The sequence below is a fragment of the Mesorhizobium sp. BE184 genome (genome assembly GCF_031457045.1).
Lineage (GTDB): Bacteria > Pseudomonadota > Alphaproteobacteria > Rhizobiales > Rhizobiaceae > Mesorhizobium.
Genome location: NZ_JAVDVU010000001.1, coordinates 1,234,697 through 1,349,714, shown reverse-complemented (window position 1 = coordinate 1,349,714; position 115,018 = coordinate 1,234,697). Strand labels below are relative to the sequence as shown.

105 protein-coding genes and 1 tRNA gene (1 of these 106 only partly in view) are annotated in these 115,018 nt (G+C 63.3%); 68 read left to right on the top strand and 38 right to left on the bottom strand.

What is annotated here, in order from left to right:
- The 3 genes in view from trpC to J2X35_RS06630 are tightly spaced (at most 4 nt apart) and all read right to left on the bottom strand, a layout consistent with a single transcriptional unit that may run on beyond the window.
- Nucleotides 1–369, bottom strand: the 5' end (the start) of a protein-coding gene (trpC, locus tag J2X35_RS06640; RefSeq protein ID WP_310183154.1) for an indole-3-glycerol phosphate synthase TrpC. 444 nt of this gene lie to the left of the window's left edge; the window shows 369 of its 813 coding nt (coding positions 1–369); its start codon is at nt 367–369; its stop codon lies off the left edge, out of view.
- A 4-nt stretch (nt 370–373) separates the two neighbouring features.
- The gene (gene trpD, locus J2X35_RS06635) at nt 374–1,384 is read right to left on the bottom strand and encodes an anthranilate phosphoribosyltransferase (RefSeq protein ID WP_310183151.1); all 1,011 of its coding nucleotides are present in this window, start codon (nt 1,382–1,384) and stop codon (nt 374–376) included.
- Entirely contained in the window at nt 1,381–3,273 is a 1,893-nt protein-coding gene (locus tag J2X35_RS06630) for a SurA N-terminal domain-containing protein (protein WP_310183149.1), read from the bottom strand. The genes trpD and J2X35_RS06630 overlap by 4 nt, the downstream gene beginning before the upstream one ends.
- A 121-nt stretch (nt 3,274–3,394) precedes the next feature.
- On the opposite strand from J2X35_RS06630, the gene tpiA reads away from it, so the two are divergent.
- From tpiA to J2X35_RS06595, 7 genes are all read left to right on the top strand, one after another.
- A complete protein-coding gene (gene tpiA / locus J2X35_RS06625) occupies nt 3,395–4,159 on the top strand; it encodes a triose-phosphate isomerase (RefSeq protein WP_310183146.1) in 765 nt (254 codons plus the stop codon).
- A 154-nt stretch (nt 4,160–4,313) separates the two neighbouring features.
- Complete coding sequence (gene secG / locus J2X35_RS06620; RefSeq protein ID WP_310183144.1) at nt 4,314–4,796, top strand: preprotein translocase subunit SecG; 483 nt, start codon at nt 4,314–4,316, stop codon at nt 4,794–4,796.
- 324 nt (nt 4,797–5,120) lie between these two features.
- Nucleotides 5,121–6,257 carry a L,D-transpeptidase gene (locus J2X35_RS06615; RefSeq protein WP_056109834.1) on the top strand — a complete coding sequence of 379 codons (1,137 nt, stop codon included), beginning with the start codon at nt 5,121–5,123 and terminating at the stop codon, nt 6,255–6,257.
- A 131-nt stretch (nt 6,258–6,388) separates the two neighbouring features.
- Nucleotides 6,389–8,026 carry a CTP synthase gene (locus tag J2X35_RS06610; RefSeq protein WP_310183140.1) on the top strand — a complete coding sequence of 546 codons (1,638 nt, stop codon included), beginning with the start codon at nt 6,389–6,391 and terminating at the stop codon, nt 8,024–8,026.
- A gap of 41 nt (nt 8,027–8,067) precedes the next feature.
- The gene (locus tag J2X35_RS06605) at nt 8,068–8,268 is read left to right on the top strand and encodes a hypothetical protein (protein ID WP_056109829.1); all 201 of its coding nucleotides are present in this window, start codon (nt 8,068–8,070) and stop codon (nt 8,266–8,268) included.
- A gap of 255 nt (nt 8,269–8,523) precedes the next feature.
- Nucleotides 8,524–9,063 carry a DUF1697 domain-containing protein gene (locus J2X35_RS06600; protein ID WP_310183138.1) on the top strand — a complete coding sequence of 180 codons (540 nt, stop codon included), beginning with the start codon at nt 8,524–8,526 and terminating at the stop codon, nt 9,061–9,063.
- Between the two features lie 97 nt (nt 9,064–9,160).
- A complete protein-coding gene (locus J2X35_RS06595; protein ID WP_310183137.1) occupies nt 9,161–10,060 on the top strand; it encodes a helix-turn-helix domain-containing GNAT family N-acetyltransferase in 900 nt (299 codons plus the stop codon).
- 34 nt (nt 10,061–10,094) lie between these two features.
- Here the strand turns inward: J2X35_RS06595 and J2X35_RS06590 are convergent, their stop codons facing one another.
- Nucleotides 10,095–11,579 (bottom strand): NCS1 family nucleobase:cation symporter-1, encoded by a 1,485-nt coding sequence (locus J2X35_RS06590; RefSeq protein WP_310183135.1) that lies wholly within the window; start codon nt 11,577–11,579, stop codon nt 10,095–10,097.
- 283 nt (nt 11,580–11,862) lie between these two features.
- On the opposite strand from J2X35_RS06590, the gene J2X35_RS06585 reads away from it, so the two are divergent.
- The 15 genes from J2X35_RS06585 to J2X35_RS06515 all read left to right on the top strand — a co-directional run bounded on the left by J2X35_RS06585 (nt 11,863) and on the right by J2X35_RS06515 (nt 25,211).
- Entirely contained in the window at nt 11,863–12,732 is an 870-nt protein-coding gene (locus tag J2X35_RS06585) for a VOC family protein (protein WP_310183133.1), read from the top strand.
- On the top strand, nt 12,729–13,565 hold the full coding sequence (kdsA, locus tag J2X35_RS06580) for a 3-deoxy-8-phosphooctulonate synthase (protein WP_056109820.1): 837 nt from the start codon (nt 12,729–12,731) through the stop codon (nt 13,563–13,565). The genes J2X35_RS06585 and kdsA overlap by 4 nt, the downstream gene beginning before the upstream one ends.
- A gap of 108 nt (nt 13,566–13,673) precedes the next feature.
- Nucleotides 13,674–13,877: a dodecin family protein gene (locus J2X35_RS06575; protein WP_056109817.1), complete on the top strand. Its 204-nt coding sequence runs from the start codon at nt 13,674–13,676 to the stop codon at nt 13,875–13,877.
- Between the two features lie 85 nt (nt 13,878–13,962).
- Nucleotides 13,963–14,328 (top strand): PRC-barrel domain-containing protein, encoded by a 366-nt coding sequence (locus J2X35_RS06570; RefSeq protein WP_310183129.1) that lies wholly within the window; start codon nt 13,963–13,965, stop codon nt 14,326–14,328.
- Nucleotides 14,329–14,505: 177 nt separating this feature from the next.
- Entirely contained in the window at nt 14,506–15,780 is a 1,275-nt protein-coding gene (gene eno, locus J2X35_RS06565; RefSeq protein WP_056109814.1) for a phosphopyruvate hydratase, read from the top strand.
- A gap of 31 nt (nt 15,781–15,811) precedes the next feature.
- Complete coding sequence (locus J2X35_RS06560; RefSeq protein WP_310183127.1) at nt 15,812–16,183, top strand: DCC1-like thiol-disulfide oxidoreductase family protein; 372 nt, start codon at nt 15,812–15,814, stop codon at nt 16,181–16,183.
- 64 nt (nt 16,184–16,247) lie between these two features.
- Nucleotides 16,248–16,571, top strand: coding sequence for a septum formation initiator family protein (locus tag J2X35_RS06555; RefSeq protein ID WP_310183125.1), 324 nt, complete (start codon nt 16,248–16,250; stop codon nt 16,569–16,571).
- 175 nt (nt 16,572–16,746) lie between these two features.
- Nucleotides 16,747–17,787 carry a pyruvate dehydrogenase (acetyl-transferring) E1 component subunit alpha gene (gene pdhA / locus J2X35_RS06550; protein ID WP_056109808.1) on the top strand — a complete coding sequence of 347 codons (1,041 nt, stop codon included), beginning with the start codon at nt 16,747–16,749 and terminating at the stop codon, nt 17,785–17,787.
- A gap of 14 nt (nt 17,788–17,801) precedes the next feature.
- Nucleotides 17,802–19,250, top strand: a complete 1,449-nt coding sequence (locus tag J2X35_RS06545) for a pyruvate dehydrogenase complex E1 component subunit beta (protein WP_310183122.1) — start codon at nt 17,802–17,804, stop codon at nt 19,248–19,250.
- Between the two features lie 485 nt (nt 19,251–19,735).
- Nucleotides 19,736–21,124, top strand: a complete 1,389-nt coding sequence (locus tag J2X35_RS06540; RefSeq protein WP_310183120.1) for a pyruvate dehydrogenase complex dihydrolipoamide acetyltransferase — start codon at nt 19,736–19,738, stop codon at nt 21,122–21,124.
- 69 nt (nt 21,125–21,193) lie between these two features.
- Nucleotides 21,194–21,832: an SGNH/GDSL hydrolase family protein gene (locus J2X35_RS06535; RefSeq protein WP_310183119.1), complete on the top strand. Its 639-nt coding sequence runs from the start codon at nt 21,194–21,196 to the stop codon at nt 21,830–21,832.
- 14 nt (nt 21,833–21,846) lie between these two features.
- Nucleotides 21,847–23,310: a dihydrolipoyl dehydrogenase gene (lpdA, locus tag J2X35_RS06530; protein ID WP_310183116.1), complete on the top strand. Its 1,464-nt coding sequence runs from the start codon at nt 21,847–21,849 to the stop codon at nt 23,308–23,310.
- A gap of 91 nt (nt 23,311–23,401) precedes the next feature.
- On the top strand, nt 23,402–23,659 hold the full coding sequence (locus J2X35_RS06525) for a GlsB/YeaQ/YmgE family stress response membrane protein (protein WP_056109794.1): 258 nt from the start codon (nt 23,402–23,404) through the stop codon (nt 23,657–23,659).
- 126 nt (nt 23,660–23,785) lie between these two features.
- Nucleotides 23,786–24,751 (top strand): lipoyl synthase, encoded by a 966-nt coding sequence (lipA, locus tag J2X35_RS06520; RefSeq protein ID WP_056109793.1) that lies wholly within the window; start codon nt 23,786–23,788, stop codon nt 24,749–24,751.
- Between the two features lie 7 nt (nt 24,752–24,758).
- On the top strand, nt 24,759–25,211 hold the full coding sequence (locus J2X35_RS06515; RefSeq protein WP_056109792.1) for a type II toxin-antitoxin system RatA family toxin: 453 nt from the start codon (nt 24,759–24,761) through the stop codon (nt 25,209–25,211).
- Between the two features lie 46 nt (nt 25,212–25,257).
- Here J2X35_RS06515 and J2X35_RS06510 read toward each other — a convergent pair whose 3' ends face one another.
- Both J2X35_RS06510 and J2X35_RS06505 read right to left on the bottom strand, forming a co-directional pair.
- Nucleotides 25,258–25,779, bottom strand: coding sequence for a CinA family protein (locus J2X35_RS06510; RefSeq protein ID WP_056109789.1), 522 nt, complete (start codon nt 25,777–25,779; stop codon nt 25,258–25,260).
- On the bottom strand, nt 25,776–26,996 hold the full coding sequence (locus tag J2X35_RS06505) for a bifunctional 2-C-methyl-D-erythritol 4-phosphate cytidylyltransferase/2-C-methyl-D-erythritol 2,4-cyclodiphosphate synthase (RefSeq protein ID WP_310183111.1): 1,221 nt from the start codon (nt 26,994–26,996) through the stop codon (nt 25,776–25,778). Before J2X35_RS06505 ends, J2X35_RS06510 begins: the two co-directional genes overlap by 4 nt.
- Before the next feature lie 140 nt (nt 26,997–27,136).
- Here J2X35_RS06505 and dusB point away from each other — a divergent pair, with 140 nt between their 5' ends.
- From dusB to hflX, 8 genes are all read left to right on the top strand, one after another.
- Nucleotides 27,137–28,162 (top strand): tRNA dihydrouridine synthase DusB, encoded by a 1,026-nt coding sequence (gene dusB, locus J2X35_RS06500; RefSeq protein ID WP_310183109.1) that lies wholly within the window; start codon nt 27,137–27,139, stop codon nt 28,160–28,162.
- Between the two features lie 5 nt (nt 28,163–28,167).
- A complete protein-coding gene (locus tag J2X35_RS06495) occupies nt 28,168–29,298 on the top strand; it encodes a nitrogen regulation protein NR(II) (RefSeq protein WP_405023197.1) in 1,131 nt (376 codons plus the stop codon).
- On the top strand, nt 29,295–30,755 hold the full coding sequence (gene ntrC, locus J2X35_RS06490; protein ID WP_310183107.1) for a nitrogen regulation protein NR(I): 1,461 nt from the start codon (nt 29,295–29,297) through the stop codon (nt 30,753–30,755). Before J2X35_RS06495 ends, ntrC begins: the two co-directional genes overlap by 4 nt.
- A gap of 116 nt (nt 30,756–30,871) precedes the next feature.
- Entirely contained in the window at nt 30,872–33,148 is a 2,277-nt protein-coding gene (locus tag J2X35_RS06485) for a PAS domain-containing sensor histidine kinase (RefSeq protein ID WP_056109780.1), read from the top strand.
- Nucleotides 33,138–34,499, top strand: coding sequence for a sigma-54 dependent transcriptional regulator (locus J2X35_RS06480; RefSeq protein ID WP_056109779.1), 1,362 nt, complete (start codon nt 33,138–33,140; stop codon nt 34,497–34,499). Before J2X35_RS06485 ends, J2X35_RS06480 begins: the two co-directional genes overlap by 11 nt.
- 104 nt (nt 34,500–34,603) lie before the next feature.
- Nucleotides 34,604–35,464: a D-amino-acid transaminase gene (locus J2X35_RS06475; RefSeq protein WP_056109776.1), complete on the top strand. Its 861-nt coding sequence runs from the start codon at nt 34,604–34,606 to the stop codon at nt 35,462–35,464.
- Nucleotides 35,465–35,570: 106 nt separating this feature from the next.
- A complete protein-coding gene (hfq, locus tag J2X35_RS06470) occupies nt 35,571–35,816 on the top strand; it encodes an RNA chaperone Hfq (protein ID WP_018428055.1) in 246 nt (81 codons plus the stop codon).
- Nucleotides 35,817–37,202, top strand: coding sequence for a GTPase HflX (gene hflX, locus J2X35_RS06465; RefSeq protein ID WP_405023183.1), 1,386 nt, complete (start codon nt 35,817–35,819; stop codon nt 37,200–37,202).
- Between the two features lie 3 nt (nt 37,203–37,205).
- Here the strand turns inward: hflX and mazG are convergent, their stop codons facing one another.
- The gene (mazG, locus tag J2X35_RS06460; protein WP_310183095.1) at nt 37,206–38,045 is read right to left on the bottom strand and encodes a nucleoside triphosphate pyrophosphohydrolase; all 840 of its coding nucleotides are present in this window, start codon (nt 38,043–38,045) and stop codon (nt 37,206–37,208) included.
- A gap of 86 nt (nt 38,046–38,131) precedes the next feature.
- A complete protein-coding gene (locus J2X35_RS06455; RefSeq protein ID WP_310183093.1) occupies nt 38,132–39,316 on the bottom strand; it encodes an amino acid aminotransferase in 1,185 nt (394 codons plus the stop codon).
- Nucleotides 39,317–39,547: 231 nt separating this feature from the next.
- Here J2X35_RS06455 and J2X35_RS06450 point away from each other — a divergent pair, with 231 nt between their 5' ends.
- The 11 genes from J2X35_RS06450 (at nt 39,548) to dksA (ending at nt 50,802) form a co-directional block, all read left to right on the top strand.
- The gene (locus J2X35_RS06450; protein ID WP_156459789.1) at nt 39,548–39,691 is read left to right on the top strand and encodes a hypothetical protein; all 144 of its coding nucleotides are present in this window, start codon (nt 39,548–39,550) and stop codon (nt 39,689–39,691) included.
- Nucleotides 39,692–39,760: 69 nt separating this feature from the next.
- Nucleotides 39,761–40,714, top strand: a complete 954-nt coding sequence (locus J2X35_RS06445) for an LLM class flavin-dependent oxidoreductase (RefSeq protein WP_310183091.1) — start codon at nt 39,761–39,763, stop codon at nt 40,712–40,714.
- 449 nt (nt 40,715–41,163) lie between these two features.
- Nucleotides 41,164–43,002 carry a TRAP transporter large permease subunit gene (locus tag J2X35_RS06440; RefSeq protein WP_310183748.1) on the top strand — a complete coding sequence of 613 codons (1,839 nt, stop codon included), beginning with the start codon at nt 41,164–41,166 and terminating at the stop codon, nt 43,000–43,002.
- A 32-nt stretch (nt 43,003–43,034) separates the two neighbouring features.
- Nucleotides 43,035–44,051, top strand: a complete 1,017-nt coding sequence (locus J2X35_RS06435) for a TRAP transporter substrate-binding protein (RefSeq protein WP_056109767.1) — start codon at nt 43,035–43,037, stop codon at nt 44,049–44,051.
- A gap of 63 nt (nt 44,052–44,114) precedes the next feature.
- A complete protein-coding gene (locus J2X35_RS06430) occupies nt 44,115–44,918 on the top strand; it encodes a glucose 1-dehydrogenase (protein ID WP_310183087.1) in 804 nt (267 codons plus the stop codon).
- Between the two features lie 3 nt (nt 44,919–44,921).
- A complete protein-coding gene (locus J2X35_RS06425; RefSeq protein ID WP_310183085.1) occupies nt 44,922–45,770 on the top strand; it encodes an IclR family transcriptional regulator in 849 nt (282 codons plus the stop codon).
- Between the two features lie 2 nt (nt 45,771–45,772).
- Nucleotides 45,773–46,942, top strand: coding sequence for an acetyl-CoA acetyltransferase (locus tag J2X35_RS06420; protein WP_310183082.1), 1,170 nt, complete (start codon nt 45,773–45,775; stop codon nt 46,940–46,942).
- Nucleotides 46,939–48,570 (top strand): acyl-CoA synthetase, encoded by a 1,632-nt coding sequence (locus J2X35_RS06415; RefSeq protein WP_310183747.1) that lies wholly within the window; start codon nt 46,939–46,941, stop codon nt 48,568–48,570. The genes J2X35_RS06420 and J2X35_RS06415 overlap by 4 nt, the downstream gene beginning before the upstream one ends.
- 8 nt (nt 48,571–48,578) lie before the next feature.
- A complete protein-coding gene (locus J2X35_RS06410; protein WP_405023182.1) occupies nt 48,579–49,331 on the top strand; it encodes an SDR family NAD(P)-dependent oxidoreductase in 753 nt (250 codons plus the stop codon).
- Between the two features lie 113 nt (nt 49,332–49,444).
- Nucleotides 49,445–50,179 carry a PCC domain-containing protein gene (locus J2X35_RS06405; RefSeq protein WP_310183081.1) on the top strand — a complete coding sequence of 245 codons (735 nt, stop codon included), beginning with the start codon at nt 49,445–49,447 and terminating at the stop codon, nt 50,177–50,179.
- Nucleotides 50,180–50,385: 206 nt separating this feature from the next.
- Complete coding sequence (gene dksA / locus J2X35_RS06400; protein WP_056109754.1) at nt 50,386–50,802, top strand: RNA polymerase-binding protein DksA; 417 nt, start codon at nt 50,386–50,388, stop codon at nt 50,800–50,802.
- A 66-nt stretch (nt 50,803–50,868) separates the two neighbouring features.
- Here dksA and J2X35_RS06395 read toward each other — a convergent pair whose 3' ends face one another.
- Entirely contained in the window at nt 50,869–51,546 is a 678-nt protein-coding gene (locus tag J2X35_RS06395; protein WP_310183078.1) for a flagellar biosynthetic protein FliO, read from the bottom strand.
- 210 nt (nt 51,547–51,756) lie between these two features.
- On the opposite strand from J2X35_RS06395, the gene cckA reads away from it, so the two are divergent.
- Nucleotides 51,757–54,339: a cell cycle histidine kinase CckA gene (cckA, locus tag J2X35_RS06390; RefSeq protein ID WP_310183077.1), complete on the top strand. Its 2,583-nt coding sequence runs from the start codon at nt 51,757–51,759 to the stop codon at nt 54,337–54,339.
- Between the two features lie 4 nt (nt 54,340–54,343).
- Here the strand turns inward: cckA and J2X35_RS06385 are convergent, their stop codons facing one another.
- The gene (locus tag J2X35_RS06385; protein WP_310183074.1) at nt 54,344–54,754 is read right to left on the bottom strand and encodes a hypothetical protein; all 411 of its coding nucleotides are present in this window, start codon (nt 54,752–54,754) and stop codon (nt 54,344–54,346) included.
- Nucleotides 54,755–55,086: 332 nt separating this feature from the next.
- Here J2X35_RS06385 and J2X35_RS06380 point away from each other — a divergent pair, with 332 nt between their 5' ends.
- On the top strand, nt 55,087–55,266 hold the full coding sequence (locus tag J2X35_RS06380; RefSeq protein ID WP_056109745.1) for a hypothetical protein: 180 nt from the start codon (nt 55,087–55,089) through the stop codon (nt 55,264–55,266).
- A 21-nt stretch (nt 55,267–55,287) separates the two neighbouring features.
- Here the strand turns inward: J2X35_RS06380 and J2X35_RS06375 are convergent, their stop codons facing one another.
- The 4 genes from J2X35_RS06375 to J2X35_RS06360 form a co-directional block, all read right to left on the bottom strand.
- A complete protein-coding gene (locus J2X35_RS06375; RefSeq protein ID WP_310183072.1) occupies nt 55,288–56,079 on the bottom strand; it encodes a molybdopterin-binding protein in 792 nt (263 codons plus the stop codon).
- Nucleotide 56,080: 1 nt separating this feature from the next.
- A complete protein-coding gene (locus tag J2X35_RS06370) occupies nt 56,081–56,950 on the bottom strand; it encodes a cytochrome b/b6 domain-containing protein (RefSeq protein WP_056115518.1) in 870 nt (289 codons plus the stop codon).
- A gap of 115 nt (nt 56,951–57,065) precedes the next feature.
- On the bottom strand, nt 57,066–57,728 hold the full coding sequence (locus tag J2X35_RS06365; protein ID WP_310183070.1) for a DUF1345 domain-containing protein: 663 nt from the start codon (nt 57,726–57,728) through the stop codon (nt 57,066–57,068).
- Between the two features lie 2 nt (nt 57,729–57,730).
- On the bottom strand, nt 57,731–58,195 hold the full coding sequence (locus J2X35_RS06360) for a YaiI/YqxD family protein (RefSeq protein WP_310183069.1): 465 nt from the start codon (nt 58,193–58,195) through the stop codon (nt 57,731–57,733).
- A gap of 246 nt (nt 58,196–58,441) precedes the next feature.
- Between J2X35_RS06360 and aspS the strand changes: the two genes are divergently transcribed.
- Nucleotides 58,442–60,232 carry an aspartate--tRNA ligase gene (aspS, locus tag J2X35_RS06355; RefSeq protein ID WP_310183066.1) on the top strand — a complete coding sequence of 597 codons (1,791 nt, stop codon included), beginning with the start codon at nt 58,442–58,444 and terminating at the stop codon, nt 60,230–60,232.
- A gap of 58 nt (nt 60,233–60,290) precedes the next feature.
- Here the strand turns inward: aspS and hspQ are convergent, their stop codons facing one another.
- Nucleotides 60,291–60,614 (bottom strand): heat shock protein HspQ, encoded by a 324-nt coding sequence (hspQ, locus tag J2X35_RS06350; RefSeq protein ID WP_056109735.1) that lies wholly within the window; start codon nt 60,612–60,614, stop codon nt 60,291–60,293.
- A gap of 123 nt (nt 60,615–60,737) precedes the next feature.
- Here hspQ and J2X35_RS06345 point away from each other — a divergent pair, with 123 nt between their 5' ends.
- Entirely contained in the window at nt 60,738–61,700 is a 963-nt protein-coding gene (locus J2X35_RS06345) for an AEC family transporter (protein ID WP_056109733.1), read from the top strand.
- On the opposite strand, the gene J2X35_RS06340 is transcribed toward J2X35_RS06345, so the two are convergent.
- Nucleotides 61,674–62,888: a UbiH/UbiF family hydroxylase gene (locus J2X35_RS06340; RefSeq protein WP_310183064.1), complete on the bottom strand. Its 1,215-nt coding sequence runs from the start codon at nt 62,886–62,888 to the stop codon at nt 61,674–61,676. The two genes, J2X35_RS06345 and J2X35_RS06340, sit on opposite strands and share 27 nt — an antisense overlap.
- 278 nt (nt 62,889–63,166) lie before the next feature.
- Here J2X35_RS06340 and pcsA point away from each other — a divergent pair, with 278 nt between their 5' ends.
- From pcsA to J2X35_RS06310, 6 genes are all read left to right on the top strand, one after another.
- Nucleotides 63,167–63,976 carry a phosphatidylcholine synthase gene (gene pcsA, locus J2X35_RS06335; protein WP_244478726.1) on the top strand — a complete coding sequence of 270 codons (810 nt, stop codon included), beginning with the start codon at nt 63,167–63,169 and terminating at the stop codon, nt 63,974–63,976.
- Nucleotides 63,977–63,979: 3 nt separating this feature from the next.
- On the top strand, nt 63,980–64,957 hold the full coding sequence (locus J2X35_RS06330) for a quinone oxidoreductase (protein WP_310183062.1): 978 nt from the start codon (nt 63,980–63,982) through the stop codon (nt 64,955–64,957).
- Nucleotides 64,958–65,062: 105 nt separating this feature from the next.
- Nucleotides 65,063–66,640, top strand: a complete 1,578-nt coding sequence (locus J2X35_RS06325) for an ABC transporter ATP-binding protein (protein WP_056109727.1) — start codon at nt 65,063–65,065, stop codon at nt 66,638–66,640.
- Nucleotides 66,640–67,767 carry an ABC transporter permease gene (locus J2X35_RS06320; RefSeq protein ID WP_310183060.1) on the top strand — a complete coding sequence of 376 codons (1,128 nt, stop codon included), beginning with the start codon at nt 66,640–66,642 and terminating at the stop codon, nt 67,765–67,767. Before J2X35_RS06325 ends, J2X35_RS06320 begins: the two co-directional genes overlap by 1 nt.
- On the top strand, nt 67,754–68,728 hold the full coding sequence (locus J2X35_RS06315) for an ABC transporter permease (protein ID WP_200946402.1): 975 nt from the start codon (nt 67,754–67,756) through the stop codon (nt 68,726–68,728). The genes J2X35_RS06320 and J2X35_RS06315 overlap by 14 nt, the downstream gene beginning before the upstream one ends.
- A gap of 39 nt (nt 68,729–68,767) precedes the next feature.
- Complete coding sequence (locus tag J2X35_RS06310; protein WP_310183058.1) at nt 68,768–69,835, top strand: BMP family ABC transporter substrate-binding protein; 1,068 nt, start codon at nt 68,768–68,770, stop codon at nt 69,833–69,835.
- A gap of 104 nt (nt 69,836–69,939) precedes the next feature.
- Here J2X35_RS06310 and rimO read toward each other — a convergent pair whose 3' ends face one another.
- The 3 genes from rimO to J2X35_RS06295 form a co-directional block, all read right to left on the bottom strand.
- Nucleotides 69,940–71,253 (bottom strand): 30S ribosomal protein S12 methylthiotransferase RimO, encoded by a 1,314-nt coding sequence (gene rimO, locus J2X35_RS06305; RefSeq protein ID WP_310183055.1) that lies wholly within the window; start codon nt 71,251–71,253, stop codon nt 69,940–69,942.
- A 106-nt stretch (nt 71,254–71,359) separates the two neighbouring features.
- On the bottom strand, nt 71,360–72,013 hold the full coding sequence (locus J2X35_RS06300) for a TerC family protein (RefSeq protein WP_056115513.1): 654 nt from the start codon (nt 72,011–72,013) through the stop codon (nt 71,360–71,362).
- Nucleotides 72,014–72,284: 271 nt separating this feature from the next.
- Nucleotides 72,285–72,374: transfer RNA gene (locus tag J2X35_RS06295), tRNA-Ser, on the bottom strand.
- Between the two features lie 304 nt (nt 72,375–72,678).
- On the opposite strand from J2X35_RS06295, the gene J2X35_RS06290 reads away from it, so the two are divergent.
- The 8 genes from J2X35_RS06290 to J2X35_RS06255 all read left to right on the top strand — a co-directional run bounded on the left by J2X35_RS06290 (nt 72,679) and on the right by J2X35_RS06255 (nt 80,729).
- The gene (locus J2X35_RS06290) at nt 72,679–73,926 is read left to right on the top strand and encodes a septal ring lytic transglycosylase RlpA family protein (protein ID WP_310183053.1); all 1,248 of its coding nucleotides are present in this window, start codon (nt 72,679–72,681) and stop codon (nt 73,924–73,926) included.
- A gap of 135 nt (nt 73,927–74,061) precedes the next feature.
- On the top strand, nt 74,062–75,195 hold the full coding sequence (locus J2X35_RS06285) for a D-alanyl-D-alanine carboxypeptidase family protein (protein WP_056115512.1): 1,134 nt from the start codon (nt 74,062–74,064) through the stop codon (nt 75,193–75,195).
- 74 nt (nt 75,196–75,269) lie between these two features.
- The gene (gene tmk / locus J2X35_RS06280; RefSeq protein ID WP_056109715.1) at nt 75,270–75,938 is read left to right on the top strand and encodes a dTMP kinase; all 669 of its coding nucleotides are present in this window, start codon (nt 75,270–75,272) and stop codon (nt 75,936–75,938) included.
- On the top strand, nt 75,935–76,990 hold the full coding sequence (locus J2X35_RS06275; RefSeq protein WP_056109713.1) for a DNA polymerase III subunit delta': 1,056 nt from the start codon (nt 75,935–75,937) through the stop codon (nt 76,988–76,990). The genes tmk and J2X35_RS06275 overlap by 4 nt, the downstream gene beginning before the upstream one ends.
- Before the next feature lie 81 nt (nt 76,991–77,071).
- Nucleotides 77,072–78,625: a methionine--tRNA ligase gene (gene metG, locus J2X35_RS06270; RefSeq protein WP_310183050.1), complete on the top strand. Its 1,554-nt coding sequence runs from the start codon at nt 77,072–77,074 to the stop codon at nt 78,623–78,625.
- A complete protein-coding gene (locus J2X35_RS06265) occupies nt 78,625–79,419 on the top strand; it encodes a TatD family hydrolase (RefSeq protein WP_310183049.1) in 795 nt (264 codons plus the stop codon). Before metG ends, J2X35_RS06265 begins: the two co-directional genes overlap by 1 nt.
- 2 nt (nt 79,420–79,421) lie before the next feature.
- Complete coding sequence (locus J2X35_RS06260) at nt 79,422–80,240, top strand: MBL fold metallo-hydrolase (RefSeq protein ID WP_310183047.1); 819 nt, start codon at nt 79,422–79,424, stop codon at nt 80,238–80,240.
- 15 nt (nt 80,241–80,255) lie between these two features.
- Nucleotides 80,256–80,729, top strand: a complete 474-nt coding sequence (locus J2X35_RS06255) for a YbaK/EbsC family protein (RefSeq protein ID WP_310183045.1) — start codon at nt 80,256–80,258, stop codon at nt 80,727–80,729.
- A gap of 233 nt (nt 80,730–80,962) precedes the next feature.
- Here J2X35_RS06255 and J2X35_RS06250 read toward each other — a convergent pair whose 3' ends face one another.
- Together J2X35_RS06250 and J2X35_RS06245 are read right to left on the bottom strand one after the other, a co-directional pair.
- Nucleotides 80,963–81,616: an alpha/beta hydrolase gene (locus J2X35_RS06250; RefSeq protein WP_310183043.1), complete on the bottom strand. Its 654-nt coding sequence runs from the start codon at nt 81,614–81,616 to the stop codon at nt 80,963–80,965.
- A 165-nt stretch (nt 81,617–81,781) separates the two neighbouring features.
- On the bottom strand, nt 81,782–82,438 hold the full coding sequence (locus tag J2X35_RS06245) for a glutathione S-transferase family protein (protein WP_310183042.1): 657 nt from the start codon (nt 82,436–82,438) through the stop codon (nt 81,782–81,784).
- A 246-nt stretch (nt 82,439–82,684) separates the two neighbouring features.
- Between J2X35_RS06245 and J2X35_RS06240 the strand changes: the two genes are divergently transcribed.
- Nucleotides 82,685–83,077, top strand: coding sequence for a GFA family protein (locus J2X35_RS06240; RefSeq protein WP_310183040.1), 393 nt, complete (start codon nt 82,685–82,687; stop codon nt 83,075–83,077).
- 27 nt (nt 83,078–83,104) lie between these two features.
- Here J2X35_RS06240 and J2X35_RS06235 read toward each other — a convergent pair whose 3' ends face one another.
- The 7 genes from J2X35_RS06235 to hutI form a co-directional block, all read right to left on the bottom strand.
- Entirely contained in the window at nt 83,105–83,860 is a 756-nt protein-coding gene (locus J2X35_RS06235; RefSeq protein WP_310183037.1) for a heme ABC transporter permease, read from the bottom strand.
- 67 nt (nt 83,861–83,927) lie between these two features.
- Nucleotides 83,928–85,706 (bottom strand): glucan ABC transporter ATP-binding protein/ permease, encoded by a 1,779-nt coding sequence (locus tag J2X35_RS06230; RefSeq protein ID WP_056109695.1) that lies wholly within the window; start codon nt 85,704–85,706, stop codon nt 83,928–83,930.
- 250 nt (nt 85,707–85,956) lie between these two features.
- Nucleotides 85,957–94,509: a GH36-type glycosyl hydrolase domain-containing protein gene (locus tag J2X35_RS06225; RefSeq protein ID WP_310183033.1), complete on the bottom strand. Its 8,553-nt coding sequence runs from the start codon at nt 94,507–94,509 to the stop codon at nt 85,957–85,959.
- Between the two features lie 359 nt (nt 94,510–94,868).
- Nucleotides 94,869–96,539 (bottom strand): urocanate hydratase, encoded by a 1,671-nt coding sequence (gene hutU / locus J2X35_RS06220; RefSeq protein ID WP_310183031.1) that lies wholly within the window; start codon nt 96,537–96,539, stop codon nt 94,869–94,871.
- Nucleotides 96,540–96,553: 14 nt separating this feature from the next.
- Nucleotides 96,554–97,372, bottom strand: a complete 819-nt coding sequence (gene hutG / locus J2X35_RS06215) for an N-formylglutamate deformylase (RefSeq protein ID WP_310183029.1) — start codon at nt 97,370–97,372, stop codon at nt 96,554–96,556.
- Nucleotides 97,369–98,925 carry a histidine ammonia-lyase gene (gene hutH / locus J2X35_RS06210; protein ID WP_310183028.1) on the bottom strand — a complete coding sequence of 519 codons (1,557 nt, stop codon included), beginning with the start codon at nt 98,923–98,925 and terminating at the stop codon, nt 97,369–97,371. Before hutH ends, hutG begins: the two co-directional genes overlap by 4 nt.
- Nucleotides 98,922–100,178: an imidazolonepropionase gene (gene hutI, locus J2X35_RS06205; protein ID WP_310183026.1), complete on the bottom strand. Its 1,257-nt coding sequence runs from the start codon at nt 100,176–100,178 to the stop codon at nt 98,922–98,924. The genes hutH and hutI overlap by 4 nt, the downstream gene beginning before the upstream one ends.
- 104 nt (nt 100,179–100,282) lie before the next feature.
- Here hutI and J2X35_RS06200 point away from each other — a divergent pair, with 104 nt between their 5' ends.
- Entirely contained in the window at nt 100,283–101,638 is a 1,356-nt protein-coding gene (locus J2X35_RS06200) for a formimidoylglutamate deiminase (RefSeq protein ID WP_310183023.1), read from the top strand.
- A gap of 16 nt (nt 101,639–101,654) precedes the next feature.
- Nucleotides 101,655–102,395, top strand: a complete 741-nt coding sequence (gene hutC, locus J2X35_RS06195; protein WP_310183020.1) for a histidine utilization repressor — start codon at nt 101,655–101,657, stop codon at nt 102,393–102,395.
- A 135-nt stretch (nt 102,396–102,530) separates the two neighbouring features.
- Here the strand turns inward: hutC and J2X35_RS06190 are convergent, their stop codons facing one another.
- Nucleotides 102,531–102,872 (bottom strand): RidA family protein, encoded by a 342-nt coding sequence (locus tag J2X35_RS06190; RefSeq protein WP_056109679.1) that lies wholly within the window; start codon nt 102,870–102,872, stop codon nt 102,531–102,533.
- Nucleotides 102,873–103,068: 196 nt separating this feature from the next.
- On the opposite strand from J2X35_RS06190, the gene aztA reads away from it, so the two are divergent.
- The 4 genes from aztA to J2X35_RS06170 all read left to right on the top strand — a co-directional run bounded on the left by aztA (nt 103,069) and on the right by J2X35_RS06170 (nt 106,242).
- Nucleotides 103,069–103,884 (top strand): zinc ABC transporter ATP-binding protein AztA, encoded by an 816-nt coding sequence (aztA, locus tag J2X35_RS06185; protein WP_310183017.1) that lies wholly within the window; start codon nt 103,069–103,071, stop codon nt 103,882–103,884.
- Complete coding sequence (gene aztB, locus J2X35_RS06180) at nt 103,884–104,759, top strand: zinc ABC transporter permease AztB (RefSeq protein WP_310183014.1); 876 nt, start codon at nt 103,884–103,886, stop codon at nt 104,757–104,759. Before aztA ends, aztB begins: the two co-directional genes overlap by 1 nt.
- 34 nt (nt 104,760–104,793) lie before the next feature.
- Entirely contained in the window at nt 104,794–105,765 is a 972-nt protein-coding gene (aztC, locus tag J2X35_RS06175) for a zinc ABC transporter substrate-binding protein AztC (RefSeq protein ID WP_310183012.1), read from the top strand.
- A 138-nt stretch (nt 105,766–105,903) separates the two neighbouring features.
- On the top strand, nt 105,904–106,242 hold the full coding sequence (locus tag J2X35_RS06170) for a TIGR01244 family sulfur transferase (RefSeq protein WP_056109671.1): 339 nt from the start codon (nt 105,904–105,906) through the stop codon (nt 106,240–106,242).
- A gap of 48 nt (nt 106,243–106,290) precedes the next feature.
- Here the strand turns inward: J2X35_RS06170 and J2X35_RS06165 are convergent, their stop codons facing one another.
- The 6 genes from J2X35_RS06165 to J2X35_RS06140 form a co-directional block, all read right to left on the bottom strand.
- Nucleotides 106,291–107,088, bottom strand: a complete 798-nt coding sequence (locus tag J2X35_RS06165) for a YdcF family protein (protein ID WP_310183010.1) — start codon at nt 107,086–107,088, stop codon at nt 106,291–106,293.
- Between the two features lie 239 nt (nt 107,089–107,327).
- The gene (locus J2X35_RS06160) at nt 107,328–108,893 is read right to left on the bottom strand and encodes an amidase family protein (RefSeq protein WP_310183009.1); all 1,566 of its coding nucleotides are present in this window, start codon (nt 108,891–108,893) and stop codon (nt 107,328–107,330) included.
- Entirely contained in the window at nt 108,893–109,351 is a 459-nt protein-coding gene (locus tag J2X35_RS06155; protein WP_310183008.1) for a GNAT family N-acetyltransferase, read from the bottom strand. The genes J2X35_RS06160 and J2X35_RS06155 overlap by 1 nt, the downstream gene beginning before the upstream one ends.
- A 5-nt stretch (nt 109,352–109,356) precedes the next feature.
- Complete coding sequence (gene gatC / locus J2X35_RS06150; RefSeq protein WP_310183007.1) at nt 109,357–109,644, bottom strand: Asp-tRNA(Asn)/Glu-tRNA(Gln) amidotransferase subunit GatC; 288 nt, start codon at nt 109,642–109,644, stop codon at nt 109,357–109,359.
- 100 nt (nt 109,645–109,744) lie between these two features.
- A complete protein-coding gene (locus tag J2X35_RS06145; protein WP_244478725.1) occupies nt 109,745–110,164 on the bottom strand; it encodes a hypothetical protein in 420 nt (139 codons plus the stop codon).
- Nucleotides 110,165–110,188: 24 nt separating this feature from the next.
- On the bottom strand, nt 110,189–110,896 hold the full coding sequence (locus J2X35_RS06140) for a metal-dependent hydrolase (RefSeq protein ID WP_310183005.1): 708 nt from the start codon (nt 110,894–110,896) through the stop codon (nt 110,189–110,191).
- A gap of 68 nt (nt 110,897–110,964) precedes the next feature.
- Here J2X35_RS06140 and ruvX point away from each other — a divergent pair, with 68 nt between their 5' ends.
- The gene (gene ruvX, locus J2X35_RS06135; RefSeq protein ID WP_310183003.1) at nt 110,965–111,456 is read left to right on the top strand and encodes a Holliday junction resolvase RuvX; all 492 of its coding nucleotides are present in this window, start codon (nt 110,965–110,967) and stop codon (nt 111,454–111,456) included.
- On the opposite strand, the gene J2X35_RS06130 is transcribed toward ruvX, so the two are convergent.
- Nucleotides 111,389–111,724 (bottom strand): DUF6105 family protein, encoded by a 336-nt coding sequence (locus J2X35_RS06130; RefSeq protein WP_310183001.1) that lies wholly within the window; start codon nt 111,722–111,724, stop codon nt 111,389–111,391. The two genes, ruvX and J2X35_RS06130, sit on opposite strands and share 68 nt — an antisense overlap.
- A complete protein-coding gene (locus J2X35_RS06125; RefSeq protein WP_310182998.1) occupies nt 111,724–112,278 on the bottom strand; it encodes a hypothetical protein in 555 nt (184 codons plus the stop codon). The genes J2X35_RS06130 and J2X35_RS06125 overlap by 1 nt, the downstream gene beginning before the upstream one ends.
- A gap of 169 nt (nt 112,279–112,447) precedes the next feature.
- Between J2X35_RS06125 and J2X35_RS06120 the strand changes: the two genes are divergently transcribed.
- Nucleotides 112,448–113,386 (top strand): AEC family transporter, encoded by a 939-nt coding sequence (locus J2X35_RS06120; protein ID WP_310182996.1) that lies wholly within the window; start codon nt 112,448–112,450, stop codon nt 113,384–113,386.
- Here J2X35_RS06120 and J2X35_RS06115 read toward each other — a convergent pair.
- On the bottom strand, nt 113,368–114,999 hold the full coding sequence (locus tag J2X35_RS06115) for a DNA alkylation response protein (RefSeq protein WP_310182995.1): 1,632 nt from the start codon (nt 114,997–114,999) through the stop codon (nt 113,368–113,370). The two genes, J2X35_RS06120 and J2X35_RS06115, sit on opposite strands and share 19 nt — an antisense overlap.
- Nucleotides 115,000–115,018 lie beyond the last annotated feature (19 nt).

The following is a 115,018-nucleotide window of genomic DNA, read 5'->3' as shown; positions in this document are numbered from 1 at the left end:
AAAATCCTTGCGCAGCGCCGGCAGGGACACGGCGTTGCGGGCCCCGGTCAGGAACTCCGGCGCGCCCTGGAAGGAGGGCCGGTCGGTCAACACGGACAGGCACGCCGCGCCGCCCTTCGCATAGGCTGCGGCGAGAGAAGGCGGATCGAAATCGGCGCGGATGAGGCCCTTGGAAGGGCTCGCCTTCTTGATCTCGGCGATCAAACCTATCTTGCCGGCTGCGCGCTTGGCCTGCAGAGCGGCTATGAAGCCGCGGGGCGCGCTGGCATCGGCGGCGCGCGCCTTGATTTCCGCAAGCGGGACGCGGGCCTTGGCTTCCGCGATCTCGTCGCGCTTGTAGGCTTCGATCTTTTTCAGGATATCGGCCATCGCGTTACCTGTTGGAAACAGCGATGAGCTTGTCGAGGACGGCAACCGCCCGGCCGTTGTCGATCGCCTCGGCGGCCATGGCGATGCCTTCTGCGAGCTTGGCGGTCTTGCCGGCGACCACGAGACCGGCGCCGGCATTCATCAGAACCGTATCGCGGAACGCGCCGGGCGCTCCTTCGAGCATGGTGCGCAGCGCATTGGCATTGAAAGCCGCGTCGCCGCCATTGAGCTCTTCCTGGGTGTGGCGGGCGATGCCGAAAGCCTCCGGAGTCAGCGTGAAGGTGCGGATCGTCCCGTCGGACAGTTCCGCCACCTGCGTTTCACCGGTCGTGGTGATCTCGTCATAGCCGTCGCCATGCGCCACCCAGGCGTATTTGGTGCCAAGCGCCTTGAGTGTTTCGGCGACCGGAATGGTCCATTCGGGCGAGAAGACGCCGACCATCTGGCGGTCGACGCCGGCGGGATTGGAAAGCGGACCGATAAGGTTGAAGATGGTACGGATGCCCAGTTCGACGCGCGTCGGCCCGACATGTTTCATCGCCGGATGATGCGACGGCGAGAACATGAAGCCGACACCGGCCTCGTGGATGCAGCGGCTGATCGCCTCCGGTTGCAGTTCGATGTTGACGCCGAGCGCGGCCAGGACATCGGCGGCTCCGGTCAACGAAGACAGCGCCCGGTTGCCGTGCTTGGCGACCGGAACGCCGCATGCAGCGATGACGAATGCGGAAGCGGTGGAGATATTCACGCTGTGCAGGCCGTCGCCGCCGGTTCCGACGATGTCGATCGCGCCGGCGGGTGCATCGACCCGCAGCATCTTGGCGCGCATGGTGGCGACCGCGGCGGAAATCTCATGCACGCTTTCGCCGCGCACGCGCAGCGCCATCAGGAAAGCCCCGATCTGGCCGGGCGTAGCGTCGCCGGACATGATGACCTCAAACGCCTCGCGCGCCTCGTCGAAGGACAGGACGTCGCCAACCGCAACCTTGGCGATATGCGGCTTCAGTGCGCTCATTGGGCGAGCGCCTGGGTCATCGCGGTCTGGTCGATCTGCACGCTGTACTGCGTCTGCAACTGCGCGACCAACTGATCGAGCAGATCGTCCGACAGGCCGGAGGCGAAGGATTTCTGTGCTTCCGCCGGTACGGTGCTGGCGTCCGCGCCTGCCGGCTCGAAGACTTCCGCCACCTTGAACAGGATCTTGGCCTCGCCCGTCGGGGCCGCCACGACGCCGGTGCCGCCTTCGCCGACGCCGAACATGGCGGCGGTGCCGTCCTTGCCGAAGTCGGCGTCGTCGGCCTCGCGTTTCAATCCGCGCTTAGTCTGCTTTTCGAGCTTGAGCTCGCCGGCGATGGCGTCGAGGGCCGTGCCGTCCTTGGCCCGCTTTTCGAGTTCTTCCGCCTTGGCGGTAAGCCGCTTGGACGTTTCCGCCGCGGTCCAGTCGGCGATGACCTTCTGGCGCACTTCATCCAGCGTCCGGTCGCGGGCAGGGGTGATGGCGCTGACCTCATAGAAGACATAGCCATTGTCGGCGGTCGTCAGGCCTTCATTCTCGATGCCGGTTTCGGCGTCGAAGACGGAACGAATGAGCGAGGCCGATTCGGGCAGGGTCTCGATGACGGCGCCATCCGGCTTGCGCGCGGAGCGGTCGATGGCATCGATGGTGACCACCTTGAGCTTCAGCTTGTCGGCGGCTTCCTGCATGGAAGCGCCGCCGGCGCGGGCGTCTTCATAAGAATCGTGCACATCGAGCAGGATGCGACTGGCTTCGGCAAGCGCAAGATCCTTCTTGATCTGCTGGGACACCTCGGCAACCGGCTTGACCACCTCCGGCTTGATGTCGGTAACGCGCAGGAGCACCGGGCCAAAGGAGCCCTGGACGACCGGGCTGACCTCGTTGACGTTCAGCGCGAAGGCGGCGTCCGCGACGGCCTTGTCGGCGATCTTGTCCTTCGGCAGCGTGCCGAGCAGGGTATCGGCCTGGGTTTTGCCTTCCGCAGTTACAAGCTTGTCGAAGGTCGCGCCGCTTTTCAGCGAATCGAACGCCGCCTTGGCGTCGTCGGCCGACTTGAACACAAGCTGTTCGATGGTGCGCGTTTCCGGTGTCGTGTAGCGCGCCTTGTTCTTCTCGTAGTCCTCGGCCACCTGCTGGTCGCTGACCGCGCTCAGATCCATGATGTCTTCCGGCTCGAGCCGGACGTAGGAGAACTTGCGGTATTCAGGCGCCGCGTAGGTCTTCTTGTTCTGGTCGAAATACGTCGAAAGCGCGCTGTCGGAGGGCGCTTCGATGGGTTCCACCAGCGACTTGGGCAGGACCAGATACTCCACGGTGCGGTCTTCGCCGCGATAGAGCGCGACCGCCTTCATGAAGGTATCCGGCATTTTCATGCCGTCTGAAACGGCCTCGACGATCTGCTGGCGCACGGCGACCTGGGAGCGGTTCTTGAGGTAGTCTTCCGGGCGCATGCCGATCTGGCGCAGGAGATATTCGAACGTCTGGCGATCGAACCTGCCGTCGGGACCGTGGAAGGCGGGATCATCAAAGGTGAGCTGCGCCAGCCGGTCCTTGGAAAGGCCCAGACCCAGCTTGCGCGCCTGCTCGTCGAGCACCGCTCCGGATACAAGCTGCGTCAGCACCTGGCCATCGATGCCGAGGGTATTGGCCTGCTCGCGCGTCAGCCTCTGGCCGAACTGCTGCGACATGAGCGAGAGCTGTCGATCATAGGCGAGCCGGTATTCGTTCACGGATACCGACGTTCCTCCGGCAACAACGACCGAATGGTGTCCGGCAACCGTGCCCAGGAGGCGGCCGGAAATGCCCCAGACAGCGAAGCTGATCACCAACAGGAAGAGCAGCCCCTTGGCGACCCAGGTTCCCGCCACGTTTCTCAAACTACCAAGCATATTGTGTTCCGAATTTGCCCGAAGGAGCGCAATAGCGTCCTTCCGGGCCAGTGTCGATTGCTTTGTGGCCTGATTTTGGTAGTGAAAGTGTCCATTGCAGGTCGCCGGAGAGCATATCGCCATGACGCCAGGAATTCGCCCGCTTGTCGCCGGCAATTGGAAAATGAACGGCACCAGCGCTTCGCTCAATGAACTGCTGATGATCGGCAATGGCTTCATGAGCGGGCTGGACGCGGCGACCGAGGCGCTGGTCTGCGTGCCGGCGACCCTGCTCACTCGTGCGGCGGAAATTCTTTCGCGCACACCGGTTCATACCGGCGGCCAGAATTGCGACGCCGAGGAAAGCGGGCCGCATACCGGCGATATTTCTGCAGAAATGCTGAAGGATGCCGGGGCAAGCCATGTCATTGTCGGCCATTCGGAGCGCCGGACCGACCACGGCGAGACCGACGCGATGGTGCAGGCCAAGGCCGTGGCCGCATGGAGGGCCGGGCTGGTGGCGGTCATCTGCATCGGCGAGACGCGAGCCGAACGGGAAGTCGGCGCCACGCTCGATATCCTGTCGCGCCAGATCGCTGGCTCGGTTCCGGCCAGCGCAACGCAGGCATCGACGATCATCGCCTATGAGCCTGTCTGGGCGATCGGCACGGGGCTGGTTCCCACCGTCGCCGACGTGGCGGAGGCGCACGCGCATGTGCGCGCCGAGCTTGCCAGCAAGCTTGGAGCCGCAACCGCCGGGAAAATCCGCATTCTCTACGGAGGCTCGGTCAAGCCATCCAATGCGCGCGAACTGCTGATGATCGACAATGTCGATGGCGCCCTGGTCGGAGGCGCCAGCCTCAAGGCCGCCGATTTCCTCGGCATCGCCGACGCCTACCGATCCTGAAAGAGCCCGGTCCTTCGGCCAAAAGTCATTGCATAAGGGCGGTCAATTCCCATATTCCGGGCGCGGGCTTGGAAATGCCGTCAAAGCATTGTAAGAGCCGGCTCCAATTCAGCGGTCGCGTTCGCGCGGGCCGAACGCTTTGCCGGGATATGCAATGGAAACCATACTGATCGTCGTCCATCTTATGGTGGTGCTGGCCCTCGTTGGCGTCGTGCTGCTGCAGCGCTCCGAAGGCGGCGGTCTGGGTATCGGCGGCGGCTCCGGCTTCATGACCGCCCGTGGGGCTGCCAATGCGCTGACGCGCGCGACGGCGATCCTGGCGGCCGCGTTCTTCGCGACGTCGCTGATCCTGTCCATTCTGGCGCGCTATGGCGACAAGCCGATCGACATTCTCGACCGGGCGCCGGCGACGCAGCAGAACGGTGGCGGCAACGGCGTGCTCGACCAGCTTCCGGGCACGGCGACGCCTGCCGCTCCGTCCGGCAACACCGCGCCGACGCCGCCCTCGGGTAACGACGCTCCTGCGGCGCAGCAGCCGGGAGCGGCTGCTCCGGTCACGCCTCCGGCGTCCGGCGCTACCCCGCCCGCCTCGTCTCCCGCGGCGCAGCCCGCGCAGCCGCAGGTTCCCAACCAGTAGCCGGTTTCGTTCAGAGCTTTTTGCCGCGCGGCGAAATCGCCTCGCAGGGTACAAAGGCGGCAACAGCTCGATGAAGCGTGATCCTTTCCGAGAATTACTGCGTGCTTTTCGGAATGGGCCTCAGCGAATTATGCCACCGGCTGTTGTTGTTTGGTCACAGTTGCGGCAAATGCCGCACGATCACGAAGATTCGATCTGTTCCTGACCTATGGGCCGCTTGAGGCCCGTCGCCTCAATCGATTATAGCTTTTTTGCGGCCACCCGGTGCTCTGTGAGTGCCGTGCGATGCCGTGGGCAACAAGCATATCTGATCGGATCTTCGCCATGCAGCTTCGCAGCTTCATTTTCGCCGGCCTCTGCGCCGCGCTCGTTTCCGGTGCGCCGGCTTACGCAGCCATGCCGACTTCTGCCCCCGAGGCAGTGGTCAAAACAGACGTCGTCACCGTTGCCGCAAAGAAAAGCGACGCGGCCGAACTCAAGCTTCTCAAGCGGAAAAAGAAGCCGACCGACACCGATCTGGCGCGTATTTCCGAACTTGAGGCCAAGATTCAGGCCGACAGGCTGGTTGCCAGGGAAAAGGCGATCGAAGCCAAGAAGCTCGCCATGCGTGAAGCAGCCAAGGCGCGCGCCCAGGCTGAACGCGAGGCATTCCTCGCCAAAAAACTGGAGCGCAGCGGAGCCAAGGGCAAGACCGAGCAGGTCGCCGAGACCAAGGCCGCGCCCAGGCAGTCGATCAAGCTTTTCGATCCGATCAAGCCGGCCAAGGTCGAGCAGGAACGCGAAGAGGTGCTGCCCGCGGAAGCGATGAATGTGGCGCTGACCGGCAACAACGGCGAATTGCGCAGCGAATCGCGTGATGCAGCCCGTCCGACAGGCGGCCTTTTCGCCGGTCTGTTTGGGGGCGGTGCGTCGGCCTCGTCGATTTCGCTGCTGCCAGAGACTCGCGCGCTCGATGCGGCGTTGCAAAAGAGGCAGGCGAAGCGGCCCTTCAAGGTCAAGCCGGAATTCGAGCCGCAGGAAGTCAGCTTCAGCGGCTACGCTCCTGGCACAATCGTCATCAATACCAGTGAACGCCGGCTCTATCTTGTCGATTCGTCCTCGACGGCCCGTCGCTACGCCATTGCCGTTGGCAAGGAAGGCCTGCAGTTCAAGGGCAGCGTCGCTGTCGGCGACAAGCAGGAATGGCCGCGCTGGATCCCGACCAAGGAGATGCAGGAACGCGAGCCGAAGCATTATGGCCAGTACAAGGATGGAATGCCCGGCGGTGGCCAGAACCCGCTCGGCGCCCGCGCCATCTACCTCTACGACGGCAAGAAGGACACGCACCTGCGCATCCACGGCACCATTGCGCCGCAGACCATCGGCACCAGCGCATCCAATGGCTGCTTCCGCATGATCAACGAGCACGTCATGGACCTGTACCGCCGTGTGCCCGTGGGAGCCAAGGTCGTCATTCTCTGACGATCGGAACATTTTCTTCGGAGGGCCGGCGATCCGCCGGCCCTTTCGTTTTGGCCGGTCAAGCATCTCATTTGGAAAAACCGTTCGCAGTGGTTTTTCTTCTGGCGGAATCGGTCCGGCAGCGTTAAGCGATGACTCCCATGGCCCGATATGTATTCATCACCGGCGGCGTGGTTTCCTCCCTTGGCAAAGGCATAGCCGCGGCGGCTCTCGGAGCGCTGCTGCAGGCGCGAGGTTACCGCGTGCGCATCCGCAAGCTCGACCCCTATCTCAATGTCGATCCGGGCACGATGTCCCCCTATCAGCATGGCGAGGTGTTCGTGACCGACGATGGGGCCGAGACCGATCTCGACCTCGGCCACTACGAGCGTTTCACCGGCCGCTCCGCCAACCAGCAGGACAACATCACCACCGGCCGCATCTACAAGAACATCATCGAGCGCGAGCGGCGCGGCGACTATCTCGGCGCCACCGTGCAGGTCATCCCGCACGTCACCGACGAGATCAAGAATTTCGTCCTCGAAGGCAATGACGAGTACGATTTCGTCATCTGCGAGATTGGCGGCACGGTCGGCGACATCGAGGCGATGCCGTTCCTGGAAGCGATCCGCCAGCTCGGCAACGACCTGCCGCGCAACAATGCCGTCTATGTCCACCTGACACTGATGCCGTGGATTCCGGCCGCCGGCGAGTTGAAGACCAAGCCGACTCAGCATTCGGTCAAGGAGCTCCGCTCCATCGGCATCGCGCCCGACATTCTGCTGGTGCGCGCCGACCGCTCGATCCCCAAGGAAGAGCGGCGCAAGCTGTCGCTGTTCTGCAACGTGCGCGAGAGCGCCGTCATCCAGGCGCTCGACGTAGGCCACATCTACGACGTGCCGATCGCCTATCACAAGGAAGGGCTGGATTCCGAGGTTCTGGCGGCATTCGGCATCGAGCCTGCGCCGAAGCCCCGCATGGAGCCGTGGCAAGGCGTTTCGGAGCGAATCCACAACCCCGAAGGCGAAGTCACCATCGCCATCGTCGGCAAATACACCGGCCTGAAGGACGCCTACAAGTCGCTGATCGAGGCGCTGTCGCATGGCGGCATGGCCAACCGGGTCCGGGTCAAGCTCGACTGGATCGAGAGCGAGATTTTCGAAAAGGAAGACCCGGCGCCCTGGCTGGAAAAAGTTCATGGCATCCTGGTGCCCGGCGGCTTCGGCGAGCGTGGCTCGGAAGGCAAGATCCTGGCGGCCAAGTTCGCGCGCGAGCGCAAGGTGCCGTATTTCGGCATCTGCTTCGGCATGCAGATGGCCTGCATCGAGGCTGCACGGTCGCTGGCGGGGATCGATGCCGCGTCCTCGACCGAGTTTGGCGCCACCGGCGAGCCGGTCGTCGGCCTGATGACCGAATGGTTGAAGGGCAACATGCTTGAGAAGCGCCGCGAAACGGGTGACCTCGGCGGCACGATGCGGCTCGGCGCCTATGATGCACGGCTGACCGCCGGATCTAAGATTGCCGAGATTTATGGCGATACCGACATTTCCGAGCGCCATCGCCACCGCTACGAGGTCAATATCGACTACAAGGAGCGGCTCGAGGATTGCGGCCTGGTGTTCGCCGGCATGTCGCCCGACGGCGTGCTGCCGGAGACGGTCGAATATCCCGACCATCCCTGGTTCATCGGCGTGCAGTACCACCCCGAACTGAAGAGCCGGCCGCTGGAGCCGCATCCGCTGTTCGCTTCATTCATCAACGCGGCGGTGGAGCAGTCTAGGTTGGTGTGAGGCCGTCGACGTCGGTTGGGCCAATGTGGTAGAATGGCTTCATGGGTAAGATCGAACAGATAGCCAAATCCGTCGAGGCGCTGGAAGGCAAGGAATTCGAAGCATTCGTCGAATGGTTCGAAAATCTCCGGGCAGAGCGTTGGGATCGCCAGATCGAGGCGGATGCCAAGGCCGGCAAGTTGGACAAACGCGCTGAAGAAGCGCTCGCCGAATTGGCGGCCGGACGGACCAGGCCTCTTTGAAGCATCATGCCGCATCCGCATTCTGGGATGCCTACGCAATTTTGCCTAGAGCTGTACAGCGGCAGGCCGACGTCAATTTCCGACGGCTCAAATCAGATCCATTCCATCCCTCACTGCATTTCAAACAGGTTGGCAGATATTGGTCGGTTCGTATCGGCCGTACCTACAGGGCGGTAGCAGTCAGGAAGGATGACGATCTCGTCTGGTTCTGGATCGGCACTCACGCCGAATACGACAAGCTGATCGGGTGAAACTGTGCCCAACTATGTCGCTCTCCTGTACAGCATCGTTCTGACGCCGCAGCGGCGTGTTGTCATGACCGATCTCAAGGACATGGCCGTATCGCTCGGCCTGCGGAATCCCCGCACGCTGGCCGCCACCGGCAATCTGGTTTTCGAAGCCGAGAAGACGCCCGTTGCGGACCTTGAGGCTAAGCTGGAGGCCGCCTTCGAGAAAACCTTCGGTCGCCATGTCGACATCGTCGTGCGCCCGGCCGACGCCTGGAAGAAACTCGCGCAAGGCAATCCGTTTCCGGCGGAATCGCTCGCAACGCCTGCCCAAGTCGCCGTGCGGGTGATGCGCGAGCCCGTTCCGGACGAGGTGGAGGACGAGTTGAAGGCCGCGGTCGCGCCGGACGAGAAACTGCGCATCGTCGGCGGCGACATCTGGCTGTTCTTTTCGCGCGCCACGCCCAATTCGCGCCTGCTCACCGCCTCCAACCACAAGCGCTTCGGCGTCGGAACCTCGCGCAACTGGAACACGGTGCGCAAGCTGGTCGAGATGGTGGCGGGTTGAGGCGGCGACCACGCTTCGGCATGCCTCCGGGACGGCGGGGAGCGGCCCGACACCTCCGGGTCTTGCATTGATAAAATACCTGACTTAAGTCAGATAAATGGACCAGAACGACATACGTGAAATCCGCCAGTTCAACCGTGCCGTCACGCAACGCATCGGCGTGCTTCAGGACAGCTATCTCAGCCGGGGCAGGCCGCTTGGTGAGGCGCGGCTGATCTTCGAGATCGGCGAGCAGGGCAGATACGTGAGCGACCTGCGCGCATCGCTGGGGCTGGACTCGGCCTATATGAGCCGACTGTTGCGCTCGCTGGAGCAGCAGAAGCTGGTAACCGTCGAAAAGTCGGCGCGCGACGCAAGGGCCAGACGCGCGGTGCTGACCCCGGCGGGCCGCAAGGAGTTCCGCGCCTATGACAGACTTTCCGACGATCTGGCCGCCTCGTTCCTGACGCCGCTGGACGCAGCGCGCCGAAGCCGGCTGGTCGCGGCGATGAACGAGGTGCGGCGGCTGCTGGATGCCGCGCGCATCACGATAGAAGCCGGGCCATCCTCTTCAAATGACGCCGGCTGGTGCTTGGAGCAGTATTTTGCCGAACTGGCGGTGCGCTTCGACGATGGTTTCGATCCGCTTGCCGGCAAGTCGGTCTCCGCCGCCGAAATGACGCCGCCGGCCGGCCTGTTCCTGCTGGCGCGGCTGGATGGCCGACCGGTCGGCTGCGCGGCGCTGCTGCGGCTGGACGACGAAACGGCGGAAATCAAGCGCATGTGGATCGCGCCCGAGGCGCGGGGGCTTGGCCTGGCGCGGCGGATGCTCGACCAGCTCGAAGCGGTGGCACTGCAGTGGGGCTTCCGGCGCGTGCGGCTGGACACCAACCGCGCACTGACGGAGGCGCAGGCGCTCTACCGGCGGCACGGTTATATCGAGATCGACCGCTACAACGACAATCCTTATGCGCATTGCTGGTTCGAGAAGGCGCTGTCAGCCCGGACAGGAAAATGAAAAGGGCCGCGCTGGTGCGCGGCCCTCGTCACCATCAGGCCCGTGCCGTTCTGGCGCCCGAGCCAAGCGCGGCCGAACGCAGCACGTAATAAACCGCGCCCGCGATCGCCACGCCGAAGAACCAGCCATAGACGCCCCACCAAGCCGGCAGCCAGTTGGTGAAGTTCGGCAGGATCGACGAGAACACCGCGCCGATCGCGGCGGCGATGAAGGCGTTGACGTGCCAGCCGTTCTGGAAGCGATATTCGCCGTCTTCCATGTAGAGGCCGACCACATCCAATTCGCCCTTCCGGATCAGGTAATAGTCCACCATCATGATGCCGAAGATCGGCCCCATCGTCGCGCCGATGACGTTGACGAAGGAGGCGGCGCTGCCTTCCCACGGTGCGAAGGGGTAAAGCAGCAGCGCGATCACCGCCGCGATGTAGCCACCCTTCTTGAAGTCCACCTTGCGCGGGAAGACGTTCGAGAAGTCGAAGGCCGGCGAGACGAAATTCGCCACCACGTTGATGCCAAGCGTCGCCACCGCGAAAGTGAGGGCGGCGAGCGCGGCCAGGAACCAGCTATCGAACTTGGCCGAGATCTGGTCGGGATGCAGCAGCACTTCGCCATAGACGTCGAAGGCCGCGATGGTGGTGACGCCGGCGACCAGCGAGAACAGGATGAGGTTCACCGGCAGGCCCCAGAGATTGCCCTTGCGCAACGCCGCCTTGTCCGGCGCATAGCGGGCGAAATCGCAGAAGTTCAGGTAGAGCGCCGAGAAATAGGTCACCCAGATCGCCGCGACCGCCGCCAGCGCGCCGAACGAACCCGGCGTGCCGGGAACGCCGGCATCCTTGGTCTTGTCCAGCAGCACGTCCATCGGAATGTCGCTGACGAAGCTGAACGATCCCGCCTTGACGCACAGGTAGATGGCGAGGATCAGCATCATTACCCACACGGCGGGGCCGGCCCAATCCTGGAAGCGACGAACCGTTTCCATGCCCTTCTGGATGATGAGCAGTTGCAGGCCCCACATCACCAGGAAGCAGATGACGTCGAGAGTCGAGTGGCCGAGCATATGGTTGTTGGCGTGGAAGTCGGCGAAGGCCGGCCAGCGGACAAGCAGCGCGACGATGGCCCCGGAGGCGGCGGCCGTCTGCGCGCCGTACCAGAAACAGGCGACGATGGCGCGCACCAGCGCCGGCACGTTGGCGCCCCAGATGCCGAACGAGGCGCGGGCGAGCACGGGGTAGGGCACGCCCGTCTTGACGCCGGCATAGCCGATCAGATTCATCAGCACGAAGATGATCAGCGAGCCGATGCCGATGGCGATGATGAAATTCAGGAAGCCCCCACAGAACAGGAAAAGGCTTGCCGCGAGATAGTAGCCCCACAGGCTGTGAACGTCCGAAGTCCAGACGTTGAAGATCGAGAATGGTCCCCAGTTGCGGACCGCCGCCGGCGCCAGATCCTCATTGTAGAGGTCGGGCGATGCGCCCGGTATCGACCCGGTCCCTGCTATCGTATCGGTTGTCATGTTTCGTCCCCTTGTAGCCGCGCGATGTCTCCCGCACGAACACAAGGGTACGCCTCACCTTACGGAAGGGAAACCGCGCGATTAAGTGCCTTCCGCCTTAAAGATATTCAATGCGGAGCGGGCTTATTGGGGACCGGGGAACCGAGCCGCATGTGAGTCGGTCTCAGCAGCCCCCGCGACGCCTCGTATCCCGGCTCGGCCACCTTCTATCGCAGGGCGAGAAGGCAGGACCGGGAACGACGACCTGCTTGAACCCTTCATCCAGTTCGTGCACAGGAACCGCATGATCCATTCGCTCGATCATCTCGTCCTGCCGACCGCCAGCCTCGATGTCGCACGGGCGCGGCTGACTGCGCTTGGCTTCAGCGTCGCTCCCCGTGGCAAGCATCCTTTCGGCACGGAAAACTGCTGCGTCTATCTGGCCGACGGTACGTTCCTGGAGCCGCTCGCCGTTGGCGACGCCGTGGCGGCAGGGCGAGCGGTGGCGGAAGGCAACGCCTTTGTCGCACGCGACCGAGCGTGGCGCGCGGTGCATGGCGAGGACGGATTTTCGGCGATCGTTTTCGGCACGAACGATGCCGACGCCGATCACGCGCGCTATGTCGAGGCCGGGGTTTCCGCCGGCAACCGGCTGGATTTTTCACGGCCGTTCATCGATGCGGCGGGAAAAAGCGATACGGTTTCGTTCCGGCTGGCCTTTGCGGCAGGCGGAGGGGCGTCAGACAGTTTTGCCTTCGCTTGTGAACGGGTGAACGCGCCCGAGGTGGATCGCGCCGCCCTCCAAAAACATGCCAATGGGGCCGCCGCGATCCGCGAGGTCGTCGCCGTCGGTTCCGGCCCTGATGTCGAGACAGCATTCCTTACGATTGCCGCAGGCGCTCCGGGCGGGGCCGTGAGTGCCGATATTCTCACACTGCCGAACGCGAAGATCACGACTGTGACGCCGCAGGCATTTCGCGATCGCTTCGGGGTGCAGCCGGTATCGGCGTCGGGCCTGCGATTCGCGGCGGTGGTCTTCCAGATTTCCGACAGCGACGCGGTTGCGCGGCTTCTTTCCGCCAACACGGTCGAATATCGTATATTCGAACACCATATTGTCATCGACGCCGCGCCCGGTCAGGGCGCGATCTTTATTTTCGAGGAAAGAGCATGAGCAAGCCCAATGCAGCCGTGACCGTCGGCAACGTCACTTTCGACAATGCCGCGCCGCTGGCGCTGATCGCCGGTCCTTGCCAGCTCGAATCGCGCCAGCACGCCTTCGACATGGCGGGCGCGCTCAAGGAACTGACCGGCAAGCTTGGCATCGGCCTCGTCTACAAGACGAGCTACGACAAGGCGAACCGCACGTCGCTTTCCGCCACACGGGGGGCCGGGCTGGAAATGGCGCTGCCCATATTCGACGATCTGCGGAAAGAATTCGGCCTTCCGGTGCTCACCGACATCCACTCGGAAGAGCAGTGCGCGTTGGTCGCCCCGCATGTCGACGTGCTGCAGATACCGGCTTTCCTCAGCCGCCAGACCGACCTGCTGGTCGCCGCGGCCAAGACCGGCAAGGTCATCAACGTGAAGAAGGGCCAGTTCCTGGCGCCGTGGGACATGAAGAACGTTGTCGCCAAGATCACCGACTCCGGCAATCCGAATGTGCTGACCACCGAGCGCGGCGCCTCCTTCGGCTACAACACGCTGGTCTCCGACATGCGGGCGCTGCCGATCATGGCCGATATCGGCGCGCCGGTGATCTTCGACGCCACCCATTCGGTGCAGCAGCCCGGAGGGCAGGGCGGCTCGTCCGGCGGCGAAAGACGTTTCGTCGCGACGCTCTCGCGGGCGGCCGTCGCGGTCGGCGTCGCCGGCGTGTTCATCGAAACGCATCAGGACCCCGACAATTCGACCTCCTCGGACGGCCCGAACATGGTGCCGCTGAAAGACATGCCCGCGCTGCTGGAGACGCTGATGCGGCTGGATCAGGTCGCCAAAGGGTCATAGGAAAGCGCCTGGAGCCTGCCCCAGGCGTTTGCTGTTTCGCCTTATGCTTGTGGTGGCCGGGCGGCAGTTGTAGGCTCGACCGGCGGATGGGATTGTCAGGAGGAAATCATGAGCGTAGCCCGTGTGACCGAAATCACCTCGTCGTCCAAGGTGAGCTTTCAGGATGCCTTGGAGCGCGGCATCGACCGCGCCAACAAGACGCTGAAGAACGTCCGGGGCGCCTGGGTCCAGGAGCAGAAGGTCGAGATCGAAGACGGCAAGATCGTCGCCTATCGCGTCAACATGAAAGTGACTTTCGTCCTGACGGATTGATCGCCTCTACGCCGAAAAAGTCCGGAACTTTCGTCCCGTCTCGTCATTGACGTCGCATCAGTCACACAATGACGAGGAGTAAATCATGACGACCCAGACAGGACACACCGAAGCCATTTCCGCCTCGCGTGTTATCGGCACGTCGGTCTACAACACCGAAGGCGACAGCATCGGCTCCATCGAAGACGTGATGCTGGACAAGCTCTCCAACGGCATCATGTTCGCTGTCATCGGCTTTGGCGGTTTTCTCGGCATTGGCGAGAAATACCACGCCATTCCGTGGTCGAGCCTCGACTATGACGGGGACAAGGGCGGCTATGTCGTGCCGTACAGCAAGGAGCAGCTGAAGGCGGCGCCTGCCTATTCGATCAAGGAACTCACCACCGCTGACGGCGAAACGGCTCGCAACGCCTCTTATGAATATTATGGCGTCCAGCCTTACTGGAACTGATCGCCACAGACTTCGAACGGAAAGCCCGGGCAGTGCCCGGGCTTTTTGCGTTCCAACCCCTGAGCCGAGGCAGGAAATGCAACCCTGCCGCCGGCAATATTTGCGGCGGCGGATTGCCTTTTGCGGCACTTTGGCTAAGACGTGCCACGTCTCCAACCGATCACCGGGAACCTCGCCATGACCGCCATCGTCGATATTGTGGGCCGTGAAATTCTGGACAGCCGTGGCAATCCGACCGTCGAGGTCGATGTCATTCTGGAGGACGGCTCGATGGGCCGGGCGGCGGTTCCCTCGGGCGCATCGACCGGCGCGCATGAAGCCATGGAGCTGCGCGACGGCGGCTCGCGCTACCTCGGCAAGGGCGTCGAGCGGGCGGTCGAGGCGGTCAACGGCGAACTGTTCGAGGCGATCGGCGGCATGGAAGCCGAAAACCAGATCCACATCGACCAGACCATGATCGAGCTGGACGGCACGCCGAACAAGAGCCGCCTCGGCGCCAATGCGATCCTCGGCGTTTCGCTGGCGGTGGCGAAGGCGGCGGCGGAGGCGGCCGACCTGCCGCTCTACAAATATGTCGGCGGCGCCAACGCGCATGTCCTGCCGGTGCCGATGATGAACATCATCAATGGCGGCGCCCATGCCGACAATCCGATCGACTTCCAGGAATTCATGATCATCCCGGTCGGCGCCTCGTCGCTGCGCGAAGCCGTGCGCTGGGGTTCGGAAATCTTCCACACGCTGAAGAAGCGGCTGAAGGATGCCGGCCACAACACCAATGTCGGCGACGAGGGCGGTTTCGCGCCGAACTTGAAGAGCGCACAGGCGGCGCTCGATTTCGTCATGCAGTCGATAGAGAAGGCGGGCTTCAAGCCCGGCGAGGAAGTGGCGCTCGGCCTCGATTGCGCCGCCACCGAATTCTTCAAGGACGGCAACTACGTCTACGAAGGCGAGAAGAAGACGCGCGACCCCAAGGCGCAGGCCAAATACCTGGCCAAGCTCGCCGCCGACTATCCGATCATCTCCATCGAGGACGGTATGGCCGAGGACGACTGGGAAGGCTGGAAGCATCTCACCGACCTCGTCGGCAAGAAGGTGCAGCTGGTCGGCGACGATCTCTTCGTCACCAACACCGCACGGCTGCGCGACGGCATCCGCATGGGCGTCGCCAACTCGATCCTCGTCAAGGTCAACCAGATCGGCTCGCTGACGGAAACGCTGGACGCCGTCGAAACCGCGCACAAGGCGGCCTATACGGCGGTCATGTCGCATCGTTCCGGCGAAACCGAGGATTCGACCATCGCCGACCTGGCGGTTGCGACGAACTGCGGACAGATCAAGACCGGCTCGCTCGCCCGCTCCGACCGCACCGCGAAGTACAACCAGCTGATCCGCATCGAGGAAGAACTCGGCAGGCAGGCGCGCTACGCCGGGACGTCGATCCTCAAGGCCTGATCGGGTCTTCCAGCCCTCGAAAGGGCGCAGGATGACGCTGACCGTCTGGTACAACACTCGTTGCCCGGTCTGCGATGCCGGCATCAGGCGGCAGAAGCGCCGCCTGATCGAGGCCGTGAAGGCCGGCTTCATCGAATTCCGCGATATAAATCTTGAGCCATGCGCGCTGGCCCGGTTCGGCGCGTCCGTCGACGACATAAGGCGGCGGCTTCACGCGACGGATGATGGCGGCAACCTTCTCGTCGGAGCCGACGTCATGTTCGCGATATGGCGGCGCACGCCGGGCGAGGGGTGGATCGCCGGCCTGCTCGGCAATCCGCTGACGGCGCCGGTCACGCGATTTCTCTATGACCGGTTCGCCGAACTGCTTTTTGCATGGAATCGCCGCCATGGGCGCTGGTAATACCGAATCCGTAACCGTCCATTAAGCACAATCGAGCGAGAAAGGAGCGACGAGGATTCCTTTCATGTGGACACGCCAGCACAAGCAGACGAACACAGGCCGGCTGATCATTCCCACGATCAGCGCCGTCGTGCTGGCCTATTTCGGCTTTCACGCCTATCATGGCGAATTCGGGATTTACTCGAAGTACCGGCTGCAGGCGCAGACCCAGGATCTGCAGGCGCAGTTCGATGCCATCAAAGGTCGCCGGACCGAACTGGAGCGGCGCGTGCAGCTGTTGCATGACGGAACGCTCGAGAAAGACATGCTCGACGAGCAGGCGCGCCGGGCGCTCAACCTTTCGCACGCCGACGAGGTCGTCATCATGCGGCCGGGAAATATTGATTAACTGAATTCCAGTTAATCAAGTTAATTTTCAATGATTCTAGGTGTTTAGATGCATGCCAGCCATGCATTTTTCCGCATGGCCGAACGGCATTCAGCATGCTAGCCTTTTCCCCAATCAGGTGGGAGGCAAAACTCCCTTCTCATGTCCGCGAAGAGACGCCATCAGGGAGTGATGCATGGCCACTGCAGCCAAAAAAGCGCCTGCCAAATCGAAATCCGAGTCCAAAACCGCCGTGCCGGCGACGCCGAAGCCGGCTGATTTCAGCAAGCAGGAGGAGTTCGCGGCCTACAAGGGCATGCTGCTCATCCGGCGTTTCGAGGAAAAGGCCGGCCAGCTTTACGGCATGGGATTCATCGGCGGTTTCTGCCACCTTTATATCGGCCAGGAAGCCGTCGTCACCGGCATGAAGATGTCGCTGCAGGACGGCGACCAGATGATCACCGCCTACCGTGACCACGGCCATATGCTGGCCATGGACATGTCGCCGCGTGGCGTCATGGCGGAGTTGACGGGCCGGCGCGGCGGTTATTCGCACGGCAAGGGCGGCTCCATGCACATGTTCTCAAAGGAGAAGAATTTCTACGGCGGCCATGGCATTGTCGGCGCGCAGGTATCGCTGGGCACTGGACTGGCCTTCGCCAACCGCTATCGCGAGAACAAGAGCGTCTCGCTGACCTATTTCGGCGACGGCGCCGCCAACCAGGGGCAGGTCTACGAAAGCTTCAACATGGCCTCGCTGTGGAAGCTGCCGGTGATCTACATCATCGAGAACAACCGCTACGCCATGGGCACGGCTGTCACACGCTCTTCGGCCGAAACCAATTTCTCGCATCGTGGCGCCTCGTTCAAGATTCCCGGCATTCAGGTCGACGGCATGGACGTGCGCGCGGTCAAGGCTGCCGGCGAGGTCGCAACCGAATGGTGCCGCGCCGGCAAGGGGCCGATCATCCTCGAGATGCAGACCTACCGCTATCGCGGCCACTCCATGTCCGATCCGGCCAAGTACCGGTCGAAGGAGGAGGTGCAGAAAATGCGCTCCGACCACGACCCGATCGAGCAGGTCAAGGCCCGTCTGCTGGCCAAGAAGTGGGCAAGCGAGGACGAACTGAAGGCCATCGACAAGGAGGTTCGCGACATCGTCGCCGACGCCGCGGAATTTGCCCAGAACGATCCCGAGCCGGATGCATCCGAGCTCTGGACCGACATCGTACTCTAAGGGAGGGCAGGGATATGCCGATCGAAATTCTCATGCCCGCTCTCTCGCCGACGATGGAAGAGGGCAATCTCGCCAAGTGGCTCAAGAACGAGGGCGACAAGATTTCCTCGGGCGACGTGATCGCCGAGATCGAGACCGACAAGGCGACCATGGAAGTGGAAGCCGTCGATGAAGGCACGCTGGGCAAGATCCTGATCGCCGCCGGCACCGAGGGCGTCAAGGTCAACACGCCGATCGCTGTGCTGCTGCAGGACGGCGAAAGCGCCGGCGATGTGAAGGCGAGCGACGCCAAGACTGGCGGCGACAGCAAGCCGGAGCCGAAGGCGGAAAGCAGCGACGAACCCGAGCAGGCGGCGGACGACGCCGGCGGCAAGGCCCGCGAGGCGGACGAGGAAGCCGCTCCGAAGGAGGCGACCAAGGTCGCCGCCGCGCCGAAAACCGAAATCGCGGCAGATCCCGACATTCCGGCCGGCACCGAGATGGTCTCCACCACCGTGCGCGAAGCCTTGCGCGACGCCATGGCCGAGGAAATGCGCCGCGACCCCGACGTTTTCGTCATGGGCGAGGAGGTGGCCGAGTACCAGGGCGCCTACAAGATCACCCAGGGGCTGCTGCAGGAATTCGGCGCCAGGCGCGTCGTCGACACGCCGATCACCGAGCATGGCTTCGCCGGCGTCGGCGTCGGCGCGGCGATGGCCGGGTTGAAGCCGATCGTGGAGTTCATGACCTTCAACTTCGCCATGCAGGCGATCGACCAGATCATCAATTCGGCGGCCAAGACGCTCTACATGTCGGGCGGCCAGATGGGGGCGCCGATGGTGTTCCGCGGGCCGAACGGCGCGGCGGCGCGCGTCGCCGCGCAGCACAGCCAGGACTACGCCGCCTGGTACAGCCATGTTCCGGGCCTCAAGGTCGTCCAGCCTTACACGGCGGCCGACGCCAAGGGCCTGCTCAAGGCGGCGATCCGCGATCCCAATCCGGTGATTTTCCTCGAGAACGAAATCCTCTACGGCCAGTCCTTCGACGTGCCGAAGCTGGACGATTTCGTGCTGCCGATCGGCAAGGCGCGCATCCACAAGGCGGGCAAGGATGTCACGCTCGTGTCGTGGGGCATCGGCATGACCTATGCGATCAAGGCCGAGGCCGAACTTGCCAAGCTGGGCATCGATGTCGAGATCATCGATTTGCGCACCATCCGCCCGATGGATCTCGATACGGTGATCGCCTCGGTGAAGAAGACCAACAGGCTGGTGACGGTGGAGGAAGGCTATCCGCAGTCCTCCGTTGGCGACTACATCGCCAACCAGGTGTCGCGGCAGGCGTTCGACTATCTCGACGCGCCGGTCATCACCATAGCCGGCAAGGACGTGCCGATGCCTTATGCGGCCAATCTCGAAAAGCTGGCCCTGCCGAATGTCGGCGAGGTCGTCGAGGCGGTTAAAGCCGTTACATATCGGGGCTGAAGGTGGAACATAATCCGGACTCCTGGGATTTGATCACTGGTGAGCGAGACACGCTCGGTGTGCTCACATTCAGGGAGTCTGACCAGCCTTGGTGGATTTGCGATTTTGAGCCAGTTCCTGCATTCGAACGATACCGCCATTTTTTCGAGGCAGAGACAGTGCCGATTGGGGACGATGATTCAGCCTTACTGGCGAGTCATGACGAATGGTTGATTTCCATGAAGTTTCGGCTTCGATCGCGAATGGACGCAGAGCTTCCCAATGCTGCAGAGATGGGCATTGTCGACATCGATATGTCTACCTCTACAGCGTTCTTCAGACCGACCGATGAGTACTGTCAGGCTAGATCGAAGGAGGGGTTTGATGCATCGGCACACCTCTGATCCGATTCTTGAACATGTCTGCCTAACTCAAAGGATATTATTCGACTTCTGGTTGCCGAACTTTAACGAGAGCCCGGAAGCCCTGTACGCGGGAGGATACTAATGCCTATCAACATCACCATGCCGGCCCTCTCGCCCACGATGGAGGAGGGCAATCTCGCCAAGTGGTTGGTCAAGGAAGGCGACAAGGTTTCGCCTGGCGACGTGATCGCGGAGATCGAGACTGACAAGGCGACGATGGAGGTCGAGGCCGTCGATGAAGGGACGGTGGCCAAGCTGGTCGTTCCGGCAGGCACCGAAGGCGTCAAGGTCAATGCGCTGATCGCCATTCTGGCGGCGGAAGGCGAGGACGCGGGCGCTGCCGCGAAGGGCGGCGATGCCCCGGCCAAGGCCGATGCGCCGAAGACGGAGGCCAAAGACGAGGCGCCCAAGCAGGAGGCTCCGAAGGGTGAAGCACCCAAGACTGAGGCAAAAGCCGAAGTGCCAAAGGCAGACGCTGCCGCCGCGCCTGCCAAGCCGGCCGCAAACGGCGCAGCCGCAAGTGGCGATCGCGTTTTCGCCTCGCCGCTGGCGCGCCGCATCGCCAAGGATGGCGGCATAGACCTTTCGGCCGTCACCGGTTCCGGTCCGCATGGCCGTATCGTCAAGGCCGATGTCGAGGCGGCATCGAGTGGCGGTGGCGCGAAAGCCGCTGCTGCTCCGGTTGCCGGGCAGGGTGCCGCCGCGCCGGCGCCGAAGGCAATGTCGGACGATGCCGTGCTGAAGCTGTTCGAGCAGGGCTCCTACGAGCTCGTCCCGCACGACAATATGCGCAAGACCATCGCGCGGCGTCTGGTCGAGGCGAAGTCGACCATTCCGCATTTCTACCTGACGCTGGACTGCGAGCTCGACGCGCTGCTGGCCCTGCGCTCGCAGCTCAATGCGGCGGCGCCGATGAAGAAGACCGACAAGGGCGAAGCGCCGACCTACAAGCTGTCGGTCAACGACATGGTCATCAAGGCGATGGCGATGGCGCTGGTCGCGGTGCCCGATGCGAATGCATCGTGGACCGAGCAGGCGATGGTCAAGCACAAGCACGCCGATGTCGGCGTCGCCGTGTCGATCCCCGGCGGGCTGATCACGCCGATCATCCGCAAGGCCGAGCAGAAGACGCTGTCCGCTATCTCCAATGAGATGAAGGACTTGGCCAACAGGGCCAAGAACCGGAAGCTGAAGCCGGAAGAGTATCAGGGCGGCACCACTTCCGTGTCCAATCTCGGCATGTTCGGCATCAAGGATTTCGCCGCGGTCATCAACCCGCCGCAGGCGACCATCCTTGCGGTCGGGGCCGGCGAGCAGCGCCCGGTGGTGAAGGACGGCGAGGTCAAGGTGGCGACGGTGATGTCGGTGACCCTGTCGACGGACCATCGCGCCGTCGATGGCGCGCTGGGCGCGGAACTGCTTGTGGCCTTCAAGCGCTACATCGAAAACCCGATGGGGATGCTGGTCTAGCAGCGTGGAGGCCGTGACTGTTTCCGGCGGCCTCCACTCCCGTTCCTGACGGAATTACGGAGAGCATGCGTGAAGACGATCCTCTGTTTCGGCGATTCCCTCACCTGGGGTCATGATGCCGCCGGTCAGTGCCGGCATCCGTTCGACGACCGCTGGCCGAATGCGCTGCAGGCGGCGCTCGGCGGCGGTGTCCACGTCATCGCCGAAGGGCTTGGCGGGCGCACGACGGCATTTGACGATTACACGGCGGCCGAGGACCGCAATGGCGCGCGCGTGCTGCCGACCCTTCTCGGCTCCCATTCGCCGCTCGACCTGGTGATCATCCTGCTCGGCACCAACGACATGAAGCCGGCCATCCATGGCGACCCGATCGCGGCGCAGCGCGGTGTGTGGCGGCTGGTGCAGATCGTCCGCAACCATCCTTATCAGATGGGGGCGACGACGCCGGGCGTGCTGCTGGTCTCGCCGCCGCTGATGAACCGCATCGACGACCCGAGGCTGCCGGGCGTGTACGCAGCCAGCAACCAGGCGTCTCGGGCGCTGGCCAGCCTTTACGCCGATCTGGCGCAGGTGGAGGGCTGCAGTTTCTTCGACGCCGCCACTGTTGCCACGCCAAGCCCGGTGGACGGTGTGCACCTCGACGCAGAAAACACCCGCAAGATCGGTCAGGCTCTGGCGCCGCTGGCGCGCAGGATGCTGGACCTTTGAACAAGGAGACACCCGTGGCTGACACCTACGACGTCATCATCATCGGTTCCGGACCGGGCGGCTACATCGCCGCCATCCGGGCCGCGCAGCTCGGGCTCAAGACGGCGATCGTGGAGCGCGAGCATCTGGCCGGCATCTGCTCGAACTGGGGCTGCATCCCGACCAAGGCGCTGCTGCGCTCGGCGGAAATCCTGCACTATGCCGAGCACGGCAAGGACTACGGCCTCAAGATCGAAGGCAAGATCGCGGCAGACATCAAGGCGGTCGTGGCGCGGTCGCGCGGCATCGCCGAGCGCATGAATGGCGGCGTCGGCTTCCTGATGAAGAAGAACAAGGTCGACGTCATCTGGGGCGAGGCCAAGCTGACCAAGGCCGGCAAGGATGGCGGGCCGGGCGAGATCGTCGTGTCCAAGACGGCCAAGAAGCCGATGCAACCGCAGGCGCCGCTGCCCAAGAATGCGCTGGGCGAGGGCACCTACAAGGCCAGGCATATCATCGTGGCGACCGGCGCGCGGCCGCGCGCGCTGCCCGGCATCGAGCCTGACGGGAAGCTGATCTGGTCTTATTTCGAGGCGCTGGTGCCGCAGGAGATGCCGAAGTCGCTGCTGGTCATGGGCTCCGGCGCTATCGGCATCGAGTTCGCCTCGTTCTACCGGACGCTTGGCGCGGAGGTGACGGTCGTCGAGGTGCTGCCGCAGGTGATGCCGGTCGAGGACAGCGAAATCGCGAAATTCGCACAGAAGCGATTCGAGAAGCAGGGCATGAAAATCCTGCTGGAAGCCAAGGTCACCAAGGTGGACAAGGCTGCCAACTCGGTCACAGCGCATATCCAGACCAAGGACGGCAAGACGCAGACCATAACGGCCGACCGCATGATCTCCGCCGTCGGCGTGCAGGGCAATATCGAGAACATCGGTCTCGAGGCGCTCGGCGTGAAGACGGATCGCGGCTGCATCGTCATCGACGGCTACGGCAAGACCAACGTCGCCGGCATCTATGCCATCGGCGACGTTGCCGGCCCGCCGATGCTGGCGCACAAGGCCGAACACGAGGCGGTGATCTGCATCGAAAAGATTGCCGGCCTGCCGAATGTGCATCCGATGGACAAGCTGAAGATACCGGGCTGCACCTATTGCAATCCGCAGGTGGCTTCCGTCGGCCTGACCGAGGCCAAGGCCAAGGAAGCAGGCCACGACATCCGCGTCGGGCGTTTCCCGTTCGTCGCCAATGGCAAGGCGATCGCGCTCGGCGAAGACCAGGGCATGGTGAAGACGGTTTTCGACAAGAAGACCGGCCAGCTTCTCGGTGCGCACATGGTGGGCGCCGAAGTCACCGAACTCATCCAGGGTTTCGTTGTCGCGATGAACCTCGAAACCACCGAGGAAGAATTGATGCATACGATCTTCCCGCATCCGACCCTGTCGGAAATGATGAAGGAAAGCGTGCTCGACGCCTACGGCCGGGCGTTGAATGCGTGACGGCTTGCACTTCGCGCGACATGGTGGAATCTAGGCGTGCGACGGATCAATCTCGGGGCTGATTTGCCCCATTCAGTGAGGAGCTGACAGCATGGACGTAAATGGCGTGGGTTGGATTGCGGCAATCATCGTCGGCGGGCTTGCCGGCTGGCTTGCCGAAATGGTCATGAAGAGCAACACCGGTGTCCTGATGAACATCATCATGGGCATCATAGGCGCGGTGCTTTTGAATGCGATCCTGGCGGCTCTCAACATGCAGAGCTTCGGCACCGGCTGGGTCGCCTATCTGATCACCGGTTTCATCGGCGCCTGCATCCTGATTTTCCTCGGCCGAGTCATCAGGCGCTAGAGGCTGAAGCGAGCCATGCGAAAAAGGCCGTCGGGGCATGCGCCGCGCCGGCCTTTTTCTTGACGGCGAAAAGTCCTAAATGGTGGTTGGCACCGCCGACTTGGCGCTGCCAGAACTTGGATTGACATGGTCACGGTACTAGACACGATCGCCAACCGACCCCGGCCGCGGCATCCCGAGAAGGCGCATCGGCCGGATCAGGAGGTCTTGCGCAAGCCGGACTGGATTCGCGTCAAGGCGCCGGTGTCGAAAGGCTATGCCGAAACGCGCGAGATCGTGAAGTCACACAATCTGGTGACGGTGTGCGAGGAAGCCGGCTGCCCCAACATCGGCGAGTGCTGGGAAAAGAAGCACGCGACCTTCATGATCATGGGCGAGATCTGCACCCGTGCCTGCGCGTTCTGCAATGTCGCCACCGGCATTCCAACCGCGCTCGATGCCGGCGAACCGGCCCGCGTCGCCCACGCCGTCAAGCAGATGGGCCTGACACATGTGGTCATCACCTCCGTCGATCGTGACGACCTTGCCGATGGCGGGGCGCAGCATTTCGCCGAGGTGATTCGCGCGATCCGCGCAGCGACCCCGGAAACGACCATCGAAATCCTGACGCCCGACTTCCTTCGCAAGGAAGGCGCGCTGGAGATCGTCGTGGCCGCCAAGCCGGATGTCTTCAACCACAATCTCGAAACGGTGCCGTCGAATTACCTGACCGTGCGGCCGGGCGCGCGCTACTTCCACTCGATCCGGCTGCTGCAGCGGGTGAAGGAGCTCGATCCGTCGATCTTCACCAAGTCCGGCATCATGGTCGGCCTCGGCGAGGAGCGGCACGAGGTGCTTCAGCTCATGGACGACCTTCGCTCAGCCAATGTCGATTTCATGACCATCGGCCAGTACCTGCAGCCGTCGAAGAAGCATCATCCGGTCATCCGCTTCATCCCGCCGGACGAGTTCAAATCGTATGAGACGGTCGGCCGCACCAAGGGCTTCCTGCTGGTCGCCTCCAGCCCGCTGACACGCTCGTCGCACCATGCCGGCGACGATTTCGCCCGGCTTCGCGCCGCGCGTGAGGCGCAGCTTCAGAAAAGCGCCTAGCCGGCTTATGCCGAAATACGAAGCCACCCGCCGCGTCGCCCACACGCCAGACCAGATGTTCGCGCTGGTCGCCGATGTGGAGAAGTATCCGCAATTCCTGCCGCTATGCGAATCGCTCACAGTCCGCTCGCGCAAGGAACGCGACGGCCGCACGATCCTCGTTGCCGATATGAGCATCGGCTACAAGGCGATCCGCGAGACCTTTACCACCCAGGTCCTGCTGAAACCCGACGAGCGTGTCATCGAGGTCAAATACATCGACGGGCCGTTCAAATACCTCACCAACATCTGGAGCTTCGAGCCGGCAAGCGACGGCTGCTTCGTGCGCTTCTTCATCGACTATGAATTCAAGAGCCGGATCCTGGCCGCCGTCATGGGCACGATGTTCGATCGCGCCTTCCGCATGTTCGCCGAGGCTTTCGAGAAACGGGCCGATGCGATCTATGGGGTTTCCGGTTAGGAATTCTCGCCTCGAGGCTGCCGACAACTTGTCCCTTGATGCACGGTCAGTCCTCGCCCAGCGCCTTCAATCCCATTTCCAGCGCATGACGCACGGTTTCGCGGCGGATGAAGTCGCGGCCGCGATTTTCGAACAGGCGTTTTTCCGTCGCCACCGGCTTGCCTTCGACCGCCAGGCCGAACCAGACCAGCCCCACCGGCTTGGTGGCGTTGCCGCCATCAGGCCCGGCAATGCCGGTTACCGCAAGCGCAATGCCGGCCCGCGAGCGGGCCAGCGCGCCTGTAGCCATTTCACCGGCCGTTTCGGAGGACACAGCGCCATGCGCTTCGAGGGTGGCGGGGAGCACGCCCAGCATGTCCATCTTGGCCTCGTTCGAATAGGTGACGAAACCCCGGTCCACCATTGAGGACGATCCCGGAATGTCGGTCATCGCCGCGATGATCAGGCCGCCGGTACAGCTTTCGGCCGTGGCGGCGAGAATCCCATGGTGGGAACATGCCTTCAGGAAACGGTCTGCGAGGGCGCCGATTTCCGTCTGCTTCACCTCTCCTGTGCCGGGCTCGCTCATGCGGGGACCTCTCCGGGATAGATCACGCTTGCGGTCGCGATGGCGGCGATGCCTTCCTCACGTCCGATAAAACCCAGTTTCTCGTTTGTGGTTGCCTTGACGGAGATGCGTTCGGGGGAAATTTCCAGCATCACGGCCATCGCCTGCGTCATCGCCTCGCGATGCGGGCCGATTTTCGGCGCTTCGCAGATGAGCGTTATGTCCGCATTGGCGATGCGGCCGCCTCGCGCCCGCACGATCCGGGCCGCGTGCTCGACGAACAGCCGCGACGCCGCACCCTTCCATTGCGGATCGGAAGGGGGGAAATGCGTGCCGATGTCGCCAGCGCCGCAAGTGGCAAGCAGCGCGTCCGTCAGTGCATGCAGCCCGACATCGGCATCCGAATGGCCCGACAGCTTTTTGCCGTGGGGAATTTCCACGCCGCAAAGCGTGACATGATCACCGGGTTCGAAGGAATGAACATCGTAGCCATTGCCGGTGCGGACATCGGGATAGCTGGAGCGTTCCGCCGCAAGCCGTTGATTTGCCATGTCGATATCCCGGGGCCAGGTGATCTTTATGTTGTCGGGCGAGCCGGCGACGATTTTCACCGGCATGCCGGCCCATTCGGCGATGGCGGCGTCGTCGGTGAAATCGCTCCGGCCAGCCGCATGGGCCTTTTCGTGCGCATCGAACAATGCAGGATAAGGAAAGCCTTGCGGGGTCTGGGCGGCGTGGAGACCGTCGCGGGGAACGGTCGCCTCGACCATGCCCGCGGGCGCGGATTTCAGCGTATCGGAAACGGGCAGGGCGGGCAGCGCGCCCGACTTTTCGCCGATGGCCGAAACGACGCGTCCGATCATCTGCGCATCGGCAAAGGGCCGGGCGGCATCGTGGACCAGAACCTGATCGGGCGGATCCTGTTGCAGCGCCTGCAAGCCGAGCCGCACGGAATCCTGGCGCGTCGGCCCGCCGGTCACGGCGGTGACCTGCCGCCATTGCGGCACCGCCGACCGGAACAGATCGATGTCATCGGCATGGATGACGGCGACCACGCTGGCGATTTGTGGGTGCGTCAGGAATGCATCGACCGCGCGGGCGATGACCGCCTTGCCGCCGATCTCGCGATACTGCTTGGGACCGGATGATTGGCCGGCGCGCTCGCCGCGGCCGGCAGCGACGATCACGACGCTCGTTTTCGGCGATTTTCGGTTAGAATGGTCGATCGCTGCTGTCATTTGGCAATGGCTTAGCCAGCGTTCAGGCTCAATGCCAGTATTTTCCCCAACAGCCTCAATCTTGCCGCCATTGCACGTTGCAGATACGAACAAACTTGGCTACATATTGGGCAAATGATGTACTTGCTTGGTTTTTGTGCATGTCTGCTTTGACGGATTTGGCCCTGCCGCTTCCTATCGGAAGCGCCGAAGCCGGTAACCGGGTCTTCCTTGCGCCGATGTCCGGGATAACCGATGAGCCGTTCCGCCGCCGCGCCCATGGGCACGGCGCGGGCCTTGTCGTGTCTGAAATGGTCGCCAGCGGCGAATTGGCGAAGGGCAGGGCGGGATTCAAGCTGCGCATCCGCCACAGCGGGCTACCCACCCATATGGTGCAGCTTGCCGGGCGCGAAGCCGCTCACATGGCCGAAGCCGCGCGCATCGCCGCGGGCGAAGGCGCCGATATCATCGACATTAATATGGGCTGCCCGGCCAAGAAGGTCACCGGGGGCTATGCAGGCTCGGCGCTGATGCGCGATCTCGACCACGCCATGACGCTGATCGATGCGGTGATCGATTCCGTCGCGGTGCCGGTGACGGTCAAGATGCGGCTGGGCTGGGATGATAGCGGGCTCAATGCGCCGCTGCTGGCGCGCCGCGCCGAGCAAGCAGGCGTGAAGATGGTGACGGTTCATGGCCGCACGCGCTGCCAGTTCTACCAAGGCAAGGCCGATTGGTCGGCCATCGCCCGCGTCAAGCAGGCGGTATCGATCCCGGTGGTGGCGAATGGCGATGTCCTTTGCGCGGCCGATGCGGCGGCAATCCTTCAGCAGTCGGGCGCAGACGCGGTGATGGTCGGGCGCGGCCACTATGGAGCGCCCTGGCTCGCGGGAAGCATTGCGGCGGAAGCGTCAGGTGCAAAGTGCGAAGACGTTCCCGAGGCTTCGGGAGCTTTGCGCGACTACGTCGTGTCCCACTACGAGGACATGCTCGCCCTGTACGGCATCGAAAGCGGCGTCCGGCAGGCGCGCAAGCATCTCGGCTGGTATCTCGACCGCCATGCGCCGGACACGTCGGCGGAACTGCGCAAGGAAATCCTGACCGGCCTCGATCCGAAATGCGTCATCACGGCGCTTGGTGAGGCGTTCCTGCGGGCGGCGGATGCAAATGTGCGGAGAGCGGCATGAAGACGATGGCAGAACAGCCGGGCGAGATGGCGGACGCCGCGCAGATCCTTCTCAATACCATCCGCAGGCCGGTCATCATGGTCGGGCCGGAAGGGCACATCACCTATGCCAATGCCGATGCCGAGGATTTTTTCCGCTCCAGCGCGACGATGCTGGCGCGCAACACGCTGACCAAGCTGATCCCCTTCGGCAGTCCGCTGCTGGCCTTGGTGGATCAGGTGCGTGAGCGGCGCACGCCGGTCAACGAATACCGCGTCGATATATCGTCGCCGCGCCTGGGTATCGAAAAAGTGGTCGATCTCTACGCCGCGCCGGTACCCGAATTTCCCGGCTCGGTCGTCGTGATGTTCCAGGAACGCTCGATGGCGGACAAGATCGACCGCCAGATGACGCATCGCGGCGCTGCCCGGTCGGTGACGGGGTTGGCGGCGATGCTGGCGCACGAGATCAAGAACCCGCTTTCCGGTATTCGCGGCGCCGCACAGTTGCTGGAGCTGTCGGCATCCGACGAAGACCGCGCGTTGACGCGGCTTATCACCGACGAGACGGACCGCATCGTGTCCCTGGTCGACCGCATGGAGGTGTTTTCGGACGAGCGGCCCATCGACCGCTATCCCGTCAACATCCATGTCGTCCTCGACCATGTAAAAGCTCTTGCCCGGAACGGATTCGCCAACCGGATCAAGATATTGGAGGACTATGATCCATCGTTGCCTCCGGTCTACGCCAACCGCGACCAGCTGATCCAGGTCTTCCTCAACCTGGTCAAGAACGCCGCGGAGGCGATCGGAAGCGACCCGCAGGGCGAAATCAGCCTGTCCACCGCCTTCCGGCCCGGCATCCGCATGGCGGTTCCGGGCACGCAGGATCGCGTCTCGCTGCCACTTGAGTTCTGCGTGCACGACAACGGCTCCGGTGTCGCTGATGACCTGCTGCCGATCCTGTTCGACCCCTTCATCACCACCAAGCCGAACGGTTCAGGACTCGGGCTGGCGCTGGTGGCGAAGATCGTCGGTGAGCATGGTGGAATCATCGAATGCGAGTCGACACCACGCGGCACGACATTCCGAATCCTGATGCCTGCCTGGCGTGAAGCCCCACCGGAAGCCAATTATGACGAAGGAGAGCGCATATGAGCGCCCGCGGCAATATTCTCGTGGCTGACGACGATGCGGCGATCCGCACTGTGCTCAACCAGGCCCTTTCGCGCGCCGGCCACGATGTGCGGGTAACCTCGAACGCTTCGACTCTATGGCGCTGGGTTGCGGCGGGCGAGGGCGACTTGGTGATCACCGATGTGGTTATGCCGGACGAAAACGCCTTCGATATGCTGCCGCGCATCAAGAAGGCGCGGCCGGAGCTGCCGGTCATCGTCATGAGCGCGCAAAACACATTCATGACGGCGATCCGAGCTTCCGAAACCGGCGCTTACGAATATCTGCCGAAGCCGTTTGACCTGACCGAGCTTCTCAACATCGTCAATCGCGCACTGGCGGAGCCGCGCCGCCCCAAGGTCGAAAGCCGGGCCGACGAGCAGCCGGAGACGATGCCGCTGGTCGGCCGTTCCGCCGCGATGCAGGACATCTACCGGATGCTGGCGCGCATGATGCAAACCGACCTGACCGTGATGATCAGCGGCGAATCGGGGACCGGCAAGGAACTCGTCGCGCGGGCGCTGCATGAATATGGCCGCCGCCGCGGCGGCCCGTTCGTGGCCATAAACATGGCGGCGATCCCGCGCGACCTGATCGAATCGGAGCTGTTCGGCCACGAGAAAGGCGCTTTCACCGGCGCGCAGAATCGCTCGACAGGTCGTTTTGAACAGGCAGAGGGCGGCACGCTGTTTCTCGACGAGATCGGCGACATGCCGATGGAAGCGCAGACCCGGCTGCTGCGCGTGTTGCAGCAGGGCGAATACACCACTGTCGGCGGTCGCACCCCGATCAAGACCGATGTGCGCATCGTGGCGGCGACCAACAAGGATTTACGCACGCTGATCAACCAGGGGCTTTTCCGCGAGGATTTGTTCTACCGCCTCAATGTCGTGCCGCTGCGGCTACCGGCCCTGCGCGAGCGTTCGGAGGACGTGCCGGATCTGGTGCGGCATTTCTTCAAGCTGGCGGCCAAGGAAGGCCTGCAAACAAAGCGCATTTCAACCGGCGGCATCGAGTTGATGAAGCGCTATCCGTGGCCCGGCAATGTGCGCGAACTGGAGAATCTCGTCCGCCGGCTGAGCGCTCTTTATGCTCAGGACGAGATTTCGCCCGAAATCATCGAAGCCGAGCTGAAAACCGGCGAAATGCCAGTGGTGCCCGGCGCGACCGTGTTGATCCCGGACGATCTGTCAGTCGGTCAGGCGGTCGAGCATTATCTGCAGCGCTATTTCGCCTCGTTCGGTGGCGATCTGCCGCCGGCCGGTCTCTACGAGCGCATTCTTGCCGAAGTCGAATATCCCCTGGTGCTGGCTTCGATGACGGCGACGCGCGGCAACCAGATCAAGGCGGCCGAGCTTCTTGGCCTGAACCGCAATACACTGCGCAAGAAGATCCGCGAACTGCGCGTCAACGTCTATAAATCTTCGCGTCAGGTTTGAGCCTTTTCACATTCGCGTGGAAAGCCAGCGAAACATTTTCGCTCACCGCCGATTTGTTGCATAATCGCCACAATGCGTTGCATAGATGCGACGCAGTTGTAGGTCTTAACGGCGACATGGCGATTCAAGCCCCCTCATTTACCGGCCCGCTTTTCCGCAAAAAGGCCAATCTCGACGCGCGGCGGCTGCTTGCCCTGCCGGGCGTGATCGCCATTTTGGGTGCGCTGCTGGCGGCGGCCGTGTCCTTTGCGATTCTGGTCGGCGTCACGCCGATCAAGCCGGACGAATCGACCACGCTGGCGCTTATCGGCCTGAACGCGGCCTTCATCGTTTCGCTGACAGCCCTTATCGGACGGGAAATCCACCGCATTCTGATGGCCCGCAAGGTCGGCAAGGCCGCCTCGCGCCTGCATGTGCGCATCGTCGCCATGTTTGCCCTGGTGGCGGCAATCCCGGCGATCATGGTAGCCATCATCGCGGCCGTCACGCTCAACATCGGGCTCGACCGCTGGTTCGAGATCCGGACCAAGACGATCATCAACTCGTCGCTGTCGATCGCCGACGCCTATGTTCAGGAAAATGGCCGCAATCTGCAAGGCACGACCATGTCGATGGCTTACGACCTCGATAATGCGCGGTCGCTCTACAGTCTCGATCGCGCGGGTTTCCTCGACCTGCTGAACAAGGAGACGATGGGGCGCGGGCTTGCCCATGCGGGACTGGTCAGGCCTGATGGTTCCTTCGTCATGAGCGCGCAGACCAATGCGGACTTCGCCATGCCGGAACCTCCGGAGGGCTCGATCCAGGAAGCGGAGAATGGACGCCCGCTTCTGATCGCGCCCGAGACCCGCAACATCATGGGAGCCATCATCAAGCTGAGGGAAATCGACGGGCTGTTCCTCTACACGATCCGCGTGGTCGATCCCGAAGTGATCAGGGCGCGCCAGATCGTCCGCGCCAATACGGATGAATATCGGGGCCTTGAAAGCAACCGCGCGACCTCGCAGGTGGCTTTCGCACTGCCTTATCTTTCGCTGACGCTGATTATCGTCCTGTCGGCAATCTGGACCGGCATCGCGGTCGCCGACCGGCTGGTGCGGCCCATACGCCAATTGATCGGCGCGGCGGACGAGGTGGCCACCGGCAATCTTGACGTGTCGGTTCCGGTTCGGCCATCCGACGGCGATGTCGCCTCGCTCGGCGATACGTTCAACAATATGCTTCTGGAGCTCAAATCCCAGCGCAACGAACTGCTCTCCGCCAAGGATCTGATCGACGAGCGCCGGCGCTTTTCCGAAGCGGTTCTGGCCGGCGTCACCGCGGGCGTCATCGGCGTCGATTCGTCCGGCATCGTGAGCATCGTCAACCGGTCGGCGGAAACCATGCTGGCGATTTCGGGGACGGCCGCGCTTGGTCAGAACCTGTCGGCCGTGCTGCCGCATGTCGGGCGGGTGTTCGAAATCGGCCGCAACTCGGGCAAGCCGGTCTATCGCGACCAGGTGACTTTCTACCGCGCCGGCGCTGAGCGGACCTTCAACGTCCAGATCACCATCGAGGAGGGCGAAGGCCACCTTGAGGAGAAATCCTATGTCGTTACGGTCGATGACATCACCGACCTCGTCCAGGCGCAGCGCTCGTCTGCCTGGGCGGACGTGGCGCGCCGCATTGCCCACGAAATCAAGAACCCGCTGACACCGATCCAGCTCTCGGCCGAGCGCATTCGCCGCCGTTTTGGCAAAGTCATCACCGAAGATCGCGAGATATTCGACCAATGTACGGACACAATTATCCGTCAGGTCGAGGATATCGGCCGCATGGTCGATGAATTCTCCGCTTTCGCGCGCATGCCGAAACCGGAGATGAAGTCGATCGACCTTCGCGAGCCTCTGCGCGAGGCATCCTTCCTGGTGGAGGTCAGCCGGTCGGACATAGCTTTCGAACGGGCATTTGGCGATGAACCGCTCAAGGGCACGTTTGACAGCCGGTTGCTGGCGCAGGCGTTCGGCAACCTTATCAAGAACGCGGCGGAGGCGATGGAGGGGGTCGACCGCAGCGACGGGTCGCACGGCGTCATCCGCATCCGCGCCGGCCGGCAGGACGGGGCGATGCGCGTCGACGTGATCGACAATGGCAAGGGACTGCCGCGTGAAAATCGCCAACGGCTGCTCGAGCCCTATATGACGACGCGGGAGAAAGGCACCGGCCTTGGTCTCGCCATCGTCAAGAAGATCGTCGAGGACCATGGCGGGCGGCTGGAACTTCACGATGCGCCTGCGGATTTCCATGGCGGCAGGGGCGCCATGATCAGCATCATCCTGCCGGCTTCCGCCGGAGCTGCGGCGGCGGGCGCAGCAAAGGAAAGACAAACTGAAAAGGTCGGTAATGGCTTCTGATATTCTCATTGTCGATGACGAGGAAGACATCCGCGAACTCGTCGCGGGCATATTGAGTGACGAGGGTCACGAAACGCGCACCGCCCACGATGCGGACAGTGCGCTGGCGACCATCGCCGACCGGGTGCCGAGGCTGGTCTTCCTGGATATCTGGCTGCAAGGATCGCGGCTGGATGGGCTGGCCCTCCTGGACGAGATCAAGACGCTCCATCCAAGCCTGCCTGTGGTGATGATTTCGGGCCATGGCAATATCGAGACCGCGGTTTCGGCGATCAGGCGCGGCGCCTACGACTTCATCGAAAAGCCGTTCAAGGCCGACAGGCTGATCCTTATTGCGGAACGGGCGCTTGAAACGTCGAAACTGCGGCGTGAAGTTTCCGACCTCAAGCAGCGCAGCGGCGAGACGTTCGACCTGATCGGCATGTCTTCGGCGATGAGCCAGTTGCGGCAGACGATCGAGCGCGTGGCGCCGACCAACAGCCGCATCATGATCATCGGCCCGTCGGGCTCGGGCAAGGAGCTGGCGGCGCGCGCCATTCATGCGCTTTCGACCCGCAAGAGCGGCCCGTTCGTTGCGCTTACAGCCGCCACGATCACGCCGGAGCGCATGGAGATCGAACTGTTCGGCACCGAATCGAACGGGACCGAGCGCAAGGTTGGCGCGCTGGAGGAGGCGCATCGCGGCATTCTCTACATCGATGAAGTCGCCGACATGCCACGCGAAACACAGAGCAAGATTCTGCGCGTACTGGTCGAGCAGCAATTCGAACGTGTGGGCGGCACCAAGCGGGTCAAGGTGGACGTGCGAATCATCTCGTCTACGTCGCAAAACCTCGAGGCCATGATCGCCGAGGGCCGGTTCCGCGAGGACCTCTACCACCGGCTGGCCGTTGTGCCGGTGATGGTGCCTGGCCTGTCGGAGCGGCGGGAAGACATTCCTTATCTCGTCGACAACTTCATGAAGCAGATTGCCCGCCAGTCGGGCATCAAGCCGCGCCGCATCGGCGATGATGCGATGGCCGTGCTGCAGGCGCACAACTGGCCGGGAAACGTCCGCCAGCTTCGCAACAATGTCGAGCGGCTGATGATCCTGGCGCGTGGCGACAATATCGACGCACCGATCACCGCTGACCTGCTGCCGTCGGAGATCGGCGACGTGATGCCACGAACACCCAACCAGTCGGACCAGCATATCATGGCCCTGCCGCTGCGCGAGGCGCGCGAACAGTTCGAGAAGGACTATCTCATCGCGCAGATCAACCGCTTTGGCGGCAACATTTCCAAGACGGCCGAATTCGTCGGCATGGAACGCTCCGCACTGCATCGGAAGCTGAAGTCGCTGGGGGTGTGAAAGTAGGCAGGAGGCAGGAGGACTTTGCTGTTGCGGTTTGTTCGATTCTGCTAGATGCAATCTCACTGCCGACTGCCGACTGCCGACTGCCTTGAGAGAGAACCATGCCACGCATCGCCTACGTCAATGGCAGTTATGTCGCCCACCGGGATGCCGCCGTCCACATCGAGGATCGCGGCTACCAATTCGCCGACGGCGTCTATGAGGTATGCGAGGTGGCGCGGGGCTTCATCGTCGACATGGGCCGCCATCTCGACCGGCTGAACCGCTCGCTGACAGAACTGTCCATCGACTGGCCGGTGCATCGCCGGGTGCTTCAAATCATCATCCGCGAAGTCGTCCAGCGCAACGGCGTCCATGATGGGCTGGTCTATGTGCAGGTCACCCGCGGTGTCGCCAGCCGGGATTTTCTGTTTCCCGAAGATGTGGCGTCCTCCCTGGTGGTGACGGCCAGGAAAGGCAACCCCGCACTGGCTGACAAGCGCGCCGCGACGGGAATCAAGGTCATCACCGTACCGGAAACCCGGTGGGATAGGGTCGATATCAAGAGCGTCGGCCTGTTGCCAAATGTGCTGGCCAAGCAGAAGGCGAAGGATGCCGGCGCGCAGGAAGCCTGGTTCGTGGATGCCGAGGGCATGGTCAAGGAGGGCGGTTCGTCGAATGCCTGGATCATCACCAGGGACAATGTCCTTGTGACCAGGCCGGCGGTGCACGGCATCCTGCGGGGCATCACCCGCACGACCTTGTTCGAGGTCGCCGAAAAGCTTGGCCTGAAGGTCGAGGAGCGCGGTTTTTCGGTCAAGGAAGCCAAGGCGGCGCGCGAAGCCTTCATAAGCTCGGCCACGACGATTTCACTGTCGGTGGTGGAAATCGACGGTCAGCCGGTCGCCGACGGCAAGCCCGGCTCGATCGCGCTTTCCTTGCGCAAGGCGCTTTTTGACGTTGCGGAAAAAACGCCGGCCTGATAACCGCAAAACGGTAGAAAAGCGGCAATGCATTTGCACCCTGGATTTTGCGTCTTATTTTGGCGCGTGGGTGCAAGTCCACGGGGATCGGCGAAAGATAAGAACAATGGCTGAACGATCGCAGAATCTTCAGGACCTTTTCCTGAATTCGGTTCGCAAGAGCAAAAATCCACTCACAATTTTCCTTATCAATGGCGTGAAGCTGACCGGAGTTGTCACTTCGTTCGACAATTTCTGCGTTTTGCTGCGGCGGGACGGTCACTCCCAGCTTGTCTACAAGCATGCCATTTCCACGATCATGCCGAGCCAGCCGGTTCAGATGTTCGATGGCGAGGAAAGCCAAGGCGGCTAGTTGCAAAAAGATACAGATGCGGGCCGCGGCACACGCGGCGCCAGCGGAACCGGCAACGGTGAAAAGGCCCGGACTCGGGCGCTTGTCATCGTTCCGGTGCTGAACCGCGCCACTCACGATGAAGATGACAGAAGCCGGCCAAGGCTTGCCCGTTCGGCACAGGCTCGCCTCGACGAGGCTGTCGGCCTGGCGCGCGCCATCGATCTCGATCCGGTCAACGTCAGCGTCGTGACCGTCAACGACCCACGCCCGGCGACTCTGCTCGGCAGCGGCAAGGTTGCCGAGTTCGCCGACATCGTGAAGGAAACCCACGCCGAGCTTGCGATCGTCGATCATCCGCTGACGCCGGTGCAGCAGCGCAATCTCGAAAAAGAACTGAACGTCAAGGTTCTCGACCGCACCGGCCTTATCCTGGAAATCTTCGGCGAACGGGCGCGCACCAAGGAAGGCACGTTGCAGGTCGAGCTTGCGCATTTGAACTACCAGAAGGGCCGGCTCGTTCGCAGCTGGACCCACCTTGAGCGGCAGCGCGGTGGCGCGGGATTCCTCGGCGGCCCCGGCGAAACGCAGATCGAAGCCGACCGCCGCGTCCTGCAGGACAAGATCGTCAAGCTGAAGCGTGAACTCGAGACCGTACGGCGCACGCGCGATCTGCATCGCGCCAAGCGCCGGAAGGTGCCGTTCCCGGTCGTGGCGATTGTCGGCTACACCAATGCCGGCAAGTCTACCCTCTTCAACCGGCTGACCGGGGCAGGGGTGCTTGCGGAGGACATGCTGTTCGCCACGCTCGACCCGACATTGCGGCGATTGCGCCTGCCACATGGCACGCCGGTGATCCTGTCCGATACGGTCGGCTTCATTTCCGACTTGCCGACACATCTGGTGGCCGCTTTCCGGGCAACGCTTGAAGAGGTGGTGGAAGCCGATCTGGTCTTGCATCTGCGCGATATTTCAGATCCCGACACGGCAGCGCAGGCCGAGGATGTCGAGCGCATCCTCGCCGATCTCGGTGTCGATGTCGGCGACGGCGACCGAGTTGTTGAAGTTTGGAACAAGATCGATCAGATCGATGCGGGCAGCCGCGAACGGTTGCTGGAAACAGGCAACGAGCCGGGCAAGTCGCCGGTCGCGATCTCGGCGATTACCGGGGAGGGGCTCGATGCGCTGATGGCCTTGATCGAGACCCGCGTGTCAGGCGAATTGCGGTCCGTCGAGATCACGCTGGCGCTGGCGCAGATGCGTTTCCTCGACTGGATCTACCGCAACAGCGAGGTCGTGACGCGCACCGACAATGACGATGGCAGCGTCTCGCTGTCGCTGAAGGTGACGGATACCGCGCGCGAGGAAATCGACGGCAGGCTTTCCGGGCGCAAAGGCGGCGTTTAGACGCTATCCGTCCGTCTGCTTTTCCGCCCGTTTGACCTCCCGCCAGAGTTCTTCCATCTCTTCGAGGCTTGCTTCGTCCAATGACCTGCCGGTGGTTTCCAGCATCTGTTCGACCTGGTGGAAGCGGCGGCGGAATTTTTCGTTGGTGCCGCTGATCGCGGCTTCCGAATCGATATTCAGATGACGGCCGAGATTGACGAGCGCAAACAGCACGTCGCCGAATTCGCCCTTGATCGACGCCGTATCTCCCGCGGCAAGCGCCTCCCGCAGTTCGCCGATCTCCTCCTCGATCTTGTCGAAAATCGGCGCGGCCTCGCCCCAGTCGAAACCGACGCGGGCGGCTCGCTCCTGCAGCTTGAGGGCGCGGGTCAGTGATGGCAGCGCCACCGGGACACCATCGAGGAAGCCTTTGCCGTGGTCCTCAGGATCGAGGCCCTGGGCAATGCGCGACTGACGCTTTTCAGCCTTTTCCTCCGCCTTGATCTTTTCCCACATGCCCTTGGCCATACCGGCGCTGCGGGCTTCCGCATCGCCGAAAACATGCGGGTGGCGGCGGATCATCTTTTTGGTGATGGCTTCGACGACATCGCCGAAGGCAAACCGGCCTTCATCCTCGGCCATCTGCGCGTGATAGACCACCTGCAGCAGCAGGTCGCCAAGTTCGTCACGGAGGTCGTCAAAGTCACCGCGTGCGATGGCGTCGGCCACCTCATAGGCTTCCTCGATCGTGTAGGGCGCTATGGTCTGGAAATTCTGCTCGATATCCCACGGGCAACCCGTTACCGGCGCGCGCAAGGCGGCCATGATCTCGATCAGCCGCGAAATATCCTGGGAGGGTTTCATGGGCGGATGCTACAGCGCCCGCGGGCGCCGAGCCAATGGCGGGAGCGTCGCGCCCGCCATTGTCCACAGGCGCAGCCAGTCCACCCTCAGTCGAGAACCGAGACGATCGCCTTGGCCAGCTCGTCCAATCCGTTTTCCGGCAGGCCGGCGACGTTGATGCGGCTGTCGCCCACCATATAGATGCCGTGTTCGGCACGCAGGCGCTCCACCTGTGCTTCGGTGAGGCCAAGGCGGGAGAACATGCCCCGGTGGTCGGCGACAAAGTCGAAGCGGTCGGAGTTCGACTGCCGGCGCAGCGCCTCGGCGAAGCGGATGCGCAGGTCCAGCATACGCTGGCGCATTTCCTCAAGTTCGTTTTCCCAGTCGGCGCGCAGGTCCGGATCTTCCAGCACGATGCGGACGACCGCCGCGCCATGATCCGGCGGCATCGAATACATGGTGCGCGCGACCGACAGAAGCTGGCTGGCGGCGACATCGGCCTGGGCGCTGTCCTTCGCCATCAGGATCGCAGCGCCGACGCGGTCGCGGTAAACGGCGAAATTCTTGGAGCAGCTCGCCGCGACGATCATTTCCGGAGCTTTCGCCGCAACCGAGCGCACGCCGACAGCATCGGCCTCGAGACCTTCGCCGAAACCCTGATAGGCGATGTCGATGAACGGCATCAAACCTTTTTCCACGACCAGATCAGTGACGGCCTGCCATTGCGCCGGCGTAAGGTTGGCGCCGGTCGGGTTGTGGCAGCAGCCGTGCAGCAGGACCGTGTCGCCAGCCTCCGCCTTCTGCAGCGCCGCCATCATCTCTTCAAAGCGCACCGTTCCGGATGCGGGGTCGAAATAAGGATAGTCGCGCGTCTCAAGTCCCGCCTCGCGCATGATCGGCATGTGGTTCGGCCATGTCGGGTTCGAGACCCAGACCTTCGTGCCGGGTCTGGCGCGGTTGAGCAGTTCCGCGGCAAGCCGCAAGGCGCCCGAACCGCCCGGCGCCTGCGCGGCGCGGATGCGGCTCGAATCGGCCGCCGGTCCGAAGACCAGCGCGGCCATGGCGCTGTTGAACGCCGTATCGCCGGCGAGGCCGAGATACGTCTTGGTTTCCTGCGTTTCCAGCAACCGCTTTTCCGCTTCGCGCACGGCCCGCATCACCGGCGTGCGGCCGGCGCTGTCCTTGTAGACGCCGACGCCGAGATCGACTTTGTCGGCGCGGGGGTCGGCTCGGTAAAGGCCGATAAGAGCAAGGATTTTATCGGCTGGGGCGGGCTGGAGATGATCGAGCATGAAGGCTGTTCCTTTGACGCGGCGGAGTGATACGCAAAAAGCACAGTCTTCGCCAGTGCTTTCGCGACTGCGCCCGCATGCGCGGCGCGTTTCAAATGGTTTGCCAACCGCTTCAGGAATGAACTTCTACAGGGGCCTGCCCCCGCAGAACATCTTCCCAAGGATCGTTCGAAAATAGCAATCGACAAAGTCTAGTGATTTTATAGACTATTTCTCGATCGGAGAGCGACCATGGCTTTTACGCGGATTGAGACGACGATGAGGAAGACCCATTCCGGCAGGGTGGCGACTCGGCCCGGCGCAGCCGGGGCCTATGCCTTCTTCGTATTGTCGTTCGGCTTCGCGGCTGCCTTGGTGTTCGGGCTGATTGCCTGAACGGCCATCTTCGATCAATTCCCCAGGAGACGACCCAGCAGTCCTTACTTCAAACGAAGGAGAGATCCGATGAATGTCGAGTTCACTTTCGTGCCTGGTATCGATGCAAGAAGCTTTGCGGCAAACAACCAGGGCTCGCCCGTTGGACGGAACGAGAGCCTGCCGGCATCTTTGGCTTTGGCGGAATCGCTTGGCTTCAGCGGTTTTGTGATCGGCGGAGAGACTGGTGATATAGCCGAAGGCGCGTCGGATGATGCCATGCCGTTCGGCGAGCAATTGAATGTCCTTCTCACCCACCGTGTCAGCCGGTTGTCGCCGATATTGGCTGCGCGCCAACTGGGCGCTTTGCAGGCACGGTTTGGCGGCAGGCTCGGATTGCGCCTGCTGCCGGATTTCTCGGGCGAGGCGACAGGTGAGGACCGGCCCCGCTCTGGCCACGCCGCTTCGTGGCGGCAGGCGGACGAGTATGTGACCTTGCTCAAGCGGCTGTGGGCGAACGAGCGGCCGTTCGACCACGAGGGGCTGTTCTACAGCCTGCGCGGCGCATTCGTTCCCAACAGAGCGTCCCACGCCCTGCCGGTGCGCATGAAGGCGCTTTCGGGCACGGCGCTGAAAGTGGCTGCCCGCCATGCCGACACGATCGAGCTTGCCGGCGGTTCGCCACAAGATGTGCGGGTGCTGGTGGCGCGGGCGCGGGCCACGGCGGCGGAGTTTGGGCGGCAGCACAAGATGCAGTTTGCCTTGCCGCTGCAACTGCCGCAACGCCTCGCCGAGGGCGCCAAGGCTGGGGATGCGGTAAGCCTGTCGGATTTTTCGGCGCGGACCTCATTGTTGCTGATGGACTACGTTCAGTCCGGCGTGACTGAATTCATGGTCCACGGTACGGACGACCGCGTCGCTCTTCATACCTTCAGCGACAGGGTGCTTCCCGTGGTTCGCAATTCGGCAGCGCGTCTCGAAGACAGTTCATGGAACTCGACAGGCGCTCGCGCTTCCGACACGCGACGCTTGAGCTATTTCTGAGCTCAAGGAGGGCGGGCGGCGGAATTTTCTCTCCCGCCCTCGTCCGTCTTCTGGCGCCGGGGGTCCGGTTCGACCTTTCCGCCTATGCCAGGACATTCTTCCAGCCGGCCACCTATGATTGTTCATAGGCGGCCGGCCTTTGTCTTGCCGTGGATAGACCTGCCCGGATCCGAATAATCCGCCGCGCATATCGTCTTATTCCCGCAGGCTCTTAAAATCATCGTTCCACATCGTCGTGGCATCGATTGTTCATTTTTTCTTGTTTCATACGGATTTTCATGGCAAGAAAGGCCACGTCAGCAAGATAGTTCCATATTATGGAACGACGTGCCGGGTTGGGAGGAGGAATTGTTCCGCTACGGAACATTCGCTGGCCGGGCGCCGAGAAAAAGCTGAACTGCTGGGAGGAAAGCTTGAGCACCACCGCCGCGGGAGAGGAGACTCTCACTATCGATACGATTTCCGAGGTCGTTGACGCACGGCCTGGATCGCGCTGGATGCGGCCGGTCGAGATCATTGCCGCCCTGTTGCTTGTCGGCGTCATCGGCCTGCTGCTGACCGGTGTCTTTTCGCGCTACGTCCTGCAATTGCCGATCGTGTGGATCGACGAGGCGGCGTCCATCTGCTTCCTCTGGCTGGCTATGCTGGGCGCGGCGATCGCCATCGACCGCAACGAACACATGCGGCTGACGCTTTTCCTCGGCATGTTTCCGCCACGCGTGCGTGAATATGTCGATACGCTGGCGCTGCTGATCGTGGCGACGGTCATCGGCGCGCTGATCTTTCCGGCCATCGAATATGTCGAGGAAGAATCCTACGTCACCTCGGCGGCCCTCAACATCCCGATGAGCTACCGCGAATCGGCGATCATCGCCGGTTTCGTGCTGATGCTCCTGCTGGCGGTGGGCCATGCGGTGCGCCGTTCCAGCGTGAAGAACCTGATCCTGGCCGCTCTGACCGTTGCTGCCCTAGGCGGGGTGGGCTGGCTGCTGACGCCGGTGTTCCTCGGCCTCGGCTATGTCAACATCGCCATATTCCTAGTCGGCGTGGTCGCCATCTGCCTGTTCCTCGGCGTTCCGATTGCTTTCTGCTTCGGCCTGGGCACCATCGCCTTCATCACCTTCTCGACCTCCGTGCCTCTGATCGTGCTGGTCGGCCGTATCGATGAGGGCATGTCCAGCCTGATCCTCTTGTCGGTTCCGATCTTCGTGCTGCTCGGCTGCGTCCTCGATGCGACCGGCATGGGCAAGGCCATCGTCGAATTCCTGGCGTCGCTGATCGGCCATGTGCGGGCCGGCATGTCGTATGTGCTTCTCGGTTCCATGTTCCTGGTTTCCGGCATTTCCGGCTCCAAGGTCTCCGATATGGCGACGGTGGCGCCGGCGCTGTTTCCGGAAATGAAGCGCCGCGGCCACAAGCCGAACGAGATGATCGCGTTGCTGGCGACCGGCGCGGCGATGGCCGACACGGTCCCGCCCTCCATCGTGCTGATCGTACTCGGCTCGGTGGCCGGCGTCTCCATCGCAGCCCTGTTCACCAGCGGCTTCGTCATCGCCATGGTGCTGCTGCTGATGCTGGTGGCGCTCGCCCGCTGGAAAGCCGGCCATGAGAAGATGGACGGCGTCAAGCGGGCGCCGTTCTCCGTCATCCGCACGACGCTGCTGATCGCAGCGCCGGCGCTGGTCCTGCCGTTTCTCATCCGCTCCGTCGTCGGGGGCGGCATTGCCACGGCGACCGAGGTTTCGACCATCGCGGTCGTCTACGCGATGATCATCGGCATGCTGCTCTATGGCGGCATCAGCTGGAAGAAGTTCTATTCCATGCTGGTCGAGACGGCGGCGCTGTCGGGGGCGATCCTGCTCATCCTCGGCACCGCGTCGGCGATGGCCTGGGCGCTGACGCAGACCGGCTTCGCCAATCAGCTGGCGCTATACATGACCGGACTGCCGGGCGGCTGGTTCTCGTTCATGCTGGTGTCGATCGCCGTCTTCATGCTGCTCGGCTGCGTGCTCGAGGGCCTGCCGGCGATCGTGCTGATGGCGCCGATCATGTTCCCGATCGCCCAGCGCATGGGCATCAACGAAATCCACTATTCCATGGTGGTGGTCACGGCCATGAACATCGGCCTGATGACGCCGCCCATCGGCATCGGCTTCTACATTGCCTGCAAGATCGGCGGCGTCTCGCCGGACGAGGCTGTCGGTGCGATCTGGCCGTATCTCGCGGCCCTTGTCGTCGGCCTTCTGGTGATTGCCGCCGTACCTGCGCTTTCCATCGCATATCTTTGAATTGCAATTAAAAAACATCAGGAGGAAATGACATGAATATCACTCGACGCAGTCTGGTTCTGGGCGCTGCCGCCGCCGTGCCGCTTGTTTCAACGATCCGGTATGCAGGGGCGCAGACCGCCGAGTTCAACTACAAGTTCGCCAACAATCTCGCCGTCAGCCACCCGCTGAACATCCGGGCGCAGGAAGCCGTCAAGAAAATCCAGGAAGAGACCAGCGGCCGCGTCGCGATCCAGATATTCCCGAGCAGCCAGCTCGGCGCCGACACCGACATGCTGAGCCAGATCCGCTCCGGCGGCGTCGAATTCTTTACGCTTTCGCCGCTCATTCTTTCGACGCTGGTCAAGAACGCCTCGATCAGCGGCATCGGCTTCGCCTTCCCGGACTACAAGTCCGTGTGGGCCGCGATGGATGGCGATCTCGGCAAATATGTGCGCGGCGAGATCGAGAAGTCGAACCTCGTCGTGCTGGACAAGATCTGGGACAATGGCTTCCGCCAGATCACCAGCTCGGTCGGTCCGATCGAAAAAGCCGCCGATTTGAAAGGCTTCAAGATCCGCGTGCCGGTCAGCCCGCTGTGGACCTCGATGTTCTCGGCGTTCGAATCGGCTCCGGCTTCGATCAACTTCGCCGAAGTCTATTCGGCCCTGCAGACCAAGATCGTCGACGGCCAGGAAAACCCGCTGGCGATCATCTCGACCTCCAAGCTCTACGAAGTGCAGCAGTTCTGCTCGATGACCAACCACATGTGGGATGGTTTCTGGTTCCTCGCCAACAAGCGCGCCTGGGAGCGGATGCCGGAAGACGTGCGCGGCATCGTCGCCAAGAACATCAACGAGGCCGGCGTGAACCAGCGCGCCGACGTCGAGAAGCTGAACTCGACGACGCAGGAGGATCTGGCTGCCAAGGGCATGAAAATCAACGCCACGGACCCGGCCTCCTTCCGCGACAAGCTCAAGGAAAAGGGCTTCTACGCCGAATGGAAGGGCAAGTTCGGCGACGAGGCCTGGGGCATTCTCGAAAAGGCCGTCGGCACGAGCCTCGGCTGATTTCAACGAACGCGGCGGGCGTCCAGGCGCCCGCCGCAAGTTTCCACACATTGGGCAAGCATTTTGGTCGATCGTCTCGCAGGCAAAACAGCGATTGTATTCGGTGCAGGTTCGTCGGGGCCCGGTTGGGGCAACGGCAAGGCCGCGGCGGTCGCCTATGCGCGCGAAGGCGCCAGGGTCGCATGTATAGACCTCGATCCGGCGGCGGCCGAGGAAACGGCGGGCATCATTGCCAGCGAAGGCAACGAGGCCGTGGCGCTGGCTGCTAACGTCACCGAACAAGCGTCAATCGACAGGGCGGTCGCAGCGACCATCGAGCGCTTCGGCGTCATCGACATCCTGCACAACAATGTCGGCGTCACCCATATGGGCGGTCCGGTCGAGCTGGACGAGAAGGCCTTTCAGGCGTCGCTCGACCTCAATATCGGTCCGGTCTACCGCACGTCGAAGGCGGTGATCCCGCACATGCTGGCGAAGGGCAGGGGCGCGATCATCAACATCTCATCGCTCGCGGCGATCCGTTACGTCGGCTATCCCTATTTCGCCTATTACGCGACCAAGGCGGCGGTGAACCAGGCCACAGTGGCGCTCGCCATGCAGTATGCGCGCCAGGGTATCCGCGCCAATTGCGTCATGCCCGGGCTCATCGATACCCCCCTGATCTACAAGCAGATTTCCTCCCAGTACGGCTCGGTCGAGGAAATGGTCGCCGCGCGCAACGCGATGGTGCCGGTCGGCCGTATGGGCACGGCCTGGGACATCGCCGCGGCCGCCGTGTTCCTGGCGTCCGAGGAGGCGCAATTCATCACCGGCGTATGCCTGCCCGTCGACGGCGGGCAGAGCTGCGCGGTGGCGGAGTTCGGCTGAGCCATGAACATCTCCCAGCCGCTCCGCGACATGACCGGTTCGCAAAGCGTCGACAGGGCGCTGGCGCTGCTCTCCATCGTCGGCCGTCACGCCGACCGGGGCGCTTCGCTTTCCGAACTCGTCGCCGAAACGGAGCTCAACAAGCCGACCGCGCGCCGGCTGCTGCTCGCGCTGATGCGGGCCGGCCTGATCGAACAGGACGAGGCGAGCCGCCTCTATTTCCTCGGCGAGGAAACCTTTGTCCTCGGCAGCCTTGCCTCGCGGCGTTACGGCCTGCTGCAACTGGCCATGGAAAGCCTTCAACGCCTGTCGAGGCGGACGGAGGACTCGTCCTTCCTGTCGGTGCCGCGCGGCACCAACTCCGTTTGCCTGTATCGCGAGGAAGGAACCTATCCGGTCCGTACCCATGCGCTGCAGGCCGGTTTCGAGCATCCGCTCGGCGTCGGCGCCGGATCGCTCGCCATGCTTTCCGAGCTGCCGGACGACGAAGTCGAAGCGATGCTGCAAGCCAATGAACGCACGCTTGCCGAGCATTATCCGATGCTCGCCGCGGACCGCATCCGGCAGGACGTCGCGGCCACGCGCGCCAACGGCTATTCGCTCAATCCCGGACTGATCTACGCCAATTCATGGGGCGTCGGCGTGGCGATCCGGAACGCTGAAGGCCGCCCGGTGGGTGCGCTTTCGGTGGCGGCGATCGACAATCGGTTGCAGCCGGCGCGGCAGCTGGAAATCGCCGGTTACCTCCGCGACGAGGCCCGGCGCGTCGAAGACAAGCTCGGACAGATGTTCGGAACACGAAACAATGCCGGCCCTCGCGGTAACGGCAAACAGACCAACAGGAGACCGTGACCATGAGCAGGGCGCAGATCGTCGGCTGGGCGCATTCGCCATTCGGCAAGTTGGATTACGAAAACACCGAGCAACTCATGGCCGCGGTGGCGATGCCGGCGCTTGAGCATGCCGGCGTCCAGGCCGCGGATGTCGACGGTGTCTTCGTCGGCGTCATGAACAACGGTTTCCAGAAGCAGGATTTCCAGGGCGCGCTCGTCGCCATGTCGAGCGACGAACTGAAACACGTTCCGGCGGTGCGCATGGAGAACGCCTGCGCCACAGGTTCGGCGGCGATCTATGCGGCGATGGATTTCATCGAGGCCGGCCGTGGGCGCGTCGCGCTGGTGGTGGGTGCGGAAAAGATGACGGCCATCCCGACCGCCGATGTCGGAGACATCCTGCTCGGTGCCAGCTACCGGGCCGAAGAGGCCGAGATCGACGCCGGCTTTGCCGGGCTGTTCGGCCGCATCGCCCAGACCTATTTTCAGAAATATGGCAACCGCTCGGAAGAATTGGCGATGATCGCCGCCAAGAACCATTCGAACGGCTTGGCCAATCCCTATGCGCATATGCGCAAGGATTTCGGCTTCGATTTCTGCAACACGATCTCCGACAAGAATCCTTATGTCGCCGCGCCTCTGCGCCGCACCGACTGCTCGCTGATCTCGGATGGCGCTGCGGCGCTGGTTCTCGCTGACGAGGAGACGGCGAAGCAGCTCAACCGCGCCATCGCCTTTCGCAGCCGCTCGCAGGTGAACGACATCATGGCCCTGTCGCGCCGCGACGTCACCGCGTTCGAAGGGGCCCGGCAGGCCTGGGCGAAGGCGCTTTCCGAATCCGGTCTGACATTGGACGACCTGTCGCTGGTCGAGACGCATGACTGCTTCACCATCGCCGAAATGATCGAATACGAGGCCATGGGGCTTGCCGAGCCGGGACAGGGCCACCGCGTCGTTCGCGACGGCACGACGCGCAAGGACGGGCGACTGCCGGTAAACGTCTCCGGCGGTCTGAAATCCAAGGGCCATCCAATCGGCGCCACCGGCGTTTCCATGCATGTGATGGCGGCCATGCAGCTTGCCGGCGAGGCCGGCGACATGCAGGTGCCGGGCGCAAGCCTGGCCGGCGTCTTCAACATGGGCGGCGCCGCCGTCGCCAATTACGTTTCCCTGCTCGAACGGGTTCGCTGATGTCCGACAATCCGCGCGGCGGCGTGTCGCCGGTCACCACCCGTGTCATGAATCTGGCGCAGTTCCTGAGCCAGTCGGCGCGGCGCAATCCTGACGAGATCGGTTTTGTCTGGCGCGACAGCCAGTGGACGTGGCGGGAGATGGAAGCCCGCGTCAACGCCTTCGCCGCCGCGCTTCGCGACGAGTATGGCGTGGCGAAGGGCGACCGGGTGCTGATCCAGTCGGCCAACTCGAACCAGATGTTCGAATCCATGTTCGCCTGTTTCCGGCTGGGCGCCGTCTGGGTGCCGGCGAATTATCGCCAGTCGCCGGATGAGGTGGCCTATCTGGCCAAGGCAAGTGGCGCACGCGGCATGATCTGCGGCGCGGGCTTTGCCGGCCACGCCAGGGCCTGCCGGGAAGCCGCGCAGTCACTTGAATTCGTCGTCGCCATCGGTGAAGCCGATTTCGGCCCGGATTATGACAGCCTTGTCGAGCGTCATATGGGGGAAACCGTTCCGGCTGTAGCCGTCGACCGGGACGATCCCTGCTGGTTCTTCTACACGTCCGGCACCACCGGACGGCCCAAGGCCGCGGTGCTGACACACGGACAGATGGCTTTCGTCGTCACCAATCATCTGTGCGACCTGATGCCCGGCACCACGCACAAGGATGCCTCCATCGTCGTGGCGCCGCTGTCGCATGGGGCAGGCGTGCACCAACTAGCCCAAGTGGCGCATGGGGTGAAGACGATCATCCTGCCGACCGACAAGATGGATGTGCCGACGGTCTGGTCGCTGGTCGAGACATGGCGGGTGAGCAACATCTTCACCGTGCCGACCATCGTCAAGCTGCTCGTCGAGGACGCTTCCGTCGACCGGTTCGACCGCTCCTCGCTGCGCTACATGATCTATGCCGGCGCGCCGATGTACAGGGCCGACCAGAAGCGGGCGCTGGAAAAGCTCGGCCCCGTTCTGGTGCAGTATTTCGGCTTGGGAGAAGTCACCGGCAACATCACCGTGCTGCCGCCGGCGTTCCATTCGCTGGAGGACGGTCCGGATGCGCGTATCGGCACCTGCGGTTTCGAGCGAACGGGCATGGAAGTGCAGGTCCAGGACGATGAGGGCAATGCGCTTGCAGCCGGCGAGACGGGCGAAATCTGCACGATCGGGCCGGCGGTGTTCGCCGGCTACTATGACAATCCGGACGCCAACGCCAAAGCGTTCCGCAATGGCTGGTTCCGCACCGGCGATCTCGGTCATATGGACGAGAACGGCTTCGTCTACATCACCGGCCGATCGTCGGACATGTATATTTCCGGCGGCTCCAACATCTATCCACGCGAGATCGAGGAAAAAATCCTCGCCCATCCGGAGATCAGCGAGGTCGCCGTGCTTGGCGTTCCCGATCCGATGTGGGGTGAAGTCGGCGTCGCGGTCTGCGTGGCAAGGGCGGGAGCCAATCCCGATCCGAGGGACATCCAGTCATGGCTGGAAACCAGGATCAGCCGCTACAAGATGCCCAAACGCTTCATTTTCTGGGCCGAAATGCCGAAATCGGCCTACGGCAAGATCACCAAGAAGATGATCCGCGAAGAGCTCGACAGGCGCGGCGAGCTCGATCCCTCGGCGCAGAAACTGTCCGCATAGGAGCGATGATGAGCGAGCAACGGAAAGCCGTGGCGATCACCGGCGGCGCGTCGGGCATCGGGCTGGAGACGGCGCGCCTGCTTTTCGAGCGTGGGTATTACCCATTCCTGCTCGACCTGCGCGCCGAGCCGCTGCGGCAAGCCTGTTCCGAGCTTGGCCTGCCGGAAACGAACGGCATCGTCTGCAACGTGGCCGATGAGATGAACGTCGAGGCGGCTATCATGGCGGCTGCCGGCGAAGGTCCGCTTGTCGGGATCGTCAACTGCGCCGGCATCGCCATGGACAAGCCGGCGGTCGAGACCAGCGTCGAGGAATTCCGGCGCATCATCGACGTCAATCTGACAGGAACCTTCATCGTTTCGCGCGCGGCGGCACGGCACTGGCTGGCGCATGGGTCGTCCGGTTCGATCGTGAACATAACCTCCGTTTCCGGTCTTTGCGGCAACAAGGGCAGGGTGGCTTACGGCTCCTCCAAGGGCGGCCAGAACCTGCTCACGCTGGTGATGGCAAACGAGCTGGGCTCGCAGGGCATCCGCGTCAACGCGGTGGCGCCTGGGCCGATCGACACGCCGATGGCCCAGCAGGTGCATACGGAACAGGTCCGTCAGCAGTGGAACTCGCGCGTTCCGATGCGCCGTTACGGTACACCCCGCGAGATCGCCAGCGCCGTCGCCTTCCTGCTGTCGGACGATGCGAGTTACGTCAACGGGCAGATTCTGGCGGTCGACGGCGGCTTCATCAATGCCGGCCTCGCAGCGTGATGAGCCGTTTTGCCCGGACCATCGCCCACCCTGGACCGCTCGCGACCGAACGGGCCGTATCCGTCCCTTGTCGGATTGAAAAGCAAAAGGTCGTACTCAGTCCCGGCAGGAGCATGAACGACGCGGTCGCGGTGGCACTGGAAGATACAGGCTTCTCAAGTGGTTACATCCGTCTTCGCAACGCGCGCGTAAATCCGCTGCGCTATGTCATACCGGCCCCGTCGCCCGACGGCGCGCACGCCGCGTGGTACAGCGATACCTATGCGCCCGACGGAACGGCGGTGATCGAAGACGCCGGCATGGTTGTCGGACGTCGCGACGGCGCGTCCTTTTTCCATTGTCACGGCGTATGGCGCACGGCGGACGGCCAGCGCCGCATGGGCCACCTCCTGCCGCTGGAAAGCCAACTTGCGGAACCGGTCGAAGCCGAAGCCTGGGGCATTTCCGGCGCCCGGTTCGACGTGCAGGAGGATCCGGAGACCAACTTTCGCCTCTTCATGCCGGTTTCCTCGCCGGATGATACGAGGCCCGGTATGCGCGGCTTCATCTGCCGGGTTCGACCCAATGAGGAGATCGGTGAGGCCATCGAGGCGCTATGCCGCCAGCACGGCATTGAAAACGCTGTCGTTCACGGTGTCGGCAGCGTCGTCGGCGCGGTCTTTGAGGATGCACCGGAGGTGCCGTCCTTCGCGACAGAAGTGCTCATCACGCAGGGCGAAGTGCGCGCGGGCAAATGCCGTCTGCGCATTGCCATCGTCGATATTGACGGTGTCATCACCGAGGGCACGCTTTCGCCAGGCGCCAACCCGGTTTGCGTGACGTTCGAGCTCGCCCTACACGAAACCTGACCGTTTTGGGCTTCCTGCGTGTCCGCGCCGGACACGCAGGGCGTCGCGGCTTTCCCCGCCCCAAGCCCGGCAACGCCGCTTTCCGGCATCTGCGAACGCCGCATCCGGTCCCTAACAAATGCGTGACCGGCTGATCGATTGCGCTTGTGCCGGCATCGGTCGGTGAATATATAGGCCCAAATTTTTAGGGCTGTCGGGTGAGTCGAATGAACGATATCGTTACTGCCGATTACGTGCCGTCCGAAGATGAGCCGTTCATGAACGAACGACAAAAGTCTTACTTCCGCCAGAAGCTGGTGACCTGGAAGAACGACATTTTGCGCGAAGCGCGCGAAACTCTCGAAATTCTGCAACAGGAAAACGCCAACCACCCCGATCTCGCCGATCGGGCTTCTTCCGAGACCGACAGGGCGATCGAACTTCGGGCCCGCGACCGCCAGCGCAAGTTGATCTCCAAGATCGATTCAGCGCTTCAGCGTATTGAGGAAGGCACCTACGGCTATTGTGAGGAGACGGGTGAGCCAATCGCCTTGAAGCGGCTCGACGCCCGGCCGATCGCTACGCTTTCCATCGAAGCACAGGAACGGCACGAGCGGCGCGAAAAGGTCTACCGCGACGACTGAGCGCTGTACCGATACATCTAAAAAGATCGATTTCCGGCCGGCTTTGCCCGGCCTTTTTCTTGTCCGCTACTTCTTGTGGGTGGAAAGCTCGCCGAGCAGCTTGGTCATTTCGTCGTCCAGCGACGGGACGTTCCCCGGTATCGACCGCGAAACAGGTTCGTCATCCAGCGACATCTCCAGTTCCTGCATCAACGCATCGTCGATAGGATCGTTCTTGGTGGCCGTCTGTGTTTTCGCCAGGCCTGGATTTGACGAAGGGGACATGGCCCGCGGCGCTGCCGGCCCCAGATAGGGCTGCGGACGCGGCGCAGCTACGGGTTCGGGAAACCGCATTGCGGGAGGCGGAGCCGCCTGCGGTTTGGCGACCGGTGTTGCGGATACGGGGGCCGGCTGCTGGGGCCGCGTCTGCGCCTGTCCTGCGTCGCTGGCAGGCGCCGGTCGCCGGGCGACAAGCCGGATGTCGCGCTCGACGACAACATCGGTCGGGCCGCCGATCAGCAGGAGATGCTCGATGTCGTCGCGTCGAACGAGCACCAGGCGCCTGTGACTGTCCACGGCGGTGGCATCCATGACGGCCAGCCGGGTCTTGCGGTTGCGCCCGCCGGCGACATAGGTCCCGAACGTCATTCTCCGGACAAGCCTGATTATGACAAGAACAATCGCCAGCAGGACAAGGGCGGCAAAGGTCCACAGAAGGGCGGGTGCATAGTCAGGACCCGCCAAGCCATCCAGCCATTCGAGCATCGGTGTCCCCCATCCGACATTGAAGTGCGCGACAGTAGCCTCATGCGGTACGAAGCTGCAAGTTCATACAACCCATTGTGAAGTCGAAAGGGGAACCGGCTGCCGTCACCTTTTTCACGGGACATTGCCGCTCAGGTCTTTTCCGGACTAGGAGAATATGATTCAACCGCTTAAGGCAGGGGGCGACTGAAGTTGGTGAGCAGGGGGCGTATGGCCAAAGAAACGCGCGGCGATTTCTATCCGGCGCCGATCGTCGACCAGAGCACGCGGCCCGGCGCCGTCGTTCGGCTGATCGTCTTCATCGTCGTGCTGACCGGCGCTGCCGTCGTTTTCGGCGTGTTCCGCGAGCGTTTCGGCGACCCGTTCCTGCTCGGCATGCTCGGCGTGCTTGCCATGATCGGGGTCGGCTTCCTGTTCGCCACCGCCATTGGCTTCATTCAGATCGCCCCGCGCTCCACCGGTGACGAACTCTCCAAGGCGTTCGTCGATTCGATGTCGCAGGGGCTGCTGGTCACCGACAACAAGGGCCGCGTCATCTACGCCAACCGCTCCTATGCCGAAATGACCGGCGCGACATCGGCTGCGGACCTGAAGACCGTGGAGGGGCTGCTTTCGGATGTGCCGGAGGCTTCGGCGACGGTTTTCCGGCTGGCCTCAGACCTGCGGGATGGCCAGGCGGGTGACGGCGAGTTTCGCCTGACGCAATCGATTCGTCCCGGCGCGGAGCCCGGCGCCCGCTGGTATCGGACGGCGGCGCGGACGTTCAACGTCCCCGGTCAGCGGCAGCCGTTGCTGGCGTGGCAGCTTGCCGACATTTCGCGCGAACGGGCCGAGCAGGAGCGCTTCTTTCTGGATCTGCAGAAGGCTATCGACCATCTTGACCATGCACCGGCAGGCTTCTTCTCTGCCGACCAGGAAGGCCGCGTCACCTATGTCAATGCGACGCTGGCCGAATGGCTGGGTATCGATCTCACAAGCTTCACGCCGGGCGCAGTCACGCTGCCGGAAATTGTCGCCGGAGACGGCATGGCGCTGATCCGCTCGGTCAAGGCCGATCCCGGCACCACGCGCAATGCCGTCATCGACCTCGACCTCACCACCATGCAAGGCGAGGCGCTGCCGGTACGCTTCATGCACAGGGTCACGGCCAGCCGTGACGGCATCCATGGGCCGACCAGGACAATCGTGCTTAACCGCACGCAGGGCGAGGACGCCTCCGCCGATCTCAGGGCTTCCGAGGTGCGCTTCACGCGGTTCTTCAACTCGACGCCGATGGCCATCGCCGCCGTCGACCAGAGCGGGCGCATCCTGCGCACAAACGCGCCGTTCCTGTCGCTGTTCTCGACGGTTGTCGACCGGGATGCGCTGGACCGGCGCGTGCGGCTCGATACGGTCATCCACGAGCGCGACCGCGCCGCCTTCAGCGCGGCGCTCGAAAAGGCCCGGCAACGCCAGGCCGATATCGCACCGATCGATACGGTTCTGCCGGACAATGAAGAGCGCCATATCCGCTTCTATGTGAATGCGGTGGCGGACGGCACCGGCGACGGCGCCGAAGAGGCATCCATCGTCTATGCCGTCGAGACGACCGAGCAGAAGGCGCTCGAAAACCAGATGGCGCAAAGCCAGAAGATGCAGGCGGTGGGGCAGCTCGCCGGCGGCATCGCCCATGATTTCAACAATGTGCTGACCGCCATCATCATGGCGTCCGATCTCCTGCTGACCAACCACCGGCCGTCCGATCCGTCTTTCCCGGACATCATGAACATCAAGCAGAATGCCAACCGCGCTGCATCGCTGGTGCGGCAACTGCTGGCGTTCTCGCGCAAGCAGACTTTGCGGCCGGAGGTGCTCAACCTCACGGACGTGCTGGCCGATCTGCGAATGCTTCTGGCGCGGCTGGTCGGCAACGGCATCAAGCTCAAGATTGAGCATGGCCGCGACCTGTGGCCGGTCAGGGTCGATATCGGTCAGTTCGAGCAGGTCATCGTCAATCTTGCCGTCAACGCCCGGGACGCGATGCCCGAGGGCGGCGACCTTTTGGTGCGCACACGCAACCTCACGCTGGAGGAGAGCAAGGCGTTTCCATACCGCGAGCTGGCGCCTGCGGATTTCGTCTTGGTCGAGGTGGAAGATACCGGCAGCGGCATAGCGCCGGAGGTCTTGAAGAAAATATTCGAGCCTTTCTTCACCACCAAGGAAGTCGGCAAGGGCACCGGCCTCGGCCTTTCGATGGTCTATGGCATCATCAAGCAGACCGGCGGCTTCATCTTCTGCGATTCCGAACAGGGCAAGGGCACGGTGTTCCGTATCTTCCTGCCTCGCCATGCCGCAAAAGCGGGCGAAGGCGAGGTCAAGAGCGGACAGGGCGAGACGCCGCAGCCCGCAGTTGCGGCAAAGCCGGCCGAGGCCAAGGATCTTTCCGGTTCGGCGACCGTGCTTCTTGTCGAGGACGAGGACGCCGTGCGCATGGGGGGAATGCGGGCGCTTACTACGCGCGGCTACACCGTCCACGAAGCCTCTTCCGGGGTCGAGGCGCTCGAAATCTTCGATGCCCTGGAAGGCAAGATCGATATCGTCGTGTCCGACGTGGTGATGCCCGAAATGGACGGACCGACGCTGCTGGGAGAGTTGCGCAAGCGCCAACCTGACGTGAAGTTCGTCTTCGTTTCGGGATATGCGGAAGACGCCTTCGCCAAGAACCTGCCCGCGGACGCGCAGTTCGGTTTCCTGCCAAAACCGTTTTCGCTCAAGCAGTTGGCGACCGTTGTCAAGGACGTCCTTGAAAGCTGACCAGCTAGGGGACGGAAGGCGTCTGCCGCTTCGTGCATGTCGATGCGGTGAAGGCGCCATCCGCCTGCCGCATGATGATGTCGAACGAGGCGTTCGGCTCGGTGTCAGCGGTGATCTGGGTCAGCGAGACGCTGTTGCCGCCGGACGTGAAGCCGCCGAGAGGACCCAGCCAGCTTATCTCACCGTTCGGGCTGATCTGATAGTTGTAACCCTGTCCACCGGCACCGAAATAGCTGGGGCCGCTGTAGACGCTTCCCTTGATGTGGATGTCGCCGAGCGTCAGGAACGCGCCCAGAAGATAGACCTCGCAACGGTATGAACCGGCAGGCAGGGTGCCGTCGGCAATTCCGGCCTTTGCGGCTCCTGCGGGGATTGTCGCAGCGATGATCAGTGACAGAATCGTTCGGATTTTCATGATGCACTTGGCGGCGTTTCCAGGTTCCTCTTCTAGCCGGGATCGACGCCTGATGCACGAGCGGGATGCAGGATTGCCGCTCAGGCGGAGCGAGGCAGGCCGTTCGGCAAATTCCTGACCGGCGACCCAACTATATTACGTCATGTAAAGCTGCGTGATATTCTTCAGCCGGGCCTGTGAGTCGCCCGCTTTTTCCGAGTCTGGTTTGGGGCAGATCGAGGGGGAAGACATCGCAGCGTCGGCAAGTTCCGCGCAAGCGATCATTCGTACCGTTCCTTCGGCGATTTCAGCGTTGGTAAGCGCGTTGGGCAATCGGACGGGGGACAATTCGAATGGAACGCTTTGTCGAAGACTACCAGAAGCGGCGGCTCACCGAGCGCTTCGACATCCTGACTGCCGTCAACATTCTGAGATCACAGGGCTATGAAGACGACGAACTGATCCGTGAGATCATCCGCGTCTTCTATGTCGATCTGGATACCTACAACGACATCGTCAGGACGGCGGCCTGACGGCTGCGCGGGATGCCGCAGTCAGATGCCGCCGTACCAGTCATAGCCATTGTCTTCCCAGTAGCCGCCACGGCCGCCGCCAATGTCGGCGAAGCCTGAGACAAGCTCTATCCTGTGGACGTATTTCGGCTGCTTGTAGCCGAGCTGCCGCTCGACGCGCACCCGCAGCGGCGCACCGTTTTCGACAGGCAGCGGCTTGCCGTTGCAGCCATAGGCCAGGATCGTCTGCGGATGCCTGGCGTCGATCAGGTCGATCGTGCCGTAGTATTTGATGTCGCCTGAAAGGCCTTTGTCGATCGTGTCCAGGCAGTGGAACATGACGTAGCGCGCCTCCGGCTTGACCACCGCCTGGTCGAGCACGAGCGCCAGCGGCGTGCCGGTCCATTTGGCGATGCAGCTCCAGCCCTCGACGCAGTCGTGGCGGGTGATCTGCGTGCGGCTCGGCATGTTCATCAGCTGGTCACGGGTCAGCGACAGCGGCTTTTCCACCAACCCGGTCACTTCCAGCCGCCAGTCGGCGAAATCGTTCGCCAGAAGCCCCTTGTAGGTATCGTCGTCCGGCGCGGTGACGCCGTTCGGCCGCATGGGCTGACGTATATCGCTCTCCGAAAACTCCGGCGCCAGCGTGTTTGCGCCGACCAGAAGCCGGTGGGCGCGGTGGGTCAGATCGTTCGCCCCCTCGAGAAAACTGCGCAGGCCCTTGCCGATGCCGAGCTGGCTGTCGAACGCATCGCAGCCGGCGAGCATCATGCCGGAGGCGCCGATGCTGGCCGAGGTCAGGAACTTGCGCCGGCTGATCATGAACTTCGCCATCTCATGCGCTCCTTTCGGCGTCGTCGCGAGCAGGCGGGTCGGTGCGATACCAGCCGGTGACGATCGAGCGCAGTTCATTGATTGGACCGGCCGCCAGGATCATCAGCATGTGGACGATGAAGAAGGCGACCAGCAGAAGCATGACGGTGAAATGGATGGTTCGCGCGGTCTGCCTTCCGCCGAGAATGTCGTTGAGGAAGGGCAGGGCGGCGTTCATCGACGGCGACATCGCGAAGCCGGTCAGGATCATCAGCGGCAGAAGCACGAAAAGCACGCCGCCGTAGGCCAGCTTCTGCAGCGTGTTGTATTCGCGGACGTGGTGGAATTTCAGCTTGATGTGGTCGACCACATCCTGCGGCAGGCGGCGAATATCCTGCACCCGTGGAGCCAGATCGCGGCGCAGATGGCCGTTGGCGAGGCTGGAAACCAGCCAGACCAGCAAAGTCGTTCCCAGCACCCAGGCGAAGAAGAAGTGCACCACGCGCGCTGTGCCGAGGTCGTAATAGGACGGGATGGTCGCCCATGACGGGAAGGCGCGGACGCGCTGCTGCCCCTCCGGTCCGGACAGGCCGAGAACGCCCGTCGTGTCGAATTTCATGCCGAAGATTTCAGTAAAGCCGCGTTGTCCGTTCGGCGTGCTTTCAGCGCCAATCTGCAGGATTGTGTTGTCGTACTGGAAGCCGGACTCCTTGCCGATGTAGAGCTGCGGCCGGGCGTTGAATATCTGCAGGCCGGACAGAAGCAGGAAGAACAGAGAGAACGCCCAGATCCAGTGGGTCAGCCGCGTCCACCGCGACTGGCGGTAGATCAGGGGTCCCTTGCCGTGAGGGGTCAGCAGTTCCGATTGCGTGGGCGTGACGGCCGAATCCATCATGTCGTCTCCGGTTGCGCCGACAGGCGGCCAACGCGTTCAGTTCCTATCCTAGTACGTCTCGGGTGAAAGCGATGTTTCTGGCGTTCACGAATTTTTGTGAACGCGCTGCCGCTCAGTCGCCCAGGCTGACCGCAAGATTGACCGCGGCGGCGACGATGACGGTATTGAAGAAGAACGACACCACCGCATGCAGAAGCGTGATGCGGCGCATTTCCGTCGTGGTTATCTCGGTGTCGGACGTCTGGAACGTCATGCCGATCGTCGCGGCGAAATAGAGGAAATCCCAGCCGTCGGGTCGATCCTTGCCGGGAAATTCCAGACCGCCAACCGGCACCTTCTTCCCGGATTTCGCGCCATCGTCATCCATCCAGTAGACATGCGCGTAGTGCAATGCGGTCATCGCCTGCAGCGTGAACCAGCCGAGCGGAACGGACGTCAGCGAAAAAAGCAGGCCGGCGAGGTCGGGGCTGTCCTTGCTGTTGATGAGCTGGAACAGCGAGACGACTGCAACCCCGATGACGACCAGCGTGACGATGAAGATGATGCCCACCGGCTGGTCGGTGGCGCGCGCATTTTTGCTCAGATAGTCGGCGGTCAACATCGGCATCTGCCACAGGACGATGGCGATATAGACGATGAAGAACGCGTTGGCGCCGATCGAGTAGGCCAGCGAGGATTTCAGCAGCAGCGCGACAATACCGGCCACGGCGCCGATGCCGGCCGAGATGGCGAACTGCATATGGCGATGAAGCGGGGCGGCGGTTTTGGAAGCCATCGCTAGGGTGTGGCGGATTTGAGCGCCCGCCGCAAGATGCGGTCTAGTTCGGACAGGAAGCGGGAGCGGTCCTGCGGCGAGAAGCCGGCATTGTAGCCCTTGCTCTCGCCGGTCTCGCGCAAGTGCTGCTTCAAGTCGCGCATCGCCACCGCCATGCCGATGCTTTCGGGCGTGAACGGCCTTCCGGTCGGCCCGAGCACATGCGCGCCAAGCGCCACCGCGCGGGCGGCAAGCGGAATGTCCGCCGTCACCACCACGTCGTTGGCCTTGGCGTTTTCGACGATCCAGTCGTCGGCGGCATCCGCGCCCTTGGATACGACGACATTGCGGATCATCGGGTCGCGGGACGGGCGCAGACCGCCATTCGAAACGAAAGTGACCACGACGCCGTGCCGCTCGGCCACCTTCTCCACTTCGGCTTTCACCGGGCAGGCATCGGCATCGACAAGGATTGAAACGTTGGGCATGGCGACTTTTGGCAGATTACGGACAGGAATGGCACTTGCTTTTGCGTAGGCTCTCGAAGTTCGCACCGCAAGAACGAAAGCTTATCTGCGTTGCCGCGACCGGGCTTCACCGGCGCAAGCGTGGCCAAGCGGGCAAAACACAGGCCTTCGCTTGACAAACGGGGATGCCCATGCGCTTTTCGCGCCGATTTCGGACCGGGCCAAACTGCTTCGGTCACGCTTAACTTCTGACCGGAATATTCGACCATGCACCGTTACCGCAGCCATACCTGCGCCCAGTTGAGGAAGGCCGATGTCGGCGCCTCCGTCCGCCTTTCGGGATGGGTCCATCGCGTCCGCGACCATGGCGGCCTGCTGTTCATCGACCTTCGCGACCATTACGGCCTGACGCAGATCGTCGCCGATCCGGATTCCTCGGCGTTCAAGATCGCCGAGACGGTGCGTGGCGAGTGGGTCATCCGTGTCGATGGCGAGGTCAAGGCGCGCACCGCCGAGACCATCAACAAGAACATGCCGACCGGCGAGATCGAGATCTATGCTGTCGACATGGAAGTGCTGTCGTCGGCGAAGGAACTGCCGCTGCCGGTGTTCGGCGAGCCGGACTATCCGGAAGACATCCGGCTGAAATACCGCTTCCTCGACCTGCGCCGCGAGACGCTGCACAAGAATATCATGACGCGCACGCGCGTGATTTCCGAGATGCGCAGGCTTATGGGCGAGATTGGCTTCAACGAATTCCAGACGCCGATCCTCACGGCCTCGTCGCCTGAAGGCGCGCGCGACTTCCTGGTGCCGAGCCGCATCCACCCAGGCACCTTCTACGCGCTGCCGCAGGCGCCGCAGCAGTACAAGCAGCTTTTGATGGTTTCGGGGTTCGACCGCTATTTCCAGATCGCGCCTTGCTTCCGCGACGAGGATCCGCGCGCCGACCGCTTCTACGGTGAATTTTACCAGCTCGATCTCGAAATGAGCTTTGTCGAGCAGGAGGACGTGTTTGCCACCATGGAACCGGTGATGCGCGGCGTCTTCGAGACGTTCGCCAACGGCAAGCCGGTGACGCAGAAATTCCCGCGCATCGCTTATGACGAGGCGATGCGCAAATACGGCTCCGACAAGCCGGACCTGCGCAACCCGATCGAAATGCAGGATGTCTCCGACCATTTTCGGGGCTCGGGCTTCAAGGTGTTCGCCAACATCCTGGCCAACGATGGCAAGGCCCAGGTCTGGGCCATTCCGGCCAGGACTGGCGGTTCACGCGCTTTTTGCGACCGCATGAACTCGTGGGCGCAGGGCGAGGGACAGCCGGGCCTCGGCTACATCTTCTGGCGCAAGGAAGGCGAGAAGATCGAGGGCGCCGGGCCGCTCGCCAAGAACATCGGCGAGGAGCGCACGGAAGCGATCCGTCAACAGCTTGGCCTTGCCGACGGTGACGCCGCCTTCTTCGTTGCTGGCGATCCGAAGAAGTTTGTCTCCTTTGCCGGGTCCGCGCGCACGCGGGCAGGGGAGGAGTTGAACCTCGTCGACCGCGATCGCTTCGAAATGTGCTGGATCGTCGATTTCCCGTTCTACGAATGGAATGAAGACGAGAAGAAGATCGACTTCGCCCACAACCCGTTCTCCATGCCACAGGGCGGCATCGACGCCTTGAACGGCTCCGACCCGCTGTCGATCAAGGCGTTCCAGTACGACCTGGTCTGCAACGGTTACGAACTCGCCTCGGGCGGCATCCGCAACCATCTGCCGGAAACCATGGTCAAGGCCTTCGAACTCGTCGGGCTGGATCGCACCACCGTCGAGGAGCGCTTCGGCGGTCTCTATCGCGCCTTCCAGTATGGCGCACCGCCGCATGGCGGCATGGCCGCTGGCGTGGACCGGGTGGTGATGCTGTTGGTCGGCGCCAGGAATCTGCGCGAGATCGCCTTGTTCCCGATGAACCAGCAGGCCGACGACCTGCTGATGAACGCGCCTTCGGAGGCGAGCCCGCAGCAGCTTCGCGAGCTGTCGCTGCGTGTGGCGACGACGAAGAAGGACGGCTGAGCCGCCCGGCTATTTCGCAAGAAAAAGGCTCCCCTGGGAGCCTTTTTCTTGTCGCCACTCAGTGCTTCAACTGTCCCTTCGGCTCGTAGCGGCCCTCGGGCGTCTTGTCGAAGAATTCGCGGATCTGCGGATGCCGGACCGGTTCACCGGACTCGTCCTCGAGCAGGTTCTGCTCCGAGACATAGGCGATGTACTCGGTCTCCGAATTCTCCGCCAGCAGATGGTAGAAGGGTTGGTCCTTGCGCGGGCGCACGTCCACCGGAATGGATTCATACCACTCGTCGGTGTTGGCGAATTGCGGATCCACGTCGAATATGACGCCGCGAAACGGGAACAGCCGATGGCGAACCACCTGTCCGATCGAGAACTTGGCTGACTTCATCTTACTCACCACTTGAATTTCTTATCTTATTTGGCGCACAGGGGCCTTTAGTTCAATCCCAAAGCGCTTGACGAAGCAGCAATCCGCGCGTTAGCGCCGGCTCTGGTTTCAGGCGATTGAGCAATGTCGGACGTTTTCGGTCTCGTACTTCCATTCTTCGGATTGATTTTCATCGGTTTCGTCGTGGCAAGAATTGCCCGGCAGCCGCTGGAAGCGCTCGGCTGGATGAACATCTTCATCATCTACGTCGCCCTGCCGGCCCTGTTCTTTCAGTTGCTGGCGAAGACGCCATTTGAGCAACTGACCGAGTGGGGGTTCATCCTCGGCTCTGCCTTTTCCACCCTCATCATCTTCTCCACCATGTTCATCGGCTCCATGCTGGTCTCGCGCGGCGAGATCGCAGAATCGACGATCAAGGGCTTCGCCGCCTCCTACGGCAACATCGGCTATATGGGGCCAGGACTGGCGCTGCTGGCGTTCGGCGAGCAGGCGGCGGTGCCGGTGGCGTTGATCTTCTGCTTCGAAAACGTCATGCATTTCATCATTGCGCCGCTGCTTATGGCGGTGTCCGGCAAGGAGCAGACCTCGCTGCCGCAACTGGTGACGGACGTGCTGCGCAAGATATTCCTGCATCCGTTCATCATCGCCACCTTTTTCGGCATTGCAGCGGCCTATTTCCAGATTCAGCCGCCGCAGGCTGTCAATCTACTGCTCGACTACCTTGCCCGCGCGGCGGCGCCCTGCGCGCTGTTCGCGATGGGGGTCACGCTGGCGCTGAGGCCGCTGAAGCGCGTGCCGCCGGAACTGGCGCCGATCGTCGTGCTGAAGCTGATCTGCCAGCCACTGCTTTGCTATGTGGTGCTGAGCTGGGTCGGAAATTTTTCCGAGACCTGGATGTTTTCGGCGGTGCTGCTGGCGGCTTTGCCGTCTGCCACCAACGTTTTCGTCATCGCCCAGCAATACAATGTATGGGTCCAGCGCGCCTCGGCCAGCGTGTTGATGACGACCTGCTTTTCGGTCATCACCGTGACGTGCCTGCTTTACATGATCCGCGCCGGCCTATTGCCGCCGGACCTGTTCCCGTAGCGATCCGAACAGCGCGGAAAGCCCGCTGCCGGGACGCAGCCCCTCGCGCATGAACAGGGCGCGCAGCGGCGCAATCCGGTCCAGCATGGCAAGACCGGCGCTTCGCGCCATCTGCGCCGGCAGCATGTCGGAGAGCAGCGAGGCGTTGAGCAGATTGACCGCGCCGCTGCGGGCCAGAATGTCGGGGCGGCGTTTCCGGTCATAGGCCGCCAAGGCATTGGAATCGCCGGGATCGGCTTGATTTTTCGACACGATTTCAATCAGATCGCTGACATCCTTGATGCCGAGATTAAGCCCCTGCGCGCCGATGGGCGGAAACAGGTGCGCGGCTTCGCCGACCAGCGCCACGCGGTTCTGGGCGAAACGGCGCGGCGCCGCCGCCGACAGCGGATAGACCTGCCGGCCCGGCTCGACCGTCACCCGCCCGAGCATGGACTGCATCTGCGTCTCGATGCGGCGCGACAGCGTTTCGTCATCCAGTTCCGCCAATTCGGCAGCCGTCTTCGGCTTGACCACCCAGACGAGGCTCGACCGGTCGCCGGGCAGGGGCACCTGCGTGAAGGGTCCGGTTTCGGTGTGGAACTCGGTCGAGGTGAAGCCGTGCCCGCGCGCGTGGCCGAAATTCACGACCAATGCCGCCTGCGGGTAGGCATGGTTGCTGACCTCGATGCCCGCGGCCTCGCGCGCCGGCGACATACGTCCGTCCGCCGCGACGGCGAGCGCTGCAACGTGCTCTTCGCCATTGGCGAGGATGGCCCGGACACGATCCGTCTCGAACGCCCAATGCGACACAAGCGCCTTGCTCCAGACTATGGCGGGGTGGGCGGACACCGCGTCGACCAGCGCCTCGACAAGCACCTTATTCGGCATGTTAAGGCCGAAATACGCCTCGTCGATCTCGCTGGCGCGGAATGTCACCACCGGACTGCGGACCAGCCGCCGCGTCGCATCGACGATGCGCATCACCTGCAAGGGCGCCGCCTGGCCTTCCAGGCGATCCAGCACGCCCATCTTCGCCAGCATGGCGAGCGCGGGATTCATCAGCGCCGTTGTCCGGCCGTCCGTTCCCGCCGGTGCAGGCCCGGCAAGCACGACCGGAAACCCTGCATCGGCAAGTCCCAGCGCGGCAATCAGGCCGACAGGACCGGTGCCGGCGACGAGGATATTTGCTGTGCGAGGCTGTTCCACCGGCCATCCAATGCTGCGCGCCGGCAATCCGGCTTGTCATGGAGCATATAATGCGCTGGCCCTCGAACGATCAACGCGGCGATTTGAACAATCGCCTTACGTCGATAGTGCCGGGATATCGCTTGTGCGGGAAGCCGTGCTGCTATTAGTCTCTGGCGAAATTCGGGGAAAAAGAATGGCTGTGGCCGGAACGACCAGAAAGCTCATGCTCCCCAGGCGCCGTGCGCCTGCATCCTGCAATCCGCGAAACGGGTCCGTACGTCATGCCGGCGCCTGACGTGAAGAAGAAGCCACGGCTGCCCAAGGCGATATCGGAGCGCATTCCCCGACCGAAGAAAAAGGTGACGTGGCCGCAGGCGCGCGCCTTCTCGGTTCACCTTCTGACGGCATCCGGTTCCTTCCTCGCTTTCCTGTCGCTGGTGGCGGCGAGCGAGGAGCGGTGGACCGCGATGTTCTGGTGGCTCGGCCTTGCCCTGCTTGTCGACGGCATCGACGGTCCGGTCGCCCGCAAGCTGGAGGTCAAGGAAATCCTGCCGACATGGTCGGGCGAATTGCTCGACAACGTCATCGACTACGTGACCTATGTGATGATCCCGGCCTTCGCGCTCTACCAACGCGGCTTCATGGGCGAGGGGTTGTCGTTCCTCTCCGCGGCGATCATCGTGGTGTCGAGCGCCATCTACTATGCCGACACCGGCATGAAGACGAAGGAGAATTTCTTCAAGGGGTTCCCCGTCGTCTGGAACATGGTGGTGTTCACCCTGTTCGTCATCGAACCGGGTGAATGGGTTTCGTTCGCGGTCGTCGTCGTCGCCGGCATCCTCACCTTCGTTCCGGTTAATTTCATCCATCCGGTGCGCGTCATCCGCCTGCGGCCGATCAATCTCGGCATGACGCTCTTGTGGTGCGCCTTCGGCGGACTGGCGCTGGCGCAATCGGCGCTCGCGTCCTTCTACGACCAGATCGGCGTTCTGGGAGAGCAGGCCGGCATCTTCACCAAGGTCGGCATCACCATCACCGGCATCTATCTTTTCTGCATCGGCGGGGTGATGCAGCTATTTCCCAAACTCGGCGCGAAGAAGGCCTGATCCATGTCCAACGCTATACTCGTCCACGCCCATGGCGGTCCCGAAGCCATGGTCTACGGCTCCGCTGATCCGGGCAGGCCGGGCAACGGGCAGATCCTGGTCGAGCACAAGGCGATCGGGCTGAATTTCATCGATGTCTATTTCCGCACCGGCCTCTATCCGGCGCCGAACGGCCTGCCGATGACGCCCGGCGGCGAGGCGGCCGGCGTGGTCCTGGAAGTGGGAGAGGGCGTCGACTGGCTGAAGGCGGGAGACCGTATCGCCTACGCCGTCAGCATCGGCGCCTATGCCGATCGGCGTGTCATCGATGCGGCCAAGGTGGTCAAGCTTCCCGACGGGATAAGCTTCGAGCAGGCGGCGGCGATGATGCTCAAGGGCATGACGGCGGAATATCTTCTGCTGCGCACCTTCAAGGTCAAGCCGGGCGACACGATCCTCTATCATGCGGCAGCGGGCGGCGTCGGCCTCATCCTCGGCCAGTGGGCGAAACACCTCGGCGCCACCGTCATCGGCACGGCCGGCTCGGCCGACAAGATCGAACTGGCCAAGGCGCACGGCTTCGACCACGTCATCAATTACCGGGAGCAGGATTTCGTCGCCGAAGTGGCGTCGATCACCGGTGGCCGCAAATGCGACGTCGTCTACGATTCGGTCGGCAAGGATACGTTCGAAGGCTCGCTCGACTGCCTCAGGCCGCTCGGCCTGATGGCGCTGTTCGGGCAGTCGTCGGGATCGGTGCCGCCGTTCAACCTCGGCATACTTGCCCAGAAGGGCTCGCTCTACGTCACCAGGCCGACCCTGTTTGTCTACAATGCGCGCCGGGATGACCTCGAAAAATCCGCCGCCGCGCTGTTCGACGTGGTCAAGAGCGGCGCGGTCAAGATCAAGATAAACCAACGCTATGCGCTCAAGGATGCGGCCCAGGCGCATGCTGACCTGGAGGGCCGCAAGACGACGGGGACGACGGTTCTTATCCCTTGAGTTTTCGCTGAAATTCTTGAAGCTCTTTCAAGTGGCTGCTGCTTTGCGTGTTAGGGCCTGCGTGCCTACGATGCCATCGGGAACACAGAACATATCTGGGAACAGATGGGAGGCACTGTGAGTGCACATCACGACGCCGAGACTCTGCTCGAGGTTCGCGGGCTGACGAAGATATTCGGCACGCTCAAAGCCTGCGACAATGTCGATCTCAATATCGCCAAGGGCGAAATCCATGCGTTGCTTGGCGAAAACGGCGCCGGCAAATCGACGCTGGTGAAGATGTTGTTCGGCTCGCTCGAACCGTATTCCGGCCAGATCCTGTGGCAGGGCCAGCCGGTCGCGATCACCAGTCCGGGCGTCGCCAAGAAACTCGGCATCGGCATGGTCTTCCAGCATTTCTCCCTGTTCGAGGCGCTGAGCGCGGCGGAAAACATCGCGCTGTCGCTGGATGATGGCGCGCCGATCGGCCAGATCGCCGCCAAGGCGAGGGCTCTTTCCTACAGCTACGGGCTGCCGCTCGATCCGGATTCACTGGTCGGGGACCTCTCGGTCGGCGAACGCCAGCGCATCGAGATCATTCGCTGCCTGCTGCAGACGCCGCAACTCATCATTCTCGACGAGCCGACCTCGGTGCTGACCCCGCAGGAGGCGGACAAGCTGTTCGAAACGCTGGAACGGCTGCGTGCCGAGGGCAAATCCATCCTGTACATCTCGCATCGTCTCGAGGAGGTGAAGCGCATCTGCGACCGCGCCACCGTTTTGCGGCACGGCAAGGTGGTCGGCCATTGCAATCCGCGCGAAGAGACGGCGGCCTCTCTGGCGCGCATGATGGTCGGCAGCGAGGTCAAAAGCGTCGTGCGGGCACCTTTGGAGGGGATCGCCCAGGCGCAGACCCTGCTGGAAATCAACGGGCTGAGCCGCAAGCCGGCGACCCCCTTTTCCGTTCCGCTGACGAACATCCGGCTTGCCGTCAGGGCAGGCGAGGTCATCGGCATCGCCGGTGTCGCCGGCAACGGCCAGGGCGAATTCTTCGAAGCCATTTCCGGCGAAGCAAGACAGTCGGATGCCGCCGCCGTGCGCATTCGCGGCAAGGATGCAGGCAGGCTCGACATCACCGGGCGCCGGCTTCTGGGCGCGGCCTTCGTGCCGGAAGAGCGGCTCGGCCACGGGGCAGCCCCGCGCATGAAGCTTTCGGAAAACCTGCTGCTTTCGCGCCATGCCACTGACGGCAAGGCTTTCGTCGGCACTGGCGGGGTGACGAAAAGCGCTTCGATCTACAATGCCGCGCAGCGCATCATCGAGGTGATGGATGTGCGCAAAAGCGCTCCCGATCCGGAGGCCGCAGCCCTTTCCGGCGGCAATCTGCAGAAATTCATCGTCGGGCGTGAGCTCGACCGCAGCCCCGCCGTGATGGTCGTCAACCAGCCGACATGGGGCGTCGACGCCGGCGCCGCCGCGCATATCCGGCAGGCCCTGATCGAACTGGCGCGGGCGGGATCGGCGGTTCTTGTCATCAGCCAGGACCTCGACGAGCTGTTCGAGATCTCCGACGCGATCGCCGTCATGCACAATGGCACGCTGTCCGCGCCCATGCCGGCCGCCGAAGCGACCTTGGAAAAGATCGGGCTGCTGATGGGTGGCGCCGAACCCGGCCATGCGCCGCATGAAGGGGAGGCGGCCTGATGCGCATCGAACTCATCAAGCGCCCGCAGCGCTCGGCGCTGTTCAGCGTCGTGTCGCCCTTCATCGCCTTGGGCCTGACGGTCGTGGTCGGGGCAATCATGTTCGCCCTGCTCGGCAAGAACCCGGTCATGGCGCTGTACTACTACTTCATCGATCCGCTGCTGGAGGTTTGGTCCTGGCACGAGCTGGCGATCAAGGCGGCCCCGCTGATCCTGATCGGCGTCGGCCTTGCCATCTGCTTCCGCTCCAACAACTGGAATATCGGCGCGGAGGGACAGCTGATCATCGGCGCGATTGTCGGTTCGATCATCCCGGTCATGTTCCCCGATTTCCAGACCTGGCTGACGCTGCCGCTGATGCTGTTGATGGGCATCGTGGGCGGCGCGGCCTATGGCGCCATCCCTGCCTTCCTGAAAACGCGCTTCAACACCAACGAAATCCTGACCAGCCTCATGCTTGTCTATGTCGCGCAGCTGGTGCTCGACTGGGTGGTGCGTGGACCGTGGCGCGATCCCAAGGGCTTCAATTTCCCGCAGACGATCCAGTTCAGCCCGGCGGCGACGCTGCCTGAGATCATGCCGACGTCCGGCCGCGCCAACTGGGGCTTTGTCTTCGCCATCGTCGCCGCGCTTCTGCTCTGGTTCATGCTGTCGCGCATGCTGAAGGGCTTCGAAGTCCGGGTGCTCGGCCAAAGTCCGCGGGCAGGGCGCTTCGCCGGCTTCTCCTCGTCCAGGATGGTGTTCTTCGCCTTCCTCATCTCCGGCGGTCTCGCCGGGCTGGCCGGCATTTCGGAAGTGTCGGGGGCCATCGGCAAGCTGCAGCCGACGATCTCGCCCGGTTACGGCTTCACCGCCATCATCGTGGCGTTCCTCGGCCGCCTGAATCCGCTCGGCATCATCTTCTCAGGGTTGCTCCTGGCGCTCACCTATCTCGGTGGCGAGGCCGCGCAGATATCGCTCGGCGTCTCCGACAAGGTCGTGCGCGCCTTCCAGGGCATACTCCTGTTCTTCGTGCTCGCCGCCGATACGCTCATCCTCTACCGGATCAGGCTCGTGAGACCTGTGGCCAAGACGATGGAAACCGCGCCCTCGCCGGCGCCTGTGGAGGTTACCCATGGGAATGCTTGAAGCGATCCTGCTGACGATCGCAACCGCCTCCACGCCATTGCTGATCGCCGCACTCGGCGAACTGGTGGTCGAGCGCTCCGGCGTTCTCAATCTCGGCACCGAGGGCATGATGCTGATGGGCGCCGTCACCGGCTTCGGCGTCGCCCTTTCCACCGGCTCGCCGTGGCTCGGCGCGCTGGCCGCCATCCTCGTCGGCGCGGTGTTCTCGCTGCTGTTCGGCATATTGGCGCTGTCCTTCGTCACCAATCAGGTCGCGACCGGCCTGGCATTGACGCTGCTCGGCACCGGTTTCTCCGGCATGCTCGGCGTTGGCTTCGTCGGCCAGCCGGGCGTGCGGATGACGAATATCTATATTCCGGGCCTTTCCGACCTGCCGCTTGTGGGGCGGTTGCTGTTCGGCCAGGACCCGCTTTTCTACCTGTCCATCGTGCTGGTCATCGCCGTATCGTGGTTCCTGTTCCGCACTCGCGCCGGCCTCACCCTGCGCGCCGTCGGCGACAATCACGGCTCCGCGCATGCGCTCGGCATCTCGGTCATCGGCATCCGCTATCTCGCGGTGATGTTCGGCGGCGCCTGCGCCGGTCTGGCGGGGGCGCAGCTTTCGCTGGTCTACACGCCGCAATGGGTGGAGAACATGACGGCCGGGCGCGGCTGGATCGCGCTGGCGCTGGTGGTGTTCGCCTCCTGGCGGCCATGGCGGGTTCTGGCAGGCGCCTATCTGTTTGGCGCCATCACCATTGCGCAGCTGCACATACAGGCGATCAACCTTGGCGATTTGTCCTTCCTGCCGGGTCCGCTCTACGCGCTGGCGGCCGGCGTAAAATCCCTGCCCAGCCAGTTTCTTTCTGCGCTGCCCTATCTGGCCACGGTGCTCGTTCTTGTTCTAATCTCGCGCAATAAGCGGCTCACGATGATGAACACGCCGGCATCGCTCGGCAGCGCCTTCGTGCCAGACAGGTAAGGGATCTAAAAGACTATGGGACACCAGAGAGGTAACACAATGAAGAAAACCATGATCGCCCTGGCCGCCGCGGCCGCCATGGCGTCGCTGACGACGGGAGCACAGGCACAGGAAAAGCTGAAGGCCTGCTGGGTCTATGTCGGCCCGATCGGCGATTTCGGCTATTCCTACCAGCACGACCAGGGCCGGCTGCAGGTCGAGAAGGAACTCGGCGACAAGGTCGAGACGTCCTACCTCGAAAACGTGCCGGAAGGACCGGATTCCGACCGCGCCTTCGAGCGCCTGGCCCGCGAAGGCTGCAAGATCATCTTCGGCACGTCCTTCGGCTTCATGGATTCCATGGTCAAGGTCGCCGCCAAGTTCCCGGACATCAAGTTCGAGCACGCCACCGGCTACAAGAAGTCCGACAATCTGGCCATCTACAACGCCCGCTTCTACGAAGGCCGCTACATTCTCGGCCAGATCGCGGCGAAGGAATCGAAGAAGGGCCTGGCCGGCTACATCGTGTCCTTCCCCATTCCCGAAGTCGTCATGGGCATCAATTCGTTCATGCTCGGCGCGCAATCGGTCAATCCCGACTTCAAGATCAAGATCGTCTGGGTGAACTCCTGGTTCGATCCGGGCAAGGAAGCGGACGCCGCCAAGGCGCTGTTCGACCAGGGCGCCGACATCATCGTCCAGCACACCGACTCGACCGCCGCCCTGCAGGTCGCCGAAGAGCGCGGCCTTAAAGGCTTCGGCCAGTCCTCCGATATGGCCAAGTTCGCGCCCAAGGCGCAGATGACGGCCATCGTCGACGACTGGGCTCCGTACTACCTCGAGCGTGTCAAGGCGGCGCTGGACGGCAGCTGGAAGACCTCCGACACCTGGGGCGGCATCAAGGATGGCGAAGTCGTGATGTCGCCTTACGCCAATATGTCGGATGAAACCAAGAAGATGGCCGAGGAAACCGAAGCCAAGATCAAGGGCGGCTGGAACCCCTTCACCGGCCCGGTGATGAAGCAGGACGGCTCCGAATTCCTCAAGGACGGGCAGGTCGCCGACGACGCCACGCTTCTCGGCATGAACTTCTACGTCAAGGGCGTGGACGACAAGCTGCCGCAGTAAGTTCGTCGGCATGACAAATTAAAGGGCGCCTTCGGGCGCCCTTTCTCGTTCCGCTGCCGACCGGAACGTATCAAGCGTTCCGGTCGCGCTTCATTCGAACGGTTCTAGACCGCCGCGCCGTAGAGGTCGTAGGCGTCGGCGCGGTCGATCTTGACGGTGACGATGTCGCCTGACCGCAGCGGCCGCCGCGACTGGATATGCACCGCGCCGTCGATTTCCGGCGCGTCGTACCGGGTGCGGCCCCTGGCGGCGTTGCCATGCGCCTCGTCGATGATGACCGGCAGGCGCTTGCCGACCTTCTTCGCCAGCTGAACAGCCGAAATCTTCTGCTGGCGCTGCATGAAGCGGTGCCAGCGCGCTTCCTTGATGTCCTCGGGCACCTGTTCGAGGCCGAGTTCGTTCGAGCGCGCGCCGCCCACCGGCTCGTATTTGAAGCAGCCGGCCCGGTCGATTTTTGCTTCGTCCAGCCAATCGAGCAGCATCTCGAAATCCTCATCCGTCTCGCCGGGGAAGCCGATGATGAAAGTCGAGCGGATGGCGAGGTCGGGGCAGATGTCGCGCCAGGAGCGGATGCGGTCCAGCGTCTTTTCGCCATGCGCGGGACGGCGCATGTTCTTCAGCACGCGCGGCGAGGCGTGCTGGAACGGTATGTCGAGATAGGGGAGAATCCGGCCGTCCGCCATCAGCGGGATGACGTCGGCGACATGCGGGTATGGGTAGACGTAGTGCATCCGCACCCAGACGCCGAGCTTGCCGAGTTCCTCGGCGAGGTCGAGGAATTTGGCGCGGACCTCGCGCTCCTGCCAGATGCTGGTCTGGTATTTGATGTCGACGCCGTAGGCGCTGGTGTCCTGCGAGATGACGAGGATTTCCTTGACGCCTGCCTTGGCCAGCTTTTCCGCCTCGCGCAGCACGTCGGCCGCCGGACGGGAAACGAGATCGCCACGCAGGGCAGGGATGATGCAGAAGGTGCAGCGGTTGTTGCAGCCTTCGGAAATCTTCAGATAGGCATAGTGGCGCGGCGTCAGCTTGACGCCCTGCGGCGGCACCAGGTCGACATAGGGATCGTGCTGCGGCGGCGCGGCCTCGTGCACCGCGGCCATGACGCTCTCATAGGCCTGCGGCCCGGTGATGGCCAGCACATTGGGATGCTTCTCGCGGATCAGCTCCGGCGTGGCTCCCATGCAGCCGGTGACGATCACCTTGCCGTTTTCCTTCAGCGCGGTGCCGATGGCGTCGAGCGACTCGGCGCGGGCGGAATCCAGAAAGCCGCAGGTGTTGACCACGACCAGGTCGGCGCCGTCATGCTTGCGCGCGATCTCGTAGCCTTCGGCGCGCAGGCTGGTGAGGATGCGTTCTGAATCGACGAGCGCTTTCGGGCACCCGAGGCTGACGAAGCTGACGCGTGGGGCGGTCATTGCAAATTTCCGGCCATTGAAACGAGGCGGCGCAGTATCACAGTTCCGGCCGCATGGATACGGCCGGAACGACGGAGGCAAGCCTGCTTGCGAAAACGCCGAGCGCTCAATTCACCGCGTTGTTGACGTGCGGCAGGATTTCGATCCAGCCGCGATAGACCATGTCGAGCGCGACATAGAGGATGATCAAAAGGCCGATATAGGCGATCCAGCGGAAGCGATGCAGGAGACGGGCGATGAAAGTGGCGGCAAGGCCCATCAATGCGATGGACAGCACAAGGCCGATGATCAGCACGGCGAAATGGTCGCGCGCCGCGCCGGCCACCGCCAGCACATTGTCCAGCGACATGGAGACGTCGGCGATGACGATCTGGGTTGCCGCCTGGCGCAGGGTCTTGCGCGGCGTCTTGCCGGTGGCGTCGCCGGCGTAGTTGGAGTTGGACAGGGCTTCGGTGGCTTCGTGCTCCTCGGCGTGCGACGTGCGCAGTTCGCGCCACATCTTCCAGCATACCCACAGAAGCAGGATGCCGCCAACCAGGAGCAGGCCAAGGATGGCGAGCAACTGTACGGTGACCGCCGCAAACAGGATACGCAGGACCGTCGCCGCGATGACGCCGATGAGGATGGCCTTCTTGCGCTGTTCGACGGGAAGCCCGGCGGCGGCAAGGCCGATGACGATGGCGTTGTCGCCTGCCAGCACCAGATCGATGGCGATGACCTGAAGGAGGGCTGAAAAACCCGGGCCGGTGAAAATCTCCATCATGTGGAAAACCCTCCTTTCGATGTCTAGATTTGCGTAACTCGTCGCCTAACGTGCGCACTTCCTCCACGTCAAGCATTCATCGCGACATCAAACAAAAAAGCCGCGCGGGACGAGGGTTTTCCGGGGTTTTTGGCCAGCCAGGCTTGGCAACCGCCATAAATGGCGCATGGAAGAGACGGAGTTCGAACTCTCGTCCAGCCGGCGATTGCCCGCCCGCCGTTCAGGCCGCCCCATGGAGCTTGGAGCGAATTGGCTGAGATACGGAAACTGGCGGAGGGAGTGGGATTCGAACCCACGGTGGGCTCGCACCCACGCCGGTTTTCAAGACCGGTGCCTTAAACCGCTCGGCCATCCCTCCGGACTGCTGCTGTATGCGTGAAGCGCTTCGGCTTTTCAAGGCGCTTGCAAGAGGGTGTTCAAGACGCTTGCCGGGAAGCGGGCCGCACGCCTTGACGGGCTGCCGGTCCAATCCGATGCTGTCGGACGGCCGGAACGGGGCGGAACGCCACAATATCGCCGGTTTCTCGCCGCAATCGATTAATAGCGTGCTAAACAATTCCTGCGCAAAAAGGATATGGGGTTGAGCGCTGGATTGCCGGGAATAGCTTGCCTCCGCTTGTGTTTCGTGTAGCGGCGTCGGGACTGTAGGGGACAATCACAAAATGCAGGTTATGGCGCGCCCGCGTCTTCGTCGCGCATCGGCCTTCGTTCTCGTTGCGGCCTCCGCCGCGCTGCTGGCCGCCTGTGCGACCCCGCAGCCCAAGGGCATGGTCAACACCAAGAGCCGCTCGAAGGAGTATTTCGCCGAATCCGAATATGGCGTGAAGGCCAGCCCGCGCGTCACGAATGCCCGCTATGGCATCAAGCGCGGCGGCGGCCGGGACCAGCTCGGTAAGCCCTACCAGGTGCGGGGCAAGTGGTATTACCCCAAGGAAGACCGGAAGTATTCAAAGGTCGGTTCGGCCTCCTGGTATGGCGACGCTTTCCATGGCCGGCTGACGGCGAATGGCGAAATCTACGACGTCAGCCATCTGACGGCGGCGCATCCGACCATGCCGCTGCCGAGCTATGCGCGGGTGACGAACATGGCCAATGGCAGTTCGGTCATCGTGCGGGTGAACGATCGCGGTCCGTATCATGACGGGCGCATCATCGACCTGTCGAAGCGCGCCGCCGAAATGCTGGACTATGCCCATAGCGGCACAGCCAGGGTCAAGGTCGACTATGTCGGGCGCGCGCCGCTGGACGGCCATGACGACCAGTATCTGATGGCATCCTACCAGACGGGCAACAAGCCTCTGGATCCGTCGGTCGGTCTGCCCACCGGGGTGATGATCGCCATGAACGGCGCAACGCCAAGCGCGGCGCCTGGCGGCGCCGGCGCGGTTCCGTTCCCGGGCCAGCTCTCCAATTCGCGCGGCGAGGCTGCCTTCCAGCCAATGCTGGCGGCGCAGGCTCCCGCCGCTGGCGAGCTGACGCTGCCCGATTTCGGCCCGATCGCGCCGGAGCGTCCCGACCTCGGCGGCCGCCAGCCGCCGTTCGCCGTCGCGTCGCTTTCCTATGCCGATGAGCGCGTCGGCAGCGCCGCGCAGGCTTTCGCCGCCATGGAGAGAAGCGCCATGTCGTCCTCCGACATCGTCGCTTCGTGGAAGCGGGCCAACCCCGGCGATGCGCGCATCGACAACACGGGCGAATATGTCGCCGTCGGCACCTATGAGGATGCCGCGCAGGCGGAACGCATGGCCAATGCACTTTCCGGCATCGGCAAGGGCGTGATCGACAAATCCGGGACGGACGGCCACGCCTGGTATTCCGTCAGCCTTCGCCCCGACGGCCGGCGCAGCATCGACGCCATGCTCGAAGCCGCCTGGTCCAGCGGCGCGGCCGACGCACTCGTCGTGCGGGACTGACGCGGCGGCTTCCTGGCAAAGTCTCACCTGTTGCCCGGCTCGCCGAGCGCCTGCTAGGCTGCGTGGGGCGAAACATGGAGCCGGGGAGGGCGCATCGCAGTGAGCAACAGTGGCCGCAGATCGATCGCGGTGATCATGGCTGTGCTGACTCTGATGCTGGTTGCGACGGCGGATGCCCACGCGCAGCTTTTCGAAACCAAGGCGGCCCACGCCTTCATGATCGACGCCGAAACCGGCGCGGTGCTTTTCTCCAAGGACGCCGACGCACTGATCCAGCCGGCGTCGCTGGCGAAGCTGATGACGGTCGAGATGGCCTTTGCGGCGCTCAAGTCCGGGCGCTTCACATTAGACAGCACCTTCGTGGTCAGCGAACATGCGTGGCGCACCGGCGGCGCGCCGTCGGGCACATCGACCATGTTCGCGGCGCTCAAATCGTCGATCCGGCTCGAAGACCTGATTCAGGGGATCACCGTGCAGGCCGCCAATGACGGCTGCATCATCGTCGCCGAGGGGTTCGCCGGCTCGGAGGATAATTTCGCCCGCCAGATGACCGAGCGGGCGCGCGTCATCGGCCTGCAGAAATCGACCTTCGTCAACGCGACCGGGCTTCCGGGCGCAGGCCAGCAGACTTCGGTGAGGGAACTTGCGCTGTTGGCGCTGCATCTGTGGCGGGAATATCCGAACCTGTACCGCTACTATGCCGGCAAGGACTTCACCTGGAACAAGATATTGCAGCGCAACCGCAATCCGCTGCTTTCCGCCGATATCGGCGCGGACGGCCTAGCGGTCGGCGCCAGCGACCAGGACGGCTTCGGCATCGTTGGCTCGGCGCAGCAGGGAAATCGCCGCGTGATCGTCGCCATGAGCGGGCTGGCGGACGACCGGGAGCGGGCCGAGGAAGCGCGCAAGCTGGTCGACTGGGGCCTGCATTCCTTCGACAGGAAGACGATATTCGGCGACGCTGAAATCGTCGGCCAGGCGCAGGTGTTTGGCGGGGCGAAGTCGGAGGTGGGACTGAAAGCGAAAGGTCCGGTCGAGATTTTCCTCCCGGTCGGCAACCAGGACAGCCTGACGGCGCGCATCGTCTACAACGGTCCCTTGGCGGCGCCGGTGGAGGAGGGCCAGCCGGTCGGTTCGCTGCGCGTGACGATCGGCGACACGCTGAGCCAGGAGGTGCCGTTGTTCGCAGCCGAGACGGTGGAAACCGGTTCGCTGCCGCGCCGCGCGATGGACGCCGCGAAAGAGCTTGCAGTGGGCTGGCTGCGCTAGTTCGATTGGTCTCCTGCGTGGACCTTGCGGCGAGTCAGGGCTAAGACGGTCCGGTGAAACTTCAGGGTCCGGCATTGGCGAACGGTTTTTTCCTCACATTCGAGGGCGGTGAAGGCGCCGGCAAGTCGACGCAGATCCAGCGTCTTGCGGCAAAACTGCGCGCCAAGAAATACGATGTCGTGGTGACGCGCGAACCTGGCGGCTCGCCGGGGGCCGAGGCCGTGCGGCACGTGCTTCTTTCCGGCGCGGCCGAACCGTTCGGGCCGAAAATGGAGGCGCTGCTGTTCGCCGCCGCCCGTTCCGACCATGTTGAGCAGGTCATCCGCCCGGCGATCGGGCGCGGCGCGATCGTCCTGTGCGACCGGTTCATGGACTCCTCCCGGGTCTATCAGGGCGTCACCGGCGGGCTGGATGAAGATTTCATGGACCTCCTGGAGCGCATCGCCGTCAACGGCATGGCGCCGGACCTGACGCTGATCCTCGACCTCGACCCGCAAGAGGGGCTGCGCCGTGCGACCGTGCGCCGGAATCAGGAACAGCCGGATCGTTTCGAGAAGGAAACGCTCGCCATCCATCAGCGCCGACGCGAGGCTTTTCTGGCAATTGCGCATAACGAACCGGAACGCTGTGTCGTGATCGACGCTTCTCGTACTCCGGAGGAGGTCGAGGATGCCGTCACCGACGCGGTGTTCGCCGCTCTGGAAAGCAAACTCGCGGGGAAAAAGCAGGCGGCGTCGGCATGATTTTCGAACGCATCGCGCCCGAGCAGCACGACACGCTGGACGGTGTTGCCGAACCGTCGGAAAACCCGCGCCTGGTGGGGCAGGCGCAGGTGGCCGATATGCTGGCCGCCGCCTACCGCTCTGGAAAGCTGCCGCACGCCCTCATCCTGGCCGGGCCGGTGGGTATTGGCAAGGCGACGCTCGCCTTCCATGTGGCGCATCATGTCCTCAAGCATCCGCACGCCGAGGCAGCGCCTGAACGGCTGGCCGTGCCCGATCCCGCGTCGGGGCTTTTCCGCCAGATCGCGACAGGGGCGCATCCGTCGGTCCTGCATCTGACCCGGCCGCTGAACGACAAGACGAAGACATTCAAGAGCGTGGTGACGGTCGACGAAATCCGCAAGGTCAGCCAGTTCCTGTCGCTGACCTCGCACGACGGCGGCTACCGGGTGGTCATCATCGATCCGGCCGACGACATGAATGTCAATGCTGCCAATGCCTTATTGAAGAATCTTGAGGAGCCGCCTTCAAGAACGCTGTTCATTCTCGTCGTCCATGCGCCGGGCAGCCTGCTGCCGACAATCCGGTCGCGTTGCCAGATGATCCGGATATCGCCGCTGGACAGGGACAGTCTTTTCGAAGTGCTGGAGACCATAGAGCCGCCGCCGCCCGAAGACGCCGCGGCACGCACGGCGCTCGCCGAGCGGGCAGGGGGCAGCGTGCGCGCCGCCGTCCTGCTGACCCAGTATGGCGGGCTGGAGATCGCATCCGCGCTCGACCGGCTGGTGGCTTCGAAGCGACCGGACATTGCCGGCGCGCACCGCCTTGCCGATGCGGTGGCGGGCCGTGACCAGGCGATCCCGTTCGATATCTTCAACAGCCATGCACTCGCGCTTCTGGAAACCGCCGCAAGCGAGGCGGCTGCTTCAGGGGCGCTTGGCCGCGCCAAAACGCTGTCTGACACTTGGCATGAGGCGCGCCAGGCTATAGTTGAGACCGAGACATACAATCTCGACAAGAAGCAGCACGCCTTGACGATGATCGACCGCCTGAACTCTGCGATGCGAATGTGATGCGTCCGGCGCGGGATGGCGTTCGCCTTTCCGATGCGATATCCACCGCTGCATTCCTTCAGATATTCATGACGGCATCCCATGTCCCGCGAAAAATTCTACATTACCACCGCCATTTCCTACCCGAACGGCAAGCCGCATATCGGCCATGCCTATGAGCTGATTGCGACCGACGCGCTGGCGCGCTTCCAGCGCCTGGACGGCAAGGACGTGTTCTTCCTCACCGGCACCGACGAGCACGGCATCAAGATGCTGCAAACGGCCAAGAAAGAGGGCATCTCGGCGCGCGAACTGGCGGACCGCAACGCGGTCGAGTTCAAGCGCATGGCGACGGCGCTGAACGCGTCGAACGACGACTTCATACGCACCACCGAGAAGCGCCACTACGAGGCCTCCCAGGCTATCTGGAAGGCGATGGCCGCCAATGGCGACATCTACAAGGGCGGCTATGCCGGCTGGTACTCGGTGCGCGACGAAGCCTATTACGGAGAGGAAGAAACCGAGGTCCGCGCCGACGACGTGCGCTACGGTCCGCAGGGCACGCCGGTCGAATGGGTGGAGGAGGAGAGCTATTTCTTCCGGTTGTCCGCCTATCAGGACCGCCTGCTGGCGCTCTATGAGAACCAGCCCGATTTCATCGGCCCCTCGGAACGCCGCAACGAGGTCGTCAGCTTCGTCAAATCCGGGCTGAAGGATCTGTCGATCTCCCGCACCACGTTCGATTGGGGCGTGCCGGTGCCGGGCGACGAGAAGCATGTCATGTATGTGTGGGTCGATGCGCTGACAAACTACATCACGGCAGCCGGCTATCCAGATGAAAAAGCAGAGAAATGGGATTTCTGGCCTGCCAATGCCCATATCATCGGCAAGGACATTGTGCGCTTCCACGCCGTCTACTGGCCGGCGTTCCTGATGTCGTCCGGCATCGAGTTGCCGAAGCGCGTCTTCGGCCACGGCTTCCTGTTCAACCGCGGCGAGAAGATGTCGAAATCCGTCGGCAACGTCATCGATCCATTCACGATGGTCGAACACTACGGCCTCGACCAGGTGCGCTATTTCTTCCTGCGCGAAGTCCCGTTCGGGCAGGACGGCAGCTACAGTCACGAGGCCATCGTCAACCGGACCAATGCCGACCTGGCGAACGATCTGGGCAATCTGGCGCAGCGGTCGCTGTCGATGATCGCCAAGAACTGCGCAGGCGTCGTGCCACGGCGCGGCGAGTTGGCGGAAGCCGATCGCGCCATCCTGTCCCAGGCCGACGCGGCGCTGGTCACCGCGCGAAAGGCGATGGCGGAGCAGGGCATCCATCTGGCGCTGGCCGCGATCTTCGGCGTCGTCGCCGAGGCGAACCGCTATTTTGCCGCGCAGGAGCCGTGGGCGCTGAAGAAGACCGACCCGGCGCGGATGGAAACCGTGCTGTGGACGACGGCCGAGGTGATCCGCCGCGTCGGCATATTGTGCCAGCCCTATATCCCGGGTTCCGCGGCGAGGCTGCTCGATACGCTGGCGGTGCGGGAAGAGGAGCGCAGCTTCGCGCACGTCGTGGACGCGCACGCGCTGGTGGCCGGAACGCCGCTACCGGCGCCGCAGCCGGTGTTCCCGCGCTATGTCGAGCAGGCCGAGGGCAGCGCCTGATGCTGGTCGATAGTCACTGCCATCTCGATTTTCCGGATTTCGCCGAGGAGCGGGCGGCCGTTGTCGCCCGTGCCCGCGCCGCCGGTGTTGGTCGGATGGTGACGATCTGCACGCGTGTGAAGCGTTTCCAGCAGGTGCTTGAAACAGCAGAATCTTTCGACGAAGTCTATTGTTCGGTCGGCACGCATCCGCACAACGCCGCCGAGGAGCCGGACGTGTTGGTCGGCGAGCTTGTCGAGTTGTCCGGCCATCCGAAGGTTGTGGCGATCGGCGAAGCGGGGCTGGACTACCACTATGACGGCGCGCCGCATGATGTTCAGGCCAAGGTGTTCCGCACTCACATCGCGGCCGCCCGCGAAACCGGCCTGCCGCTGGTCATCCATGCGCGCGATGCCGACGACGACATGGCGGCCATACTGGAGGACGAGACAGGGAAGGGCGCCTTCCCGTTCATCCTGCACTGCTTTTCGTCCGGCCGCAGGCTGGCGGAAATCGGCGTGGCGCTGGGGGGCTATGTCTCTTTCTCCGGCATCCTGACTTTCAGGAACTCCGAGGAATTGCGTTCAGTCGCGGCGAATGTTCCGCATGACCGGTTGCTGGTGGAGACCGACGCGCCCTATCTCGCGCCCGTTCCGCATCGTGGCAGGCGCAACGAACCGGCATTTGTCGCCGACACCGCCCGTGTGCTGGCCGAGACAATAGGGGTGAATGCGGACGAGGTTGCCGCCATCACCACGGACAATGTCTTCCGTCTGTTCAAGAAGATGCCGCGCGCCGGCACGCCGGACGCCTGAGCGTGACGGACCTGCTGCGCCTGACGATCCTTGGCTGCGGTTCTTCGCCTGGCACGCCGCGGCTGACCGGCGACTGGGGCAATTGCGACCCGGCCAATCCAAGAAACCGCCGCATGCGCTGCGCCGCGCTGGTGGAACGCATCAAGCCGGATGGCCGTCGCACCACCGTCACCATAGACACCGGCCCCGATTTTCGCGAGCAGATGCTGCTGGCGAAGGTGACGCACATGGATGGCGTGGTCTATACGCACCCGCACGCCGACCATATTCACGGCATCGACGATCTGCGCAGCTTCGTCCTGACACAGCGCAAGCTCGTGGACATTTTTGCCGACGAACCGACGCTGGAGCGCCTGCGCGCCGCATTCGGCTATTGCTTCGAGACGCCAGCCGGCAGTTCCTATCCACCCATCCTCATGGCCCACACGATCGACCATGCCAGGCCGGTGCGCGTGGAAGGAGAGGGGGGTCCCCTCACCTTCGAGCCGCTGCCGCAAATCCATGGCGACATCGTCTCGCTTGGTTTTCGCATCGGCCCGCTGGCCTATTGCCCCGATGTCAGCGACTTTCCCGCTGCGACGGCCGAGAAGCTGCAAGGGTTGGATGTGCTGGTGATCGATGCGCTGCAATACCGCCCGCATCCCAGCCATCTGTCGCTGGCGGAAGCGCTGGAGTGGATTGGCCGGTTGCAGCCGCGCCGCGCGATCCTGACCCATATGCATATTCCGCTCGACTACGCGACAGTGGCCGCCGAGACGCCGGCAAACGTCGAGCCGGCCTATGACGGCATGACGATCGAAATTCCATATGAATCAAACTGATGGACGAGATTTCTTATGGCTGGCAGCATTGAACGTGTGACGCAGGCTGCTGTCGCCGCAGGCCTCGAAATCGAGATCCTGCGGATGGGCGCTTCGACGCGCACCGCCGAAGATGCCGCGCTCCAGTGCGGCTGCAGCGTGGCGCAGATCGTCAAGTCATTGATCTTCCAGGGTGAATCCAGTGGGAAACTCTATCTCTTCCTGGTCGCTGGCAACAACCGGCTCGATATCGGTAAAGCAGCCTCGTTGGCAGGCGAAGCGCTGAAGCGGGCCGATCCGCGCCACATACGCGACGAAACCGGCTTCGCCATCGGCGGCGTTTCGCCGATCGGCCACCTGATTGTCATTCCGGCGTTTGCCGACGAGACGCTTCTTGGTTTCGATCAGGTCTGGGCCGCTGCCGGGGCGCATGACGCTGTATTCTCAGCCGAGCCGCGCGCCTTGCTGGCTGCCGCGCGTGCACGCGCAGCCGATCTCGCCGCGGCCTGAGGCGCTGGCGTGTTGGGGACGGACGAGCAGACGGAGACGAAAGGAGCCAAACCGTTGCAGGGCAAGCCATTTCGGGCGCGGTCTGCATCCGTGTCAGTTCCATAATCTATCTTATGCGACTTATGCGTAAGCGCCGGGATTGCTTCTTCAACTGCGGTGTAACCCCTCTACCCGACGTCATAGCGCCGCGCCGCCAACCGGGATTGACCTCCAATGGCCAGGCAGTGCCTCGATCAGACTTGAGCCAGCAATAATTCCGCCAAGGCTTCCGGTTCCAGCCGAGCAATGTTGTGCCCGCAATTCAAGGCGACTGTCGACCACGCAGGGTCAGCGCTTAAGCGTTGATAGAGATCGAGGAACGGACTTCCTTCCCATCCATGTGCGCCAATGAAGATTTTTTGGCGCACCTCGCGCCAGCGTCCGCTGAGACTGATCGACTGAAGAAACGTTCCCATCGGATGCGGCCGGCATCGCGGCTCCAGATGCGGCGGCGGCATGCAATTCAATCCGTCGGCCCTGGCGCCAGCCACGAAAACGTCTCGAAAACGGGAGGTCGTCAGCGACCAGACGGAATCGCCGGATTCGGGGACATAGGCGTCGATATAGACCAATGCTCGAATGCGGGCCGGTTCGGCATCCGCGGCGCCACTGACGACCATGCCGCCGTAGGAGTGTCCAGCCACGACCACATCGTCACCATGCGCCTTAACCGCGCTGATGGCTTCTTTTATGTGAGTGTCGAGATTGGCCGTTGGGGCGGGAATATCGCCGAGACCCGACAGAGTAATGGGCAGTGCTTTATGCCCGCGCGCGGTGAGGATGCTTGCGACTTTCTCGAAAGCCCAACCGCCCTGCCAGCCTCCGGGTATCAAGATGAAAGTCGCCATTTGCCGATCCCTGATTCACGTTCGCGAACTCTAGCGCCCTCCTTGGCGAAAATGGAGCCGTTCGACCAATAGGATGCAACACCCTGCCCGCGCTGCGTAGCGCTTCGGCTGGAGCGGCAGGCCACGATCATTCTGGAATGATGCGCGGTCGTCTTCGGCGTCGCTCTAGACGGCTGCTTTCGGCCCGTCCGCGAAAACCGCCAGTTGGGCGGCGAAAGCACGCTTGAAGGCGGGCCTCGCTTCGGCGCGGGCGATATAGGCGGCGAGGTTCGGGTATTCCTCCAGCAGGCCGGATGGACGCAGCCTGGCCAGAACATGCACCATCATCAAATCCCCTGCGCTGAAGGCGCCGTCGAGCCAGTCGGAATCGCCAAGGCGAACTGAGAGTTCGCGCAGCCGATCACGGATGCGGTCCTTGACGAGCGGCAGGCGTTGTTCGAACCAGGGCTTGTCCCCCTCCCCGAATTTGAGGGTCTGCAGTTCGAGGATTGGCGGCTCCACTGTGCTGACCGCGGCAAACATCCAGGTGATCGCCCGCGCGCGCGCGTTGGCATCGTCCGGCAGCAGGCCCGTATGGCGCTGCGCAATATGGAATATGATGGACCCGGACTCGAAGAGAGCGAGATCGCCTTCTTCATAGGTCGGAATCTGGCCGAAAGGATGCAGGGCACGATGCGCCGGCTGCTTCATCTCTTTGAATGAAACGAGACGAACGTCGTAAGGCTGTCCCACTTCTTCGAGCGCCCAGTGAACGCGCATGTCACGCGCCAGTCCCTGGCCGCGGTCGGGAGAGCTTTCAAAGGCCGTAATGGTGGGGATCATTGGAAGGCTCCGAGGCATTGCGTGACGTCACCCAGCGCAACGTGGTGGGTCAAGATCTGTTTCCGCATCTCTTCATCCTTCTTTCAAGTGGGGCATTCAAAGGACGCAAGACGAGGTGGAATTCCGACATACACCGGAAAAAATGAGTGGATTCCTGCAGGGGATCACATGAAGGTTGAGCCCTACCCCTGCAGAATTAGGCAGGCGCCGGCAAATTATTGGCGGCCAGCATAGAGGAGACGCGGTATGGACCGATTCACGGGCGGCTGCCTTTGCGGCGATGTCCGGATTGTCGCGGCGGGGCGCCCGTATCGGGTGGGCGTTTGCCATTGTCTCGATTGCCGCAAGCATCATGGGGCGCTTTTTTACGCCGCCGCGGTGTTCCCCCAGGCTGCAGTGACGATTGCGGGCGAAACACGCGACTATGCGGGGCGGTTTTTCTGTCCGCGCTGCGGCTCCTCCGTCTTCGCTCGCAGCGGCGACGAGATCGAGGTGCATCTGGGATCGCTGGATGCGCCGGACCAGTTGGCGCCGACCTACGAAAGCTGGATCATCCGCCGCGAGTCCTGGCTGCCACCATTTCCGTTGACGAGACGCTACGAGCGCGATCGGGAGGCAGCGGGCCGCTCCGAGGGGTAGGCCGCGGGATCAATACCCGCTTGGGCTCTATGCTTCGGCGTTGCGCGCCGCCAGCCGGCGCATGGACGTCACCCGCCGCCGGCGGATTTCCGTCCGCATCGCCGTCATGTGCAGGGCGAAGAAGAGTACGGTGAAGCCCGCGGCCATCACCAGCAGCGGCCACAGGAGGCTGGGTGCGATGGTCGGGCCATCGAGGCGGAACACCGAAGCTGGCTGATGCAGCGTATTCCACCAATCGACCGAGAACTTGATGATCGGCACGTTGATGAAGCCGACCAGGGTGATGACGGCTGCGGCCCAGGCCGCCCTGCCCGCATCGTCGAGCGCCCGCGTCAGTGCGATGATGCCGAGATACATCAGGAACAGCACGAAGACCGATGTCAGTCGCGCATCCCAGACCCACCATGTGCCCCACATCGGCTTGCCCCATATGGAGCCGGTCACAAGGGCGAGCGCGGTGAACACGGCGCCGATCGGAGCGGCGGCCTTCAGCGCGACATCCGCCAGCGGATGACGCCAGACCAGCGTGCCGAGCGCGGAAATCGCCATCAGCGTGTAGCACATCATCGACAGCCAGGCGAAAGGCACATGGATGTACATGATGCGGACGGTGATGCCCTGCTGGAAATCCTCGGGCGCGGCGAAGCTCATATAGAGGCCAATGGCGAGCAAGGCGGCGGCCACGACAGACAGCCATGGCACCAGCCTGTCGGCAAGCGCCATGAAGCGGGTCGGGTTTGCTATGCTGCTCCAGCCTGCAGAGCCTGCGCTTGTATCGCTCATGGGCCTCTAGATAGACCTGCACGCACAAGACGGCAATTGCGCTCTTTGATCGCGGGCTGCCCGAAGGTCAGGCAGCCGCGTCCTGAACCGGCGACAGGCGGCTGAGACGGCGGACCTCTTCGTCGTTGAGCAGGCCGCCGGCGCGCAGCAGCGAGGCAAAGCGGCCGTTGCGCAGCGAGAGCTCGGCGAAGCCGCCCATCTCGATGATCTTGCCCTTGTCCATGAACACGACGAGATCGGCATCGCGGACCGTCGTCAGACGGTGTGCAATGATGAACGTCGTGCGGTCACGGCGCAGATCGTCGATGGCCTCCTTGACGCGGCCTTCGGTTTCCACGTCGAGCGCGCTGGTCGCTTCGTCGAGCACCAGAATGGGCGAGTCCTTCAACACGGCGCGCGCGATGGCGATGCGCTGGCGTTCGCCGCCCGAAAGCTGGCCGCCACGCTCGCCGACGACCGTGTCATAGCCTTCGCTCTTGGAGAGGATGAAATCCTGTGCGACGGCGGCCTGCGCCGCGGCGTGGATATCCTCATAGTTGGCTTCGGCACGGCCGATACGAATGTTCTCCTCGATCGACCGGTTCAACAAGCCGGCGTCCTGGAAGACGGTGGCGATCGAATTGCGCAGCGACTTGCGGGTCACCGTGCGGGTGTCGATGCCATCGATCAGAATGCGGCCGCGTTCCGGGTTGTGGACACGCTGCAGCAAGTTGATGAGGGTCGTCTTGCCGGCGCCTGTCGGGCCGACAATGGCAACCGTCTGGCCGGCATGAACCTCGAAGGAAACATCGTCGACGCCCTGCCCCGAATTCGGGAACTCGAAGCCGACATTCTCGAAACGGACATGGCCGGTGACGTTGCCGAGGTCGCGCAGATCGGCAGGCTCGGCCTCATCGACGGCGGAATCCTCGAGCTTGTAGAAATCCTCGAGCTTGGCGCGGGCTTCGGAAATCTGGTTCACGAAGGCGGAGACCTGGTCGAGACGGGCGATCAGCAGCGTGGCAAAGCCGGTGAAGGCGATGACGTCGCCGATGCGCAGTTGGCCATGGGTGACCAGATAGGCGCCGATCAGCAGCACGACCATCATCGAGACCGTCGACGACAGCCGATGCATGGCGCTGGCGAAAGCCCACCAGTCGAGTACCGGATTCTGTGCGTTGAGAAGATCCTTCACGTAGCGCTTCAGCGTCTCGGTCTCGTGACCGATCCGGTTATAGCTCTGGAGGACGGCGACGTTGGAGACGGAGTCCGTCACGTGGGCGAACACGGTATGATAGTGACGCTCGACGCTCGCCTGCCCTTCCTTTGTCTTGCGCATGACAAGCCGGCCAATGCCGAAATAGAGCACGCCGAGAACCAGCAGCACCAGGGACATGCGGACGTCCAGCGCCAAGGCGGTCGGAATGAGCAGGACCAGCGCAACGGCGGTCGACAGATGCTGGCGCATGAATTCCAGCCACAGGCTGAACAGCGCTTCCACCGCGCGCAGCAGCGTGTGCAGGGAATTGGACGTGCCGCGGCGATGATGCCACGAGAGCGGCATGGTGATGACGCGCTCGAAGGAATCGCAAAGCACTTCCGTGCGGCGCTTGTGCGCGAAACGGTCGGCGCCACGGGCAACGAGGACAAAGGCGATGATGTTGAAGACACCCAGCCCGGCCCACATGGCCAGCGGTCCGAAGGCGCCGGTCTTGTCCGAAATCGCGTCGATGACGCGACCGAACATGATCGGCTCCAGGATGGTCACGACGGCAAGCGTTACGTTGGCCAGGCAAATAAAAGCGACCCGCTTCTTGTCAGAAGCGAGATAGCCCAGCGCTCTCCAGTATATTTGCAAAAGGGACACTCGGTTACTCCGCGTATCTTTCCATTGTGCAGTGCATCAATTCAGCGACTTCGTACAATTAGATAGGTCGCAAAACAATGGCAGCAGCCCCCAAGTGTTCCGATTCATCGTACAAAACATAACAACGCGCCGAAATCTGGCGTGATCCGGTAACGTTTTGAGAAAGCAGGTAAAATGTCAGGTCTAAGGCGAAATTGCGGCAGTTGCAGAGACTGCCGCAATTTTACTCATCCGTCCAGCCGCTGTGATTCTACCGCGGTATCGTGACGACGACTTCGCTGGAGACGCCCGCCTTGAGCTCGAAGCCTTGCGACTTCGTCTTCACCCCATCGACCTGGACCGAAATGGACTTGGCGCTCCTGGCGCGCTGGACCTTCACCGTGTACTGCGACCCCAACATGTTGAGGCGAACGGTATAGCCATCCCAATGGCTTGGAAGTCGGGGATTGAACTCGATCCGTTTGCCGTGCCGCTCGATTCCAAGAATGCCTTCCACCGCCGCGCGATAAAGCCATCCGGCCGACCCCGTGTACCAGGTCCAGCCGCCGCGTCCGCCCTTGTCCTGGCCGGAATAGATGTCGGCTGCCACCACGAACGGTTCGACGCGGTAGTGCTCGGCCGCGGCCTCGTCGAGGGCATGGTTGACCGGGTTCAGCATGCAGAAGCAGCGATAGGCGTCGTCTACCCGCCCCATTTCGGCCAGGGCAATGACAAACCACGTCGCGGCATGCGTGTATTGCCCGCCATTCTCGCGGACGCCCGGAGGATAGCTCTTGATGTAGCCGGGGTCCTTGTCGGTCTTGGAGAAGGGCGGCGTGAACAGCTTGACGATCTTGAGCTCGTCATCGACGAGCATCTTCATCGCCTCCTGCATGGCGGTCTGCGAGCGGGCGGGATCGCCTTCGCCGGACAGGACGCTCCAGGACTGGGCGATGGAGTCGATCTTGCATTCGTCCGAGGTTCGCGAGCCGAGCGGCGTACCGTCGTCGAAGCTGCCGCGCCGGTACCATGCGCCGTCCCAGGCCGTGTTCTCCAGCGCCCGCTTGAGCAGGCCGGCATGTTTTTCCCATGCCTGCGCGTGCCTGGCGTCACCCTGGGCCTGGGCGATCGGCGCGAAGTCGCCGAGCGTCCTGAGCAGGAACCAGCCGAGCCAGACGCTTTCGCCCCTGCCCTCCTCGCCCACCCGGTTCATGCCATCGTTCCAGTCGCCGCCGAGGATGAGCGGCAGGCCGTTGTCACTGGTGCGCTCCATGGCGAGGTCGAGCGCGCGTGCGCAATGCTCGTAGATCGTGGCGGTCTTCTTCGACACTTCCGGCGTGAAGAAGGAATCGTGCTCTCCTTCAGCCAGAGGTTCTCCCTCAAGGAAAGGCAGGCTTTCCTTCAGCAACGCCTTCTCGCCCGTCACAGAAATGTAGCGTGCTACCGCATGGGCAAGCCAGACCACGTCGTCGGAGATCATCGTGCGCACGCCGGCGCCGGTGCGCGGCAGCCACCAATGCTGCACGTCGCCTTCCTTGAACTGCCGCTTGGCGGCGTTGATGATCTGCTCGCGCGCCAGCGTCGGATCATGGGCAAGCAACGCCATCGTGTCCTGAAGCTGATCGCGGAAGCCGAAGGCGCCGCTGGCCTGGTAGAAGGCCGAGCGGGCGCGTATGCGGCAAGCCAGGCTCTGGTACGGGAGCCAGTGATTGACGACGGCGTCGAGCGCCTTGTCCGGCGTTTCGACCTGGATCGTATCGAGGAAGCCGCGCCAATCCTGCTCGTTCTCGGCAAGGCGTTCGTCGAAATCCTTTGCCCGGTGCTTTTTGACCAGGTCACGCGCTTCCTCAATGGAAGCCGCATCGCCGAGAAGCCACAGGACGGTTACGTCGCCGCCGGCCGGAACCTCCACGTCACGCGCGAGCGCCGCGCAGGTATCTTCGCCGGCATCGGTGCGGCCGGATAGGGCCGCGCCCGCGTTAACGGCCTGTGGCATCCGGCTGCTGCCATGCCTGCCGAGAAATTCCCGCCGGTCGCTCGTATAAGACTGCAAATCCCCGTCGGTCGCCAGGAAGGCGATGCGTTCGCCAAAGTCGAGATCGTAGGGGTTTTGCGCCAGAACGGCGCCGGCGGTCTTATCGAACGACGGCACGATCGTCGCGGCGGTCTTGGAGCGATGAATGCCGAGAACCCATTCGGCATAGGCGTAGACGCGCAACTTCGCCGGCGTCGAACCGGAGTTCTGGATCCTGAGCCGGGAAACCTTCACCGGATCGGCGGGATCGACCACATGGGTCAGGTCCATCGACAACGGGCCGCGTTTCGACCGGAAGGTCGAGAAGCCCTGGCCGTGCCACGTCTCGTAGACCATGCCGGGATCGCGGACGACGCAGGCCAGCGGCGAGAACGCCTTGCCGCTCGCCAGATCGTGGATATAGATGCCCTCGCCCGGCCTGTTGGTGACCGGGTCGTTGGACCATGGCGTCAACTGGTAGTCGCGGCTGTTGCGGCTCCAGGTGAAGGCGGCTCCTTCCGCCGAGACATGGAAGCCGAAAGCGGCGTTCGAGATGACGTTGATCCATGGCTGGGGCGTGGTGCGGTTTCCCGTCAGCCGCGTCACATAATGGCGTCCGTCGCCTTCGAAGCCGCCGTAACCGTTCCAGAAATTCAGCCCTTTGCCCCCTTCGGGCAGGCTCTCCAGCGCCGGCTCCTGAATGGCTGGACGCTTCTCCTGGTCACGTGCGGACGGGCGGGGCGTTTCACCGTCCCTCGCCTGCAGCGCGGCAGCCTCCGCCCGTTCTATCTGGTCGAAAATGGTTCCGTTACGGGTATGGAGCACCACGCGGGCGACGGCGAGCAGGGTCTTGTAGGTCGGCTCGTCCATGAGGTCGCGGCGCACGGCGAAGATGTGCTGGCGGGGCCCGAGTTCCTTGCCCCGCAGCCGGCTGTTCTCGCACAGCGATTCAATCGCCTGCTGCAGGTCCTGGACATAGGAAGACGCCTGCTCGTTGACGATGACAAGGTCCGCCGTCATGCCGCGCGTGCGCATGTATTCCTGGAAGCGCAACGCCTGAGCGACGATTTCAAGGTCGGCGACGTCTGCTATCCGCACCGCGAAGATCGGAAGATCGCCCGAAATGCTTGTCGGCCAGAGGCTCGATTGCTTGCCGAGCCCGGAAGCGATCGATTCCGGCGGCAAGCGCAGGAAAGGATCCGGATAGATCAGGTAGCGGGCGAGCTTCTGGACGTTCGCGGCGTCCGTCAGCGACAGCCCGACATGGCGCGTCTGCACCTGCGACCGCGTCCATGCGAGCATGGCCTGGCGGGCGAAGCTCTCGGCATGATCGAGCCGCCCCACCGCCTCTTCAAGTTCGGCGCGGTTCGAACCGACGACCGTCCAGAAGACCAGCGATATCTTCTTGTTGGCCGGCACCCGCACTCGCCGCCGCAACGATGCAATCGGGTCAAGCGTGAAGCCGGCTGTGCCGCTGAGCTTGGCGCCGCTGTCGAAGGCCGCGGCATTGTCCAGCGTCCGCCCGGCGCCGATGAAGGCGCGGCGGTCGGTCTCGGCCTCCGTATCGCGCGCCTGGCTCGACGGGTCCGTCACGAAGTGGACGGCAGCGATGTCCGGCTCGCTGGTTTCGCGCTTGCGGCGATAGGCGAAGATGGCGCTGTTGTCCGGCTCGATCTCGGTCTCGATGAACATTTTCGAGAAAGCCGGATGCCCATTGTCGGACACCTCCGACCCAAGCACCAGTTCGGCGAAGGACGTCACCTCGATATGCCGGTCGGTGGCGCCGTCGTTGGACAGGGTGACGCGCCGGCCCTCACCATTGCCTTCCGAAATGACGATGCACTCGATCTCGGAACGCAGCGAGCCGACGCTCTTGATGAAGCTTGCCTTGTCATCGGAGAACAGGGTTTGCGTCGCCTCGTTCTGCGCCTGCTTCGGCTCGACGGTGGCCGACCACCAGTCGCCGGTTTCAACGTCGCGCAGGAAAATGTAGGACCCGAGCTTGTCTTCCGTAGGGTCCGGCTGCCAGCGCGTGACAGCCAGTTCGCCGAAGCGGCTGTATCCGGAGCCGGTGGCACTCAGCATCACCGAATAACGGCCATTCGACATCAGGCTGGTCGAGCGCAAGGCCCAGGCCGGATCGAGAATGATGCGGGTATCCGGGCTCTGCGGCTCGAGATCGTTCTTGGCGGTGCGGTCGTCGGCTTCCGTTCGAATGGTCGCGATCGGAATGTCGCGCGGCGCCTTTTCCTGCAGCAGCAGTTCGGCCGACTCGATGACCGGATCGCTGTGGAACCGATCGCGCAGGCGGCCCTCGAACACGGCGTCGGCAACAGCCGCAATCGACATGCCGGAGTGGTGGGCCATGTAGTTCAGCACGACAGCGTGGTCCGTGCCCTCGGGCACGCGTTGCGGCGTGTAGTCGACCGCGTCGTAGTAGCCGTGGCGTCCCAGTGCGCCGACGTCTTTCAGGCGCTTCAGATTGGCGACGGCTTCCCGGGGCATAAACTGGGCCGCCAGAACCGTGGCGTAGGGCGCAATCACGGTGTTCTGGCCAAGGCCGCGTTTCAGTCCGAGGCCGGGCACGCCGAAATTGGTGTATTGGTAGGTCAGTTCCCGGTCGCGGGCATTGTAGGCGGCTTCCGAAATGCCCCACGGCACGTTCTTGGAGCGGCCATATTGCATCTGCCGTTTGATGACGAGCTTGCTCGTCTGGTTGAGAATGCTGCCTTGCGGCTCCTTCATCACCAGTGGCGGCATCAGATATTCGAACATCGAGCCGGACCAGGACATCAGCGCGCCCTGGAAGCCGATCTCGACGATGGGACGGCCGAGCCGGAACCAGTGCTCGGTCGGCAGATCCCCCTTGGCGATGGCGAAAAGACTGGTGAGGCGCGCCTCGGAGGCGAGGAGATCGTAACAGCTCTCATCGAGCTGGTGCTCCTCGACCCGGTAGCCGATGGACAGCAGCTTGCGCTCCTGACGCAGCAGGAACGAGAAATCCATCTCGAAGGCGAACTGACGGGCTCGCTCCCGCAAGGCCAGAAGCTTCGTGCGCAGCGCCTCGACAGCCTTGTGATCGCTGTGGGCGTCGTGGACATGGGCCTCGCACACGGCTTCCAGCCGGCCGGCCCAGTCGACGATGATGTCGCTCAGCGTCGAGTTCACCTCGGTGTCGATCGCGGCGGCGAGCTTGCGGATTTCGCCAGCCAGGACGGCAAGGTTGATGGTGCGGATGGAGGCCATTTCCGGCTGCGCCTTGATGGTCTGCACCGCGCGGCGCATGCCGTCGATCCGGTCGGTCAGGCGCTTGCGCAGCGGTCGCAGCTGGCGGCGGTCGTCGGGCAAATCTTCGAGGCTCTCTTCAAGGATGGCGACCGTATCGAGGACGCCTTCGAAATCGCCATGCAGATGGACGGAAGGCGCTTCGGCCCATTCGGCGCAGGCGGCTGCGACGGCCACCAGATGTCCAGCCAGATTGCCGCTGTCGACACTGGAAATGTAAAGCGGATAAAGCGGCTTGAGCGTCGTGGTGTCGTACCAGTTGTAGAGATGGCCGCGGCTTCTTGGCATTCCCTCGATGGTCGACAAGGTCGCTTCGATACGCCCGACGGCGTCCGACATGCTGATCCACCCGAAGTCGCGGGCGGAAACGACCGAAAGCAGGTACACGCCGATATTGGTCGGCGATGTGCGCGGCGCCACGACGGGCGTCGGGCTTTCCTGGAAATTATCCGGCGGCAAATGATGATGTTCCGCCGTCACGAACGTTTCGAAATAATGCCAGGTCCGCCGGGCGACGACGCGCAATGCGTGCATGTCCTTCGGAAACAGATGCAGGCGATCCTCGGTCTCCGCTGACCGGCTGATCAGCCAGGCGAAAGCCGGCGATCCGACCCAGAACAGCGCGAAGAAGAAGGCGACGAAAGCGCCGGTGGAATCCGCCAGGACCGGGATCGCCAGCCCGACGACGCCAATGATGACCGCGCCGTACATAAGTCCGTAGTAGGAGCCGAAATCGTTGCCGCCCTTCTGGGCCTGCGACGCGGTCCGCCATTCGAGCAGGTTCTTGCGGCTGACAAGGAGGCGGTAGAGCGTGCGGATGATGGCGTCGACCATCATCCATGCCGAATGGGCCATCAGCACGACCTTGAGCGCCACCATGGCGGTTCCGAATGCGACGTCATGCGCCAGCGCGGTGAAATGGCCGCGCGGCGTGGCATCCGTGCTCTTCGGTACGATGGCGTTGATGATGTCGAAGGTCGGCGCCATGAACAGCGAAAGGATCAGAAGCGCCTGCCACTGCGCTGCCTGCGTGAACGGAAGCAGCGACCAGCCGGCAATCGAGGCCATCACCCAGAAGATGGGGGTCAAGGAACGGCGAAGATTGTCGACCATCTTCCAGCGCGAAAGCGCCGGTACGCCGGAGCGCGGATTGAGGATGAAGCCGAGCAGCTGCCAGTCTCCGCGCGCCCAGCGATGCTGGCGCGAGGCATCGACGGAGTAGCGCGTCGGGTAGTCCTCGACGAGCTCGACATCGGTCACCAGCGCCGAGCGGGCCAGAGCGCCTTCCAGCAGGTCGTGGCTGAGGATGGTGTTTTCCTCGATCCTGCCCTTCAGCGCCGCCTCGAAGGCGTCGACATGATAGAGACCCTTGCCGGTGAACGAGCCGTCACCGAACACGTCCTGATAGAGATCGGAAACGGCGAAGACGTAAGGATCGAGACCGCGGTTGGCCGAGAAAACGCGCTGGAAGAACGACGCTTCGTCGCCTGTCGTCAGCGACGGGGTGATGCGCGGCTGCAGGATCGTGTAGCCGGAGGTAACGGCATTGTGGCCAGGGTTCAACTTCGGACTGTTGAGCGGATGGCGCAGCTTGCCAACCAGCCTGACGACGGCGTCGCGGGTCGTGCGCGTGTCGGCATCGAGCGTCATCACGTATTCGACATGCTCGGGCAGCGGCGCATCGAGCGGCATGAAGGTTGTGTCGCTGTCGCCGCGCAGCAGCAGGTTCAATTCGTGCAGCTTGCCGCGCTTGCGTTCCCAGCCCATCCAGGTGCCCTGGCTGGCATTGAAAAGCCTGCGCCGATGCAGAAGATGGAACAGCGGCGCGCCTTCCTGCGGATAACGCGCATTCAGCTTGGCGATCTGCTCACGGGCGAACTGCAGGATTTCATTGTCGGTGGCGTCGATCTCGGCTTTGCTGTCCGGCCAGTCCGACAGCAGCGCGAAATAGAGTTCGCCGGAAGCATTCGCCAGGTGGTGGACCTCGATGTTGCGGATGCTCTCTTCGACATCGTCGCGCGAGCCGATGAGCGACGGCACGACGACCAGCGTGCGCGCTTCCGCCGGGACCCCATCCTTGTATTCGTAGCCGACAAGGCGGGTCGGCTTCAGGAACAGCAGCACGATCGTGTTGAAGAAGGCGAGAGCGCCTTCACTGGCGGGGACCGCGAAAAGGACCAGCATCAGAGTGATGGCCGGAAGCGGCAGCCCCAACGTTGCAAGAGCATTTCCGGACAGCCAAAGCAGCAAAACGGTGAGAGCAAAGACCGGCACCACGATGCCCAGCCAGCCAGTGCTGCGGAACGAGCGCTGGATGCGAGTGCCAATCGTCGGCCGGTAGCGGATGGCCTTTTCAAGGTCCAGCCGGCGGGGGCCAACGACGAAGAAACCGACATCGACAAGATGGGCCCCTTCCGATGCGGCTTCATCCTGGGGTCCGCTCATGGCATAGCCGGCGAGTTCGGTGGCCTTCTCGGCCACCTCGTACTCGGAGCTGTCGGAATGCCGGGCAAGCTCTTCGATCTCGGTGCGATATTGATCGCGCGACGCGAAATCGAGGGCGCTGAAATTGGTGCGCTCGCGCAGCAGCGCGTCGATCCGGCTGACATCCTCGAACCAGACCGTCCAGTCGATGTCGTTGATGAGCCGCAGGCCGCGAACGATGTTGCCGGTGGTGACGTTGCCGCTGGAAAGCGTCTGATGCTCGCCAATGATGATCTCTTCGGCGTCGGAACCGGATTTTTCCAGCTCGTCCTCGAGCCATTCCAGCGCCCGCCCGGCATTCTGGGAACCATCGCGTAGCCGATACAGCAACTGTGTCGCGAATGTCGTGTCACGCGCATGCGCCTGGTAAGGGCCAAGCAGAGCCCGGTCGTCGTCGTCACGAACGCTCAGGACCTTGTCCGCCACATCGTTGGCGATCTGCCGCATGTCACGGGAGCGCGCCACCCTCACTGCCAGCCGGCGCAGGTTTTCGATCAGCACGAAGCGCAACAGCGACGGCAGAGCCCATATTTCGCCGATCTTCATCGGCTGCACGGATTGGAAGCCCTCGACGATCGACTTGAACATCTGCGCCGACATCGAACTGTCGGAATGCGCGACATAGACCCATGCCAGGGCCAGCGCGCGCGGCATGGTCGCGCCGTTGGCGAATTTGAGAACCGGGAGTTGCTTGTAGAAACGGCGCGGAAGATCGCGCTTGATCTGATAGACCGTTTCCTCGATCAGATAGTTGTTGTCCAGGAGCCACTGGGCCGCCGGCGTGATCGTCTCGCCCCTGCCCTGCGCCGCATTCGTGGTGACGTAGACGTCCTGGATTTTTCTGGCGTTGTCGCGGATGCGCGTCTGAAAATCGACAGGCTCGAAACCTGCGATTTCAGCGATTTCACCGCGCGCCAGCTGCTCGCCCAGGCTGCGCAGCCGATCCTCGGGCAGAAACTGCAAGCGAATCGGCTCGTCGGTGGCGGCGGGAAAATTGGCGCCGGTGCGTTCCACGGCCGCGGGACTGGTTTGAATATTCATCAATTAATCCATTGGGCGGGATGCAGCCCAACCCTCATTGCGGGCTGCGTTTGCGAAACCGATCCACAAAAGATTGGTTGCATCAGACGCTGTCCGAACCGGGTTGCTTCACACATTTCCAAGAACAATAGCAGGCGTTGCCCCACCGACAACCTCCGCTGCGATGCCTCGCACAAAACCGAGGGGATCGGAAGGCACGGATTCGGGCTTTTTCGTGATTTCCCCCGCGGCCTGCGACCTTATCGATCCGATCTGGCGGTAACGATTGGCAAACGGCTTTAATTCTTTGATTTCCTTGCCTTCACGCAGAAGGTGGATGCCGTGCGGCGGGACGCGTCATATATCGGCAGCGTGCGGAATCACGTGAGGATACCGGGAAGGTTCAAATGGTGATCCTTCGCGCATTCGATGGCATCGCCGTAGCCGGCATCGGCATGGCGCATGACTCCGGTCGCAGGATCGTTCCACAACACCCGTTCGAGTCGCCGCGCCGCGTCATCCGTGCCGTCGGCGCAAATGACCATGCCGGAATGTTGCGAAAAACCCATGCCGACGCCGCCGCCATGATGCAGCGACACCCAGGTTGCGCCGGACGCGGTATTGAGCAGCGCGTTGAGCAGCGGCCAGTCGGACACGGCGTCCGAGCCGTCCTTCATCGCTTCCGTCTCGCGATTTGGCGACGCCACCGATCCTGAATCGAGATGGTCGCGGCCGATGACGACCGGCGCCTTCAATTCACCGCTGGCGACCATCTCGTTGAAGGCCAGCCCGAGCCGGTGGCGGTCGCCGAGCCCGACCCAGCAGATGCGCGCCGGCAGGCCCTGGAACTTGATGCGTTTTTGCGCCATGTCGAGCCAGTTGTGCAGATGATGGTTGCCAGGCGTCAGTTCCTTGACCTTGGCATCGGTCTTGAAGATGTCCTCCGGATCGCCCGACAGCGCCGCCCAGCGGAACGGCCCGATGCCGCGGCAGAACAGTGGCCGGATATAGGCCGGCACGAAGCCAGGGAAATCGAAGGCGTCCTCCACCCCCTCTTCCAGCGCCATCTGGCGGATGTTGTTGCCGTAGTCGACCGTCGGCACGCCCACGCGGTGGAAGTCGAGCATGGCGCGCACATGGGTGGCCATCGATTTCTTCGCCGCCTTGGTGACGGATTTCGGGTCGCGTTCGCGCTTCTCCTCCCATTCCGCCACCGTCCAGCCTTGCGGCAGATAGCCATTGACGGGGTCATGCGCCGAGGTCTGGTCGGTGACGGCATCCGGCCTGACGCCGCGCCGCACCAGTTCGGGGAAGACATCGGCGGCATTGCCGAGCAGCGCCACCGACACGGCCTTCTTGTCCCTGCCGGCGCGGTCGATGATCGCCAGCGCGTCGTCGAGGTCCTTCGCCTGCACGTCGACATAGCCAGTCTTCAATCGCATCTCGATGCGGCTCGCCTGGCATTCGACGGCAAGGCAGGAGGCGCCGGCCATGGTGGCGGCAAGCGGCTGCGCCCCGCCCATGCCGCCGAGGCCGGCAGTCAGGATCCAGCGGCCGGAAAGGTCGCCGCCATAATGCTGGCGGCCAAGTTCGACGAAGGTCTCGTAAGTACCCTGCACGATGCCCTGCGAGCCGATGTAGATCCATGACCCGGCGGTCATCTGGCCGTACATCATCAGGCCCTTCCTATCGAGGGCGTTGAAGTGATCCCAGGTCGCCCAGTGCGGCACGAGATTGGAGTTGGCGATCAGCACGCGCGGCGCATCCTTGTGAGTGCGGAAAACGCCGACCGGCTTGCCGGACTGGACGAGCAGGGTCTCGTCCGCCTCCAGCGCCTTCAACGCGCCGACGATGCGGTCGAAGCTTTCCCAATCGCGCGCCGCCCGGCCGATGCCGCCATAGACGACCAGTTCGCCCGGCTTTTCCGCCACCATCGGGTCGAGATTGTTCATCAGCATCCGCAGCGGCGCTTCGGTCAGCCATGACTTGGCGCTGAGTTCCGTGCCGGTCGCGGCGCGGATGGTGCGGGCATTGTCGATGCGGGTGGTCATGATCCCTCCGATTGTCAGTCCCGCGCCCAGGCCGCCGCGGTTTCCAGTATCCCGGTCAGCGTCGCCCGGATCGGCGCGGCGAAGCCGGCGTCGAAGGCAGGGGGCCAGTTGTCCGGCGTGCTTGGCCCTGCCGGTTCGCGCATGTAGCCGCGGCAGGACAGCTCCATCTGAAGGGCGTGCACGCCGTTTTCGGGCCGGCCATAATTGCGGGTGATCCAGCCGCCCTTGAAGCGGCCGTTGACCACGAAGCTTTCGCCCGTCCGGGCCATGATCGCCGTTACCCGTTCCTGCAGCACCGGATCCGCGGTCTTGCCGTCGTTGGTGCCAAGATTGAACACCGGCAGCGTGCCATCGAACAGGCGCGGCAGCACCGAACGGATGGAATGACAATCGTAGAGCACGATCTTGCCATGGAAACCGCGCAGCCGGTCGATCTCGGCCTGCAGGGCCTCGTGGTAAGGCGCGAAATAGGCGACCCTGCGCCGGTCGATCTCGGCTGGGTCCGGTTCGCCACCCGGGCGATACAGCGGCAGGCCTTCGAAGGTCTCGGTCGGGCAGAGACCGGTGGTCGTCTGGCCGGGATAGAGCGAAGCGCCGGAAGGGTCGCGGTTCACGTCGATCACACTGCGCGAAATCGCGGTGCGCACGACAGTCGCGCCCTGCCCGGCAGCGAAATCATAGAGCTTCTCGATCCACCAGTCGGTGTCGCACCGCGCGGTCCATTCCGAGGCAAACCGGCTTTCCAGCCCGGCCAGGTCGATGCCGGTATGCGGGATCGACACCAGCAAAGGCGCATCGCCGCGGGTGACGGTGAGAAAGGGCGCCTCGTTCATGACGCCGCCTCCGCCATTCCCGGCAATTTCACCGCACCTGCGGCCTTCACCAGCGCCCCTGCCCGGACCATGCCGATCGCCTTTTCCATGTCGGGATGGAAATGCCTGTCTTCTTCCAGATGCGGCACGCTCCTGCGCAGCAACTGGCGCACGGCCTCAAGCGACGCGCTGGAAGCCAGCGGCGCATGGAAGTCGCAGCCCTGCGCGGCGGCCAACAACTCGATGCCGATGACCGCCGTGGCATTCTCGATCATGCCGATCAGCCGCCGCGCCCCATGGGCGGCCATGGAAACATGATCTTCCTGATTGGCCGAGGTCGGGATCGAATCGACCGAGGCCGGGTAGGCCTTCTGCTTGTTTTCCGAGACAAGGGCCGCCGCCGTCACCTGGGGGATCATGAAGCCGGAGTTCAGACCGGGCTTTGGCGTCAGGAAAGCAGGCATGCCCGACAGCGCCGGATCGACCAGCATGGCAATGCGCCGTTCCGACAGCGAGCCGATTTCGCAAACGGCGAGCGCGATCATGTCTGCGGCAAAGGCCACCGGCTCGGCATGGAAATTGCCGCCCGACAGCGCCGTATCGTCCCCAAGGCCGCTGGCCGGGAAGATCAGCGGGTTGTCGGTGACGCCGTTGGCTTCCGTTTCCAGCGTATCGGCGGCCTGGCGCAGTACGGTGAGCGCCGCGCCCATTATCTGTGGCTGGCAGCGCAGGCAGTACGGATCCTGCACCCGCTCGTCCCCGACCCTGTGTGATTCGCGGATGGCGCTGCCCGCCATCAGATTGCGCAGCGCCTCCGCGGTCTCGATCTGGCCGCGATGCCTGCGAAGGAGATGGATGCGTGGATCGAACGGCGCGTCCGAGCCCTTGGCCGCATCGGTGGACAGCGCGCCCGTTATCAAGGCCGACTGATAGAGATTTTCCGCCTCGAACAGGGCCGCCAGCGCATAGGCGGTGGAGAATTGCGTGCCGTTGAGAAGCGCCAGTCCCTCCTTGGCCCCAAGTGTCAGCGGCTCCAGTCCATGCGAGACGAAGGCGACCTTCGCCGGCACGCGGCCATGCGGGGTGAAGCACTCGCCGACGCCGATCATGGCGGCGGTCATGTGCGCAAGCGGGGCAAGATCGCCCGAAGCACCGACGGAGCCTTGCGCCGGCACAGCCGGAATGACGTCGGCGGTCAGCATCGCCTCCAACAGCGCGACCGTGCGCGGCTGGACGCCGGAAGCGCCTTGTGCCAGCGACGCCACCTTCAGCGCCATCATCAGCCGCGCCACCGGCACGGGCATCGGCTCGCCGACGCCGGCGGCATGGCTGAGCACGATGTTGCGCTGCAGGGTTTCGAGGTCGGCTGCTGGAATGCGCACGCTGGCCAGCTTGCCGAAGCCGGTGTTGATGCCATAGACCGGCTCGCCCCTGGCGACGATGCGGGCGACGGCCTCCGCGCTCGCCTCGATCCGCGGCCGGCAGGCATCGTCCAGCCTCGGCGTCGCGCCGCGATAGATGGTGCGCCAGTCGGCCAGCGTGGCATTGCCGAGATTGAGGATGACGTCTGTCACATTCCCCTCCAGATGCGGGCATGGAGCGGGTTGAAGCCCATGCGATAGACGAGCTCGGCCGGCGCTTCGACGTCCCAGATGGCGAGGTCCGCCCACTTGCCGGCTTCCAGCGTGCCGGTCTCGGCTCCAAGTCCCAGCGCCCGCGCGGCCTCGCGCGTCACGCCGGCAAGACATTCTTCCACGGTCATGCCGAACAGCGTCGCGGCCATGTTCATGGTCAAGAGCAGCGAGGTGAGCGGCGAGGTGCCGGGATTGCAGTCGGTGGCGACCGCCATCGGCACGCCATGCTTGCGGAACAGATGCACCGGCGGCTTCTTCGTCTCGCGGATGAAGTAATATGCGCCGGGCAGCATGGTCGCCACGGTCCCAGCCTTGGCCATCGCGGCAGCGCCGTCCTCGTCGGCGTATTCGAGATGATCGGCCGACAGCGCGCCATAGCGGGCGGCGAGTGCGGCGCCATGCAGGTTGGACAGCTGGTCCGCGTGCAGCTTCACCGGCAAACCAAGTTCTTTCGCCTTGTCGAACAGGCGCGCGATTTGCTCAGGCGAAAAGGCGATGCCTTCGCAGAAACCGTCGACGGCGTCGGCCAGTTTCTCCACAGCAATCGCGCGAATATTGTTCCTGACTATGGCTTCGACGTATGCGTCTTTGTCGGCATATGGCGCAGTACCGGGCATCGGCGGCAGGTTGGCTGGAAATGCATGAAGTGCGAGGTAGGTGGTCACCACTCTAACCGGACGCAGGTCACCCAGCCGTCTGGCAGCACGCAGCGACATGCGTTCATGCATGTGATTCAGCCCGTAGCCCGACTTGATCTCGACCGTGGTGACGCCCTCGGCCATCAGCGCATCGAGGCGCGGCAGCGATTGCGCCACAAGTTCGTCCTCGCTGGCGGCGCGCAGCGCCCGGACCGACGAAACGATGCCGCCGCCCGCCTTCGCGACCTCTTCATAAGTCGCCCCGGCAAGCCGCATCTCGAACTCGTTGGCGCGATTTCCGGCATGGACGAGATGGGTGTGGCAGTCGATCAGCCCCGGCGTGATCCAGCGGCCTTCGCAGTCAATGGTTTCCGCACCTGCTGGCGCGGAGGGCATGTCCGCTTCAAGACCGGCGTAAACGATGCGGCCGTCTATGGCGACGATCGCCCCGTTCTCGACAAGACCGAGCCCCGGCAGAGAGGCTGACAGGGTGGCCAGCCGCGCATTGCGCCAGACCTTGCCCCCTGCCCCTGCGTTCGACTGTCCGGCTGCCATTCCGACACTTCCCTTTGCTGCTATTATGTATATACATATGAGAACGAAGCACAAGCGGCATTGCAGCGCGCTGTCGCCGTCGGTGGAAAAACCGGGAGGCCAAGGTGAAGGCGATCTTTGCGGACCAGGCACTGCTTTCCGGCGGCTGGCGGCAGCGCGTGCGGATCGGTGTCGAAGCGGGGACCATCACGGACCTGCAGCCCGACGCATCGCCCCTGCCCGATGACGAGCGCCACGCCATCGTCCTACCCGGCATGCCCAACGTTCACAGCCATGCGTTCCAGCGCGCGATGGCCGGACTTGCCGAAACGCGCGGCCCCGGCGCCGATACGTTCTGGACCTGGCGCGAGACCATGTATCGCTTTGCCCTGACGATGACGCCCGACCATGTCGAGGCAGTCGCGGCGCAGCTTTATGTCGAGATGCTGGAGGCCGGCTTTTCGCGGGTCGGCGAGTTCCATTATCTCCACCATGACCGCGATGGCGGTCCCTACGCCAACATCGCCGAGATGGCCGAACGCATCGCCGCCGCCGCCAGCGAGACCGGCATCGGGCTGACCCTCCTGCCCTCGTTCTACGCGCACTTCACGTTTGGCGGGACAACCCCGAGCGAAGGTCAGCGGCGTTTCATCAATGGTATCGAAGGTTTCGGCGCACTTCTGGAAAAGTCGAAGCAGGCGGTGCGACATTTGGACGGCGCATTGGTCGGCATCGCGCCGCACAGCCTGCGGGCCGTCACACCGGACGAACTGAAGCAGGTCGCGGCTCTATCTCCGAAGGGGCCGATCCACATCCATGCCGCCGAACAGGTGAAGGAAGTCGAGGATTGCATTGCCTGGTCGGGCGCGCGCCCGGTGCAGTGGCTGCTGGACAATGCCGGCGTCGATTCCCGCTGGTGCCTCATCCACGCGACGTACATGTCGGAGTCCGAGACCGCCACGCTCGCCAGAAGCGGCGCGGTCGCCGGCCTGTGCCCGATCACCGAGGCCAGTCTCGGCGACGGCATCTTCGACGGCCAGGGCTTTCGGGAACAGGGCGGCCGCTTCGGCATCGGCTCGGATTCGAACGTCCTCATCGGCGTCGCCGACGAATTGCGTCAGCTCGAATACGCGCAGCGTCTTGCCAGCCGCACGCGCAACGTCCTTGCCTCGCCCGGCCAATCGAACGGACGCGCGCTGTTGGACGCGGCCTTGGCGGGAGGAGCACAGGCATTGGGCGTGCCCGCTTCAACTCTGGCAGTCGGAGCGCCGGCCGATTTCATCGCCCTGGATGCCAGCCGCCCTTCCCTCGCCGGTAAATCGGGCGACGCCATTCTCGATTCCTGGATATTCGCCAACGGCGCGGCGGTCGATTGCGCCTGGGTTCGCGGCAGGAAACTGGTCAGCAACGGCCGCCATATTCGCCGAGAGCCGATTGCGCGACGCTTCCGCGCCGTCATGATGCAGCTTGGCGGCAACTGAACGAGAATCGGCAGCGATGGACGGGATCGGCAAGACCATGGCGGAAACCGCTGTTTCGCTGCACCAGCGCATTCTGTCCGACATCAGCGAGCGCATCCTGTCGGGTGAATGGGCGCCGGGCCACCGCATTCCTTTCGAACATGAACTCGGCATCCAGTACAATTGCTCCCGCATGACGGTGAACAAGGCGTTGTCGCAACTGGCAAAGGCGGGCCTCATCGAGCGCCGCCGCCGTTCAGGCAGCTTCGTGCGCCAACCCCAGGCACAGGCTGCGGTGCTGGAAATCCACGACATTCGCACCGAAGTCGAAGCGCTGGGCCTGCCCTACCGCTACGAGCTTCTATCGGCGGACCGACGCCGCGCTACCGGGGAAGACCGGGGCCTTCTCGGCCTCGACGCGGTCGCGCCGCTGGTGGCGCTGCAATGCCGGCACTTTGCCGGCAAGCGGCCATTCTGCCATGAGAGGCGGCTGATCAATCTGAGCGCCGTGCCGGATGCCGCCGCGGAAAGTTTCGCCGCGGCCGCACCGGGTCCGTGGCTGCTCGACCGCGTCCCGTGGAGCGCAGCCGAACACCGCATCAGCGCCATCGCCGCAGACGGCGACCTGGCGCTTGCGCTGGAAATTCAGGCCGGATCGCCCTGCCTGGTGATCGAGCGGCGGACATGGAACGCCGAACGGCCGGTCACCCATGTGCGCTTCGCTTACCCGGCGCAGAGCCACAGCCTGGTCGCCCGGTTTACGCCCAGCCAGGGATAGCTTTCTTCTCCCCGTTTACGGGGAGAAGATGCCGGCAGGCAGATGAGGGGCGGCGCCAGGATTTGGCGGACTCGCACCGCCCCTCATCCGGCCCTTCGGGCCACCTTCTCCCCGAAAACGGGGAGAAGGAATGAACTAAACCGCGGCCGTCACGATGATCTCGACCAGATACTCGGGCGCGGCCAGCTTGGCCTCGCCGGTGGCGCGGGCGGGCGTATTGCCCTGCGGCGCCCAGACATCCCATTCCTTGTTCATCTCGGCGAACTGGCCCATGTCGGAGAGCCAGATGATGGCCTGCAGGATCTTGGTCTTGTCCGAACCAGCCTTGGCAAGCAACTCGTCGATCTGCGCCAGCACGGCTTTCGTCTGGGCTCCGACGCCATCGCCCTTGGCGACCTGGCCGGCGAGATAGACGGTATTGCCATGGATGACGGCCTGGCTCATGCGGGGACCGACATCGATACGACGAATGCTCATTTGCAACTCTCCTTCTTGGTGAATGCGTCTCTTTAGAAGTGGCGGATGGTGGCGGCAAGGCATCATGCGCGCGCCGTTCCCCGCAATGCCGTCCATGCCGACCTGAAAAGAGGGCACGAGCACAACAGCACGATTGACAAATGTAATAACATCACATACGCCCTCACCGCTGCCGGACAATCCTCAGGACCGATCGATGACCCAAGCCTGCCTGACGTTCCGCGACCTGACGCTGGGCTACAACAGCCATCCGGCCGTGCATCACCTGAACGGCAGCGTCAGCAAGGGTTCGCTGACGGCGGTGGTCGGCGCCAATGGTTCGGGCAAGTCGACGCTCATGAAGGGCATCGTCGGTGTTTTGAAGCCGATGGCCGGCGCGATCCTCAAGATGGAGGGCGCGCGGACCGCCTATCTGCCGCAGCAGTCCGAACTCGACCGCTCCTTTCCGGCCCGCGTCGTCGATCTCGTCTCGCTCGGTCTCTGGCCGAGACGCGGACTGCTTGGACGCCATACTGCCGAGGACCGCGAATCCGTCGGCAAGGCGCTGGCGGCTGTCGGACTGGAGGGCTTCGAAAAACGGCCGATCGACACGCTGTCCGGCGGGCAATTGCAGCGGGCCTTGTTTGCGCGCGTGCTCGTCCAGGACGCTGACCTGATCCTGCTCGATGAGCCGTTCAACGCCGTCGACGCCAAGACGGTCGGCGATCTCATCGCGCTCATCAAGCGGTGGCATGGCGAGGAACGGACGGTGATGGTCGTGGCGCACGACCTCGAACTGGTTCGGCAGAATTTCCCGGAAACGCTGCTGCTGGCGCGCCAACCCGTCGCCTGGGGTGGCACGGCCGAGACGCTGCGTGCGGACAATCTTTTGCGGGCGCGGCGCTTTCACGAAGCCTGGGAAGACGATGCGCCGTGGTGCGAGGCGGACGACCATGCCGCCGATGGTCACGGAGAACATGGCCATGGCGATCATTCCCACCACGGGCAGGATCACGGGCCGAGGGCGGCCTGATGCAGCCCGTTTATGATTTTCTCATCGCGCCATTCGCCGACTTCGCCTTCATGCAGCGTGCCCTGTTCGGTTCGCTGATGCTGGCGCTCGGCGCCTGCCCGGTCGGCGTCTTCCTGATGCTGCGTCGCATGAGCCTGTCCGGCGATGCGATGGCCCATGCGATCCTGCCCGGGGCCGCCGCCGGCTTTCTCCTCTTCGGGCTGGAAATCATGCCGATGACTATCGGCGGCATCATTGCCGGCGTCATCGTGGCGCTGGGCGCCGGCGCGGTGTCGCGTTTCACCATCCAGCGCGAGGATGCCTCGATGGCGGCGTTGTACCTGATATCGCTGGCGATCGGCGTGCTGATGGTGTCGATCCGCGGATCGAGCGTCGACCTCATGCATGTGCTGTTTGGAACCGTGCTGGCGCTCAACGGCGAAGCGCTGGCCCTGATCGCCGGCGTGGTGGTCGTCACGCTGGCGACCCTTGGCGTGTTCTGGCGCGGTCTTGTCGCCGAATGCCTCGACCCGCTTTTCCTGCGTTCCGTCAGCCGCATCGGCAGCCCGATCCACTTCATCTTCCTGGGGCTGGTCGTGCTCAATCTCGTTGCCGGCTTCCAGGCGCTCGGCACGCTGTTGTCCGTCGGGCTGATGATCCTGCCCGCCGCCGCCGCGCGCTTCTGGACCGTGCGGGTCGAGCCGATGTGCGTGCTGGCCGTCTGCATCGGCTTTGCCTCATGCGCTGCCGGCTTGCTCATTTCCTATCACGCGTCCCTGCCCTCCGGGCCTGCGATCATATTGTCGGCGGGCGCGGTCTATGTTGCGTCGATCCTTTTCGGAACCCGCGGCCTGCTTGGCGCACGCGTGGCCCACCACCGTCACAGGACGGCCTGATCCAAGCTCTGATTGTTGCAAAGGAGAAATCTCGATGCTGAAGCCCCTTCGTCACGCCTTGCAGGTGACTGTTATAACATTAACGGCCCTAGCCGCTCAGCCGGCGCTGGCCGAACCGCTGAAGGTGGTGGCGAGTTTTTCCATCATCGGCGACTTCGCCCGCAATGTCGGAGGCGACCGCGTCGCCGTCACGACGATCGTCGGGCCGGATGGCGACGCCCATGTGTACGAGCCCAGCCCGGCCGATGCCGTGGCGATGGCCTCGGCCGGGGTCGTGCTGGTCAATGGCCTGCATTTCGAAGGTTTCCTGCAGCGTCTGGTGGAAGCAAGCGCGACGAAAGCTTCGATCGTCGAACTGACCAGGGGCGTGAAGGCGATCGAGTTCAAGCCGGAGTTCGCTGAGGAAGAGGAAGGCAACGCCAAGGCCGAACATCACGACCACGACCAAGCTTCGCATGAAGGTCACGACCACGGTCCCGTCGATCCACATGCGTTCCAGTCGGTGGCCAATGCGAAGATCTATGTCAGCAACATCGCCGACGCGTTCTGCAAGGCGGACGCCGCCGGTTGCGACAGTTACAAGGCGAATGCGTCGGCCTATATCCAGAAGCTCGACGCTCTCGAGGCCGAAATCCATGCCGCCATCGACGCCATTCCGCTCGAAAAGCGCGTGGTCATCACCTCGCACGACGCCTTCGGCTATTTCGAGCATGAATACGGCCTGACCTTCCTGGCGCCGCAAGGCGTCTCGACCGATGCCGAGCCGTCGGCAGCCGACGTCGCCAGGCTGGTCGAACAAATTCGGGCGGACAAGGCAGCGGCGATTTTCGTGGAGAACATCACCAACCCGCGCCTGATCGAACAGATCGCCAGCGAGACCGGCATCAAGGTGGGCGGCACGCTCTATTCCGACGCGCTGTCACAGCCCGGTGGGCCGGCCTGCACCTACATCGACATGATGCGCAACAACATCGCCCAGATCAAAGGCGCCATCCAGGGCAGTTGATCGGGCCGGCGCCCGCCCATATTTGAGTGATGTGGCCGCTGCGATCGCGGCGGCCACATCCCCGGAGCGATCGCAGGTTGCAGCGTTGCTTTTGCGGTGGCACAACATCGGCAACAGAAAAGCATTGCGAGGCGAGCCATGGAATACCGTCAGATCACCGAGGACTATGTGGTTTCGCCGCAGATCCAGCCGGGCGACGTCGCGGCGATCAAGGCCGCGGGCTTCAAGAGCATCATCTGCAACCGCCCGGACGACGAACAGCCCGGCCAGCCGTCGCACGATGCCGTTCAGGCCGAGGCGGAAAAGGCAGGACTGGAATTCCGCTTCATTCCGGTCATCAGCGGCCAGATCACCCCGGATCAGGTGGCTGAACATGCCGATGCCATGGAAAGCCTTCCAGGGCCGATCTTCGCCTATTGCCGCACCGGTACGCGCAGCACCAACTTGTTCGCCATGGTCGACGAAGCGAAGGGCTGAGAATTTACCGGAGTGCTTCGAAGGCGTGACGCCCCTGCCCGGTTTTGACTATTCGTCCGGGCCGGGAAACGGCGAATCACTCTTGCCCGACATCCAATAAGCCAAAAGCCCGATCCATTCGCGAACGGCGAGCGTCGCGTTGTCGAGTGAGTCCGTCGCGTTGTCCTGCAGCAGGCCGAAACCCTCGCGGCCCGAGGTGCGGTAGTCCACCGGCCATGGCACGGTCGGAAAGCCGGCCTTGTCGAACAGCGCCTTCGAACGCGGCATGTGAAACGCGGAGGTGACGAGCAGCCATGTCTCGCCGGGTTTCGGGGCAACCATTTCCCTGGTGAAAACAGCGTTCTCATAGGTGTTGCGGGACTTGCCCTCGAGAACGAGGCGCTCAGGAGCGATGCCGAGACCCGCCAGCAAACGGCTGGCGGCATAGGTGTCGGCCTCGCCCGTCAGCAGGAGGCCTTCGGCGCCACCGGAGATGACGATTTTTGCGTCTGGATAGCGCCGTGCAAGCACTGCTGTCTCGACGATGCGGTCGCCGGCCCGATTGAGATCGTACCTGCCGCGCGCCAGATTGATGGAGGCCTCGAAGCCGCCGCCGAGCATGACGATCCCGTCAACCTTTTGCGGCGGAACCGGACGCGGAAAGCGCTCCTCCAGCGGGCCGAGCAGGAGCGACCCGAGAGAGGTCCAGACGCAAAGGACCAGAATGACGCAAGCGAGCGTCGTGCCCGCGATCATCCATCGCATCCTGCCCAGCAAGGCGGCCGCCAATCCCGCGAAAAGCAGGAAGATGACCAAATTTATCGGCTGGATGAAAAACCAGATGATTTTCGAAAGGTAGAAGAACATCTTGTTGGTGCGTCCTTCGAGGCTCGCTCCGCTCGCACCTCAGGATGAGGGAGGCTGGCGTAATTTCGACCAGTCTTCCGGAGAAATATGATCAGTCGCTCAGAGAGCGACATCCAGACTTTCTTCAGCCCCAGAAGTGTTCTTCATCGCCTTCTTTCCAGTGCCAGTGTTTGAACGCGTATCGAAGTACCAGCCGCCCTCATCCTGAGGTGCGAGCAAAGCGAGCCTCGAAGGACGCACTACCACCATTTCTCCGGCTGGAACCGGCCCGCCGCCTGTTCAATGACATAAGCGGTCTGAAAGAGTGTTTCCTCGTCGAACGGCCGCCCGATCAGCTGGAGGCCTAGCGGCAGGCCGTTGGCGTCGAGGCCGGCGGGGACGGCGATGCCCGGCAGGCCGGCCATGTTCACCGTCACGGTGAAGATGTCGTTGAGGTACATCTTCACCGGATCGGCGTTCATGTCCTCGTCGGCGATGCCGAAGGCGGCCGACGGCGTCGCCGGCGTCAGGATGACATCGACGCCCGCGGCGAACACGTCCTCGAAATCCTTCTTGATCAGCGTGCGCACTTTCTGCGCCTGCAGATAGTAGGCATCGTAGTAGCCGGCCGACAGCACATAGGTGCCGATCATGATGCGGCGCTTGACCTCGTCGCCGAAGCCAGCGGCACGGGTCTTTTCGTACATATCGATGATGTCTTTGCCCGGCACGCGCAGGCCGTAGCGGACGCCATCATAGCGCGCGAGGTTCGAAGAAGCCTCCGCCGGCGCGACGATGTAATAGGCCGGCAGGGCGTATTTCGTGTGCGGCAGCGAGATTTCGACGATCTCGGCGCCGGCATCCTTCAGCCAGGCAATGCCCTTCTGCCACAGCGCCTCGATCTCCTGCGGCATTCCCTCGATGCGGTATTCCTTCGGAATGCCGACCTTCATGCCGCGAACCGGCCGGCCGAGCGCCGCCTCATAGTCCGGCACCGGAAGGTCGACCGAGGTGGTGTCCTTCGCATCGACGGAGGCCATCGACTTCAACAGGATCGCCGCGTCGCGCACGTCACGCGCGATCGGCCCGGCCTGGTCGAGCGAGGAGGCAAAGGCGACGACGCCCCAGCGCGAGCAGCGGCCATAGGTCGGCTTGATGCCGACCGTGCCGGTGAACGCTGCCGGCTGGCGGATCGAGCCGCCGGTGTCGGTCGCGGTCGCGCCGGCGCACAGGAATGCCGAGACGGCCGCCGCCGAGCCACCGGATGAGCCGCCCGGCACCAACTGCGCATTGTCGAGTGTGCGCGACTCCGCGGCGCCGCCAGGAGAAACAAATCCACCCTCGTCCTTGCGCGCCGCAGGCATCACCGTCGTGTCAACGCGGGAGCGCCGCCACGGGTTTACCACCGGGCCGTAGTAAGAGGTTTCGTTGGACGAGCCCATGGCGAACTCGTCCATGTTGAGCTTGCCGAGCATGACGGCGCCGTCCGCCCACAGGTTGGAGGTGACCGTCGATTCGTAGCGCGGCTTGAAGCCGTCCAGCACATGGCTGCAGGCCTGCGTGTGAACGCCTTCGGTGCCGAACAGGTCCTTGATGCCGAGGGGGATTCCTTCCAGGTTTCCCGCTTCGCCTTTGGCCAGCCTGGCATCCGACGCCTTTGCCATGTCGCGCGCCTTGTCGTGGGTGACGGCGACGTAGGCATTGAGCGCCGGATTGGCGCGGTCGATCGCGGCCAGATAGGCGTCGGTGATCTCGGCCGCCTTGATCTCCTTGCCTTTCAGCTTGGAGCGGGCTTCGGCAATGGTCAGGCTGGTCAAATCGGTCATCAGGCTAGCTTCTTCTCGTAAAACACCGACCACTGCGTGTCCGGGTAGTCCAGAATCGGACCGCAACGGCGAAAGCCGGCGCGCTCATATACAGTCCAGGCGGCGGGATGGCGGTCGCCCGTCTCGAGCACGAGTTGCCCGAGCTCTTCCCGCCTCGCCAACGCTTCTATTTGTTCGACGATCAACGCACCGATCCTGCGGCCGCGATGCGACGGGCGCGTGTACATGCGCTTGACCTCGCCGATGCCGTCGCCGTGCCGCTTCAGCGCGCCGCATCCGACAGCTTGCCCATCCTCGCGTGCGACAAAGACGGTCGTGCTCCCGTCGGCCATCTGCTCGACGGTCAGATGATGGCAGAATTCGCGCGGCGTCAGCGCCATCAGCGCCTCGTTCAACTCCGAGACCAGCGTTCTCACATCGTCCTGCAAGGGGCTTTCGACGGCGATCTCGATCGCCATGACGCTCACTCCACAACCTTCGGCACGAGAAAGAAGTTCTCTTCCGTGGCCGGCGCGTTGGCGACGACGTCGGCGGCCTTGCTGCCGTCGGTGACGACGTCCTGCCGCTTCTTCATCTCCATCGGCGTCACCGAGGTCATCGGCTCGACGCCGGAGACGTCGACCTCGTTGAGCTGCTCGACGAAGCCCAGGATCGCATTGAGTTCGCCGGTCATGCGCGCGGCATCATCTTCGCTCACCGCGATGCGGGCTAGGCGAGCGACGCGCTTAACGGTCTGGAGATCGACTGACATTCTCTATTGCCTCGGGAAACCTTGCCCGCGCTATAGCCGCGCAGCGCTTGCCACGCAACATGCGTCGTCCGGGCGTATCAATGTTGCGCCAGCCGTTTCGTCACGGCATGGACAGCCCTTCGCACAGGACATAACTGCCGCCATTGCCACCGACCTCCCCTTCGGCGGAAGCTGGCGTGACGGAGACCAGTTCGATCTGCGTCGGAGACATCTGCGTTACCGACAGCACATCGGGAGACAAGTGGCCTGGCTCCTGGCAGATGGCTGTAACCGCCCAGGCCGGCGACCGTTGCGCCTTCGTCACCTGAACGAACTCGCAATTGTATTCGACGCTTTCGAGTCCGCGTTCCGAGAGCACGATGTTGCCGGCTTCCGCGACGGCTTCGACCCCCTCCTTCTTGGCTTGCGCGCAAAGCTCCTCGGTCTGGAGATAAACGCCCTTGATGAAATCGTCGGCGGCGAGAGCCGAAGACGGACTGGCAATGATCATGCCAGCGAGAAGAAAATCCCCCAAACGCATATTCCTGCTCCCTTTTTTTGGCTGTTAAACATCTACGCTCTCGCCGACCCCGGGCACCACGACCCGGATGCCGGAGCCATCCAGCCCGTCGACGAACCTGTCGGGCGTCTGGTCGAGCAACGAAAACGTCGCATAGTGGCAGGGCACGACGGCCTCGAAGTTGAAGAAGCGCCGGCACGCAAGCGCCGCCACCGCCCCGCCCATGGTGAAACGGTCGCCAACGGGCACCAGACCGATCTTCGGCTCATGCAGTTCGTTGATCAGCGCCATGTCGGAGAAGATGTCGGTGTCGCCCATGTGATAGAGCGTCTTGTCCCCGGGAAAATGCAGCACAAGGCCCCCGGGATTGCCCATGTAGGTATTTTGTCCGCCCTCGCCCGGCACCGACGAAGAGTGCAGAGCCTGTACGAAAGTCGTGGTGAAACCGTCGCAATCGACGGTGCCGCCGATATTGCCGGGATTGATCTTTTTGTCGCTGACGCCCTGGCCGACCAGGAACATGCATATTTCGAAATTCGCGACCAGCATGGCGCCGGTCTTTTTCAAAACCTCCGCCGCGCCGCTGATATGATCGCTATGGCCATGCGTCAGCAAAACATGCGTGACGCCTTCAGCAGGGCCTTCCCACCCGCCTTCCCACGAGGGATTTCCGATAAGATACGGGTCTATAAGGATTTTCAGGTCACCGGTTTCGATGCGAAAGGCCGAATGCCCGTACCAGGTAAGCTTCATCCACAGTCTCCTCGATTTTTCGTTCCCCAGAGGATAGAACGGCATCGGTTCAAGTCAAAGGAAAGCACGTGGGCATTGTCGCCGTCGAGGAACTGCCGCTCTACCTGCGGAACGGCAGGACGCTCGCGGGGCTGGACCTCGGCGACAAGACGATCGGCATCGCCGTATCGGACAGCGGGCTGTCCTTCTCCCATCCCCGGCCGGTCATCATGCGCAGGAAGTTTTCGCTCGATGCCGACGTATTGCTGGCCCAGTTCACCAGGGACAATGTCGGCGCGGTGGTGCTTGGCCTGCCGATCAACATGGATGGCTCGGAAGGGCCAAGGGCGCAGAAGTCGCGCGCGTTCGTGCGCAACATGGCATCGCTGACCGCCCTGCCCTTTGTTTTGTGGGATGAACGGCTTTCCACGGTTGCCGCGGAGCGCACCCTGATCGAGATGGATTTTTCGCGCCGCAAGCGCGCCGGCAAGATCGATTCGGCCGCCGCCGCGTTCATTCTGCAGGGAGTTTTGGACCGTCTCCAGACACTTCGTAACGCGGCTCGAAATGACGGGCTTTGAAGCCCGAATACCATGATGCGATGGCTTTGCGCCTGCGGAACGCCAGGATCGCGAAAAGCAGGCACGAGTCCAGCACGCAGGCCTTGGCGACCATGCCCGGAATGGCGGCGGGGTCGATTCCCAGGATTTCGCCGTAGAGCTCGAACACAAGATCGTGCAACTGCCGGCTCAGCATCACGTAGCCGAAATTCATGTCGTTGAGCGACAGGAAGAACCAACCCCAGAAAAGCGCCAGCGGCGCGGCCCACAGGATAAGCACGTAGCGCATCACCTGCCCTCGTGGTTCGATGGGAGGACGGCAAGCCGGGGACGCGTATAGACCCGCGCCGCGCCCATCGCCATGGCGCGGGCGGCTTCGCGGCTGTCATTCGACCGGGCGGCTGCAGCAAGCCGGGCATTTCCAAGCCGTTCACCCACGCACGTCACGTAGCAGGCCGCAAGCGCCGCCATCTGGATCGTAACAGCGACGAAGACGCCATCCATGTCCGCTGTCGTACCGGCGACAAGTGTCGCGGAGAGCATCAAGCCAGCCGCGGTAAATGCCGCTTTCACCACAGATTCGGTGCCTTGAGGCCGGTCCGAATCTCCGATGAACAACTCGACGCTGGCCCAGCAGAACAAGACTGCAACCAGCAACAGCGCTACAGCGACTGGAATCGCCAGCCCGGCCCCGGCTGCGCCAATCTGTTCGCCGGTGGCCGGAATGCCGATCAATCCGAGCGCCGCCTCAATGCCGTACAGTCCGCCGATGCAGGCAAACGCCGGTATGGCGAAGGCGACTGCCCAATGGAGGCACAGAAATGATGACAATATCTGGCGCATAAGGTCCCTGCCGATAGTATCCAACGACAGTGGGCTTTGCGCATGTCGCCCGCAATGGAAACCATTTGTTAAGGTTAACGGCCATCCACAAGGCCAAGACCGGTGACAGGCTGGTCCATTTACATCCCCACCCCGGCTGGTATGGCTCGCCCGCGATACGGGGTGGCCCATGCAAGCGACGTTCGAAAGTCTCCTGCCGATTTTCCTGCTGATCCTCAGCGGACACATAATGTGCCGCGTCAAACTGATCGACGCCGAAGGTTGGGAAGGCATAAACCAGCTTGGCTACTGGCTGTTCTACCCGGCGCTGATCTTCGTCACCATCGTCAATGCGGATTTCAGCGGCCTGGAGCTCGACGCGATGATGCTGGCGCTGGCCGTGACCCTGCCGCTGGTGTTTGCCCTGGTGCTCGGCCTGTGGCCATTGCTGCGCCGGACCGGTCTGGTGCGGCGGGAAGAGTTTTCGTCCGTTTTCCAGACATCCGTTCGTTGGAACGCGTTCATGGCGCTGGCGATCGCGCAAAAACTCTTTCCGCCGGCCGGCATGGCTGTCATCGCGCTGATGATGGCGGTCATCATCCTGCCGATCAACCTGATGACAGTCTTCGTCGTCACCCGCTTCGCCAACAGAAGCGCCGACTGGACGACGATCATCCGACGCATCCTGACCAATCCGATGGTCATTGCCGCCGCGGGCGGTGTGCTCTGGCGCGCCCTGCCCTTTCCGCTCTACGCGCCGGTCGAGAAATCCCTGGATCTGATCGGTCAGGCCGCGCTCGGGCTTGGGCTTGTCGGCATCGGCGCGGGCTTGCGGCTGGGCAGCCTGGTCGAGCCGCGGCTGGCGATCCTGATACCGGTGGTGGTCAAGCTGATCGTTTTTCCAGCACTGCTGCTGGCGGTCGCCCTCGCCTTCGGCGTCACTGGCGAGGCGCTGCTGTTTCTCGTCCTGTGTGGCGCGGTGCCGACCGCGCTGAATGGATACGTCCTGGCCAGGCAGATGGGCGGCGACGCGGAACTCTACGCGACCGTGACGACGCTGCAGACCTTGCTGTCCTTCGCCACCATTCCGGCGATGCTTGCCATCGCGGCTCAGTTCGTCGGCGGATAGAGCGTGTCGATGATCATGCGCGCGTCATGGCGCGAATCGATCATGCCGTAGGTCGTTCGCCATTGGCCGGCGAGGCGCGTCTCGACAAAGGCGTCGGCAATGCGGCCGGCGCCGAGACGGCGCAATTCGGCGGCAGCGGCGGAAAGCGCGAGCTGTTCGGTCAGGATGCGCGCCGAGCCTTCGTCGGTCGACGCCACCTGCATGGCGGCGCGCAGCACGCTGATGGTTCCTCTTCCGTTTGCGCCGAGGTCGCGGTCGATGCCCGAAAGCACATCTTCGAAAAGAGCGGGGGCGCGGCCGAGCACGCGCAGCACGTCCAGCGCCATCACGTTGCCGGAGCCTTCCCAGATGGCGTTGACCGGCGCCTCGCGATAGTAACGCGCCAGCGGCCCCTCCTCGACATAGCCGTTGCCGCCCAGGCATTCCATAGCCTCGTAGAGCAGCGCCGGCGCGAGCTTGCACACCCAGTATTTCACCACCGGCGTCATGGCGCGCGCAAAGGCCGCCTCGCCACGGTCGCTGGCGGCCTCGTCGAAGGAGCGCGCCAGCCTGAATGACAGCGCCGTAGCCGCCGCGACATCCAGCGCCATGTCGGCAAGAACGCGCTGCATGATCGGTTGGTCGATGAGCGGAGTGCCGAAGACCTGGCGATGGCGGGCGTGGTTGACGGCTTCGGCCAGCCCGGCGCGCATGATGGCCGAGGAGGCAATGGCGCAGTCGAGCCGCGTCAGCGTCACCATGTCCATGATGGTCTTGATGCCTTCGCCGGGCTCACCGACCATCTCGGCGATGGCGTTCTCGAACTCGACCTCGGACGAGGCATTGGAGCGGTTGCCGAGCTTGTCCTTGAGCCGCTGGAAACGGAAGCCATTGCCGGTGCCGTCGCCGAGGATCCGCGGCACGAGGAAGCAGGAAAGGCCTTCCGGCGCCTGCCCCAGAACAAGGAAGGCATCGGACATCGGGGCCGACATGAACCATTTGTGGCCAGTTAGGCGGTAGAAGCCGCTCGAACCGGCGCGCTCGGCCTTGGTGAGATTGGCCCGTACGTCGGTGCCGCCCTGCTTTTCCGTCATCCCCATGCCGAGCGTCAGGCCGGTCTTTTCGACCGGCGGCTTCTGACTCTGGTCGTATTTGCGCGTCGTCACGCGCGGCGCCCATTCGCGGAACAGCTTCGGATTGCCCATCAGCGCCGCCAGCGAGGCGCTGGTCATGGTGATGGGGCAAAGATGACCGGTCTCGAGCTCCGCTGTCAGGTAGAAGCGCGCGGCGCGCACCTGATGACGGCGTCCGATCTCGGTGTCGCCATTTTCCCAGACCGAGGAATGCAGCCCGATCGCCACAGACCGGCGCAGCAGCGCGTGATAGGCGGGATGGAACTCGACGAGATCAATGCGCCTGCCCTGCCGGTCATGCGTGCGCAGCTTCGGCGTCTCGACATTGGCCAGGCGCGCGAGGTCCTGCGCTTCCTGGGTCAGCACAAAACGGCCGAGCCCGTCGAGCTCCTTGCGGACCGGGTCGGAAAACCGCTCGGCCAGCTGGATCAGCAGAGGATCGCCCCGCCAGGCGTTGCCGCCCGTGAGCGGCGGCGGCTGATTGATCACCTCTTCAGTCACACACCATTCCTTGTCGCAT

Bases quoted from the DNA above. Each gene is read 5' to 3' on its own strand.
- aspS (WP_310183066.1), top strand. From the start codon at position 58,442: ATGCACCGTTACCGCAGCCATACCTGCGCCCAGTTGAGGAAGGCCGAT.
- J2X35_RS06130 (WP_310183001.1), bottom strand. From the start codon at position 111,724: ATGCGCTACGTGCTTATCCTGTGGGCCGCGCCGCTGGCGCTTTTCTGG.
- J2X35_RS06255 (WP_310183045.1), top strand. From the start codon at position 80,256: ATGGCTGGCAGCATTGAACGTGTGACGCAGGCTGCTGTCGCCGCAGGC.
- rimO (WP_310183055.1), bottom strand. From the start codon at position 71,253: ATGACCGCCCCACGCGTCAGCTTCGTCAGCCTCGGGTGCCCGAAAGCG.
- J2X35_RS06365 (WP_310183070.1), bottom strand. From the start codon at position 57,728: ATGGCTTCCAAAACCGCCGCCCCGCTTCATCGCCATATGCAGTTCGCC.
- J2X35_RS06310 (WP_310183058.1), top strand. From the start codon at position 68,768: ATGAAGAAAACCATGATCGCCCTGGCCGCCGCGGCCGCCATGGCGTCG.
- J2X35_RS06275 (WP_056109713.1), top strand. From the start codon at position 75,935: ATGATTTTCGAACGCATCGCGCCCGAGCAGCACGACACGCTGGACGGT.
- J2X35_RS06265 (WP_310183049.1), top strand. From the start codon at position 78,625: ATGCTGGTCGATAGTCACTGCCATCTCGATTTTCCGGATTTCGCCGAG.
- J2X35_RS06485 (WP_056109780.1), top strand. From the start codon at position 30,872: ATGGCGATTCAAGCCCCCTCATTTACCGGCCCGCTTTTCCGCAAAAAG.
- kdsA (WP_056109820.1), top strand. From the start codon at position 12,729: ATGAGCAAGCCCAATGCAGCCGTGACCGTCGGCAACGTCACTTTCGAC.
- J2X35_RS06445 (WP_310183091.1), top strand. From the start codon at position 39,761: ATGAATGTCGAGTTCACTTTCGTGCCTGGTATCGATGCAAGAAGCTTT.
- J2X35_RS06510 (WP_056109789.1), bottom strand. From the start codon at position 25,779: ATGAGCGAGCCCGGCACAGGAGAGGTGAAGCAGACGGAAATCGGCGCC.
- J2X35_RS06125 (WP_310182998.1), bottom strand. From the start codon at position 112,278: ATGCGCCAGATATTGTCATCATTTCTGTGCCTCCATTGGGCAGTCGCC.
- J2X35_RS06595 (WP_310183137.1), top strand. From the start codon at position 9,161: ATGGACCAGAACGACATACGTGAAATCCGCCAGTTCAACCGTGCCGTC.
- aztB (WP_310183014.1), top strand. From the start codon at position 103,884: ATGCAGCCCGTTTATGATTTTCTCATCGCGCCATTCGCCGACTTCGCC.
- J2X35_RS06590 (WP_310183135.1), bottom strand. From the start codon at position 11,579: ATGACAACCGATACGATAGCAGGGACCGGGTCGATACCGGGCGCATCG.
- J2X35_RS06405 (WP_310183081.1), top strand. From the start codon at position 49,445: ATGAACGACGCGGTCGCGGTGGCACTGGAAGATACAGGCTTCTCAAGT.
- J2X35_RS06165 (WP_310183010.1), bottom strand. From the start codon at position 107,088: ATGTTCTTCTACCTTTCGAAAATCATCTGGTTTTTCATCCAGCCGATA.
- J2X35_RS06505 (WP_310183111.1), bottom strand. From the start codon at position 26,996: ATGACAGCAGCGATCGACCATTCTAACCGAAAATCGCCGAAAACGAGC.
- pdhA (WP_056109808.1), top strand. From the start codon at position 16,747: ATGGCCACTGCAGCCAAAAAAGCGCCTGCCAAATCGAAATCCGAGTCC.
- J2X35_RS06475 (WP_056109776.1), top strand. From the start codon at position 34,604: ATGCCACGCATCGCCTACGTCAATGGCAGTTATGTCGCCCACCGGGAT.
- J2X35_RS06515 (WP_056109792.1), top strand. From the start codon at position 24,759: ATGCCGAAATACGAAGCCACCCGCCGCGTCGCCCACACGCCAGACCAG.
- J2X35_RS06455 (WP_310183093.1), bottom strand. From the start codon at position 39,316: ATGCTCGATCATCTCCAGCCCGCCCCAGCCGATAAAATCCTTGCTCTT.
- hutC (WP_310183020.1), top strand. From the start codon at position 101,655: ATGGACGGGATCGGCAAGACCATGGCGGAAACCGCTGTTTCGCTGCAC.
- J2X35_RS06375 (WP_310183072.1), bottom strand. From the start codon at position 56,079: ATGGCGAAGTTCATGATCAGCCGGCGCAAGTTCCTGACCTCGGCCAGC.
- J2X35_RS06525 (WP_056109794.1), top strand. From the start codon at position 23,402: ATGGACGTAAATGGCGTGGGTTGGATTGCGGCAATCATCGTCGGCGGG.
- J2X35_RS06345 (WP_056109733.1), top strand. From the start codon at position 60,738: ATGTCGGACGTTTTCGGTCTCGTACTTCCATTCTTCGGATTGATTTTC.
- trpD (WP_310183151.1), bottom strand. From the start codon at position 1,384: ATGAGCGCACTGAAGCCGCATATCGCCAAGGTTGCGGTTGGCGACGTC.
- J2X35_RS06290 (WP_310183053.1), top strand. From the start codon at position 72,679: ATGCAGGTTATGGCGCGCCCGCGTCTTCGTCGCGCATCGGCCTTCGTT.
- J2X35_RS06245 (WP_310183042.1), bottom strand. From the start codon at position 82,438: ATGATCCCCACCATTACGGCCTTTGAAAGCTCTCCCGACCGCGGCCAG.
- hutU (WP_310183031.1), bottom strand. From the start codon at position 96,539: ATGACCACCCGCATCGACAATGCCCGCACCATCCGCGCCGCGACCGGC.
- J2X35_RS06240 (WP_310183040.1), top strand. From the start codon at position 82,685: ATGGACCGATTCACGGGCGGCTGCCTTTGCGGCGATGTCCGGATTGTC.
- J2X35_RS06170 (WP_056109671.1), top strand. From the start codon at position 105,904: ATGGAATACCGTCAGATCACCGAGGACTATGTGGTTTCGCCGCAGATC.
- J2X35_RS06495 (WP_405023197.1), top strand. From the start codon at position 28,168: ATGGCAGAACAGCCGGGCGAGATGGCGGACGCCGCGCAGATCCTTCTC.
- J2X35_RS06560 (WP_310183127.1), top strand. From the start codon at position 15,812: ATGACGCTGACCGTCTGGTACAACACTCGTTGCCCGGTCTGCGATGCC.
- J2X35_RS06605 (WP_056109829.1), top strand. From the start codon at position 8,068: ATGGGTAAGATCGAACAGATAGCCAAATCCGTCGAGGCGCTGGAAGGC.
- hspQ (WP_056109735.1), bottom strand. From the start codon at position 60,614: ATGAAGTCAGCCAAGTTCTCGATCGGACAGGTGGTTCGCCATCGGCTG.
- J2X35_RS06235 (WP_310183037.1), bottom strand. From the start codon at position 83,860: ATGAGCGATACAAGCGCAGGCTCTGCAGGCTGGAGCAGCATAGCAAAC.
- J2X35_RS06325 (WP_056109727.1), top strand. From the start codon at position 65,063: ATGGGAGGCACTGTGAGTGCACATCACGACGCCGAGACTCTGCTCGAG.
- J2X35_RS06315 (WP_200946402.1), top strand. From the start codon at position 67,754: ATGGGAATGCTTGAAGCGATCCTGCTGACGATCGCAACCGCCTCCACG.
- J2X35_RS06155 (WP_310183008.1), bottom strand. From the start codon at position 109,351: ATGGCGATCGAGATCGCCGTCGAAAGCCCCTTGCAGGACGATGTGAGA.
- J2X35_RS06145 (WP_244478725.1), bottom strand. From the start codon at position 110,164: ATGCGTTTGGGGGATTTTCTTCTCGCTGGCATGATCATTGCCAGTCCG.
- J2X35_RS06450 (WP_156459789.1), top strand. From the start codon at position 39,548: ATGGCTTTTACGCGGATTGAGACGACGATGAGGAAGACCCATTCCGGC.
- J2X35_RS06420 (WP_310183082.1), top strand. From the start codon at position 45,773: ATGAGCAGGGCGCAGATCGTCGGCTGGGCGCATTCGCCATTCGGCAAG.
- hfq (WP_018428055.1), top strand. From the start codon at position 35,571: ATGGCTGAACGATCGCAGAATCTTCAGGACCTTTTCCTGAATTCGGTT.
- J2X35_RS06410 (WP_405023182.1), top strand. From the start codon at position 48,579: ATGAGCGAGCAACGGAAAGCCGTGGCGATCACCGGCGGCGCGTCGGGC.
- J2X35_RS06395 (WP_310183078.1), bottom strand. From the start codon at position 51,546: ATGCTCGAATGGCTGGATGGCTTGGCGGGTCCTGACTATGCACCCGCC.
- J2X35_RS06545 (WP_310183122.1), top strand. From the start codon at position 17,802: ATGCCGATCGAAATTCTCATGCCCGCTCTCTCGCCGACGATGGAAGAG.
- eno (WP_056109814.1), top strand. From the start codon at position 14,506: ATGACCGCCATCGTCGATATTGTGGGCCGTGAAATTCTGGACAGCCGT.
- aztA (WP_310183017.1), top strand. From the start codon at position 103,069: ATGACCCAAGCCTGCCTGACGTTCCGCGACCTGACGCTGGGCTACAAC.
- J2X35_RS06320 (WP_310183060.1), top strand. From the start codon at position 66,640: ATGCGCATCGAACTCATCAAGCGCCCGCAGCGCTCGGCGCTGTTCAGC.
- cckA (WP_310183077.1), top strand. From the start codon at position 51,757: ATGGCCAAAGAAACGCGCGGCGATTTCTATCCGGCGCCGATCGTCGAC.
- J2X35_RS06630 (WP_310183149.1), bottom strand. From the start codon at position 3,273: ATGCTTGGTAGTTTGAGAAACGTGGCGGGAACCTGGGTCGCCAAGGGG.
- J2X35_RS06140 (WP_310183005.1), bottom strand. From the start codon at position 110,896: ATGAAGCTTACCTGGTACGGGCATTCGGCCTTTCGCATCGAAACCGGT.
- J2X35_RS06160 (WP_310183009.1), bottom strand. From the start codon at position 108,893: ATGACCGATTTGACCAGCCTGACCATTGCCGAAGCCCGCTCCAAGCTG.
- J2X35_RS06610 (WP_310183140.1), top strand. From the start codon at position 6,389: ATGACTCCCATGGCCCGATATGTATTCATCACCGGCGGCGTGGTTTCC.
- hutI (WP_310183026.1), bottom strand. From the start codon at position 100,178: ATGGCAGCCGGACAGTCGAACGCAGGGGCAGGGGGCAAGGTCTGGCGC.
- secG (WP_310183144.1), top strand. From the start codon at position 4,314: ATGGAAACCATACTGATCGTCGTCCATCTTATGGTGGTGCTGGCCCTC.
- J2X35_RS06615 (WP_056109834.1), top strand. From the start codon at position 5,121: ATGCAGCTTCGCAGCTTCATTTTCGCCGGCCTCTGCGCCGCGCTCGTT.
- lipA (WP_056109793.1), top strand. From the start codon at position 23,786: ATGGTCACGGTACTAGACACGATCGCCAACCGACCCCGGCCGCGGCAT.
- J2X35_RS06385 (WP_310183074.1), bottom strand. From the start codon at position 54,754: ATGAAAATCCGAACGATTCTGTCACTGATCATCGCTGCGACAATCCCC.
- dksA (WP_056109754.1), top strand. From the start codon at position 50,386: ATGAACGATATCGTTACTGCCGATTACGTGCCGTCCGAAGATGAGCCG.
- metG (WP_310183050.1), top strand. From the start codon at position 77,072: ATGTCCCGCGAAAAATTCTACATTACCACCGCCATTTCCTACCCGAAC.
- J2X35_RS06360 (WP_310183069.1), bottom strand. From the start codon at position 58,195: ATGCCCAACGTTTCAATCCTTGTCGATGCCGATGCCTGCCCGGTGAAA.
- J2X35_RS06300 (WP_056115513.1), bottom strand. From the start codon at position 72,013: ATGGAGATTTTCACCGGCCCGGGTTTTTCAGCCCTCCTTCAGGTCATC.
- aztC (WP_310183012.1), top strand. From the start codon at position 104,794: ATGCTGAAGCCCCTTCGTCACGCCTTGCAGGTGACTGTTATAACATTA.
- J2X35_RS06570 (WP_310183129.1), top strand. From the start codon at position 13,963: ATGACGACCCAGACAGGACACACCGAAGCCATTTCCGCCTCGCGTGTT.
- J2X35_RS06575 (WP_056109817.1), top strand. From the start codon at position 13,674: ATGAGCGTAGCCCGTGTGACCGAAATCACCTCGTCGTCCAAGGTGAGC.
- J2X35_RS06380 (WP_056109745.1), top strand. From the start codon at position 55,087: ATGGAACGCTTTGTCGAAGACTACCAGAAGCGGCGGCTCACCGAGCGC.
- hutG (WP_310183029.1), bottom strand. From the start codon at position 97,372: ATGAACGAGGCGCCCTTTCTCACCGTCACCCGCGGCGATGCGCCTTTG.
- mazG (WP_310183095.1), bottom strand. From the start codon at position 38,045: ATGAAACCCTCCCAGGATATTTCGCGGCTGATCGAGATCATGGCCGCC.
- gatC (WP_310183007.1), bottom strand. From the start codon at position 109,644: ATGTCAGTCGATCTCCAGACCGTTAAGCGCGTCGCTCGCCTAGCCCGC.
- J2X35_RS06190 (WP_056109679.1), bottom strand. From the start codon at position 102,872: ATGAGCATTCGTCGTATCGATGTCGGTCCCCGCATGAGCCAGGCCGTC.
- tpiA (WP_310183146.1), top strand. From the start codon at position 3,395: ATGACGCCAGGAATTCGCCCGCTTGTCGCCGGCAATTGGAAAATGAAC.
- J2X35_RS06225 (WP_310183033.1), bottom strand. From the start codon at position 94,509: ATGAATATTCAAACCAGTCCCGCGGCCGTGGAACGCACCGGCGCCAAT.
- J2X35_RS06370 (WP_056115518.1), bottom strand. From the start codon at position 56,950: ATGGATTCGGCCGTCACGCCCACGCAATCGGAACTGCTGACCCCTCAC.
- dusB (WP_310183109.1), top strand. From the start codon at position 27,137: ATGTCTGCTTTGACGGATTTGGCCCTGCCGCTTCCTATCGGAAGCGCC.
- J2X35_RS06425 (WP_310183085.1), top strand. From the start codon at position 44,922: ATGAACATCTCCCAGCCGCTCCGCGACATGACCGGTTCGCAAAGCGTC.
- J2X35_RS06330 (WP_310183062.1), top strand. From the start codon at position 63,980: ATGTCCAACGCTATACTCGTCCACGCCCATGGCGGTCCCGAAGCCATG.
- J2X35_RS06480 (WP_056109779.1), top strand. From the start codon at position 33,138: ATGGCTTCTGATATTCTCATTGTCGATGACGAGGAAGACATCCGCGAA.
- J2X35_RS06540 (WP_310183120.1), top strand. From the start codon at position 19,736: ATGCCTATCAACATCACCATGCCGGCCCTCTCGCCCACGATGGAGGAG.
- J2X35_RS06555 (WP_310183125.1), top strand. From the start codon at position 16,248: ATGTGGACACGCCAGCACAAGCAGACGAACACAGGCCGGCTGATCATT.
- J2X35_RS06585 (WP_310183133.1), top strand. From the start codon at position 11,863: ATGATCCATTCGCTCGATCATCTCGTCCTGCCGACCGCCAGCCTCGAT.
- ntrC (WP_310183107.1), top strand. From the start codon at position 29,295: ATGAGCGCCCGCGGCAATATTCTCGTGGCTGACGACGATGCGGCGATC.
- J2X35_RS06250 (WP_310183043.1), bottom strand. From the start codon at position 81,616: ATGGCGACTTTCATCTTGATACCCGGAGGCTGGCAGGGCGGTTGGGCT.
- J2X35_RS06285 (WP_056115512.1), top strand. From the start codon at position 74,062: ATGGCTGTGCTGACTCTGATGCTGGTTGCGACGGCGGATGCCCACGCG.
- J2X35_RS06120 (WP_310182996.1), top strand. From the start codon at position 112,448: ATGCAAGCGACGTTCGAAAGTCTCCTGCCGATTTTCCTGCTGATCCTC.
- J2X35_RS06435 (WP_056109767.1), top strand. From the start codon at position 43,035: ATGAATATCACTCGACGCAGTCTGGTTCTGGGCGCTGCCGCCGCCGTG.